General features: G+C 70.9%; 76 protein-coding genes, 1 tRNA gene and 1 pseudogene. 42 read left to right on the top strand and 36 right to left on the bottom strand.

The genetic code is table 11. The annotated features are described in order from the left end of the window. Positions 1-19: 19 nt before the first annotated feature. On the bottom strand, positions 20-1,612 hold the full coding sequence (locus ACFWSK_RS16095) for an MFS transporter (RefSeq protein ID WP_383785739.1): 1,593 nt from the start codon (positions 1,610-1,612) through the stop codon (positions 20-22). A gap of 61 nt (positions 1,613-1,673) precedes the next feature. Here ACFWSK_RS16095 and ACFWSK_RS16090 point away from each other — a divergent pair, with 61 nt between their 5' ends. Then, on the top strand, positions 1,674-2,645 hold the full coding sequence (locus ACFWSK_RS16090; protein ID WP_383785736.1) for a helix-turn-helix transcriptional regulator: 972 nt from the start codon (positions 1,674-1,676) through the stop codon (positions 2,643-2,645). 129 nt (positions 2,646-2,774) lie between these two features. Here ACFWSK_RS16090 and ACFWSK_RS16085 read toward each other — a convergent pair whose 3' ends face one another. Further along, entirely contained in the window at positions 2,775-3,773 is a 999-nt protein-coding gene (locus ACFWSK_RS16085) for an RNA polymerase sigma factor RpoD/SigA (RefSeq protein ID WP_383785734.1), read from the bottom strand. Positions 3,774-3,920: 147 nt separating this feature from the next. Here ACFWSK_RS16085 and ACFWSK_RS16080 point away from each other — a divergent pair, with 147 nt between their 5' ends. Further along, a complete protein-coding gene (locus ACFWSK_RS16080) occupies positions 3,921-4,454 on the top strand; it encodes a GNAT family N-acetyltransferase (RefSeq protein WP_383785732.1) in 534 nt (177 codons plus the stop codon). A 39-nt stretch (positions 4,455-4,493) separates the two neighbouring features. Here the strand turns inward: ACFWSK_RS16080 and ACFWSK_RS16075 are convergent, their stop codons facing one another. Further along, positions 4,494-5,276, bottom strand: coding sequence for a dioxygenase (locus tag ACFWSK_RS16075; protein ID WP_383785729.1), 783 nt, complete (start codon positions 5,274-5,276; stop codon positions 4,494-4,496). A 117-nt stretch (positions 5,277-5,393) separates the two neighbouring features. Here ACFWSK_RS16075 and ACFWSK_RS16070 point away from each other — a divergent pair, with 117 nt between their 5' ends. After that, complete coding sequence (locus tag ACFWSK_RS16070) at positions 5,394-5,906, top strand: MarR family winged helix-turn-helix transcriptional regulator (RefSeq protein WP_383785726.1); 513 nt, start codon at positions 5,394-5,396, stop codon at positions 5,904-5,906. A 135-nt stretch (positions 5,907-6,041) separates the two neighbouring features. Here ACFWSK_RS16070 and ACFWSK_RS16065 read toward each other — a convergent pair whose 3' ends face one another. Both ACFWSK_RS16065 and ACFWSK_RS16060 read right to left on the bottom strand, forming a co-directional pair. After that, entirely contained in the window at positions 6,042-7,562 is a 1,521-nt protein-coding gene (locus tag ACFWSK_RS16065) for an MFS transporter (protein ID WP_383785724.1), read from the bottom strand. 158 nt (positions 7,563-7,720) lie between these two features. Further along, positions 7,721-8,383, bottom strand: a complete 663-nt coding sequence (locus ACFWSK_RS16060; RefSeq protein WP_383785721.1) for a TetR/AcrR family transcriptional regulator — start codon at positions 8,381-8,383, stop codon at positions 7,721-7,723. Between the two features lie 255 nt (positions 8,384-8,638). Here ACFWSK_RS16060 and ACFWSK_RS16055 point away from each other — a divergent pair, with 255 nt between their 5' ends. Then, on the top strand, positions 8,639-9,916 hold the full coding sequence (locus tag ACFWSK_RS16055) for a M6 family metalloprotease domain-containing protein (protein WP_383785718.1): 1,278 nt from the start codon (positions 8,639-8,641) through the stop codon (positions 9,914-9,916). A 12-nt stretch (positions 9,917-9,928) separates the two neighbouring features. Here ACFWSK_RS16055 and ACFWSK_RS16050 read toward each other — a convergent pair whose 3' ends face one another. The 4 genes from ACFWSK_RS16050 to ACFWSK_RS16035 all read right to left on the bottom strand — a co-directional run bounded on the left by ACFWSK_RS16050 (position 9,929) and on the right by ACFWSK_RS16035 (position 14,208). Further along, positions 9,929-11,647, bottom strand: a complete 1,719-nt coding sequence (locus ACFWSK_RS16050; protein ID WP_383785716.1) for a class I adenylate-forming enzyme family protein — start codon at positions 11,645-11,647, stop codon at positions 9,929-9,931. Between the two features lie 40 nt (positions 11,648-11,687). Then, positions 11,688-12,860 carry an MAB_1171c family putative transporter gene (locus ACFWSK_RS16045; protein WP_383785713.1) on the bottom strand — a complete coding sequence of 391 codons (1,173 nt, stop codon included), beginning with the start codon at positions 12,858-12,860 and terminating at the stop codon, positions 11,688-11,690. Then, positions 12,857-13,420 carry an ImmA/IrrE family metallo-endopeptidase gene (locus ACFWSK_RS16040; protein ID WP_383785710.1) on the bottom strand — a complete coding sequence of 188 codons (564 nt, stop codon included), beginning with the start codon at positions 13,418-13,420 and terminating at the stop codon, positions 12,857-12,859. Before ACFWSK_RS16040 ends, ACFWSK_RS16045 begins: the two co-directional genes overlap by 4 nt. Positions 13,421-13,770: 350 nt before the next feature. Beyond that, positions 13,771-14,208, bottom strand: a complete 438-nt coding sequence (locus tag ACFWSK_RS16035; protein ID WP_383785707.1) for a helix-turn-helix domain-containing protein — start codon at positions 14,206-14,208, stop codon at positions 13,771-13,773. Positions 14,209-14,408: 200 nt separating this feature from the next. Between ACFWSK_RS16035 and ACFWSK_RS16030 the strand changes: the two genes are divergently transcribed. The 3 genes from ACFWSK_RS16030 (at position 14,409) to ACFWSK_RS16020 (ending at position 17,709) form a co-directional block, all read left to right on the top strand. Then, positions 14,409-15,248, top strand: coding sequence for a BTAD domain-containing putative transcriptional regulator (locus tag ACFWSK_RS16030; RefSeq protein WP_383785705.1), 840 nt, complete (start codon positions 14,409-14,411; stop codon positions 15,246-15,248). Positions 15,249-15,334: 86 nt separating this feature from the next. Then, positions 15,335-16,519 (top strand): bifunctional glutamate N-acetyltransferase/amino-acid acetyltransferase ArgJ, encoded by a 1,185-nt coding sequence (gene argJ, locus ACFWSK_RS16025; RefSeq protein WP_383785703.1) that lies wholly within the window; start codon positions 15,335-15,337, stop codon positions 16,517-16,519. A gap of 161 nt (positions 16,520-16,680) precedes the next feature. After that, a complete protein-coding gene (locus ACFWSK_RS16020; RefSeq protein WP_383785700.1) occupies positions 16,681-17,709 on the top strand; it encodes an MBL fold metallo-hydrolase in 1,029 nt (342 codons plus the stop codon). Between the two features lie 7 nt (positions 17,710-17,716). Here the strand turns inward: ACFWSK_RS16020 and ACFWSK_RS16015 are convergent, their stop codons facing one another. Continuing rightward, positions 17,717-19,366: a penicillin-binding transpeptidase domain-containing protein gene (locus ACFWSK_RS16015; RefSeq protein ID WP_383785697.1), complete on the bottom strand. Its 1,650-nt coding sequence runs from the start codon at positions 19,364-19,366 to the stop codon at positions 17,717-17,719. Positions 19,367-19,642: 276 nt separating this feature from the next. Here ACFWSK_RS16015 and ACFWSK_RS16010 point away from each other — a divergent pair, with 276 nt between their 5' ends. From ACFWSK_RS16010 to ACFWSK_RS15995, 4 genes are read left to right on the top strand one after another with little or no spacing between them, the layout of a single operon-like run. Next, complete coding sequence (locus ACFWSK_RS16010; RefSeq protein ID WP_383785695.1) at positions 19,643-20,935, top strand: ATP-grasp domain-containing protein; 1,293 nt, start codon at positions 19,643-19,645, stop codon at positions 20,933-20,935. Then, positions 20,932-22,080, top strand: coding sequence for a GNAT family N-acetyltransferase (locus ACFWSK_RS16005; RefSeq protein ID WP_383785693.1), 1,149 nt, complete (start codon positions 20,932-20,934; stop codon positions 22,078-22,080). The genes ACFWSK_RS16010 and ACFWSK_RS16005 overlap by 4 nt, the downstream gene beginning before the upstream one ends. Then, positions 22,077-23,810: an ABC transporter substrate-binding protein gene (locus tag ACFWSK_RS16000; RefSeq protein WP_383785690.1), complete on the top strand. Its 1,734-nt coding sequence runs from the start codon at positions 22,077-22,079 to the stop codon at positions 23,808-23,810. Before ACFWSK_RS16005 ends, ACFWSK_RS16000 begins: the two co-directional genes overlap by 4 nt. Further along, positions 23,807-24,829, top strand: a complete 1,023-nt coding sequence (locus ACFWSK_RS15995) for a GNAT family N-acetyltransferase (protein WP_383785687.1) — start codon at positions 23,807-23,809, stop codon at positions 24,827-24,829. Before ACFWSK_RS16000 ends, ACFWSK_RS15995 begins: the two co-directional genes overlap by 4 nt. Here ACFWSK_RS15995 and ACFWSK_RS15990 read toward each other — a convergent pair. The 4 genes from ACFWSK_RS15990 to ACFWSK_RS15975 are packed head-to-tail and all read right to left on the bottom strand — an operon-like array spanning position 24,781 to position 28,560. Further along, positions 24,781-25,791 carry an EamA family transporter gene (locus ACFWSK_RS15990; protein ID WP_383785685.1) on the bottom strand — a complete coding sequence of 337 codons (1,011 nt, stop codon included), beginning with the start codon at positions 25,789-25,791 and terminating at the stop codon, positions 24,781-24,783. The two genes, ACFWSK_RS15995 and ACFWSK_RS15990, sit on opposite strands and share 49 nt — an antisense overlap. Continuing rightward, positions 25,788-27,101, bottom strand: a complete 1,314-nt coding sequence (locus ACFWSK_RS15985; RefSeq protein ID WP_383785682.1) for a serine hydrolase — start codon at positions 27,099-27,101, stop codon at positions 25,788-25,790. The genes ACFWSK_RS15990 and ACFWSK_RS15985 overlap by 4 nt, the downstream gene beginning before the upstream one ends. A gap of 17 nt (positions 27,102-27,118) precedes the next feature. After that, a complete protein-coding gene (locus ACFWSK_RS15980) occupies positions 27,119-27,334 on the bottom strand; it encodes a ferredoxin (protein WP_383785679.1) in 216 nt (71 codons plus the stop codon). Then, positions 27,331-28,560, bottom strand: coding sequence for a cytochrome P450 (locus ACFWSK_RS15975; RefSeq protein ID WP_383785676.1), 1,230 nt, complete (start codon positions 28,558-28,560; stop codon positions 27,331-27,333). Before ACFWSK_RS15975 ends, ACFWSK_RS15980 begins: the two co-directional genes overlap by 4 nt. A gap of 240 nt (positions 28,561-28,800) precedes the next feature. Between ACFWSK_RS15975 and ACFWSK_RS15970 the strand changes: the two genes are divergently transcribed. Then, positions 28,801-29,544, top strand: coding sequence for an SDR family oxidoreductase (locus ACFWSK_RS15970; RefSeq protein WP_383785673.1), 744 nt, complete (start codon positions 28,801-28,803; stop codon positions 29,542-29,544). Between the two features lie 129 nt (positions 29,545-29,673). Next, a complete protein-coding gene (locus ACFWSK_RS15965; RefSeq protein WP_383785670.1) occupies positions 29,674-31,344 on the top strand; it encodes an ABC transporter substrate-binding protein in 1,671 nt (556 codons plus the stop codon). Positions 31,345-31,632: 288 nt separating this feature from the next. Here the strand turns inward: ACFWSK_RS15965 and ACFWSK_RS15960 are convergent, their stop codons facing one another. After that, positions 31,633-33,036, bottom strand: a complete 1,404-nt coding sequence (locus ACFWSK_RS15960; protein ID WP_383785667.1) for a LysR family transcriptional regulator — start codon at positions 33,034-33,036, stop codon at positions 31,633-31,635. Between the two features lie 184 nt (positions 33,037-33,220). On the opposite strand from ACFWSK_RS15960, the gene ACFWSK_RS15955 reads away from it, so the two are divergent. From ACFWSK_RS15955 to ACFWSK_RS15930, 6 genes and pseudogenes are all read left to right on the top strand, one after another. Next, on the top strand, positions 33,221-34,939 hold the full coding sequence (locus ACFWSK_RS15955) for a thiamine pyrophosphate-binding protein (protein WP_383785665.1): 1,719 nt from the start codon (positions 33,221-33,223) through the stop codon (positions 34,937-34,939). A 2-nt stretch (positions 34,940-34,941) separates the two neighbouring features. Next, a pseudogene (locus ACFWSK_RS15950) lies at positions 34,942-36,453 on the top strand (asparagine synthase-related protein); the annotation flags it as partial. 109 nt (positions 36,454-36,562) lie between these two features. Further along, positions 36,563-37,522: an agmatinase gene (gene speB / locus ACFWSK_RS15945; protein WP_383785662.1), complete on the top strand. Its 960-nt coding sequence runs from the start codon at positions 36,563-36,565 to the stop codon at positions 37,520-37,522. Further along, a complete protein-coding gene (cs1, locus tag ACFWSK_RS15940) occupies positions 37,519-38,499 on the top strand; it encodes a clavaminate synthase Cs1 (RefSeq protein WP_383785660.1) in 981 nt (326 codons plus the stop codon). Before speB ends, cs1 begins: the two co-directional genes overlap by 4 nt. Before the next feature lie 114 nt (positions 38,500-38,613). Next, on the top strand, positions 38,614-39,588 hold the full coding sequence (locus ACFWSK_RS15935) for an RCC1 domain-containing protein (protein WP_383785657.1): 975 nt from the start codon (positions 38,614-38,616) through the stop codon (positions 39,586-39,588). A 91-nt stretch (positions 39,589-39,679) separates the two neighbouring features. Further along, a complete protein-coding gene (locus ACFWSK_RS15930; RefSeq protein ID WP_383785654.1) occupies positions 39,680-40,369 on the top strand; it encodes a hypothetical protein in 690 nt (229 codons plus the stop codon). Between the two features lie 71 nt (positions 40,370-40,440). Here the strand turns inward: ACFWSK_RS15930 and ACFWSK_RS15925 are convergent, their stop codons facing one another. Beyond that, positions 40,441-44,595 carry a NocE gene (locus ACFWSK_RS15925; RefSeq protein WP_383785653.1) on the bottom strand — a complete coding sequence of 1,385 codons (4,155 nt, stop codon included), beginning with the start codon at positions 44,593-44,595 and terminating at the stop codon, positions 40,441-40,443. 405 nt (positions 44,596-45,000) lie between these two features. Between ACFWSK_RS15925 and ACFWSK_RS15920 the strand changes: the two genes are divergently transcribed. Both ACFWSK_RS15920 and ACFWSK_RS15915 read left to right on the top strand, forming a co-directional pair. Further along, positions 45,001-45,195, top strand: a complete 195-nt coding sequence (locus ACFWSK_RS15920) for a hypothetical protein (protein ID WP_383785651.1) — start codon at positions 45,001-45,003, stop codon at positions 45,193-45,195. A gap of 143 nt (positions 45,196-45,338) precedes the next feature. Next, positions 45,339-45,411, top strand: a tRNA-Arg gene (locus ACFWSK_RS15915). A 127-nt stretch (positions 45,412-45,538) separates the two neighbouring features. On the opposite strand, the gene ACFWSK_RS15910 is transcribed toward ACFWSK_RS15915, so the two are convergent. The 3 genes from ACFWSK_RS15910 to ACFWSK_RS15900 all read right to left on the bottom strand — a co-directional run bounded on the left by ACFWSK_RS15910 (position 45,539) and on the right by ACFWSK_RS15900 (position 47,383). Further along, positions 45,539-45,715 (bottom strand): hypothetical protein, encoded by a 177-nt coding sequence (locus ACFWSK_RS15910; RefSeq protein ID WP_383785648.1) that lies wholly within the window; start codon positions 45,713-45,715, stop codon positions 45,539-45,541. Positions 45,716-45,915: 200 nt separating this feature from the next. Beyond that, the gene (locus tag ACFWSK_RS15905; RefSeq protein ID WP_383785646.1) at positions 45,916-46,290 is read right to left on the bottom strand and encodes a hypothetical protein; all 375 of its coding nucleotides are present in this window, start codon (positions 46,288-46,290) and stop codon (positions 45,916-45,918) included. A gap of 223 nt (positions 46,291-46,513) precedes the next feature. Beyond that, positions 46,514-47,383 carry a (2Fe-2S)-binding protein gene (locus tag ACFWSK_RS15900; RefSeq protein WP_383785643.1) on the bottom strand — a complete coding sequence of 290 codons (870 nt, stop codon included), beginning with the start codon at positions 47,381-47,383 and terminating at the stop codon, positions 46,514-46,516. 163 nt (positions 47,384-47,546) lie between these two features. Between ACFWSK_RS15900 and ACFWSK_RS15895 the strand changes: the two genes are divergently transcribed. From ACFWSK_RS15895 to ACFWSK_RS15850, 10 genes are all read left to right on the top strand, one after another. Next, positions 47,547-48,563 (top strand): FecCD family ABC transporter permease, encoded by a 1,017-nt coding sequence (locus ACFWSK_RS15895; RefSeq protein ID WP_383785640.1) that lies wholly within the window; start codon positions 47,547-47,549, stop codon positions 48,561-48,563. Beyond that, on the top strand, positions 48,560-49,627 hold the full coding sequence (locus ACFWSK_RS15890; protein ID WP_383785637.1) for a FecCD family ABC transporter permease: 1,068 nt from the start codon (positions 48,560-48,562) through the stop codon (positions 49,625-49,627). Before ACFWSK_RS15895 ends, ACFWSK_RS15890 begins: the two co-directional genes overlap by 4 nt. Beyond that, positions 49,624-50,451 carry an ABC transporter ATP-binding protein gene (locus ACFWSK_RS15885; protein ID WP_383785634.1) on the top strand — a complete coding sequence of 276 codons (828 nt, stop codon included), beginning with the start codon at positions 49,624-49,626 and terminating at the stop codon, positions 50,449-50,451. Before ACFWSK_RS15890 ends, ACFWSK_RS15885 begins: the two co-directional genes overlap by 4 nt. Before the next feature lie 127 nt (positions 50,452-50,578). Then, positions 50,579-51,598: an ABC transporter substrate-binding protein gene (locus ACFWSK_RS15880; RefSeq protein WP_383785632.1), complete on the top strand. Its 1,020-nt coding sequence runs from the start codon at positions 50,579-50,581 to the stop codon at positions 51,596-51,598. A 96-nt stretch (positions 51,599-51,694) separates the two neighbouring features. Beyond that, on the top strand, positions 51,695-52,882 hold the full coding sequence (locus ACFWSK_RS15875) for an acetyl-CoA carboxylase biotin carboxylase subunit family protein (RefSeq protein WP_383785630.1): 1,188 nt from the start codon (positions 51,695-51,697) through the stop codon (positions 52,880-52,882). Continuing rightward, a complete protein-coding gene (locus ACFWSK_RS15870; protein WP_383785627.1) occupies positions 52,879-54,654 on the top strand; it encodes an IucA/IucC family protein in 1,776 nt (591 codons plus the stop codon). The genes ACFWSK_RS15875 and ACFWSK_RS15870 overlap by 4 nt, the downstream gene beginning before the upstream one ends. Positions 54,655-54,660: 6 nt before the next feature. After that, complete coding sequence (locus ACFWSK_RS15865; protein ID WP_383785625.1) at positions 54,661-55,959, top strand: MFS transporter; 1,299 nt, start codon at positions 54,661-54,663, stop codon at positions 55,957-55,959. Beyond that, positions 55,959-57,719, top strand: a complete 1,761-nt coding sequence (locus tag ACFWSK_RS15860; RefSeq protein ID WP_383785622.1) for an IucA/IucC family protein — start codon at positions 55,959-55,961, stop codon at positions 57,717-57,719. Before ACFWSK_RS15865 ends, ACFWSK_RS15860 begins: the two co-directional genes overlap by 1 nt. Next, a complete protein-coding gene (locus tag ACFWSK_RS15855; protein WP_383785619.1) occupies positions 57,716-58,918 on the top strand; it encodes a type III PLP-dependent enzyme in 1,203 nt (400 codons plus the stop codon). The genes ACFWSK_RS15860 and ACFWSK_RS15855 overlap by 4 nt, the downstream gene beginning before the upstream one ends. 80 nt (positions 58,919-58,998) lie before the next feature. Next, complete coding sequence (locus tag ACFWSK_RS15850) at positions 58,999-59,796, top strand: helix-turn-helix domain-containing protein (RefSeq protein WP_383785615.1); 798 nt, start codon at positions 58,999-59,001, stop codon at positions 59,794-59,796. Here ACFWSK_RS15850 and ACFWSK_RS15845 read toward each other — a convergent pair. From ACFWSK_RS15845 to ACFWSK_RS15820, 6 genes are all read right to left on the bottom strand, one after another. Further along, positions 59,786-60,199: a hypothetical protein gene (locus ACFWSK_RS15845; RefSeq protein WP_383785613.1), complete on the bottom strand. Its 414-nt coding sequence runs from the start codon at positions 60,197-60,199 to the stop codon at positions 59,786-59,788. The two genes, ACFWSK_RS15850 and ACFWSK_RS15845, sit on opposite strands and share 11 nt — an antisense overlap. 147 nt (positions 60,200-60,346) lie before the next feature. After that, positions 60,347-60,628 carry a helix-turn-helix domain-containing protein gene (locus tag ACFWSK_RS15840; RefSeq protein WP_383785610.1) on the bottom strand — a complete coding sequence of 94 codons (282 nt, stop codon included), beginning with the start codon at positions 60,626-60,628 and terminating at the stop codon, positions 60,347-60,349. Next, entirely contained in the window at positions 60,628-61,125 is a 498-nt protein-coding gene (locus ACFWSK_RS15835; RefSeq protein ID WP_383785607.1) for a DUF2975 domain-containing protein, read from the bottom strand. The genes ACFWSK_RS15840 and ACFWSK_RS15835 overlap by 1 nt, the downstream gene beginning before the upstream one ends. A gap of 511 nt (positions 61,126-61,636) precedes the next feature. Beyond that, on the bottom strand, positions 61,637-62,584 hold the full coding sequence (locus ACFWSK_RS15830) for an adhesin (protein ID WP_383785604.1): 948 nt from the start codon (positions 62,582-62,584) through the stop codon (positions 61,637-61,639). A 107-nt stretch (positions 62,585-62,691) separates the two neighbouring features. Continuing rightward, the gene (locus ACFWSK_RS15825; protein ID WP_383785601.1) at positions 62,692-64,563 is read right to left on the bottom strand and encodes an MFS transporter; all 1,872 of its coding nucleotides are present in this window, start codon (positions 64,561-64,563) and stop codon (positions 62,692-62,694) included. Positions 64,564-64,730: 167 nt separating this feature from the next. Further along, positions 64,731-67,256, bottom strand: a complete 2,526-nt coding sequence (locus tag ACFWSK_RS15820; RefSeq protein WP_383785598.1) for a serine hydrolase — start codon at positions 67,254-67,256, stop codon at positions 64,731-64,733. 194 nt (positions 67,257-67,450) lie between these two features. Between ACFWSK_RS15820 and ACFWSK_RS15815 the strand changes: the two genes are divergently transcribed. The 3 genes from ACFWSK_RS15815 (at position 67,451) to ACFWSK_RS15805 (ending at position 69,668) form a co-directional block, all read left to right on the top strand. Beyond that, entirely contained in the window at positions 67,451-68,170 is a 720-nt protein-coding gene (locus ACFWSK_RS15815; protein ID WP_383785596.1) for a GPP34 family phosphoprotein, read from the top strand. A gap of 209 nt (positions 68,171-68,379) precedes the next feature. Then, the gene (locus ACFWSK_RS15810) at positions 68,380-69,237 is read left to right on the top strand and encodes a helix-turn-helix domain-containing protein (protein ID WP_383785593.1); all 858 of its coding nucleotides are present in this window, start codon (positions 68,380-68,382) and stop codon (positions 69,235-69,237) included. A 224-nt stretch (positions 69,238-69,461) separates the two neighbouring features. Next, entirely contained in the window at positions 69,462-69,668 is a 207-nt protein-coding gene (locus tag ACFWSK_RS15805) for a DUF397 domain-containing protein (protein WP_383785590.1), read from the top strand. Positions 69,669-69,842: 174 nt separating this feature from the next. Here the strand turns inward: ACFWSK_RS15805 and ACFWSK_RS15800 are convergent, their stop codons facing one another. Continuing rightward, entirely contained in the window at positions 69,843-70,682 is an 840-nt protein-coding gene (locus ACFWSK_RS15800; RefSeq protein ID WP_383785586.1) for a hypothetical protein, read from the bottom strand. 79 nt (positions 70,683-70,761) lie between these two features. Between ACFWSK_RS15800 and ACFWSK_RS15795 the strand changes: the two genes are divergently transcribed. Together ACFWSK_RS15795 and ACFWSK_RS15790 are read left to right on the top strand one after the other, a co-directional pair. Next, a complete protein-coding gene (locus ACFWSK_RS15795; RefSeq protein ID WP_383785583.1) occupies positions 70,762-71,544 on the top strand; it encodes an SDR family oxidoreductase in 783 nt (260 codons plus the stop codon). A 351-nt stretch (positions 71,545-71,895) separates the two neighbouring features. After that, positions 71,896-73,473 (top strand): sodium:solute symporter family protein, encoded by a 1,578-nt coding sequence (locus ACFWSK_RS15790; protein ID WP_383785581.1) that lies wholly within the window; start codon positions 71,896-71,898, stop codon positions 73,471-73,473. A gap of 65 nt (positions 73,474-73,538) precedes the next feature. On the opposite strand, the gene ACFWSK_RS15785 is transcribed toward ACFWSK_RS15790, so the two are convergent. The 3 genes from ACFWSK_RS15785 to ACFWSK_RS15775 form a co-directional block, all read right to left on the bottom strand. Continuing rightward, on the bottom strand, positions 73,539-74,654 hold the full coding sequence (locus tag ACFWSK_RS15785) for an ADP-ribosylglycohydrolase family protein (RefSeq protein ID WP_383785579.1): 1,116 nt from the start codon (positions 74,652-74,654) through the stop codon (positions 73,539-73,541). 213 nt (positions 74,655-74,867) lie between these two features. Next, positions 74,868-75,341 (bottom strand): carboxymuconolactone decarboxylase family protein, encoded by a 474-nt coding sequence (locus tag ACFWSK_RS15780; protein WP_383785577.1) that lies wholly within the window; start codon positions 75,339-75,341, stop codon positions 74,868-74,870. Between the two features lie 102 nt (positions 75,342-75,443). Then, positions 75,444-76,547, bottom strand: coding sequence for an alkene reductase (locus ACFWSK_RS15775; protein ID WP_383785575.1), 1,104 nt, complete (start codon positions 76,545-76,547; stop codon positions 75,444-75,446). 77 nt (positions 76,548-76,624) lie between these two features. Here ACFWSK_RS15775 and ACFWSK_RS15770 point away from each other — a divergent pair, with 77 nt between their 5' ends. Beyond that, positions 76,625-76,999: a MerR family transcriptional regulator gene (locus tag ACFWSK_RS15770; RefSeq protein WP_383785572.1), complete on the top strand. Its 375-nt coding sequence runs from the start codon at positions 76,625-76,627 to the stop codon at positions 76,997-76,999. A gap of 129 nt (positions 77,000-77,128) precedes the next feature. Here ACFWSK_RS15770 and ACFWSK_RS15765 read toward each other — a convergent pair whose 3' ends face one another. Beyond that, positions 77,129-79,711, bottom strand: coding sequence for a bifunctional FO biosynthesis protein CofGH (locus ACFWSK_RS15765; RefSeq protein WP_383785569.1), 2,583 nt, complete (start codon positions 79,709-79,711; stop codon positions 77,129-77,131). 119 nt (positions 79,712-79,830) lie between these two features. Between ACFWSK_RS15765 and ACFWSK_RS15760 the strand changes: the two genes are divergently transcribed. Continuing rightward, positions 79,831-80,523, top strand: a complete 693-nt coding sequence (locus ACFWSK_RS15760; RefSeq protein WP_383785768.1) for an HAD family hydrolase — start codon at positions 79,831-79,833, stop codon at positions 80,521-80,523. 87 nt (positions 80,524-80,610) lie between these two features. On the opposite strand, the gene ACFWSK_RS15755 is transcribed toward ACFWSK_RS15760, so the two are convergent. Both ACFWSK_RS15755 and ACFWSK_RS15750 read right to left on the bottom strand, forming a co-directional pair. Beyond that, a complete protein-coding gene (locus ACFWSK_RS15755) occupies positions 80,611-83,826 on the bottom strand; it encodes a hypothetical protein (protein WP_383785566.1) in 3,216 nt (1,071 codons plus the stop codon). Between the two features lie 234 nt (positions 83,827-84,060). Further along, positions 84,061-84,792, bottom strand: coding sequence for a class I SAM-dependent methyltransferase (locus tag ACFWSK_RS15750; protein ID WP_383785564.1), 732 nt, complete (start codon positions 84,790-84,792; stop codon positions 84,061-84,063). 282 nt (positions 84,793-85,074) lie between these two features. Between ACFWSK_RS15750 and ACFWSK_RS15745 the strand changes: the two genes are divergently transcribed. After that, on the top strand, positions 85,075-85,923 hold the full coding sequence (locus tag ACFWSK_RS15745) for a GNAT family N-acetyltransferase (RefSeq protein ID WP_383785561.1): 849 nt from the start codon (positions 85,075-85,077) through the stop codon (positions 85,921-85,923). Positions 85,924-85,943: 20 nt separating this feature from the next. On the opposite strand, the gene ACFWSK_RS15740 is transcribed toward ACFWSK_RS15745, so the two are convergent. Further along, complete coding sequence (locus ACFWSK_RS15740) at positions 85,944-86,537, bottom strand: TetR/AcrR family transcriptional regulator (RefSeq protein ID WP_383785559.1); 594 nt, start codon at positions 86,535-86,537, stop codon at positions 85,944-85,946. A gap of 62 nt (positions 86,538-86,599) precedes the next feature. Between ACFWSK_RS15740 and ACFWSK_RS15735 the strand changes: the two genes are divergently transcribed. After that, positions 86,600-88,510 (top strand): protein kinase, encoded by a 1,911-nt coding sequence (locus ACFWSK_RS15735; protein ID WP_383785765.1) that lies wholly within the window; start codon positions 86,600-86,602, stop codon positions 88,508-88,510. A 137-nt stretch (positions 88,511-88,647) separates the two neighbouring features. Here ACFWSK_RS15735 and ACFWSK_RS15730 read toward each other — a convergent pair whose 3' ends face one another. Further along, positions 88,648-90,132, bottom strand: coding sequence for a peptidoglycan D,D-transpeptidase FtsI family protein (locus ACFWSK_RS15730; RefSeq protein WP_383785557.1), 1,485 nt, complete (start codon positions 90,130-90,132; stop codon positions 88,648-88,650). A gap of 301 nt (positions 90,133-90,433) precedes the next feature. Then, positions 90,434-91,279: an LLM class F420-dependent oxidoreductase gene (locus tag ACFWSK_RS15725; protein ID WP_383785553.1), complete on the bottom strand. Its 846-nt coding sequence runs from the start codon at positions 91,277-91,279 to the stop codon at positions 90,434-90,436. A gap of 201 nt (positions 91,280-91,480) precedes the next feature. On the opposite strand from ACFWSK_RS15725, the gene ACFWSK_RS15720 reads away from it, so the two are divergent. After that, a complete protein-coding gene (locus tag ACFWSK_RS15720) occupies positions 91,481-92,374 on the top strand; it encodes a DUF4344 domain-containing metallopeptidase (RefSeq protein ID WP_383785551.1) in 894 nt (297 codons plus the stop codon). A 55-nt stretch (positions 92,375-92,429) separates the two neighbouring features. Here the strand turns inward: ACFWSK_RS15720 and ACFWSK_RS15715 are convergent, their stop codons facing one another. Next, positions 92,430-95,213 (bottom strand): GNAT family N-acetyltransferase, encoded by a 2,784-nt coding sequence (locus tag ACFWSK_RS15715; protein ID WP_383785549.1) that lies wholly within the window; start codon positions 95,211-95,213, stop codon positions 92,430-92,432. Between the two features lie 120 nt (positions 95,214-95,333). Between ACFWSK_RS15715 and ACFWSK_RS15710 the strand changes: the two genes are divergently transcribed. Continuing rightward, positions 95,334-96,065: a siderophore-interacting protein gene (locus ACFWSK_RS15710; protein ID WP_383785545.1), complete on the top strand. Its 732-nt coding sequence runs from the start codon at positions 95,334-95,336 to the stop codon at positions 96,063-96,065. Positions 96,066-96,198: the final 133 nt, after the last annotated feature.

The raw sequence follows: 96,198 nt of genomic DNA, 5'->3' as shown, positions 1-96,198 counted from the left end.
CTGCGTGCTGACGTGCCGATCAGCGTGTGAGCGCGGGCTCCCTGGCGCTGTCGCCGTCGGGCGCCGGGCCCTCGTCGGCCGTGCCGCCGTCAGCCGTGCTGCCGTCGGCCGAGCCCTCCACATGGGCCTTCGGCCGGGCCGGCAGGGCGAACATCACCAGGAAGATCACGGCCAGCACCCCGGCCACCCACCACAGGGACTGCTGGAACGCCTCGGCGAACGCCGGTCCCACCGCCCGCGGCGCCGCCGCGTCGTCGACCACCCCGAAGAAGACCACCGAGACGAGACCGAGCCCCAGCGCCGTACCCATCTGCTGGACGGTGTTGATCAGCCCGGACGCCGATCCGGCGTGCTCCCTGGGCACCTCGGAGAGCACCGCGTCCGTCAGCGGGGCCACGATCAGACCCATCCCCACGCCCATGACGACGAGCGGCAGCGCCATCTGCCACGGCGTGATGTCCATGCCGTAATGCGCGGACTCCCAGATGTAGAGCAGCAGTCCGGCGATCATCAGCAGCGCGCCCGCCTGTAGGACCTTGCGGCCGAAGCGGGGCACCAGCTTCTGTACGGAGATGCCTGCGGCGACCGAGACGGCGATCGAGAAGGGGATGCCCGTGGTGCCCGCCCGCAGCTCGCTCCAGCCCAGACCCATCTGCATGTAGAGCGTCCAGACGAGGAAGAAGATGCCGAGGCCGATGCCGAAGGTCAGCTGCACGGCGATGCCCGCGGCGAAGCTCCTGACCCGGAACAGCGACAGCTCGACGAGCGGCGAACCGTCCTTGGCCGCCTTCCGCCGCTCGTACGCGATCAGTGCCAGGAACACCAGGAGACTGCCCGCCATCGACACATGACCCCACACCGGCCAGCCCAGCTCGTGCCCCCGGGTCAGCGGGAAGATCAGCATCAGCAGACCGAGCGTCACCAGGAACACCCCGACCAGGTCGAGGCGGAGCGCCTTGGGCGCCTTCGACTCGCTGATGAACTTGCTGCCCAGGATCAGACCCGCGATGCCGACCGGCAGGTTGATCAGGAAGATCGGGCGCCATTCGAGACCGAAGAGGTTCCAGCCGGTGAGCAGCGCGCCCAGCAGCGGGCCGGAGACCGCGCCGAGTCCGACGATCGCGCCGAAGAGGCCGAAGACCTTCCCGCGCTCGTGCGCGGGGAAGGTGGCGTGCACGATCGACAGCACCTGCGGCACCATCAGCGCCGCCATGGCGCCCTGGAGGATGCGGGAGGCGACCAGCATCTCCGGGTCGGCAGCGAAGCCGCAGAGGGCGGAGGAGAGGGTGAAGCCGCCGATGCCGATGAGGAAGAGCCGCTTGCGGCCGTAGATGTCGCCCAGCCGGCCGCCCGTGATCAGCCCGGCCGCGAAGGCGAGGGCGTACCCGGCGGTGATCCACTGGATCGAGCTGAACGAGGCACCGGTGTCCCGCTTGATGCTCGGAATGGCGATGTTGACGATCGTGACGTCGACCAGGTCCATGAAGGCCGCGGTCATCACGATGGCGAGCGCGTACCAGCGGCGCCGGTCGGCGGGGGCCGCCGGGGTCACCGAGCCCTCGGTCGCCGTGCGGGCGGCCGTCGTGGACGGCAGCGATTCGGAAGAAGTCATGGAAGGAAGCTAGAGGGCCATTAGGACAGTTCGTGACCTGATGGCCGGGCATCCTGAAGGCATGACCGATACGCCGGCACGACTGCTGAATCTGCTGTCGCTCCTCCAGACACCGCGCGAGTGGCCGGGCTCCGAACTGGCCGACCGCCTCGACGTCACCCCGCGCACCATCCGCCGCGACATCGACCGGCTCCGGGACCTCGGCTATCCGGTCGAGGCGACGCGCGGCTCGGTCGGTGGCTACCGCCTGGTCGCGGGCACCGCGATGCCGCCCCTCCTCCTCGACGACGAGGAGGCGGTGGCCATCGCGGTCGGGCTGCGGGCCGGGGCCGGGCACGCCATCGAGGGCGTCGACGAGGCGTCCGTAAGGGCTCTGGCGAAGCTGGAGCAGGTGCTGCCCTCGCGGCTGCGTCACCGGGTCTCGTCCCTGCAGAACGCCACCCTGCCGCTCACCCGGGGCGACGGCGCCACGATCGACCCGCGCACGCTGACGGTGATGGCGTCGGCGGTCACCGGGCGGGAGCGGCTGCGGTTCGCCTACCGCGCGGGGGACGGCGCCGAGACGAAGCGGCTGGTGGAACCGGTGCGGCTGGTGAGCACGGGGTACCGCTGGTATCTCGTCGCGTACGACATGGAGCGCGACGACTGGCGTACGTTCCGGGTGGACCGGGTCAGTGAGCCGATGGCGACCGGGGCCCGCTTCACGCCGCGCGAGCTGCCCGGGGAGGACGGGGACGCCGCCCAGTTCTTCGCCCGGTCGATGTCCCGGATGCAGCCGGAGCTTCGGATCGATGTCAGCTTCCGGGCTCCGGCGGACTTCGTGGTGGCACGCCTGCCCTCGGGGCTGGGCGCACCGGAGCCGACCGGCGAGGACAGCTGCCGGCTGCGGGCGGTATCGAGGGACTCCCTGGAGTGGGTGGCGCTGAGGCTGGCCCTCGTCGACTGCGAGTTCACGGCGCACGAGCCGCCACAGCTTGCGGAGTATCTGAGCGACCTGGGGGCCCGGCTGACCCGGGCGTCCTCGGCGAGCTGAGCGGGCTCCCGCCCCGGTGGATCGGCCCCGGACATGAATGAGCCCCGGCGCCGGGGGGGGGTGGGCGCCGGGACTCAGCTCAGGGTGCCGGTGCGAACCGGCTTGATTGTGAGGTTACGGGTTATTGGCTCACGCCGCAGCGTCAAAGCCCGTGTCGTCAGCCATTCGCTTCAATTCGAGTAGCGCGTGCTTCTCGATCTGGCGGATTCGCTCCCGGGTCAGACCGTGCTGCTTGCCGACTTCGGTGAGGGTCCGCTCGCGCCCGTCCTCGATGCCGTACCTCATACGGATGATCGACGCGGTCCGGTTGTCGAGCTTGCCGATGAGGTCTTCCAGCTCCTCGCTGCGCAGCAGCGTCATCACGGACGTCTCGGGCGAAACGGCGGAGGTGTCCTCCAGGAGGTCACCGAACTGGGTGTCGCCCTCGTCGTCCACGGACATGTTGAGACTGACCGGGTCACGGGCCCAGTCCAGGACGTTCCCCACACGCTCCGTGGTCGAGTCGAGCTCGGCGGCGATCTCCGCGTGCTCCGGATCGCGCCCGTGCTCGCGGTTGAACTCGCGCTGCACCCGACGGATACGGCCGAGCTCCTCCACCAGGTGGACGGGGAGCCGGATCGTGCGGGACTGGTCGGCTATGGAACGGGTGATGGCCTGGCGGATCCACCACGTCGCGTACGTGGAGAACTTGAACCCCTTGGCGTAGTCGAACTTCTCGACCGCGCGCACCAGTCCGGCGTTGCCTTCCTGGATCAGGTCGAGCAGGGGCAGACCCGCTCGTGGGTAGCGCCGGGCCACGGCGACCACCAGCCGGAGGTTGGACCGGATGAATACGTCCTTCGCGCGCTCGCCTTCGGCGACGAGCGCCTCCAGCTCCTCGCGCTTCGCTCCGCCGGCGTCGCTCTCCACCTCGCCGTCGAGGATCTGCTGGGCGTAGACGCCCGCCTCGATGGTCTGCGACAGATCGACTTCCTTGGCGGCGTCGAGCAGGGGCGTACGAGCTATTTCTTCCAGGTACATGCCGACCAGGTCGCGATCGGCGATTTCCCCGCCCACGGCGCGAACACTGCTCGCCCGGCTTGTCCCACCGGTGGTGGACGAACGACGGGCGACGGCACGGGTTGCCATGCGCACTCCCTTGCTGAGTAGGTCGCGACACCCTTTCGGGTGCCCTGCATCCGATGGAAACAACGACTGGAATCCGGACAGAATTCCCCTGGGCCGCATTCACTTTCGCGATCATGCAGTACCCTGTCGGCCCCAACGGGAGGACACATGGTGCACATACCCACAGAAGTGCAGGTCAGGCCGGGCTCGGAGGGGGATGTGGTGGGTCTCACCGACATCTACAACCATTACGTCCGTGAGACCGCCCTCACATTCGACACGGTCCCCTTCACTCCCGGGCAGCGCCTCCCGTGGTTGCGCTCCCACCCTGAAGACGGCCCTCACCGCCTCCTGGTTGCTCAGGACACCGGGGACTCGCCACGAATCCTCGGATATGCGACCAGCAGCGCGTTCCGGCCCAAGGCGGCGTACGGCACGTCCGTCGAGGTGAGCGTCTACTGCGCTCCCGACGCGAGAGGGCGCGGGCTGGGCACGTTGTTGTACAAGGCCCTGTTCGAGGCCCTGGCCGACGAGGACGTCCACCGCGCCTACGCGGGTATCGCCCAGCCGAACGAACCGTCCGCCCGGCTGCACGACACGTTCGGCTTCCGCCACATCGGCACGTTCTCGGAGGTGGGCCGGAAGTTCGGCCGCTACTGGGACGTGGCCTGGTACGAGAAGAGACTGGGCCGGGAGTCCTGAGCCCCGCCGGACTCCCGGACTCCCGGCCCCCGGAAACGCTCAGCCGAACTGCACCGAGCGCTTGGCCAGTCCCATCCAGAAGCCGTCGATGACGCTCCGCCCCTGGTGGAGTTCGTGCTCCGCGGCGCCCAGCGTCACGAAGAGCGGCGCGAAGTGCTCCGTGCGCGGGTGGGCCAGCCGGCCCGCCGGGGACTTGTGCTCGAAGTCCAGGAGCGCGTCGACGTCGTGCGCCCGGAGCGCCCGGTCCCCCCAGTCGTCGAACTCCGCCGACCAGCCGGGAGTGCCTCCGCCCGGGTGTCGCAGCGCGGCCAGGTTGTGAGTGAAGAAGCCGCTTCCGACGATCAGCACCCCCTCGTCCCGCAGCGGGGCGAGCTTGCGCCCGATGTCCATCAGCTTCCGCGGGTCGAGGGTGGGCATGGAGATCTGGAGTACGGGGATGTCGGCGCCCGGGAACATCTCCACGAGCGGCACGTAGGCACCGTGGTCGAGCCCGCGGTCCGGGATGTCCTGGACCGGCGTACCGGGGCCGCGCAGCAGCTTGCGGACGCTCTCCGCGAGCCCGGGGGCGCCGGGGGCCGCGTAGCGCACCTGGTAGTAGTGCTCGGGGAAGCCCCAGAAGTCGTACACGAGCGGCACGGTCTCGTCGGCACCGAGGGCGAGCGGGGCCTCCTCCCAGTGGGCGGAGACCATCAGGATCGCGGTGGGGCGGGGAAGCGTGGCGGACCAGGCGGCCAGTTCACCGGGCCAGACCGGGTCGTCGGCGAGCGGGGGCGCCCCGTGGGAGAGGTAGAGGGCGGGCATGCGCTCCGCGGTGACAGTCATGACACTCCCGTTCCCCTGCTGCTCCGGACCCGTTCGGATCGCTTCATTGAAACTTCAAGTTCCAAGTACCAGAGACCTTAGCTCTATCTAGTTCAACTTTCAAGAAAGGGTCGTAGAGTGGACTCCATGACCACGGCATCCACCGGCGGGCCCCGCTGGCTCACCGACGAAGAACAGAGCGTCTGGCGCACCTACCTCCATGCCACCACGCTCCTGGAGGACCACCTCGACCGCCAGTTGCAGCGCGACGCCGGCATGCCGCACATCTACTACGGCCTGCTGGTCCAGCTCGCCCAGGCGCCCCGTCGCCAGTTGCGGATGACCGAGCTGGCCAAGCACGCCAAGATCACCCGGTCCCGCCTCTCGCACGCCATCGCCCGGCTGGAGAAGAACGGCTGGGTGCGGCGCGAGGACTGCCCCTCCGACAAGCGCGGCCAGAACGCCGTCCTCACCGACGAGGGCTTCGAGATGCTCCGCCGTTCCGCCCCGGGCCATGTCGCCGCGGTGCGCCAGGCGATGTTCGACCGCCTCACGCCCGAGCAGGTACGCGGGCTCGGCGAGATCATGCGGGTGATGGCCGCCGGGCTGGAACCTGAGGGCACGGGCGCCGACCTGCCCTGGCTCCGCTGAGCGGACCGGGAGTACGGCAGCTCCGTCACGCCTCCGTCCGGACTGCCGCACCACCCCTCGGACACACGTCCGCCCCGGCTCCGATGAACGGAGCCGGGGCGGATGTCGCAGATCACGTCGGGCGCGCCGCCCGCGTCAGTGTGCGACGACCGGGATCTTGATGTCGTCCTGGATCCCGTCGGCGGATCCGGTGACCGAGCCGTCCGCCGCGGTGCCCGGACGTCCCGTGTTGATCAGCCACACCGCGATCGCCGAGGCGGCGAGGAGGATGCCGACCGCCCACCAGATCGCGCTGGTGAAGCCGGCGACCATGGCCTGGAACTGCAGCAGCTTCGGGTCCGTGGCGCCCGCGGCGTGGTCCGCGAAGTACGCCGTGGTGGCGCCGGCCGCGATGGTGTTCAGCAGCGCGGTGCCGATGGCGCCGCCGACCTGCTGCGAGGTGTTGACCATCGCCGAGGCCACACCCGCGTCACGCGGCTCGATGCCGTGCGTGGCCAGGGACATCGCCGGCATGAACGCCGTACCCATACCGAGGCCGAGCAGCAGCTGGCCGAAGAGGATGACGCCCGCGTAGCTGGAGTCGGTCTCCAGCTGGGTGAGCAGCAGCATGCCGATCGCGGCGACCAGGAAGCCGGGGCCCATCAGCCAGCGCGGCGGCACGCGGGTCATGAGACGGGCACCGATCTGGGTGGACCCGGTGATCATGCCCACGATCATCGGCATGAAGGCGAAGCCGGTCTTGACCGGCGAGTAGCCCTTGACGATCTGGAGGTAGTAGGTGAGGAACAGGAAGAGCCCGAACATCGCGATGACGGCGAGACCCAGTGAGAGGTAGACCCCGCCGCGGTTGCGGTCGGCGAGGACGCGCAGCGGCATCAGCGGCGACTTCACCAGCCGCTCGGTGACGATGAAGGCGATGAGCAGCAGAGCGGACGCCACGAACATGGTGATGGTCAGGGTGTCGCTCCAGCCGGACGACTCGGCGCGGGTGAAGCCGTACACCAGCGAGACGAGTCCCAGCGTGGACAGGATGACGCCGGGGATGTCGAGCGGCGAGCGGTTGCGGCTGCCGGCCGGCTCACGGATGACGAAGTAGGCACCCGCGGCCGCGACGATGGCGAAGGGGATGTTGACGAAGAACGTCCAGCGCCAGTTCAGGTACTCGGTGAGGAAGCCGCCCAGGATCAGGCCGACCGCGCCACCGCCACCGGCGATCGCACCGTAGATGCCGAACGCCTTGGCGCGCTCCTTGGCATCGGTGAACATCACGGCGAGAAGCGAGAGGGCCGCCGGTGCGAGCAGAGCGCCGAAGACACCCTGCAGCGCGCGGGAGCCGAACATCATCGCCTCGCCCTGCGCGGCACCGCCGAGGGCGGAGGCCGCGGCGAAGCCGAGCAGACCGATCACGAAGACGCGCTTGCGGCCCCAGAGGTCGGCGAGGCGTCCGCCGAAGAGGAGCAGCCCGCCGAAGGCGAGCGCGTAGGCGGTGATGACCCACTGTCTGTTGCCCTCGGAGATACCCAGGTCCGTCTGGGCCGACGGCAGCGCGATGTTCACGATCGTCGCGTCGAGCACGACCATCAGCTGGGCGAGGGCGATGAAGGCCAGTGCTTTCCAGCGACTGGGATCGGGGAGTACGTCGGCTGTTTTCGACATGGGAGTAGCCACCTAAGGGGCGCGTCGGGGCGCGAGAGTCGTGATGTCGGCGAAAAAGGGTGTGCGGGACCGGGGCCGGACCCCTGTCGCAGGGGCCGGGACCCGAAAGTCCGGGTTGGGCGCTGGGTTACACCAGGTCGTTCAGGGCGTCGTGGGCGTCAGTGTCCGCGGCGCAGGTCCTCCAGGGTCGCCGCCGATCCGGGCAGCACGGACCGGGCCGGAGCTTCCAGTCCGTCCAGGAACAGCTGCAGATGGCGGTGGGTGAACCGGTCGATGTCCAGGCAGGCGATGCCGGGCAGCGGCCGGGTGAGCTGGGAGAGGGCGACCAGTACGTCACCGACGGCGATGTCGGTGCGCAGGCGCCCCGCGGTCATGGCGCGCTCCACGAGCCCTTCGACGGCCTCTTCGAGGCGACGGCGCTCGGCGAGCAGTTCGGGGTGGTTCTTGTCGAAGCTGCCGGAGAGCATCGGGCACAGGGCACCGATCCGCTCGTCGGCGGCGGCGTGCACGAAGCGGCTGAGCGCGGCGAACGGATCGGACTCCGCCGCGACGGCCTCTTCGGCCCGGTCGGTGGTGCGGGAGGTGACCGAGAGGACGACCTCGTGCGTGAGGGCGTCCCGGTCGGGGAAGTTCCGGTAGAGCGTGGCGTTGCCGACGCCCGCCCGGCGCGCGACCTCGTCGAGGGGCACGTCCGGCCCGAACTCGACGAACATCTCACGGGCGGCCGTCACGATCCGCTCCCGGTTGCGCAGCGCGTCGGCCCGCGGACGGGACGCACGGCGCCGCACGACGCAGGTGCCGGTTTCGGCGACGGTCTTCACGACGGCTGCCCTTCCCTTTCGGTGTGTGGCGCTCCCCGCTAAGCGGGGACCGCTTCCCCGGTTAGCGGGGACACAGGTTCAAACGGGGAAGGAGTCCCCGGTATTTCACGCCCCCATGTGACCTGCGTCACACATCGAGGGCTGGGAATCCTCCGATCGGAGCAGTCAGCGCGCGGCCCCGCAGCGCCCGGCACAGGCTGATCGGCAGAGCGCAGTCAGAGCCGGCCGACTGCCGCGGACCCCGAAGGCGCCTCTATGCAGCAGCCCCGCCACCGGATACGCAGACACCGCCACCCCGTCGCCATCACCGGAGCGACGGCCCTGGTCATCGCGGCCATGGCCACGGCCAGCAGCACACTCCCCGCCCCCAGCCGCGCCTCCGCGGGCCCGTCCGCCGCCCCCGAGGACTCCGCGCTCGGCTCGTGCCGGATATCCGCGGCCATGGGCGTACAGATGTCGGAGGGCATGCCGACCGCACCCAACTACGCGCGCTCCACGGGCCGGATCAGGGCCCTCAACCTCATGATCGACTTCTCGGACGCCCCGGGCTCGGGGACCGCGAAGGAACGCCTCGCGGAATTCTTCCCGCAGACCTCCGAATGGTTCCGCACGAGCTCCTACGGGCGGCTCACCTATCTGCCCGAGGCGCCGGTGGAGGACTGGCTGCGGATGCCGCTGCCGTTCGCCGAGTACGGGATCGAGCGCGGCTCGCCCTACGAGCCGGGCTACCGCGACCTCGTGAAGGACCTCGTGGCGACGGCCGACCCCGAGGTCGACTTCTCCGCGTACGACCTGGTCAATGTGCTGGTCACCCCGAACGCCGGCCCCTCGGCACTGGACACCGTGCTGTCGGTGACCTTCTCCGCCAACGAGGACGCCCCGTACGCGGACGGCGTCCCGCTCGCCAACACCTCGTTCGTCTACAGCCGCCAGGACGACGGCTCGGGCTCGTACGCCGAGACCGGCTACCGCGTCCTGCCGCACGAGAACGGCCATGTCTTCGGCCTGCCCGACCTCTACACCATGGAGGGCGGCGGCTCCGTCGGGCACTGGGACATCATGTCCGAGGACTGGGGGGCCAACAACGACTTCCTCGGCTGGCACAAGTGGAAGCTGGGCTGGCTCGACAACGACCAGATCGCCTGCGCTGCCCAGGCCGGTACGAGCGAACACACACTCCGCCCGCTGGCCACCGAGGGCGGCACCAAGCTGGCGTTCATACCCCTGAGCGCCGAGTCGGGCTACGCCGTGGAGGTGCGGACGGCGGGCGGCAACGACGCGGCGGTCTGCCGGCCCGGAGTGCTGATCTACAAGGTCAGCTCGGACGTGGACACCGGGCAGGGACCGGTGTCCGTCGCCGACAGCACCCAGGACAGCGGCGGCTGCACCCGGCAGCCCAATGTGCACGCCGAGCTCTCCGACGCCCCCTTCCGGCCGGGCGAGACGTTCACCGACCGCACCAACGGCATACGCGTATCCGTGCTCTCCAAGGGCTCGGACGGCACCTACCGGGTGCGGATCACCCGCCCCTGAGACCGCTGCCGGTCAGTCCCCCTTCAGCTGGGCCACGACCGGACCGCGCAGCTCACGCTTGAGGATCTTCCCGGTCGCGTTCCGGGGCAGCGGCTCCTCGCTCACGAGGACGTGGGCGGGGATCTTGAACGCGGCGAGGCTCCGCCCGACGTGCGCCCGCAGCTCCTCGGCCGTCGCCGCCGCACCCGGCCGCAAGCGGACGACGGCCGCGACCTCCTCGCCCAGCACCGGATGCGGAACGCCGAGCACGGCCGCGTCCTCCACCTCGGGATGGTCGTGCAGCACGGCCTCGACCTCGACGCAGTACACGTTCTCGCCGCCGCGGATCACCATGTCCTTGATCCGGTCGACGACACTCACCCGGCCGTCGCGCAGCACCGCGAGATCGCCCGTGCGGAACCAGCCGTCGGTGAACGCCGCGGCGGTGGCCCCCTCGTCCCGCCAGTAGCCGCGGACCAGTGACTGACCGCGCAGCCACAGCTCACCGACCTCGCCGTCCGGCAGCGCCTCGCCCGCAGGACCGGCGATCCGGACCTCGGTGACGGGCGTCGGACGCCCCACGCTGCCGGGATGGCTCCGGTACCCGGCGCCGAAGTTCGCCGTCACCCCGCCGCTGGTCTCGGTCAGCCCGTAGCCGTTGCGGGGCTCGATCCGCTCCCCGTACCGGGCGGTGAGCCGGGCCACCAGGCCGGGCGGGGCGGCGGCGCCTCCGGTGTTCAGCATCAGCAGGCTCTCCAGGCCGTCGCCCGCCCGCTCGGCGGCGGCGAGCAGCTGGAGGGCGGTGGCCGGGACGCCCGCGTAGTGCGTGACCCCGTGGCGGCCGATCAGCCGCAGCGCCTCGTCCGCGTCCCACTTGCGCATCAGCACGATGGTGCCGCCCGCGGCAATGGTGGCGTAGAAGCTGGTGAAGGCGGCGACGTGGAAGAACGGGAACGTCATCAGCTGGACGGGCGCGGGGCCCTGGCCCGGGTAGAGGCCCCGGCCCAGCGCGGAGACCGCCGCGTGGAAGCGTGGGTTGACGGCCGCGCCGACCTGGGCGAGCTGGGTGGCCACGGCGCCCTTGGGCCGCCCGGTGGTGCCGGAGGTGTAGATGATCGTGGCGTCGTCCTCGGGCCGGATCTCCACCTCGGGCGGCGCGGCCATCGGGTCCGGGGCTGGCAGGTCCTCGTACCGCTCGATCCCTTCGCCCGCGGGCCCCTCGCCGTCCGTGGCGTGGAAGACGACCGCCCTGACCCCCGCGCGTGCGCGCCAGGCGGCCACCTTGGGCAGCCGCTCCCCGTCGACGAGCAGCACGCGCGGGGCGCAGTCGTCGAGGGCGTACGTGAACTCGTCCTCGGTCCACCAGGCGTTGAGGGGTACGGAGACGAGACCGGCCAGCTGGGTCGCCCAGAACGCGATCTGCCACTCGGGGTGGTTGCGCATCGCCACGACGGCCCGGTCGCCAGGCCGCAGCCCGTACGTGCCGGTGAGGCGGCGAGCCAGGGACGAGGCGGCGGCGAAGAACTCCGCGTACGAGTAGCTGCGCTCCCCGGCGATCAGGAACGGCCGGTCGCCGAGGGCCCAGGTGGTCTCCACGAACTCCCGCAGCGTGCGGGGCCCGCCCTCGTACACGAGCGCTCCCTGCTCGCCGCGTACGACGGCGAAGGGTGCGCCGGGCGCGGTCAGGCTTGCCTCGATACGGGTCGTGGCATCAGGGTCCTGGGCGGTTGCGGGCGATTCGTTGTGCGGCACGAGCGACCTTCCTAAGCGCTTGCTCAGTAGCCTGGCGACGCTATGCCCGCACCCGCACGCCGTCAAGGCGCCCCACGACGGCCAGGGGGGACGCGAAGTACCGGGCCAGTCTGCGCTGGAACACCAGCTCGGCCGCCAGATCGCCCGGTTCCGCCGAGAGCGGGGTCTCCACGGGTTCGGGGGGCAGCTCGTCGCGATCCCTCGCCTCGATCGCCGCCCGGATCTGAGCGGCTTCCACGGCCGCGGCCAGCTCCTCACCGCTCAGCCCGGCATTCGCGCCCAGGCGCCGGAGGGCGTCCGCGAGCGCCGGGTCCATCCAGGGCCGCAGCGCCCACTGGGCGTCCCGGATCTCGATCATCACCCGGTACAGCCGCGCGTTCAGACCGGCGCCGCCCTTCATGGGGATGACCAGCTCGGGCGCCCGCGCCGTCACCGCACGGTGCAGCGGCCGCAACGCCCGGAAGGCGCGCCGGTGTTCGGACCACTGACGTACGGCGGTGACGCGCTTGCCGATGTCCGGCAGCGCCCAGCCCAGGGCCTGCATGACACCGACAAGGGCGAGGGAGAGTTGCGCCATCGGCTCCCACCGGTCCGCCGGGACACCCATACGCCCCGCGAATATGCCCATGACACGGCACGCGGCATATATGAGACTGAGAGGCAAGGTCATGGCGATAAGACCCAGTCCCCTGCGCAGCCAGACCGATGGGGGAATATGCGCATGACGTCGGCACGTGATGCCGATATTGATCTGCCCCACCGTGAAGGCGGTGAGGTAAAAGGCCAGATACACCGGGTTCTGTTCCGCGGCCCGCGCACTGAACTCGGCGGGCCCCGCCGGCCGCACGGGAACGGCGAAGAACAGGGTCGTCATGGCCGTAAGCGTCACACCGAGACCGATGAGCGGGTAAATCGCCTTTCGGTAGGCCGTGACCCTCTCGTGGGAAAGCCGCAGCAGTACCAGCTGCTGACACACCGTCACGAGAATGACGCAGGTCTGGGTGACCAGCCCGGAGAAGTTCTCGGTGCCGACGACCCGGCTCGTCTCGGCCCACACCGCGGGGACCGAGACCAGACCGACCACACTGAGCAGGAAGTAACTCTCCGCCAGGGCGAGCCGCACGGCCGAATAGCCGGCCCGCAGGACCCGGACCTTTTCGACGAAGGCGAGGAGAGCGAGCGCGGCGCAGACCAGATTCGGGCCGGCGCTCATCCCCTGCCCGGCGCGACCGGGGGCTCCAGTTCCGCCAGACGCGCGGCGAGCCTCCGGGCCTCGGGCGCCACCGGCCACACCGGGCCGGTGGTCCAGGCGCCGATCCGGCGGCCGATGAGGGAGCCGACCAGCTCCGCCTCGATCTCCGCATCGGACTGTCCGTGCTCCCGGCCCAGCACGCGTTGTACCAGGTCAGGGCTGAGCGAAGGGAGCAGCAGCCCGGCATCCTCCGCCGCCAGCGCAGGGGAGGCGGCGTGATCGCAGACGATGTGACCGATCTCGTGCAGGATGACCTGGCGCTGGTGCACGGGAGCGAGCCGCTCCTCGAAGACGACGTACTCGCGGCTCTCAGTCGAGACCCACAGACCGTGCGGGCTCCCCAGGGGGAGCTCCAGGGAGACCAGTTGCACCGGCCGGCCGCGCCCGCGGCCGACGTGCTCGCAGAGTTGTTCGATCGTCAGCGTCGTATCGACGGGTAGCCCCAGGTCACGCACCCTCCGCTCGCAGCGGTCGTCGCGGCTGTTCCTCCCACGGCGTCCGAACGGAACCGGCCATCGCACGAAGATCACCTCGACCCGTCCGTGTCGAAGACGAGTGCCCTCGTGATGCCGACGGAAACCGGTACCGGAATCCGGGATCGCCGAGATTCCTTGGTACACGCATGCCGAAGTTCCACGTGCCCTCCAGCCCCCCTGGGTCGATCAATGCCGACGCGGAACGCTTCAGGTGGCGGGATCCACCTACGCTCCACAAAGATCCAAACACGTGTGCCCATGGGTGGTCTAGGGTCACTTCCGGCCACGGAAATGAAGCCCTCCGTGCGGGTCCGCATTGAGCACGGCGGGGATTCCCCTTTCCGCTGCTCGGCGGAAACTGACCAATTTCGATTTACTCGTGGGAAACCTCGGAGCTATACCTCGTTCGGAGGCTGTTCTACCGTCAGCCCCTCCAACTCACGTACACGCTCGATGACTTCGGCGATCGACTTAAGGCTCTTGACCGAAAGACCAGCCGTCCTGAGAGCGACCTTCTGCACCTGTGCGTCGCGCAGGGCCGTGAGCAGTTCGAGGTCGGTGTCCACGGCCGCGGTCACCTGGTCGTCGAAGAAGTAGGCCGGCGGCACCCCGAAGAACTTGGCCAGTCCTTCGAGATGGCGCAACGTGGGGTTGTCGCGCTGTCCCTTGCGCAGTAGCCAGATGTAGCTGCCCGAGATGGGCGTACCGTCGGCGGTGATGGCGCGCGCCACCTCCTCGGAGCTGTACGGGAGCCGGCCGGCGGGAACCACGTTCGTGAACAGGTGGTCCAGCTTCTTGGCCAGAGCGTTCTCCGGTCCGTCCGTGCTGTCCAAAGTCGCACCGCCTTTCGTGCGGATCACCGTACCCTCGACTCATGTTGACGTCGACGCCGGGGCGCATCCACTGTCGTTGACGACCGGAATCCACGCGGGTAGCATCGCCGCTTGATCGTCAACTCATGTTGGACAGGGGCCCATTCACTTCTACGTCAGTCGATACGCAGTCGAATGATCATCGCGAAGGGGGAAGCTTCATGAGCGCCGTGCAGCGATTGACGGTCCAGCTCCTCGGTCCTGTGACCTTGCTGAACGCAAGCGTACCCATCCTGATCCAAGGTCAAAGACAGCTCAGGTTCCTGACCTCGCTCGCCCTGCGGCCGGGACAGTTCGTCACCAAGGAAGCGATCATCCAGGACTCCTGGGACAGCGAGCCGCCGCGCACCGTGTCGGGGCAGCTCCAGACCTCGGCCTGGAAGATTCGGGCCGCCCTGCGGGAAGCGGGACTCCCGAAGGACGTCCTCACCTCCAACCACCTCGGCTACCAACTGCACGTCCCCGTCGAGCGCATCGACCTGTTCCTCTTCCGGGACGCACTCCGGGACGTCCGCGCCCTGTGCGCACGCGGCGAGTACGACGCGGCCGTCGTGAAGCTCGACGCCAGCCTCGCGATGTGGAAGGGCACCGCCCTCGCCGACATCGCGTCCGGCCGGCTCCGCCTCCAGGCCGAGGGGCTCGACCGGGAGCGCGCCGCCGCGGTCGAGCTGCGCGCCCAGATCGACATCGAGATGGAGCGGTACGACGAGGCGATGGGCCAGCTGACGGAACTCCTGGACCAGGACCCGCTGCGCGAGGACCTCTACGTCTGGCTGATGAAGGCGTACTACGGTGCGGGCCGCCCCGCGGACGCCATCCAGGTCTTCCACCGGGCCAAGGAGATGCTGCGCGAGCAGATCGGCATCAGTCCGGGCGTCAAGCTCAAGGACGCGCTCCAGGCCGTGCTGCACCAGGACGAGTTCTTCCTGACGAGCACCTCCGCCTTCTCCAGGGCGTCGAAAGCCGCGGGACTGCCCCTGCGTTCGGCCATGTCCGCATAGAAGATGTGACCGAACGGGCTTGACTGAGTGGTGGCACCGGAACAGCGGGCGACCGCCGGGCCGGCCATGAGCGCGTACGCCAACTCATGAAGAGAAAAGGGACATCAGCAGTGACCACACCCCAGGGCTTTCTGGTCCACACGGCTCCGGCCGGACTCGCCGACGACGGCCGCGACGACTTCACCGTCCTGATCTCCACCGTGCCCGCCGTCTCAGCGGCGGTGTTCACCAAGTCGCGGTTCGCCGGGCCCAGCGTGGCCCTGTGCCGGGACGAGACCAGGCTCGCGGCGGCACGCGGCGTCGTCGTCGTGGCCCGTAACGCCAATGTGGCCACCGGCGCCGAGGGTGACAGCAACGCGCGGGAGGTCCGGCGCAGGACGGCGGAGATCGCCGGACTGCCGGAGGACGAGCTGCTGATCGCCTCGACCGGCGTGATCGGCAAGCAGTACCCCATGGACGACCTCCGTGCCCATCTCGACTCGCTGAGCTGGCCGCCGGAGGACCGCGGCCTGGAGCGGGCCGCCGAGGCCATCATGACGACGGACACCCACCCCAAGATCGTCTCGGCGCGCTGCGGCGACGCGACGATCACCGGCATCGCCAAGGGGGTGGGGATGCTGGAGCCGGACATGGCCACGCTGCTCACCTTCTTCGCCACCGACGCCGAGCTGCCGCAGCCCGTGCTGGACCGGATCTTCCGCCGGGTCATGGACGTCACCTTCAACGCGGTGTCCATCGACACCGACACCTCCACCAGCGACACCGCCGCCGTGTTCGCCAACGGCCTCGCGGGCCCCGTGGACGCGGCCGCCTTCGAAATGGCGCTGCACGAGGTGGCGCTGGCCCTGGTCCGGATGATCGCCAAGGACGGCGAGGGCGCGGGCAAGCTGATCGAGATCCGGGTCTCCGGCGCCCGGGACACCGCGCAGGCCAAGCGGGTGGGCAAGACCGTGGTCAACTCCCCGCTCGTCAAGACGGCCGTGCACGGCAGCGACCCCAACTGGGGGCGCGTGGCCATGGCCATCGGGAAGTGCCAGGACGACACCGACATCGTCCCGGAGAAGGTCTCCATCGGCTTCGGCGGCACCGACGTCTACCCGGCGGGCAGCGCGGAGGACGACACCCTGGTGCGCAAGCAGATCGCCGATCACCTGCGCGGCGACGAAGTGCTGATCAGCATCGGACTGGGCATCGGACAGGGCGAGTTCACCGTCTACGGGTGCGACCTCACCCCCGGATACGTGCGCCTGAACTCCGAGTACACGACCTGACCGGCACGTCCGCCGGCTTCTCGACGCCCCGCAGCCCCGTCCGGGCCGCGGGGCGTCGCGCTCGCCGGACACGGCACCGCCCCATGGCCTAAAGCCACCGACCCGACACGCACGTTCTGTACCCTTCTGATCACACTTGGTGACAGACGGAGGTTTTGCGCATGCTGCGGATGCGGCGATCGGTGCTCCAGAGGATGCTGGCGGTCGGCAGCGCCGGTCTACTGACGGCCGGTGCCGCCCCGGTGCTGCCCGCGTCGGCGCCACGGCGGCCGGATCGCGACATCGTCTCCACCCGGCTGACCATGCGCTGGCTCGGAGTCGCCGGCTGGGAGCTCGCCTTCGGCGGCCGCAGTCTGCTCTTCGACCCGTATCTGAGCCGCATGCCGTACCAGGGCGAGGACGGCGCGCTCGATCCGAAGCTCCCCCTGCGCGTGGACCGGGCCGCGGTCGCGCGGGTGGCCGGTGAACAGCTCGTGGGGCCGCCCGAGCTCATCCTCGTCAGCCACGGGCACTTCGACCACATCGCCGACGTGCCCGAGCTGCTGGCCCACCCGCAGTGGCGGCGGCACCGCATCCGCACCCTGTGCGACCTGACCTCGCGGCATCTGCTCACGGCGCTCGGTACGCCCGCGGAGCGGGTCGCCGACATGATCCCCGTACGGGGCGGCGAGTACCTCCAGTTCGACGGCTACACCGTGCAGGTGATCCCCAGCCTGCACAGCCAGGGCGCGGATCACGGCTACTTCGCCCCCGACTTCCTCACCGCGCCCCTGCCGAAACGGCCCACGACCCTGGGAGAACTGCCCGAGGGCGGGACCCTGATGTACCTGGCCACCTTCGACGGCGGGCCCTCCGTGCTGCTCTCCGGCGCCAGCAACTACATCGCCCGCGAGCTGGAGGGCCTGCGCCCGGACGTCGCCGTGATCAGCATGACGCCGCACTCCGGCGTGCACCGCTACCTGGACCGGCTGCTCGACGTGCTCGGTGATCCGCCGCTGATCATCCCCAGCCACCACGACGACATGGTCTCGGACCTCCGGGCCGGCGCCACGAACACCCTGTGGGCGACGCCGACCAGGACCGCGGTCACCGCGCTGGACAAGGCGGCGACGGGACGCGCGGTCACGGCCAGCCGGGTCCTCACGCCGCAGCCCCTGCTTCCGCTGGACATCACGGCCGAGCTGCGCTGAGCCGGGCTCAGCCCAGGCCGGCCAGGAACTTCGCCGCGATCGGTCCCGCGTCCGAACCGCCCGAGCCGCCGTCCTCCAGCAGCACCGACCAGGCGAGGTTCCCCTCGCCCTGGTAGCCGATCATCCAGGCGTGCGTCCGCAGCGGGGTGTCGTTGCCGAACTCCGCCGTGCCGGTCTTGGCGTGCGGCTCTCCAGCGATGCCCTGGAGCGCCTTGCCCGCGCCCCGGGTGACGGTCGCCCGCATCATCTCGCGGAGCGCCGACGTCACGCCCGGGTCGAGCCGGTCGGTGGCCTCGTACCTCTTCTTCACCGCGTCCGGCACCAGCACCGGCTGCTTGAACTCTCCCGCCTTCACGGTCGCCGCGAGCGAGGCCATCACCAGCGGCGACGCCAGCACCCGGGCCTGACCGATGGTGGATGCCGCCTTGTCGTTGACGCCCTTGGCCACCGGCACGCTGCCGTCGTACGTGGTGACGCCGACGTCCCACGAACCGCCGATACCGAACGCCCGTGAGGTTTCGTTCAGCGCCGACTCCGACAGCTTTCCGGCCGAATTGACGAAGAAGGTATTGCACGAGTGGGCGAAGGAGTCCCGGAAGGTCGAACCCCCGGGCAGTACGAACTGATCCTGGTTCTCGAACCGCTGACCGTCCACATAGGCGAACTTCGGGCATTCGGCCAGGTCATCGGGGCGCATACCCTGCTTCAGCAGTGCGGCCGCCGTAACTACTTTGAATGTGGAACCCGGCGGATACTGGCCGCTCAGTGCGCGGTTCTGTCCGCCCGGTTTGTTGGCCGCCGCCAGGATGTTCCCGGTGGAGGGGTCGATCGCGACAATGGCGGCATTCTTCGAAACTCCCTCCAGTGCGTCGGCCGCCGCTTCCTGGATCTTCGGATCGATGGTCGTCCTGACCGGCTCGCGCTTCCCCTCGGAGTTCTTCGTGAGCCGCTTCACCACCTGGCCGGAATTACGGTCGACGACCACCACGGACTTCGCGCCGCCGGCTCCGCCGGAGAGCTGCTTGTCGTAACGGGCCTCAAGTCCCGAGATTCCCTTGCCGGTCTTCGGATCGACCGCGCCGACCACGGAGGAGGCCCGGAGTTCGTCCCCGTTCGCGTCGAGGACGGAGGCGCGCTCCTGGGACTGGAGGGCCAGCGTCTGCCCGGCGACCATCTTCGGATGGATCATGGGGGTGTTGAACTCGACCAGCCAGGCGCCGTCCTTCTTCAGGACCCTGGCACGCGAGTCCCACGAGTAGTCCGCGGCACCCGGAATCTTCATCGCGACGTTGAACGGGAATTGAACGTCACCGGAAGTCTTCTTCTTCCCGTCACCGGGAGTGATCTCCGTCTTCGACGGGTCCAGATTCTTCGTGACGGACGTGATGAGGGATTCCGCATTCGACGGGGTGTCCGTGAACGAAGCGGCCGCCTTTGCATCGCCCGTCTCCCAGGCGCCGATGAACTTCTCCAGCTGGGCCGCGGCGGCGGTGACTTCCGGATCGTCCTCGCCCTCGTCACCGGCCAGCGCGGTGTATCCCCAGTAGCCGGCGCCTGACACCACCGCCAGCACCAACAGGGCCACCAGCACCCGGCTTCCCGTGGACCGCCGCTTTCCGTGCGGGGCAGGACTGTAGATATCGTTCTGTCGAGCCATACTCGAACGGTATACGCGGGTGCTCTTTACGTCCTCTCATTGCTGAAAGGTTCCGGCCACCGCCATTCCCTCGCCGTTCCCTCCGCCGGATTCGCTCCCTCTTGTCCCCTCCCTCATCCGAGAACTTGACCGAGAATCGATCGTCTCCGCCGCCTATGCGCTTCGGAGACGGCCTATGCGCACACCTGCCGCTCCATGGCCATGGCCGTCGGCGAGCCGTTGAACTGATCCCCATACCCACGCTGTGAGCGACGGCCGACGCATGGAGGCGGTTCGATGACAACACCCCTGGCTGACTACGCGCAGTTCGCGGACAAGCGGATCGCCATCGTCGAGCACATGCAGAACCACCCATTCGTCCTGGGCCTGCGCCAGGCCCGCGAGCACGGCCTGGAGGTGTGGCTGCTGACCGGTGACCGGTCCTGGTACACCCACGGCCACGACTGGGACTCCCACCCCCTCGCCCAGGTCATCGACCGCGTGGTCGACGTGGACACCACCGACCTCGACGCGGTACTCGCCTCGGTGACCGGCGCGGACGGCGCGCCCCTGGTGGACGGGCTGACCTCGTTCTCCGACTACCACACCGTGATCGCCGCGCAGGCGGCCCAGCGGCTCGGCCTGCCGGGGCCCGACCCGGAGGCGGTGGAGACCGCCAACGTCAAGGACCGGCTGCGGGTCGCGCTCGGCGACGTACCGTTCAACATCCCTCACGTTCTGGTGAGCGACAAGGACCAGCTGGAGGCCGCGGCGGGGAAGCTCGGCTTCCCGATGATCGCCAAGCCCCCGGCGGAGGCGATCAGTTACGGCGTGCGCCGGGTCGACGACATGGCCCAGCTGACCGAGGCGTGGAACGAGCTCTCCGGGATACGCAAGAGCCTGCGGGGCCAGCAGCGCTCCGGGGACGTCCTGCTGGAGACGTACGTCGAGGGCGTCGAGGTCAGCGTCGAGACGATGACCGTGGACGGCTACACCCACGTCTTCGGGGTGACGTCGAAGGACCTGTTCGGCGACCCGGCGTACATCGAGTGCGGGCACACCTTCCCCGTGCCGCTCTCCGACGAGTCCCGCGACGAGCTGTACTCCGTCGTCCGCAAGACCCTGGAAGCGATCGGGTACCGGCACGGGCCCTGCCACACCGAGGTGCGGCTCACCGAGTCGGGCTGGCGCATCATCGAGGCCAACCCCCGTACGCCGTCCAGCTGCATGACGATGCTGGTCACCGATGTCACCGGCCGCAGCCCCATCCTGGACGCCTGGCTGCTGACCATCGGTGAGACCCCGGCGATCGAACCCGTCACACACTCCGGCGGCGCCGCCGTCCGCATGATCTACCCGGCGAAGCGCGGCACGCTGAAGCGGGTCGACGGGGTGGAGGCCGCCGAGGCGGTGCCGGGCGTCCAGGTGCTGCTGCACGTGGAGAAGGGCGACGCGCTCCTCCAGCGCATGGACAACTCCTCCTGCGTCGGCTTCACCTACTGCAACGGACCCGACCGGCTCGAAGCACAGGCGCTCGCCGACAAGGCCGCCTCGTACCTCGACTTCGTCGTCGAGGAGGAGCAGGCGTGAGCCTCCCGCACGACGTGCACAACCGGGACGGGGTCCTGGCGGCCCCGGACGCCGCCGCGCTCGTGGGCATGGGGTGGAACGACCTGGCGGGCGTGGAGGACTTCTTCCAGACACCGCGCTGGCTCGCGGTGCAGGAGCGCAACTCCGGCACCACCATGGACTTCCTCGTGCAGCACCGCGACGGAGCGCCCGTCGCCGGACTCGTCGCGGCCTGGGCGACCGACTCCGTGCCCTGGCTGCTCGCCCGGCCCGACGCGATGCTCTCCCGGGCCGCCGACGAGGGGCTCCCGGAGGCGGAGAGCGTCCTCGCCGACGTGGCGGACGGCGATGCCTCGTCCCTGCTGCCCTCGCTGGTGTGCGGGGGCCGGCACCTGGGCCGTACGCGGATGCTGACCACCCCCGGCGCCAGGCCCGGAGACCTCGCGGCGCTGCTCGATCACGCCGAAGGGCTCGCCGAGGAACGGAAGGCGGCCTCGGTCTGCTTCCCGCACGTGGACGTCCGCGACATCTCGCTCGTCGAGCTCCTGGAGAGCCGCGGCTACCGCTCGCACACCTCCGCGCACTACGCCTGGCTGCCCATTCCGCGCGGGGGCTGGGACGAGTTCCTCGCCGACATGAGCAAGCACCGGCGCCGGCGGGTGCGTCTGGAGCGCCGGGCCCTGGCCGAGGCCGGGGTGGAGGTCACGGTCGAACCGCTGACGCAGGAGCTGGTGCCGCGTCTGGGCGAGCTGGACTCCAACCTCCTGAAGAAGTACGGCAATCCCGCGAGCCCGGAGCACTCCGCCGGGCTGCTGTCCTGGATCGCCGACGTGATGGGCGACGACGTCATGGTCTCCGTGGCCCGGCAGAACGGCAGCATCATCGGCTTCGGCATGGTCCTGCGCTCCAGGGCCCGCGGCCAGGAGCACTGGTTCGGCCACCGCGCCGGCTTCGACTACGAGGCCCAGGGCAAGCTGCCGCTCTACTACGACGTCCTGTACTACCGGGTGCTCGAAGCCGCGGCCGAGGCCGGTGTCTCCGTGCTGCACGCCGGGATCGGCAGCGTCGAGGCGAAGCTGGCGCGCGGCTGCCAGGCCAGCGAGGAGCGCTCGTACGTGCTGCGCCTTCCCCGTACGGACCGAGACCGGAGGACCGCACCCCGATGACTGCCCGCACCCCACACCCGACCGCGACGGTTCCCGGCGCAGGCTGGGACGCCGCCGTCGGAGCGATGGTGAACCCCTCGGACCGGCGCGGCGGAACGCTGCGCCTGGTGTCGTCGGCGGACGTGGACTCCCTCGACCCCGCCCGTACGTACTACGTGTGGGTCTGGCTGTTGCAGCGGATGCTCAACCGGACGCTGATGGCCTACCCCACGGACCCGGGGCCCGCCGGGCTCGTCCCCGTCCCGGACCTCGCCGAGAGCCCCGGGCGGGCGAGCGACGGGGCCAGGACGTGGACGTACCGGCTGCGCGAGAACCTGCGGTTCGACGACGGCTCCCCGATCACCTCCGCCGAGGTGCGCCACGCCGTGCAGCGGATCTTCGCCCAGGACGTGCTGCCGGGCGGCCCGACCTATCTGGTGCCTCTCCTGGACGACCCGGCGCGGCCCTACCCCGGGCCGTACCGGAGCAGCGAGCCCCTGGAGTCCGTGGAGACGCCCGACGAGCGCACCATCGTCTTCCGGCTGCGCAGCCCGTTCGCCGACTTCGACCATCTGATGGCCCAGCCCTGTGTCTCCCCCGTCCCCCGGCACGCCGACACCGGCGCCCGGTACGGGGAGGACCCCCGGTGCAGTGGTCCGTACCGGGTCGAGGAGCACCGGCCGGGCGCGTATCTGCACCTGGAGCGCAACCCCTACTGGGACAGGGCCACCGACCCGGTGCGGCCCGCCCTGCCCGACCGGGTGGAGCTGACCATCGGGGTGGGGCTCGACGACCTCGACGCCCAGCTGATCGACGGGGTCTTCGACATCAACCTCGAAGGGCGCGGGCTCCAGCACGCGGCGCAGCAGCGGGTCACGGCGGACGAGATCCTGCGTACCCACACGGACAACCCCCGCACGAGCTTCCTGCACTTCGTCTCCCTCCAGCCGCACATCCCGCCGTTCGACAACGTGCACGTGCGCAGGGCGGTGCACTACGCGGCGGACCGGCTGCTCCTCCAGGAGGCCCGCGGCGGCCCCGTCACCGGAGGTGACCTCACCCCGGCGCTGTTCCCGCCCCGGCTCCCCGCCCACCAGGGCCTGGACCGCTATCCGGCCGGGCCCGACCTGCGGGGCGATCTCGACAAGGCGCGGGCGGAGCTGGCGGCCGCCGGGCTGCCGGACGGTTTCGACGCGGTGATCGGCACCCAGCGGGGGAAGTTCCGGCTGGTCGCCGACGCGGTCGTCGAATCGGTGGCCAGGGTCGGCATCCGGCTGACGGTCAAGGAACTGGACGTGGCCAGCTACTTCAGCCTGGGCGCGGGCTCACCCGAGACCATCCGGAAGCACAATCTCGGGCTCATCGTCACGGACTGGGGCGCGGACTTCCCGACCGAGTACGGGTTCCTGGCCCCGCTCGTCGACGGCCGGCAGATCAAGCGGAACGGCGGGAACTGGAACATCGCCGAGCTGGACGCCCCGGAGATCAACGAACTGATCGACCGGAGCCTGCACACCACCGATCCGGCCGAACGCACCCGGCTGTGGCGGGTGGTCGAGAGACTGGTCATGGAGCACGCCGTGATCCTCCCGCTGGTCCATGACAAAACCCTGTCCTTCCGCAATCCCTGGGTCACCAACGTCTATGTCCAGCCCGCCTTCGGGCTGTACGACATCCAGGCCATGGGTCTCGCGCCCGACGCCGGCCACCTCGACCGCCTCGACCACTCCGACCGGGAGACCACTCCATGACCGACAGCACACCGGAGCTCCGCTTCATCCCGCTGAGCGCGGACGACGACGACACGGCGGGCCAGTGGCTCCAGTTGATGGCGGAGGCCGCCGACGACGTCCCCGGGTCCGCGCCGCCCTGCCCCGTCGACATGATCGGCTCTCTTCGATTCGCCCCGCCCGCCACCGCGCTGGAGGACTGGGTCGCCCTGCGCGACGGGCAGGTCGTCGGCGCGCTGCGGCTCGCCCTGCCGAACGGCGCACCGGTGGCCCGGGTGGACCAGCTCCTCGTGCACCCCAAGCTGCGCCGCCGCGGCACAGGCCGCGCCCTGTTCGGCCGGGCCCTCGAACTGGCCGCCGAGCACGGGCGCACCACCCTTGCCGGGATGACCGTCGAGCCGCTGGAGGGCGGCCCGGCGCGCGATCCCGCCCCCGCGGCGTTCGTCGCCGCCCTGGGAGGGGTCGCGGCGGACGGCCCTTCGGGTCTGCACCAGTGGCTCGATCTGCGGCGCCACGACCCGCTGGCCGACGGAGTGCCCGCCCTGCCCGAGGGCTACGGCCTGGTCCGCTGGGGCACGGTCACCCCCGACGCCTACGCCGTGCCGGTCTCGCTGCTGGAGCAGTCCCTCGGTGACACCGGAACAGAGCCCGAGCCCGACCAGGAGGTCGAGACGAGCTACGCCCGCGCCTTCGAGACCATGCGCGTGGGCCGGGGCCGGCGGGCGTACCACACCGGGGTCGTCCACAAGGCGAGCGGAACACTGGCCGGTTACACCAGCGTCTCCAAGACCACCGGAAACCCGGAGTACGCGCTCCAGGGCATGACGGTCGTCCACCGTGCCCACCGCGGCCACCGGCTGGGGCTGCTCCTCAAGCTCTCGAACCTGGAGAACGTGCTGCGGCAGGAGCCCGCGGTACGGCTGCTGGAGACGGCGAACGCCGAGGACAACCACTCGATGATCGCCGTCAACAGCGCGATGGGCTTCGTGCCTCAGGACCGCTGGGTGTCCTGGACCTTCGGGGTCGGCTCGTCCGGCTGAGCCACGACAGGCCCGGCCGGCAGGTCCGGCCGGGCCGCTCCGGACTCCGGCCCCGGCTCCCCTTCGGGGCCGGGGCCTTTGCCGTGAGGTCGCTTCGGCAGGGCGAGCCCCATTCCGGCCAGCACGCCGATGACCACGATCGCGGCCCCGGCCAGCGACAAGGCGCTCGGCTCCTCGTCGAGCGCCGGCCAGGCCGCCGCGATGCCGACGACCGGCACGAGCATCGAGTACGGGGCCACGGTCCCGGCCTCGTACCGCTTCAGCAGCGCCGTCCAGATGCCCGAGCCCACCACGGAACCCGCCAGCGCGATGTACAGCAGCGCCACCAGGCCGGGCCAGCCCTCGGCGTCGAACGCGCCGCCGAAGGCCCGCCACCCCGTGGCCGGTCCCTCCATGACGGCGGAGAGCGCCAGCAGGGGCAGTGGCGGCACCACGGACATCCACAGCGCGAAGCGCAGCGGATGCTCGGGCCTGGCCTGCCGGCTGGCGAGGTTGCCGAGCGCCCAGCCGAGCGCCGCCAGCAGGGTCAGGAAGAGCGGCAGCAGCGCAGCCGTCCTGGCCCGGTCGACGGCGATCACCGTCAGCCCAAGGACCGCCGCCGCCATCCCGGCGAGCTGCTGCCACGACAGCCGCTCGTGCAGCAGGACCGCGCCGAGCAGCACGGTCAGCGGGGCCGCCGCCTGCACCACCACGGACGCCTGGCCCGAGGGCATCCCGTTGTCGATGGCGAGGAAGAGCAGCCCGAACTGCATGGCGCCGAAGCCCAGTCCGTACCCCAGCAGCCAGCGCAGCGGAACCTGCGGGCGGGGCACGAACAGGACCACGGGCACCGCGAGGACCAGGAAGCGCAGCGCGGCGAGGAAGAACGGCGGGAAGTGGTCGAGCCCCACCCGCACGGCGAGGAAGTTCAGCCCCCACAGCACCGCGACGAGGACGGCGAGCAGCCGGTCCCTGGTGCTCACCGAGCCGGTTCCTTCTCGCCTTCCAGCAGCCCGGACTCGATGACCTTCGCACCGAGCCTGCGCAGCAACTGGCCGTCACCGATGAGCTTCTGCTCGTCGGCGGCCTGTTGCAGCACCAGGACGTGCGGGGTGCCCTGGTGGTCCTCCAGGAGCCAGCAGAACATCATGACACCGGGGCAGGAGCCGCCCTTGAAGACGGCCTTGGACCACTTCTCCCGGTCGACGAGGATGCCCGGGTAGGCGGTCAGGATGGCGTCGACCGTCCCGCTCGCGTCCCGCGCGCCGTCCTGTACGAGCGCCTCCAGGACCCTGAACACGTCGTACGCGCTCATGTGCCAGTCCAGGCCGAGCTGGTGGACCGTCTCGCCCAGGTCGGAGCCGCGCACGGTGAGCGGCTTGGCGACCCGGTGCAGCAGTTCCCTGCGGGCCGCCTCGTCGCCCTCGGCCCAGGCGCGGCGGAGTCCGTGCGCGCCCCAGCCGATCTCGAAGACCTCGCGGCTGGAGAGGAAGGGCCGCAGCAGGGAGGGGTCGTGGTGACCGGACGCCACCACGGCGCGCTCGACGGCCTCGCGCCCCACCTTGTCGGCGAGGAGGTCGGCGGCCGTGTTGTCGCTCATCGCGATCATCTTGTGCGCCGTCTCGCGGACCGGGACCCGCGTACCGTCCGGCAGTTCCTGCATGTCGCCGGTGGGCAGGCTGCGCAGGTCGGGACGGGTGACCACCTCGTCGTCCCAGTCGAGCTCGCCGTTGTCGACTGCGTGGATGAGGGCCCGCATCAGGTAGAGCTTGTACGCCGAGCCGGTGGGGAGCGCCCGGTGGGCGTCCTTCTCGTGCAGCACGATGTGCCGGCCCTCTTCGAGGCGGACGGCCAGCACCGAGGAGGTGACGCCCTCGATGCGCAGGGCCTCGTCGAGGTCGGCCCACTCGCGTATCTCGGGGACGAAGATGTCCGGCTGGAGGTGCAGGATGCGGACGAGACCGGTCGAGTCGATGATCACGGTGAGCGAGAAGTCCCGGCCGGACGGGTCGGTGAGCACCAGCCAGCCCTTGTGGGCGACCGGTTGGTAGGTCGTCACGGTGAACGGGCCGAGCTTGCGCCACTCCTCCAGGGTCGCGGTGAATCCCCGCGGGTACTTGTCGAGGAAGCCGGGCACCAGGGACGGCGCCATCTCCTCCTCCGACGGGAGGTCCGGCGCCGTCAGCAGCTCCATCGCCCAGCGGCAGGGGCCGGCCAGGGGAGAGCTGTCCTCGGCGAGTTCCTCCTCGGCCGCGGTCCGGACGGACGTGGTGGTACCAGGGACGTCGGTCATCTTCACTCCTTGTCCGGTCAGTTCTCGGTGACCGTGATGGCGCCGCACGGACACAGGTCCGCGCACAGCCGCGCTCCTTCGTGGAGCGCGGGCGGCGGGGTGGGGTCGAGCAGCACCACGGTGCCGGTGTCGGGGTCCTGGCCGAAGATATCGGGCTCCGTCGCCGCGCACCGGCCCATGGCGCAACAGGCTGCTTCGTCGACGCCGACGGTCAGCCGGCCGGGGTCGCTCACCAGGTCACCGGGAGACTGCCGAGACCGTAACTCGACACCTCGTGGCGGAAGTCGAGCTCCTCGAAGGGCACGGCGAGACGTACGTCGGGCATCCAGCGCAGTACGGCGGCGAGCATCTCCTCGATCTCGGCCTTGGCGAGCCACTGGCCGAGGCACTGGTGGATGCCGTGGCCGAACGCCAGGTGCCGGCGGGCGTCGCGGTGCGGGTCGAGGGTGTCGGGGGACGGGAAGAGCTGCTCGTCGCGGTTGCCCGCGGACAGTGACAGCACGACGCCCTCGCCCGCCCTGATGACCACGTCACCGAGCTGTACGTCCTCGGTGGCCGCGCGGGCCAGGCCGTTCTGCACGATGGAGTGGAAGCGGAGCAGTTCCTCGACGGCCGCGGGCAGCAGCTCCGGGTCCTCGCGCAGGGAGGTGGCGAGACCCTTGTCGGTGACCAGGCTGAGCAGGCTGAGACCTGCCTGGCTGGTGGTCGTGCCGTGCCCGGCGACCAGCAGCAGCCGGCACATCGGCACCATCTCGTCGATGTCGAGCGTCCCCTTGCGTACCTGGTCGACGACCAGCCGGCTGATCAGGTCGTCGCCGGGTTCGCGGATGCGTGACTCGACGAGCTCGCGCAGGAAGGCGTCCAGTTCGTCACGGGCGGCGGCCACCTGCTGCGGGGTGTAGCCGCGGTCGATGAGAATGGCGCTGCGGTCCTCCATCAGGGCCCGCTCGCCCGCGGGTATCCCGAACATCGCGGCGATGACGCGGGACGGCACCGGGATCGTCAGTTTTGCCACGAGATCGACCGGACGTTCGCCCGAGGCCAGCTCCGAAAGAATGTCGTCCAGCATTTCCCGGAGCATCGGCCGCATTTCATCGGCGCGACGCTGAAGGAATTCACGGGTCAGCATCGAACGCAGCCGTGAGTGATCCGGGTCGTCCATGCGGATGAACGAGGCGGATTTCGGCTGGGCCCGTACCAGCTGCGAAGTGGGCGTCATCATGGGAAATCCGGGCGCGCTGGTCACCGCGGTGAATCGGCGGTCACCGAGCACGGCGCGGACGTGGGCGTGCGCGGTCACCAGCCACACCTCGCTGCCGTCCCACAGCGTCACGCGGCTCGCCGCCGGCCCCGCCCTCAACTCCGCGAGCTGCGGCGGCGGATCGACCGGACAGCCCCGGAGCATCGGGTAGGACGGTGCCGCCTTCCCGTCCTGGACCGCTACATCGTCTCGCATCATGTTCCGCCCATCAGTACACACAGGTCATGCCGACGTGGGATCGCTGTCACAATCTGCCCGATATGGCGGACGGAAGTCTCCTGCCCCGGCCCACTGCGCATAACCGGCACGGAGTGCACATAACCCGTGGTGACAATGGGTATTCACGCGTGACGGCCGGGCTGATAACGTCACCGATTCCGCGCCCAAGCGCATAAGCAATTCAAGGAAACACACCGGCTCGCACACTGGGGGTTACACATGTCCGGAATTCTGCAGGGAAAGGTCGCGCTCGTCACCGGGGCGAGCTCCGGCATCGGCGAGGCCACGGCACGCACCCTGGCCGCCGAGGGCGCGAAGGTCGCCATCGCGGCACGCCGCACGGACCGGCTCGACGCGCTGCGCGCTGAGCTGGAGGCCGGTGGCGCCACCGTTCTCGTGCTGCCGCTCGACGTCGCCGACGAGCAGGCGGTGCACGCCGCGGTCGCCTCGACCGTGGAGACGCTCGGCTCCCTCGACATCCTCGTGAACAGCGCCGGTCTGATGCTGCTGGGGCCCGTGGAGGGCGCCGACACCACGGACTGGACCCGCATGATGGACGTCAACGTCCTCGGCCTGATGTACATGACACACGCGGCGCTGCCGCACCTGCTCCGCAGCCGGGGCACGGTCGTGCAGATCTCCTCGGTCGCCGCGCGTGTGGTCGGCCGGGGCAGCGCCGCGTACAACGCCAGCAAGTTCGCGGTGAACGGCTTCAGCGAGGGCCTGCGCCAGGAGGTCACCGAGCGCGGGGTCCGGGTCGTGGTGATCGAGCCCGGCACCGTCGAGACCGAGCTGCGCGACCACATCACGCACGCGCCGTCGAAGGCCGCGATCCAGGAGCGGGTGACGAAGATCCGCCAGCTGCAGAGCGAGGACATCGCCGAGGCGGTCCGTTACGCCGTGACGGCGCCCGAGCACGCGACCGTCAACGAGATCTTCATCCGCCCGACGGACCAGGCCTGATCCGGCTCACCGTACCGACGCTATGCCGACCCGCCACCGGCTATGCGCGGACCGGGCGGCCGCACCGCTCCACGAAAGCCCGCGCACAGGATGTGTGCGGAAGTGCAACGCGAGGGAGGGCTACAGGAGATGACGACCAGTAAGCCGACGGAGACCGGCAGCGGCTTCGATGCCGGAGTGCACGGTGTGGTCCGGCCGACCACCGCGACAGGGGGCACGCTCCGGCTGGTACGCACCGACGACTTCGACTCACTGGACCCGGGGAACACCTACTACGCGTACACCTGGAATTTCCTGCGGCTCATCGGCCGGACCCTGGTCACGTTCGACACCGCGCCGGGCAAGGCGGGACAACGGCTCGTGCCGGACCTCGCCGAGAGCCTGGGCGAGTCGTCCGACGGCGGGCGGACCTGGACGTACCGGCTGCGCGAAGGGCTGAAGTACGAGGACGGCTCCCCCGTCACGTCCGGCGACGTCAAGTACGCGATCGCCAGGAGCAACTACGGCACCGACGTGCTCGGTGTCGGACCGACGTACTTCCGGCAGCTCCTGGGCACCGACTACGGCGGCCCCTGGCGGGAGCCCGACGCCGACGGTCCCGTGACGCTGGAGACCCCGGACGACCGGACCCTGATCTTCCGGCTGCGTGAGCCGTTCGCGGGCATGGACCTGCTGGCGACCATGCCCAGCACGACCCCGGTCCCCCGCCACCTGGACACCGGCGCGGGATACGCGTTGGGCCCGGTCGCGACCGGCCCGTACCGGGTCGCCTCCTACACCCGGGGCAAGCTCGCCGTACTGGAGCCCAACCCGCACTGGGACCGCTCCACCGACCCGGTGCGCCACCAGCGCGCCCGGCGGATCGAGGTGCTGCTCGGGGTCGAGCCGCACGAGGTCGACCGGATGCTCATCTCCGGCGAGGCCCACGTCGACCTGGCCGGCTTCGGCGTCCAGCCGCTGGCCCAGGAGCGCATCCTGGCCGACCCGGAGCTGCGGGCCAACGCCGACAACCCGCTGACCGGATTCACCTGGATCTACTGCCTGTCCAGCAACATCGCGCCGTTCGACAACGTGCACTGCCGCCGCGCCGTGCAGTTCGCCACGGACAAGCTGGCCATGCAGGAGGCTTACGGCGGTTCGGTCGGCGGTGACATCGCGACGACGATCCTCCCGCCCACCATCGACGGGTACGAGCCCTTCGACCGCTACCCGGTCGGGGACGACGGCACCGGCGACCTGGAGGCGGCCCGCGCCGAACTCGCCCTGGCCGGTATGCCCAACGGCTTCAAGACGAAGATCGCCGCCCGCAAGGACCGGCTCAAGGAGTACCGGGCCGCCGAAGCGCTCTCCGCGGGGCTGGCACGCGTCGGCATCGAGGCCGAGGTGCTGGACTTCCCGTCGGGCGACTACTTCGAGGTCTACGGGGGCTCGCCTTCCTATCTGGCCGAGCACGGCATCGGGATCATCATGTTCGGCTGGGGCGCCGACTTCCCCGACGGCTACGGCTTCCTCCAGCAGATCGTCGACGGCCGGGCCATCAAGGAGCGCGGCAACCAGAACATGGGTGAGCTCGACGACCCCGAGATCAACGAGCTGCTGGACCGCGGTGCCACGTGCGCCGACCCGGTCGAGCGGGCGGAGATCTGGCAGCGCATCGACCGGCTGACGATGGAGCACGCGGTGATCGTGCCCTATCTCTATCCGCGCTCGCTGCTCTACCGGCACCCGAACGCCCGGAACGTCTTCGTCACGGGGTCGTTCGGCATGTACGACTACGCGGCGCTCGGCGCCGAGGACTGACCCGGGACCCGGCACACCGGGTGGTACGGCCGGCCGCGGCGGGGGAGGCTCCGCCGCGGCCGGCCCGTATGACGGCGGCCGCCAGGGCCTGTCCGGCCCTGATCCGGCCCTGTCCCGCGAACGCCCATGGGCTGTCCCGTAATCCCTGGTGGATCAGCGCGCGGCGTCAGGTGCGGTGCATCGCAAGGCGGAGGGACGTCCGCATACTGGTTGTATTCGGGCATTCCGACAACGCGGCGAGGTGCCGTAGCTGTCGTCGTGCGCCCGCCAGGGATTACGGGACAGCCCTCAGCCCGCCTTCGTCCACCGGCGGTGCGGCACCGGCCTGCCGGTGCTCCGGCGGGCCGCGATGCCCGCCCCGTGGAACTCCGTCTCGAACGCGTCCAGTTGGCGCAGGAACTGCCGCGTGGAGCTGGTCAGCGAGGTCCCCCGGGAGCTGCGCAGCAGCAGCCTGGCGCCCAGCCGGAACTCCAGCCGGTGAATCCGGCGGGTCAGGGCGGACTGGCTGATGGACAGCACCGCCGCGGCCCGGTTGATGCTGCCGTGCTGGGCGACCGCGCGCAGCAGATGCAGATCCTCGACATCGAGCTGCCCGGGTTCCGGCCCCGAGTCCGACGGCGACGGGGCGCCCGGTGACGTGTGCGCGGCCGGGGCGGCGCTTGCGTCCTGGCGGTCCAGCTGCTCCCCGTACCACTGGGCCCACCAGGGGTCCCGGAGCATGTCCTGGTGGTGCTCGGCGAACCGTCCCAGATAGCGGGCCGTGAGCAGCGTGGCCAGCTGTTCGGCCAGCGCACCCGGCACCACGGCAGGGTCGACGATCAGGGCGCAGGTGCGGCGGGGGCGCTCGACGACGGACCGGCGCACCAGGTTCGGGGTGTGCAGGGCCGGACCCGTGGGCGAACCGAGGCCGACGACGTCCCCCCGGTGCAGCATGCCCCGGACGACCGAGGCAGCGGCGACCTGGAGGCGCGCCGGCTTGGGCAGGCCCGCGGCGTGGAAGACCCGCTCGACCAGCACCTCCGAGCCGGGCCCCGCCTCGCTCACCCAGTGCTCGTCCAGCAGATCGGCCAGCGCGAGCGATTCCCGGTCGGCCAGCCGATGTCCGGACGGCAGCGTGACCCACAGCGCGTCGTCGAGCACGTCGTACACCCGTACCGCCCGGTCGACCGAGGCGTGCGGGGCGTCGAACCCCCAGGTGTGCACGGCGTCCACGGAGAAGTCGGCCAGCTGCCGCAGCGCCCCGTGCGGGGTGTCGTGGCTGATGGACAGCAGCACCCCCAGGGTGGCCGACGCGTCCTCGACCACGTCCTCCAGAAGCGGGCCCGCGGAGGCGATCGTCAGCACGTCCGGGGCGTCCAGGGCCTCCGGTCCGCTGCCGAATATCTCCGTACGGGCGGCCAGGTCGACCTGCCGGAAGAAGCGTCGCCCGGCCACGAGCAGCCGAGAACCGGCCGCGGTCAGCTGCACGGAATGACAGCCCCGCCGGGTCAGCGCGAGGTCCACGTCCTTGTCGAGCCGGTCCAGCCGGCGCTCGACCGATCCCTGGCGCAGGCCGAGCCTCCTGGCCACCTCGGCGAGGTCTCCGCATCCCGCCACCGTGTCCAGAAGCTGCAGGTCCGCACGCGAAAAGGGAAACTGCGCCGGCGAGACGGGAACAGAAGCCAAAACTCGCTCAAAAGGCACCGTGGACATCCTTTTTGACTGAGACCGACCGGCACATGGGGGCCGGCTTCCGCATCAGAGTTCGGGGAACGTCACTTCCACCCGTCTCCGCCCTCTCTCCGTCCTCTCCTCGGATATCTGGAAGAGAGCGCGCGAAGAGCGGCGACCGTCACGGTTCTCAGGTCTTGCCCATCGCTGAACGACCAGGAGACCCATGTCCCGCGTATCGACCGGCCCCAAGAACGAACCGACAGCTGCCCACGCACTGCTGACCCGGCTGCACGAGCACGGTGTGGACAAGGTCTTCGGCGTCGTCGGCCGCGAGGCCGCCTCGATCCTCTTCGATGAGGTCGAGGGGATCGAGTTCGTGCTCACCCGGCACGAGTTCACCGCCGGTGTCGCCGCCGATGTGCTCGCCCGTATCAGCGGCCGCCCCCAGGCGTGCTGGGCGACGCTCGGCCCCGGAATGACGAACCTCTCCACGGGTATCGCCACGTCGATCCTGGACCGCTCGCCGGTCATCGCGCTGGCCGCCCAGTCCGAGTCCCACGACATCTTCCCGAACGACACCCACCAGTGCCTCGACCTGGTCGCCATCGCCAAGCCGATGACGAAGTACGCGGTGGAGCTGGAGCGCCCGAGCGAGATCACCGACCTGGTGGACTCGGCGGTGTCGGCGGCCATGACCGAGCCGGTCGGCCCGTCCTTCATCTCGCTCCCGGTCGACCTGCTGGGCTCCAGCGAGGGCATCACCCTGGGCAACAACCCGCCCGCCCGCACCCCGGCCAAGCCCACCGGCACGGTCGACGCCGACTGGAAGAGCGCCGCCGACGAGGCCGTCGAGCTGCTGCGCGGTGCCAAGCACCCGGTGCTGGCCGTCGGTGCCGCGGCCATCCGCTCCGGCGCCGTGGACGCTATCCGCGCCCTGGCCGAGCGGCTGAACATCCCGGTCATCACGACCTACATCGCCAAGGGCATCCTGCCCCACGAGCACGAGCTCAACTACGGTGCCGTCACCGGCTACATGGACGGCATCCTCGGCTTCCCCGCCCTGGAGACCCTGTTCGCCCCGGTGGACGTCGTCCTCACCGTCGGCTACGACTACGCCGAGGACCTGCGTCCCTCGATGTGGGCGCGCGGCCAGGAGAAGAAGACCGTCCGCATCTCCCCCACCCCGAACCCGATCCCCCGGGTGTACCGCCCCACCGTCGACGTCGTCACCGACGTGCTGGCCTTCGTCGAGTACGTCGACGCTGCCACCGCCGACCTCGCCGCGAAGGACCGGCACGACATCGCCCCGCTGCGCGCGCGGATCGCGGAGTTCCTCGCCGACCCCACCGAGTACGAGGACGGCATGCGGGTCCACCAGGTCATGGACTCCATGAACGAGGTCATGGCCGAGGCCGCGGGTCCGGGCCGCGGCACGATCGTCTCCGACATCGGCTTCTTCCGTCACTACGGAGTGCTCTTCGCCCGCGCCGACCAGCCGTTCGGCTTCCTCACCTCGGCCGGCTGCTCCAGCTTCGGCTACGGCATCCCGGCGGCCATCGGCGCCCAGATGGCCCGCCCCGGCGAGCCCACCTTCCTCATCGCGGGCGACGGCGGCTTCCACTCCAACAGCGCCGACCTGGAGACGATCGCCCGTCTCAACCTGCCGATCGTCACCGTCGTCGTGAACAACGACACCAACGGTCTCATCGAGCTCTACCAGAACCTCGGCCACCGCCGCAGCCACGACCCGGCGGTCAAGTTCGGCAGCGTCGACTTCGTCGCCCTCGCCGAGGCGAACGGTGTCGACGCGACCCGCGCGACCTCGCGCGAGGAGCTGCTCGCCGCGCTGCGCAAGGGAGCCGAGCTGGGCCGCCCCTTCCTCATCGAAGTACCGGTCAACTATGACTTCACGACCGGTGGCTTCGGGGCACTGAGCATCTGATCATGTCAGCGCAGGAGACTCCTGCCGCCTACGGATTCCTGGTCTCCGCCCAGTTGGACGGAGACCGGGTCCTCGGTGCGGCCCACGCCACCCAGGGCACCAGCACCAGCTTCCGGGAACGTCTGCAGACGCAGACCGTGACCGCGTCTCTGGTCCATGCCCCCACCATCTCCCCCGAGCCCGCGCTCGCACGCGACACGGACATCGCCGTGCTGGCCGTCGGTGAGATCTACAACGGGGACGAGCTCCGGTCCGTACTCCCCTCCGCGGACGCCGACACCGGCGACGCGCACCTGCTGCTCCAGCTGTTCCACCGGTACGGGATCCACGCGTTCCGCCTCGTCAACGGCCGGTACGCCGCGGTCGTCGCCACCGGACAGAGCGTCTACCTGGCGACCGACCACGCCGGCTCCGTCCCCCTGTACATCCGGCCCGGCCGCGGTGAGGTCTTCGCCTCCACCGAGGCCAAGACGCTGGCCAGACACGGCGGACCGATGGGCCTGCCGGTCCCGTCCGCCCGCCGGGTACGGCGGCTGGCCGGGGTCTACCAGGTGCCGGCCGGCACGGTGCTGGCGATCGACCTCAAGACCGGCACCACCGACTCCCACCGCACGTGGGCACCGGCGCTGTCCCGCCGCATCGTCGACGAGGACGAGGCGGTCCAGTCGCTGCGCGAGGTCCTGGACACCGCCGTCCGCTCCCGGCTGGGGCCGGACGGGCCTCCGCTCGTGGTCCTCTCCGGCGGCATCGACTCCTCGGGGGTCGCGGCGCTCGCGCACCGGGCCGCCGGCGCCCTGGACACGGTGTCGATGGGAACCGAGACCTCGGACGAGTTCCCGCAGGCCCGCGTCGTGGCGGACCACCTCGGCTCGCACCACCGGGAACTGACCCTGCGGACCTCGGACCTGCTCGGCCGGCTGCCGCACACCGTCTGGTCCGCGGAGTCGCTCGACCCGGACATCATCGAGTACCTGCTGCCCCTCAACTCCCTCTACGGGACGCTCAAGGGACCGCAGCGCCGCATCCTCACCGGGTACGGGGCCGACATCCCGCTCGCCGGAATGCACCGCGAGGACCGGCTGCCGGACCTGGACTCGGCGGTGGCGTACGACATGGCCACCTTCGACGGTCTCAACGAGATGTCGCCGGTGCTGTCGACGATGTACGGGCACTGGACCACGCACCCCTACTGGGACCGTGAGGTCCTCGACCACCTGGTCCCCCTGGAGGCCGGGCTCAAGCGCCGTTACGGGCGTGACAAGTGGGTGCTGCGGGCCGCGATGGCGGAGCTGCTGCCGCACGAGACCGTCACCCGGCCCAAGCTCGGTGTGCACGAGGGTTCCGGCACCACCTCCTCGTTCAGCCTGATCCTCACGGAGCACGGCGTACCGGAGGAGTCCGTACCCAGCGCCAAGCGCCAGGTCGTACAGGAGCTGTTCGACCGCACCGTCGTCAACGGCGAGCACCCGGACCACGTCTCCACGTGGGACGTGGTCGCCGAGGTGGCGGACCAGCTCAAGGAGCGCCGTACCGTGCCGTCCGCGCGACGGCCCGCGGGCTCGCCGCAGCTGCACGCCGCGCCCGTCCCCGGTCACCGGCCGGCTCCGGAAGGGGAGTGAACCAGTGCAGCGCATCGATTCGCATGTCTCGCCCCGTTACGCACAGATCCCCACCTTCATGCGGCTCCCGCACGACACCGAGCCGAGCGGTTACGACGTGGTGGTCATCGGCGCCCCCTACGACGGCGGCACCAGCTACCGTCCGGGCGCCCGCTTCGGCCCGCGCGCCATCCGCAACGAGTCGGGGCTCATCCACGGTGTCGGTATCGACCGGGGTCCGGGGACCTTCGACCTCATCCGCTGCGCGGACGCCGGGGACATCGACCTGACGCCGTTCAACATGCACATCGCCATGGAGACGGCTGAGCAGCACCTCAAGGCGGTGCTGGCGGACAACGCGGCGTTCCTGATGCTCGGCGGCGACCACTCGCTGACCCTGGCCGCCCTGCGGGCGGTCGCGGACCAGCACGGTCCGGTCGCGGTGGTGCATCTGGACGCGCACTCCGACACCAACCCGGCTTTCTACGGCGGCGAGTTCCATCACGGGACCCCGTTCCGCCACGCCATCGACGAGAAGATCATCGACCCGTCGGCGATGGTCCAGATCGGCATCCGCGGCCACAACCCGAAGCCGGACTCGCTCGACTACGCCCGCGGGCACGGTGTCCGGGTCGTGACGGCCGACGAGTTCGCCGACCACCCCGTGGCCAGGACCGCCGACCTCATCCGCGAGCGGGTCGGCAAGCGCCCCGTGTACGTCTCGGTGGACATCGACGTACTCGACCCGGCGTTCGCCCCGGGCACCGGCACCCCTGCGCCGGGAGGACTGACCTCCCGCGAGGTCCTCGCGCTGCTGCGCTGCATCGGGGACCTCAAACCGGTCGGCTTCGACGTCATGGAGGTCTCCCCGCTCTACGACCACGCGGGGATCACCTCCGTCCTGGCCACCGAGATCGGCGCGGAACTGCTCTACCAGTACGCCCGCGCCCATCGCCCCAGAAGCGAAGGAGACAACGCACCATGACCGATCCGATCATCGACTGCACACGTGACGGCGATCAGCTCCGCGCACTCGCCGCGCAGCTGCCGAAGGTCCCGCGCGCCGATCTGTACACCTTCCTGGACACCGCGAAGCAGCACGCGGTGGAGCTGCCCGAGCACCTGGGCGCCGCACTCGACGCGTTCAACGCCAACGGCAACGAGGACGGCTACCTGCTGCTGCGCGGACTGCCGGTGGACCAGGGCGACGCCCTGCCCCCGACCCCGAGCAGCACGCCCGCCCCGGTGGACCGTGGGCTGCTGTCCATGGAGGCGATGCTCGCCCTCGTCGGACGCAGACTCGGACTCCACACGGGCTACCAGGAGCTCCGCTCGGGCACCGTCTACCACGACGTGTATCCGTCGCCCGGCGCCCACCACCTGTCGTCGGAGACCTCCGAGACGCTGCTGGAGTTCCACACGGAGATGGCGTACCACGTCCTCCAGCCCAACTACGTGATGCTCGCCTGCTCCCGCGCCGACCACGAGCGCAAGGCCAAGACCCTCGTCGGCTCGGTCCGCAAGGCACTGCCCCTGCTCTCGGACGAGGTGCGCGCGCACCTCTTCGACCGCAGGATGCCGTGCTGCGTGGATGTGGCCTTCCGCGGCGGGGTGGAGGACCCGGGAGCGATCGCCCAGGTCAAGCCGCTCTACGGCGACGAGAAGGACCCGCTGCTGGGGTACGACCGCGAGCTCCTCGCCCCCGAGGACCCCGCGGACAAGGAAGCCGTGGCGGCGCTGTCCGCGGCTCTCGACGAGGTGACCGAGGAAGTCAGCCTGATTCCCGGTGACGTACTCATCATCGACAACTTCCGTACCACGCACGCCCGTACGCCGTTCTCTCCGCGGTGGGACGGCAAGGACCGGTGGCTGCACCGCGTCTACATCCGCACCGACCGCAACGGCCAGCTCTCCGGCGGCGAGCGGGCGGGCGACGTGATCTCCTTCAGCCCCCGCCGCTGACCGTACCCCCCACGGGATGGGCCGGCCCCCATCCAGGGGGCCGGCCTTCGCCACTTCCTGACTCCCCTGGAACTCCGCATCACCACGCATCTCTTCGAACTCCAAGGAACCGATATGCCGAGCACTTCGCAGAACCGCACCCGCTCTCCGCTGCGCCTGGCGGCAGCTGTCGGGGCGGGCCTGCTGATCACCCTGGGCGCCGCACCGGTCCACGCGACGGCCGGGAGCGCCGCCGCGACCGGGACCGTCCTGGCCTGGACGGCCGGCGAGAACAACTGGGGCGAGGCCACCGTTCCCGTCGAGGCGCAGTCGGGGGTCTCCGCCATCGACGCGGGCGACTACCACAGCCTCGCGATCAAGAACGGCAAGGTGCTCATGTGGGGCACCTGGGTCTGCTGGCAGGTCACCGACTGCACGACGAACAAGATCTACGTCCCCACCGAGGCCCAGTCCGGCGTGACCGCCGTCGCGGGCGGCTACGACCACAGCCTCGCGCTCAAAGGCGGCAAGGTCATCGCCTGGGGCAGCAACGCCCGCGGCCAGCTGAACGTCCCGGTCGAGGCCCAGTCCGGTGTGACGTCCATCGCCGCCAGCGGCGACCGGAGCCTGGCACTGAAGAACGGCAAGGTCATCGCCTGGGGCGGCTCGAATATTGGGGGCGACCTCAATGTGCCGGTGGAGGCCCAGTCCGGAGTGACCGCGATATCCGCCGGGAGCTTCCACAATCTGGCGGTCAAGAACGGCAAGGTCATCGCCTGGGGCGGTGACAACTACGCCGGTCAGAACACCGTCCCCACGGCGGCCACCACCGGGGTGACCGCTGTCGCGGCAGGGTACTCGCAGAGCCTGGCACTCAAGAACGGCCAGGTCATCGCCTGGGGCGACAGCGACCACGTCGCCGTGCCGACCGCGGCCCAGTCGGGCGTGACAGCCATCGCCGCCGCCCTGTCCCACAGCCTCGCGCTGAAGAACGGCAAGGTCATCGCCTGGGGCGGCACCGCTCCCGGAGCCAACTCCGTTCCGACCGCGGCCACTTCGGGCGTGACCGCGATCACCACCGGATCGAACCACAGCCTGGCGCTCAAGTAGCGGACACCCCCACCCCGGACCCAGGGCGGCGGACCGGCCACGGACCGGTCCGCCGCCCTGTCGTGTCCCGGCCCCGTAGGAGACTCGAACCATGACTTCACGCTTACGCCGCCGGTCCGGCCAGGCCGCGTCCCTGCTGTTCGCGTTCCTGCTCGCCGGGGTCGGCGCCTGCTCCGGCGGCCCGGGGCAGAGCAAGCTCAAGGGGATCGCCACCTCGGACGAGGTCCGGCAGAAGCGGGAGCGCGCCGAACGCGAACTGCGGGCCCGGGCCGAGGAGATCGGCGCGGCGTCCCCGTGGGGGCCGGCCCTGCGTACCACCGTGGTGGACACGTGCAGGCGGGGCGGCGGCAAGAATTACCTCGACCCGCATGGTCCGAAGCAGCCGGCCATGGCCTGCGCAATGCGACTGCACATGTACTTCGTCGTGGACCGTCCAGTACCTCAGGTGCTGCGGGAACTCCAGCCCATGAAGACCCCCACCGTCTGGTACGAGGGCTCGGTCAGTTCCGCCCTGCGCTACTACGAGGAGAAGACCTACGAGAGCCCGCACGCCTACCGGCCGAGCATCGGAAGCCTCAAGGGAGGGGAGCACTTGTACTGGGACGTGCCCGGCGACAACGAGAACCTGAAGGCCCCGGAGCCGTGTGCCACCAGCAGGACGATCTACAGCCGCTGCACCTCGGAGCCCGCCGATGTCACCCTGACCGACCTCCGGAAGCGCGGGGGCACGTTGTTCGAATGGACGCTGAACGCGGTCTACCACACCGTGCCGGGCAAGTAGCCGCACGGAGAATGCCGGGAGGCCGGCCGTGAACATCCCCGGCCGGCCTCCCTCCAGCTACTGAGCCTGGACTACACCCAGCCGTCGATCGTCCACTCCATGGCGTCCGCGTACAGCCGGGCGCCCCCGATCTTCGGGTGGAAGGACTGCGCGGAGAGGCCGTAGTCCCGCAGGATCGGCCAGTCCTTGACCGTGTTGTCGCTGTCGGTCAGGGTCTTGACCATGCCGTGAATGCTCTCCGGGTCACCGCACACTCCCTTGCCTTCGAAGTTGACCGTGGGGTCGGAGAACCGTGCGTCGATGCCCCTGCCCCGGGCGAGCAGCGCGGCGTCCTTCATCTCGCTGGTGAGGTGCGCGGCGATGAAGTTGAGCCAGTCGTTGGACTCCTTGGAGAGTCCGAGCGGGCCGAGCCGCAGACAGCCGGCGTCACCGGAGATCAGCTTCGGGTAGCCCATGAGCATGATCTTGGCGTTGGGCGCCTTGGCATGGATCCGGTCGATGGCGGCGCCGATGTCCGTCTTCACCACCTGGGTGATCAGCAGAGGCAGCGCCTCCTGCATCTCGCGTCCCTGGTACGGGCCGTCCCTGTTGGTCTCGATCGTGCCGTCACCGTCGACGTCCCGGTCGATCTTCGGCTCGTGCGACTCGAACGCCTTCGTCTCGCAACTGCCCGATCCGAACGAGATCAGGCACTTCTGGATGACGTCGGCGAAGCGGGAGTCGTTACCGCCGATGGAGATCGTGACCAGGCTCGTGTTCTGGTCCAGATACCCCTTGTCGATCTGCGGCAGCTCGCCGTTCTCCGGGTGCTTCAGGATGTTGTACGTCCGCGCACCCGAGCAGGCGATCAGGTGGTAGTCCATGCCCGCGTTCCAGCTGTCCGCCATCTCACCGACGGACGAGAACGCCCCCGGGGTCCTGGCCTGGCGCGACCACGTCTTCTTGGAACGGTGGCAGGCGTTACGGGTCTCCTCGTTCTGCGGGTCCCGGTAGTTGGTCTCCTTGTAGTAGTCCGCGTTGCCGTCGGAGGCTCCCTCGCCCGAGGAGAAGGAGTCGCCCATGGCCACGATCTGGTGCTTCGGCTTTCCGGGCAGCTTCTGGAACGCGACGGAGTCCCAGGCCACGTCCTCCCCGTTCCCGCCGTCCTTGGTGTGGGTCGACAGGGAGACCGTGGGCGTGCCGGTGAAGCGGAAGACTCCGAGGCTCACCCAGCGGTTCTCACGGGTGCGCTGCGGCACCACGCGTACCGGCGACTCGGAGTCCGTACCGCCCACGACGTAGGCCGCCTGGCGGGTGTGCGCTCCATGGTCGGGCATGTGGACCAGAACCCTGGACCAGCCGATGGCCGACTCGCCCAGCGTCCACTTTCCGGTGGTGAACAGCCGGCTGCCGTCCGCCGTGGTCTTGTCCCTGGTGTGGGAGAACCAGAAGTGGTTGTCGTCGCCCGCCCCGATCTGGTGCAGGTCCATCTTTCCTGGATACGTGCCGTTCCACCCGGCGAAGGTGAACTCGAACGTCCCCGCCGACGCGGACTGACCGCAGGTTCTGCTCGCACTGCCCGCCGGCTGCACGCCGCGCGGAATGTCCTCGACGATCTGGACCCCGAGCGGCAGGCCGCCCAGGCCGCACTGCGGCGGATACGAGTTCGCGTCCGGTTGCTCGACGTAGGTGTCGTTGAACCGATGGACGGCGTTGCCGCACATCGCGAGGAGGGTGCAGTCCTTCCACTCCACCGAGGTGTTCCACCAACAGTGCAGCCAGTGCGGGTTGGTGTCCTTGTTCCCCTCGTCGAGGGTGCAGGCGCCCTGGCCGGGGTCGTTGGAGTCGCCGTCACCGATACGGCCCGGGTAGCAGTCGTTGTTCTCCATGGTGCAGAACAGGTCGATCGGCGGCTTGGCCATCGAGCGGTATCCGTTGTTGGTCCACCAGGCAGGGCGGTAGCCGGCCTGGATGTCACCGGGGCCGAACAGCGCGGCGATGGGCCGGGCGGCCCAGCCGATGACCTTCTCCTGGTACGGCCAGTGCTGCGGGTTCGCGGCGTGCGAGTAGTCGTCCCCGCCCTCCGAGTTCTCCAGGAACGGGGTGCGGTTGTACTTCCAGATGGGGTTGGCCGGGTTGTTGGTGAAGCCGACGCCCCAGTGGTCGTCGCCGCCCGCGGGGTCGCCACCCTTCTCGTAGAAGCCCGAGTTGTAGGCCCACAGCGCGAAGAACCAGTTCTCGATGTAGCGCGGGTGGCCGTTGTTGACGGTCAGCCCGGTCTTCGCGGTCTGGTTCCACTTCTCGATGAGGATGTTGGCACCGGCGGCGATGTTCGCCGTGTAGTCCAGCGCGACGGCCTCCTGCTGCGTCTTGCTCAGCTTGATGCCCTGGTCGGCGAGGCGCATGCCGTCGGTGACCTGGGAGATGCCGTAACCGCAGTCCGCGTCGGCCCAGTTGATGAGCCAGGGGTCCGTCTGCTCCCCGTCGGGGGCGTAGTCGACCCCGTAGAAGTTCCCGATCAGGGAATTCGCGGTGACGCCCGGGACGGCGAAGCGGGTGGCCTGCCACATGTTGGATTCCTGCGCGGTGATGCCGAGCAGGACCTGCGACGGGATGTGCCAGTCGTCGGTGCGGTCCGGTACGCCGTTGGTGTCCCCGTACATCAGGTCCAGCGGGAACAGGGACTGCGGCTGGTAGGCCGCCATGCCCGTGTTCTTCCAGTTGGACGCGCGGGAGACGTGCTTGTTGAGCGTACCGGCGACCGTCTGGTTCACCGCCCACTCCACCTGGCGCGGAGTCGGCTGGAACGCCTGCTTGCGTACGTCGTTGCGCGGCACGGCGCAGGTGCGCTCGGCCTCGACCGGGTCGGTGGGAGAGCCGGCCAGCACCGTGGCGCCCGAAGCGGCGGAAGCGCTCGACGACTTGGCGGTCTTCGCGGCCTTCCCGCCCCCGGGCAGCGCGGGCGACGTGGCGGTCCCCGCGGCGCGCTCCTTCACGCCTCCGAGCGGCTTGCCGCCCGGCAGCGCCTCCAGCTCCGCCGTCTTACCGGTGTCGAGCACGCGCAGCCCGGTCCGGACCGTACGGGCTTCGCCCTCGGCCTCGGCCCGCAGAGGCGCCTTCTTCCCCGCGGCCCAGGCGGTGACCACGGCTGCCTCGCCGCGGGTGGAGATCCGGGCGTCCTTGGCCAGGTCGCCCCGGTTCTTGACGCTGCCGGGCAGGGTGCCCTGCGTCTTGGCCTCGCCCGTGACGTACACGGTGCCGTCCGCGGACGACGCCAGGTCCCAGTCCGTCAGCCCGCCGCGGACCAGCGTGGCCGGCTCGGCGCCGCCGCTCCTGATCTGCTGGGCGCTCACCCGCCGGGCCCGGCTGTCGCCCTCGTCGGTCTTCTTCTTCGCGGAGCCGGGTATCCGCTCGATGAACGTGACACCGCCGTCGCCGTCGGCCCGGAGCTGGAAGGGGATGCTGCCCGTGCGGGCGATCGTCTTCTTGCCGCCGTCCTTGCCGATCCTGACCAGCCGCGCGCCGTCGGCCGCCACGACGCCCTGCGCCGTCGGCACCGCGGAGGTCAGCTGGCCGTCGAACAGCACCGGCTTCGCGGCCTTGCCCCGGGCGAGGTCGACGGAGACCAGGCGGGTTCCGGACTGCTTGTCACCGTCGTGCGAGAGCTGGGTGAAGACGGCGTTCTCACCCACCCCGCAACCGGGTGAGAAGTACGCCAGTGCCGCCTGGTGCGGAAGCTTGGTGACCTTCCCCGATTCCAGGTCCACGACGGCGGTGAACGCCCCGCGCACCATCAGCTCGGGCTTGTTCGTGAACGTGCGGGGCGCGTAGGCCACCGCCGCCAGCTTCCCGGACTCCGAGACGCACGCGTTCCCGATCCAGGCGTCGGCCTCGAAGCCGGGCTCCGACAGGGAGGCGGCGGTCTTCCACTCGTACCCCTTGGCCGCGTCGGCCACGAGCAGGTGGAAGCCCTCGGCGTCCCCGGTGGTGGTCCACGCCACGTCCTTGGAAGCGGCGTATCCCTTGCCCTGCACGGCGGCGCGCCGCTCGGGGGAAATGGCGGCGGCCGGCTTCTCGCCGTCCTTCGCGGCCTTGTCCGCCTGGCCGGCCGACCAGCCCTGGGCAGCGCCGTCCGGAATCTTGGGATCCACGGCGCCGGCCTGCGAGGGCAGGGTCGCCAGGAGCGCGACCGCGGTCGCCACGACCACCGCCCCCCGTGCCCGCCGTTGTCTGATACTTCGTTTCAAGGTGCGTTCCTACTCTGCTCGGCGAGAGCCGGAGCACACCCCGATCGGGGCCCCGGCCGGCGGCACACGAGGGCCGCCACAGGCCAGTGCACACCTGCGGCCTCTCTCCCAACTCTCCCTGGCTTCGCACCCGTTACGCGCTACGGAGCCGGAGAACCGCTTCCGGACATCTTTGACCCAACCCCGCAGGCGATCACGGCAGAAATCGGCCTGTTGATCATGAGCAGGTCAATTTCTTCCCCACATCTCTCCACTGTCACAGGGCAAATCGGGGACGGGGGAAGGCACTTCACATGCCCTCAAGACACACGCCCGCCACTGGGCTTCGGTCGTCGCGTTCACGGCCTGCGCCCTGCTCACGGCCCCGAACCGCACCGTGGTCGACATGACGGCTGGGGCACCCGTGTGCAGCTCCAGTACCGGGACTCGTCCGGTGTCTGGCACAACACCGGCGGCGCGTGCTTCGACGACACCACCACCACGGGCGCGCCCCTCTGCGACCTGAGCGTCGCGGAAGGCACGCCGGTCCGGGTGCACATCTGGGCATCCAGGGACGGCGTGACCCGGGCGGGCGAGTACGGCAACGTCGTCGACCCCTGACCACGACCGCACAAGGAGGAGCCCCCATGCGAAGGCACCGGCACGCCGTACACCGGCAGCCCGGCGGCCGGCACAGCCGGCCGGGCCCGCGCCCCCGCCTGCGGGCCGGGACGCACCCGCTACACTTACGGCGACAGATCCCCGCCTTCGTAGCTCAGGGGATAGAGCACCGCTCTCCTAAAGCGGGTGTCGCAGGTTCGAATCCTGCCGGGGGCACAGCATCAAGGGCCAGTTCGGAGGCTTGATCCTCTCGAACTGGCCCTTTCGCGTGATCACCCACGTGCCACACGCGTGCCACTACGTCCCGGCACCGTGCTGTCTCCGGATCATTGCTCCCAGCCGGTCATTTGCGGCGGATCAGCTCGTCATCGACGACCGTGTTCATGATGGCGCGGAGGATCTGGTCTTCCCACTGGCCGCGCGAGACGTCCGCCTCGATGTGCGTCAGCGCGGCTTCCGCGTCAGTCCTGGTCGCGTAGGTCTGCTCGCCGGTTCCCCTTCTTGTTCGCCAGCAAGGCACCCGGCTGCGCCCGCGCTCCTGCCTTCAAGTCGTGTCGTGCCCTTCCCGTGCCCGTACGGCCGGGAAACAGCGGGGAACAGCGGTCGCTGGCTGACAGCGCTCACAGGAACGGCCCCCGACCAAGTTTGCTGGTCAGGGGCCTTTCACGTGCGGTGGGTGTGGGATTTGAACCCACGGTCACATCGCCGCGACGACGGTTTTCAAGATCGCTGTCGGGTTGAGTCATCCCTTGTTTTCACGGAGGCGATCACGGCGGAAGCGACGCCGGTCACGACGAGGCTCCCCACCATGATCATCCCCACGCCGACCATGAACAGACCGCTGGAGTCGTCCGACCAGTCGTAATAGGCGGCAACGGTCAGGCCGGCTGGGACGCCGAGCACGGCGCCTGCGAGGTAGCGCCGGGACGCCGCCCAGTACACCGGCGCCAGCAGAGTCAGCGCCAGCCCGATCACCTGCCACGCCTCGTACGGGCCGGTCTCCGAACCATCAGGTTGCACGTCACGGTGCTGGTCCCAGCCCAGCCAGGCAGCCCACACCGCTAGCGTCATCACAGCCAGCACGAGGATCGCCATCAGCTGGGGAACGAGTTTCGAAGGTCGTTGTGGCATGGCTCAAGCGTTCCGGCTCACCCTGGAACCGACCAGAGTCCAAGTACTCACCTCTGCTTGAGTAGTTCGGCCACGGATCACGAGCTCGCCGTGCCACAACCGCGCCAGATCGGGACTCGCGGGCCGGGTTTGCGGATGCTGCGTAGCGTCATTCGCAACGTGGAATCCGCAATCGGCCACGCCGCCCTCAAGGGACCGGGAGCGGGTCGCCCTCCAGTCTGCGCAGGCGTTCCTTGTCGCAGGTGCGGGGGCAGGTGATGCATGCCTCCGCGGGACGGATCGTGTAGTAGAGGCAGCAGCCGAGCCGGGTGCGCGTCGGGTGCGACGTGCCGTCCCGGGTCGTCAGCCGGCGGAAGGCGGCGCCGGCCGGGAACGGGGTGAGGGGGCCGGGCAGGAGTGCCTCCGTGGCCCGTAGCGCCTCCTCCTCCTGGCCGAGCATGCGGCCGAGGTACCAGATCGCGGAGATGAGGTCGTCGCCGACCATGCCCCACAAGGCCCTCGGTCCCCGGCGGAGTTGGGGTGCGATCGCGGTCAGCAGGGGGCCCACGTGGTCGGCGACCGCGGTGCGGAGTTCGGTGCGCAGGCTCTCCTCGTCCGCCAGGACCCGGACGCCGGGGAGCGCCGCGGCCGGGTCGTCGGGGAGGCAGGAGAACGTTCCGGGAGTGATGTGCAACACGCCAGTGGTCAAGTCGAGTTGTACGTCCTCGGGGCGGACCCGCGGCACGCGGCGGTCCAGGTGCCAGGCGCCGCCCATCAGCAGGCAGACCGACCAGAGGTAGTCGTGCAGGGCGCGGGACGCGGCCACGTGGGGCCGGGGGTCGTGGTCGTGGCGGGTGCGGATGCGTGCCGCTTCCGCCTCGACGAAGGCGGCGAGGTGCTGTGGGTCGCCGGCCAATTGGGCGACGGACAGCCCGGGTTGACGCGCCGCTGTGCCTTGTGGGGTGACGGAGACCCGCAGCGTCTCGCAGTGGGTGACGAGGCGCTGGTAGGTCGCGGCGAGAGGGGTCGCACTCCGCGCGGCGGAGCCGGTCGGTGGGGCGGCCGGGGCCACGGTCATCGGCACTCCTTGGACGACAACACACGGTCTTCGAAGGGTAGGTAAGGCTCACCTTAGCGGGGATCGCGCTGCTCGCGGCAACACCGCGCGGCGACCCCGTGACCAAGTCGCACCCCACAGGCGATTGACAGGATTAGGATTGCCTAACCTAAAATCTCCTCACGTGTCCAGGAAAGAGCAGGTCGCCCTTTCGGGCCCGTCATTACTGCGGATCCCTCTACTCCTCGCAGGGGCGGGGGCGTTGGCCGTCTGTGTCGCGCTGAGCCTCGCCGTGGGGTCACGCTCGATACCTCTGCCCACTGTTCTGGACGCGCTCTTCAACGACGCCCACGGACGTGACGCCATCGTGGTGACCGGACTCCGGCTCCCCCGTACGGTCGTCGCCCTCGTGGTCGGTGCCGCGCTCGGTGTGGCCGGGGCCGTGGCCCAGGGAATCACCCGTAACCCGCTCGCCTCACCGACCACGCTGGGCATCAACGCGGGTGCGGGCTTCGCCGTCGTCGTCGCGATCTACGCGCTGCACCTCACCAGGCCCGTCGAGTACGTGTGGTTCGCCTTCGCCGGGGCCGCCGCCGCCGGGCTCCTCGCGCAGGCGCTCGCCCGGCGATCGGGTGACATCGACCCCGTACGGCTGGCGCTCGGCGGTGTGGTGATCCAGATGGTGCTGCTGTCCTGGACGCAGGCCGTGATGCTGGCCAGTTCGCGCACCCTGGACGAGGCCCGCTTCTGGCTGGCCGGTTCGCTGTCCGGGCGCACCCTCGACGTGCTGTGGCCGGTCCTGCCGACCCTGGTCATCGGGCTGGTCCTCGCGCTGGCCATCACCCCGGCCCTCAACACCCTCGCACTGGGCGACGATTCGGCCCAGGCGCTCGGGGTTCCGGTGGGCCGCATTCGGCTGGCCGGCGGGATCGCGGTGGTGCTGCTCGCCGGTTCCGCGGTCGCGGTGGCCGGGCCCGTCGCCTTCATCGGGCTCGCCGCGCCCCACCTCGTACGCCTCGCCATCGGATCCGACCACCGGCTGCTGGTGCCCGGCTGTCTGATCGCGGGTCCGCTGCTGCTGCTCGCCGCCGATGTACTGGGACGGGTCGTCGTACGCCCGTCCGAGCTGGAGGTCGGCATCGTCAGCGCCTTCCTCGGTGCGCCGCTGCTCGCTGTGCTGGCCCGGAAGGTGGCCCGATGACCGACCTGGCCGTACGCGACCGCAAGAGCCTCGCGGCACCCGGGCCGAGCGGGGCCCGGGCCCGGCAGCGGCGCAGAACGCTGCTCCTCGGGTGCTGCTCCGTCGTCCTCCTGTTCGTACTGGTCACCCTCGCCGTGACCACCGGGCAGCTGCGGCTGCCCGCGTCCGTCGCGCTGCGCGCCCTGATCGGCCTCGGCGATCCGGCCGAGGTGCTCGTGGTGCAGGAGTTCCGCGCGCCCCGGATGGTCGCGGCGCTCGTCGCCGGCGTCGGACTCGGGGTGGCGGGCGCCATGCTCCAGCGGCTCTTCCGCAACCCGCTCGCCTCCCCCGATGTGATGGGGGTGACGGGCGGTGCCTCGTTCGGCGCGGTCGTCCTGCTCGCCACGGGCACCTCGCAGACCCTGATCCCGGTCGCGGCGCTCGGCGGCGGACTGCTCGCCGCACTGCTGCTCGGGGTGTTCGGCTGGCGCTCGGGGGTGTCCGTCGCCCGGCTGGTGCTGGTCGGGCTCGCAGTGCAGGCCGGTCTCGCGGCGGCCGTGAACCTCATGGTCGTACGCTTCCCCGCCGAGCTCGCCAACTCGGCGCTCCAGTGGACCACCGGCTCGCTCTACGGCCGGACGTGGACGGAGGTGTGGGCGGCCGGCGGCGCGATGGCCGTGGCGCTCGGCGCCGCCTTCGCGCTGCACCGGAAGCTGGCCGTCCTGGACCTGGGCGACGACTCGGCGGGCGGGCTCGGCCTGAACACCGATGCCGCACGGCTCCAGCTCCTCGTCACCGCCGTCACGCTGGCCTCACTGGCCGCCGCCCTCACCGGCCCGGTCGCCTTCGTCGCGCTGGCCGTGCCCCACCTGGTGCGGTTCGTCGCCGGGCCGCCGACCGCGGGGACGCTGGTCCTCACCGGTCTGGGCGGTGCCGTACTGCTGCTCGCCGCCGACCTCGTGGTGCAGCACCTGCTGCCCGTGAGCGGGCTGCCGGTCGGGGTGGTCACCGCCACGCTCGGCGCCCCCTGGCTCCTCGTCCTGATGATCCGCCAGAGCAGGCCCGTCAACCGGAGTGCCGCATGAGCCGACCGACCGCCACGAACCAGCTGTCCACGCACAGCCTCGACCTGCGGTACGGGGACCGTGTCGTCATCGGCGGCCTCGATCTGGCCCTGCCCGGCGGCGCGATCACCGCCATCGTCGGGCCCAACGCCTGCGGCAAATCGACCCTGTTGCGCGGGCTGACCCGGCTGCTGGCCCCGGCCGGCGGCAGCGTCGCCCTGGACGGTACCGACATCCACCGGATGTCCGCCCGGGCGCTGGCGCGCCGGATGGGCCTGCTCCCGCAGCAGCCCGTCACCCCGGACGCGATCACCGTCGAGGCCCTGGTCCGTCTCGGCCGCTATCCGCACCAGCGGCTCCTGAGCCCCTGGTCGGAGGCCGACCAGGCGGCGGTGGACGAGGCGCTGGAGCGTACCGGCACGACGTCGCTGCGCGACCAGCCGGTGGACCAGCTCTCCGGCGGTCAGCGCCAGCGCGCGTGGATCGCACTCGCTCTGGCCCAGGACACCGAACTCCTGCTCCTCGACGAGCCGACCACCTTCCTGGACCTCCGCCACCAGCTCGACGTACTCGACCTGGTCGCAGAACTGCACGCCGAGGCGGGACGCACCGTCGTGATGGTGCTGCACGACCTCGGGCAGGCCGCCCGCTACGCGGACCACCTCGTGGTCCTCAAGGACGGCGAGCTCGCCGCGGCCGGCGCACCGGCCGATGTGCTCGACGCGGAGCTGGTCAAGTCCGTGTTCGAGGTGGACTGCCGGGTGATCCCCGACCCGGAGACCGGCACCCCGCTGGTCATCCCCAAGGACAGGTCGGCACGGCACGCCGCCGCCGTTCTCGCCTAGGGCCGCGCAGAGGCCCGGGGCGCGTACGCCCACCGCAAGCCCCGGCGCCGGACGGCACCACCCGTCCGGCCCGGCCGTCAGCGCCCGCTCGACCCAACCTCCGCTCACAGCAAGGACACGAACCCTCATGACCACACGAGCTCCCCTGCACGGCACCCGCCGGCTGAGCGCCGTACTGCTCACCGTCGCCCTCGGTACCGGCACGCTCGCCGCCTGCGGCAGCGACAAGCCGGCCGACGACCCCAAGGCCGGGGCCGAGACCGCCGCGGACGCCGGTTTCCCGCGCACCATCAAGCACGCGATGGGCGAGACGAAGATCCCCGCCAAGCCGACGAAGGTCGTCGTCCTCGACACCGGCGAACTGGACGACGTCACGCTGCTCGGCATCGAGCCGGTGGGCGCGGTCTCCCCGCACATGAAGACCGAGGGCGGTTTCCCCAACTACCTCAAGGACAAGATCGGTGGCGTCAAGGACGTCGGCCCCATGGAGGAGCCGAACCTCGAACTGATCGCCTCGCTCAAGCCCGACCTGATCCTCTCCTCCAAGGTCCGCCACGAGAAGGTCTACGACAAGCTCAACGGCATCGCCCCGACCGTCTTCACGGAGACCACCGGCTCTCCGTGGAAGGAGAACCTGAAGGTCCACGCCGAGGCCCTGGGCCTGGAGAAGCAGGCGGACACGGCGATGAAGAGCTACGAGGCCAGGGCGAAGGCCCTCGGTGAGGCCATCAAGGAGAAGTACGACGGTGCGATGCCGTCCGTCTCGGTCGTCCGCTTCGTCGCCGGCCCGACGCGCCTCTACCAGAAGTCCGCGTACAGCGGCATCGTCCTCGACGACATCGGCCTGACGCGCCCCGAGTCGCAGAACTCCGACGACCCGGCGATGACGATGCTGGACGTCAGCCCCGAGCAGATCGACAAGGCCGAGGCCGACCTCGTCTTCGTCACGGTCGCCGACGAGCCCGACAAGACCCAGCAGAAGGACGTCACGTCCAACCCGGTCTGGAAGGACCTGGAGGCCGTCAAGGGCAACAAGGTCTTCACCGTCCCGGACGAGACCTGGATGTCCGGCATCGGTGTCCAGGCAGCCGGAAACATGCTCGCCGATGTGGCCGAGGCCGTCGGCGTCGAGCTGCCGAAGCAGTAGCACCGGCAGTCACCACCGGGGCGGGCCGACGGCCGCACCGCCGGCCCGCCCCCGGCGTCTCCCGCGCCCTCCCGTCGTCCTCCGGAAGTGGTCCCCATGCGGCTGTACGTTCTCGCTCTCAATCCCACCGACTCGGTCACCGAGGGCTTCCTCCCCGCGGCCCGCAGGCTCGGCCTCGGTATCACTCTGCTCACCGACCGGCCCGAGCCCCACCTGCATGCCTACCCGGACATCGAGACCCTCCCGTGCGATGTCCGGGACTTCCGTGCCGTCATCACCCGGATCTCCACGCACCACGAGCCCGCCGCCGTCTTCACCAACAGCGACCACCTCCAGACCCAGGCCGCTCTGGTCGCCGACTACTTCGGCCTGCCGGGCAAGGACTGGCGCGCCACGCTGCGCGCCAAGGACAAGGCGCAGATGCGCCGCCACCTCGCCGCGGCCGGGGCCGACTCCGTGTGGTCGGCCGAGCTGCCCGCGGGCGAGAACGCCGACGACCTGGCCGCCCGTGCCCCGTACCCCTGCGTCGTCAAACCGCGGGAGGGTGTGGCCAGCGAGGACGTGGTGCTCGTCACCGGCCCCGAGGAACTGGCGCTGCGCTGCAAGGAGATCCAGGCGCGGCGGCCGGACGCGGCGCTGGTCATCGAGGAGTACCTCGCCGGGGAGCTGTACACCCTGGAGACGCTCGGCGACGGACACGTACGCCATGTCCTGGGCGGTTTCCACACCGAGCTGTCCGCGCCCCCGCACTTCATCGAGGAGCGCATGCGGTTCCTGCCCTCGCATCCGCAGGCCGTCCTGCGGCAGGTGCTGTCCCAACTGGACGCCCTCGGCGTCGGGTTCGGCGCCTGCCACACCGAGTTCGTGGTGCGGGAGGGGCGGGCCAGGATCATCGAGGTCAACTACCGGGCGATCGGTGACCAGTGCGATCTGCTGCTGGAGCAGCTGCTCGGCATCCCGCTCTTCGACCACATCCTGCGGACACATCTGGGTGAGCCCCTGCCCGCGGACCTCGGCGCCCGTACCGACGGCCATGCCCGGATCGACTACCCGTGCGCCGAGCGCGCCGGGACGCTCACGGCGGCGCCCGACGCGGCGGACCTGCGGACCGACGGCGTCGAGCTGGCGTACCGGCCTCTGCGCCGGACCGGGGAGCGGCACGAGCTGTACCGCACCAACCGCGACTACCTCGGGGTCGTCCGCGCCACCGGCACCGACCAGGGCGCCGTCGACCGGGTGGTGGCGGACTTCCTCGCCGCGCGGCGCTGGGAGATCACGCCGTGACGGCCCCCGTCGCCACCGAGCGCGACACCGCCGAGGGCGCGCTCGTCCTGCGCGTACTCAGCGCGCTGCTGCGCGAGGACGTGGTCGGCCTCCGGACCCGCAGCACCGTCGTGGAGCGGCCGGACGGCCGCTGGCTGCGGCTGCCGGTGAAGGCTGCGGACGGTACCCCCGGAAGCGGCGAAGCGCTGTTGCTGCCCGTCGGCGACGACGGCTACCAGTGCGAGCTGGCCGCACGGCTTCCGCTGCTCCAACGGGAGTCCGACGGAGCCGGGTCACTGACGTCCGGTGCGATCCTCGCCGCGCTCGCGCAGCTCGCCGACCCCGCCGACCGGGCCGGATTCGACGCCTTCGCCGAGGAATGCCGCCAGACCCTCGCCACCGTACGGCTGCACGACGCGACCCGCGAGGAGGTCGCCGCCCGGCTCACCGACCGCTACGGCAGCAGCCCGGCCGCATGGACTGGACTGGCCGGCGGCCTGGCCCATGACACGCTCGCGGCCCGCCTCGACCACCCGGTCTACCCGACGGGACGCGGCCGGTCCGGGCTCACCGGAGAGCAACTGCGCCGTTACGCGCCCGAGTTCCACCCCCGGGTCGCCCTGCGGACACTCGCCCTGCCGCGCGATGCCGTCACCGTGCAGGGACCTGACACCTGGCTGTCACCCTCGGCGGCCGGGCTGCCCGAGCTCGAAGGCACCCATCTCGCCCTGCCCGTACACCCGTTGACCGTCGGCGCGCCGCTGCGGGAGGCGCTGCGCGCCACCGGGCTCGACCGGCGGGCCGTCCTGGCCGAGCGGGCGCACCCGGAGACCGTACCGACGCTGTCGATGCGCACCGTGGCCCTCACCGCCGATCCCGCCCTGCACCTCAAGCTGCCGCTGGCCACCGCCACCCTGGGCCTGCGCAACCGGCGCACCATCAAGCCGGGCACGCTGGTCGACGGCGCCGCCGGCCAGCGGCTGATAGAGACGGTGATCGCCCGCGAACCCCGCTTCCGCGAAACGATCCTGCACGCCGACGAGACGCGGTACGCGCACGCCGGGCACGAGCTGCTCGCGGTCCTTCGCCGCCGCTACCCGGCCGGACTCGACGATGCCGTCGTCCTGCCCATGGCGGCGCTGCTGAGCACGGCCCCCGACGGCCGGCTGGTCTCCGACCACCTCGCCGACCGCTTCTACGGCGGCCGGACGACGGCCCTCCTCGATGCCGTCCTCACCCTGCTCTTCGACTGGCAGACCACCCTATTCGGGTACGGCATCGCCCTGGAGTCCCACCAGCAGAACATCTCCCTGGTACTGGACGAACACGCGCGCCGCCCCCGCCTGCGGCTGCTGCTCAAGGACAACGACGGCCCTCGGATCAACACGGGCCGGCTGCGCGAGGCGCTGGGCGAACAAGCTCCGGATCCGGCCGAGTTCGATGACGCGCGGATCTTCGCCGACAGTGACGGCCCGGTCGTCGACCTGTTCACCACCATCACCGTCCACCTGTGCGCGGGCGCGTACGCCTTCGGGCTCGCCCGGCACGGCCGCGCCCCGCTCGACGAGCTGCTGCGGCTCGTGCGCGACCGGCTGGGCGAGGCCGTCGACCGCCTCGGGACCGGGCCGGGCGAGCCCGGGAACGTCTTGCGCCAACAGGTGTTGGACGCGGCGCGGCTGCCGGTCAAGGCGATGGTGAGCGCCGGGAGCCTGCTCACCAAGGAGCGCTCCGGCGCGGCCGACATCAACAAGCACTACACGACAGGACCCAACTACCTGCTGCCTGGGGTGTGAGCTGCGATGACGTCCGGAATCAGGACGACCACAGGGCCTGCGGACACCAGGCCGGAGTTCGGCCGCCGCCAGGTGCGTGCCGTGGCAGCCTGCTACTTCGTGGCGTCCTTCGCCGCGCTGGGCCTGCCCCCGTACCTCACCATGATCCTTCCCGAGCTCGGCGACGCCACCGCGCGCTGGGCCGGGCTGCTCTACATCGTCCCGACGGTGTTCGGCGCCCTGGGCGCACCGCTGTGGGGCCGCCTCGCCGACCGTTACGGGCGTAAACGGCTGCTGCTGCGCGCCCAACTGGGCCTGGCCGTATCGTTCCTGCTCGCCGGCTGGGCGGACTCCCTCGCCACGTTCACCGCCGCGCTAGTGCTCCAGGGCGTGCTCGGCGGTACGTTCGCCGCGTCCAACGGCTATCTCGCGGCGGCGCTGGAGGGGCCGGGGCTGTCCAGGGCGCTCACCCTGATGCAGGGGGCGGCACGCGCGGCGCTCGTCTTCGCGCCTATCGTCGTCGGCTCCCTGTCGCCCTGGGTCTCGCCACACCGCCAGTACGCGCTGCTCGCGGTGCTCCCCCTGGCGGCCGCCGTGATGCTCGCCGCACTGCCGGAACCGGGCAGGACGCCCACGGTCCCGGCGCCACCCGAGCCGTCTCCTGCACCCGAGCCGTCCCCTGCGCCCGAGCCGTCCCCGGCACTCGCGCCGGACTGCCCCCGGGCGCGGACCACGGAGCCCGCCACCCCGCTCCGGACGCTCTACGGCTACGAGTTCGCGTTCGTGTTCTCCACCGTCATCTCCTTCCCCTACCTGATCTCCCTGGTCGGGGAGCGCGTGCCCGGCATCTCCCCGGTCGTCTCCGGTGTGCTCTTCGCGCTGCCGCACCTCTTCTACCTCGTGTGCGCGATGCAGGTGCACAAGGCGTTCGAGAGGCGCCCGCGCGCCGGGATCGCCCTCGGCTTCGGCTTCATCGCCTTCGGCCTCGCCGGACACGGCGTCGCGGACACACTCGCCGCCTTCACCGCCGCACGGCTGCTGCTCGGCATCGGCCTCACGCTCGGCCTGGTCTGTCTGTCCATGCTGGCCGCCGACTGCGCCAAGGGCCGGCCGCCCGGCGGGATGTTCGGCTCCCTGGAATTCGTATCGAAGGCGGGGGCGGTCGCCGCCGGTGTCGCCGCCGCGGCCGGCAACAGCGCGTTCGGACCGGCCGCACCCCTGCTCATCGGCACCGCCGTGGCCGTGGGAGCGGCGCTGACCACCGCCCTCCCCGTCCTGGTCCGCCGCTCCCCCCGCATCCGCACCCATACCCGCTGGAGCCGTTGATGTCACTGCCCACCGGCACCGCCCGCGCACACCCCTCGACGCCGGCGGGCCTGCCCGACGCCGACCAGGCCGTGGCGCACACGCTGCTGAACTGCCTGCTCCGCGAGGTGTCGGGGCCCGAGCACCAGACGGCCGTCGACGACGGCCACCTGCTGCTGCGGCTGCCCCGGCGCGGCGTGCTGCTCCGCGTGGCCCTGCGCCGCACCTCGCTCCTGGGCGCCCACCGCTTCCGGGGCCCGGTCACCGAACAGCACGAAGGCGGCTGGAACGAGGTGAACTGGCTCCGCCTCGCCGAGTACACCCATGCCGAACTCTCACTCCGTACGGGCGTGACCAACGACGAGTTCCTCGACCAGGTCCGCTCCAGCCACGAGGGAGTCTCGGCCGCCCTCGCCGCTCCCCGGACCGCACCGGCCCCCGCGAGCGGCCCCCTCGCCACCTATCTGGCGTCGGAACAGTCCCTCCTGTTCGGCCACCGCTTCCACCCGACCCCCAAGGCACGCAGCGGCGACCCGGCCTCCTGGACCGCCTACGCCCCCGAGGCCGCCGCCTCCTTCCCGCTGCGGATGCTCGCCGTGCGGGACCACCTGATCGCCGAGGAGTCCACCGGTGCCGGGGCCACCGGCCCCCTCGACCGGCTCCACCCGGTGCCCGAGGGCTACCGTCTGCTGCCCGTGCACCCCTGGCAGTACGAGCTGCTGCACGAGCACCCCGCGCTCCGGGAACGCCTCGCCCGGGGCGACATCCTCGACCTCGGACCCGGCAGGGACCCGTTCACGGCGACGGCGTCCGTCCGCACCCTGTACGACGGCGACTCCTTCCTCAAGTTCAGCCTCAACATCCGGATCACCAACTGCCTCCGCAAGAACTCCAGTTATGAGCTCTCCGGCGCCGTGGCCCTGACCCGCGTGCTGGCACCGGCCCTCGCCGACCTGGCCACCCGCTTCCCCGGCAGCGCCATGCTCCGTGAACCCGCGTACCGCAGCCTGGCGGTACCCGGACCGGACGGGCGGCCCGACCTCGGGCTCCTGGAGGGCTTCGGCGTCATCGTCCGCGAGGGGCTGGCGGAACGGCTGCTGCCCGGTACGACCCCGCTGCTCGCGGGCGCCGTCGCCGACGAGTTCCCCACCGGCCCCGGCCACATCTCGCGCCTGCTGGACGGCGGGGGCCCGCAGGCCGCGCTCGGCTGGTGGGCGGCCTACCTCAGGCTGCTCGTGCCGCCCGTCCTGGCCGCGTACTTCGACCACGGCCTCGTACTGGAGCCGCACCTACAGAACGTCCTGGTCTGCGTCGACGGGGACGGCCTGCCCGTCCAGGTGCTCTTCCGCGATCTGGAGGGCACCAAGCTCGTCCCCGAGTTCCACGCCGGGACGCTCGCCTCGCTCCCGCAGGAGGTCGCGGACCCGCTCACGTACGACGCGCAGCGCGGCTGGGACCGTGTCGTCTACTGCCTGCTGGTCAACCACGTCTCCGAGATGCTCGCCGCCCTCGCCGACCTCCACCCGGAGACCGAGACCGCGCTCTGGGCCCAGGTGCGCACCACCCTCCAGGAGTACGCCGACGAGCACGGCTGCCCGCCCCGCCTGAGCGCCCTGCTGGCCGGTGTCCCGCTGCCCGCCAAGGCCAACCTGCTCACCCGCTGGGGACGCAAGGCCGACCGCGAGGCCGCCTATGTCCGCCTCCCCTCCCCCCTCGCCGCGGAGCTGCTCTCCGGAGCGACCCGGCCCGACTGCCTCGCCGCCCCCTGGAGCGACCGATGACGACCACGACCCCCGCGGTGCGCGCACACGCCCTGGCCCTCGCGCCGGACGAGCTGCCCGCCTACCTCTACGACCTGTCGGCCCTGCGCGCCCACGCCGCGACGGTACGGGCGGCGCTGCCCGAGCGCGTCGAGCTGTACTACGCGGCGAAGGCCAACCCGGAGCCGGAGGCCCTGGTGGCCCTGCGGCCCTACGTGGACGGTTACGAGGTCTCCTCCGGCGGCGAGCTGACCCACGTGGGCGAGGCCGTTCCCGGCCGCCCGCTGGCCTTCGGCGGTCCCGGCAAGACCCCGGCGGAGATCGCCGCGGCCCTGGACCTCGGTGTGGAGCGCTTCCACGTGGAGAGCGAGCACGAGCTGCATCTGCTGGCGCACCTCGCCGCCCTGCGGGCCCCGGACGCCCGGATCTCGGTCCTCCCGCGCTTCAACCTCCCGCTGGCAGCAGGCACGCTGGAGGGCAGCTCGCTGGCCATGGGCGGCCGCCCGACGCCCTTCGGCTTCGACCCCGACCAGGCGGACACCGTCGTGCGTATGCTCACCGACGGCACCTATCCGAACCTCGAACTGGTCGGCGTACACGCCCACTTGGCCAGTGGACTGGACGCACCCGAGCAGCTGGCCGTCGCCGAGTCCATCGTCACCTGGGCGCTCGCACTGGCCGGGCGCCACCGCATCCCGCTGCCCGAGGTGAACATCGGCGGCGGCATGAACGTCGACTACACCCGCCCCGGCGCCCGCTACGACTGGGCCACGTACGGCAAGGGCCTCGGCGCACTCACCGACGCCCACCCCGGGCTGCTGCTGCGGATCGAACCGGGCCGCGCCCTCACCGCGTACTGCGGCTGGTACGCCACCGAGGTGCTGGACGTGAAGCACAGCCACGGCGAGGAGTTCGCGGTCGTGCGCGGTGGCACCCACCATCTGCGCACCCCGGCGGCCAAGAGCCACGACCAGCCGTGTGCCGTGCTCCCCGTGGACGCCTGGCCCCACCCCTGGCCGCGTCCCGAGGCGCGACGGGACACCGTGACACTGACCGGCCAGCTCTGCACCCCGAAGGACGTGCTGTCCCGCTCCGTTCCCGCGCCGGGGCTCCGGGCGGGCGACCGGGTGGCCTTCGCCCTGACCGGCGCGTACGCCTGGAACATCTCGCACCACGACTTCCTGATGCACCCGCGGCCCGGCTTCCACTTCTTGGAGTAGAGAAGCCTTGGCGGCAGGCTCCGAACGGCTGAACGCCTCTCGGCCGCCGCGCGGAACCGGGGCCGGGCTACGGTGATTCCATGACCACAACTGTCGCGGTGGATACGGGAGTAGGGCCCCTGCTGCGCGGCTGGCGTGAACGCCGCCGCCTCAGCCAACTGGAGCTCGCACTGCGCGCGGACTCCTCGGCCCGGCACATCAGCTTCGTCGAGACGGGCCGCTCGCGCCCCAGCCAGGACATGGTCCTCCGGCTGGCGGAGCACCTGGACATTCCGGTACGGGAGCGCAACTCCCTGCTGCTGGCGGCGGGTTACGCGCCCACGTTCCCGGAGACCCCGCTCGACGACCCGGCGCTGGAGACCCTGCGCTCCGGGCTCCTGCAACTGCTCGCCGGATACGAGCCGTACCCGGCGCTCGTGGTCGACGCGACCTACGACGTGGTCGCCGCCAACAACGGTATGGCGATGATCCTGGAGGGCGTACCGGAGCGGCTGCTCACTCCCCCGCTCAACGCGATGCGCCTGACCCTCCACCCGGAGGGCCTGGCGCCGAGGATTCGCAATCTACGGGAGTGGCGCGGCCACCTCCTCGCCCAGATGGAACGGCAGATCGCCCTGGTGCGCTCGGACGCGCTGCGCGAGTTGTACGAGGAGGTGTCGGCGTATCCGGTGCGGGACGCGGGCGTCGAGCCGGCCGAACCGGTTCCGTACTTCGCGCTGCCGCTCCGGATCGAGCACGACGGGCGGGTGCTGTCGTTCATCTCGTCGATCTCGACCTTCAACACCCCCATGGATGTGACGGTGGCCGAGCTGGCGATCGAGACCTTCCTGCCCGCGGACCGGGCGACCGCCACGTACCTCCGCTCGCTCAGCGCCTGAGCCGCAGGGCCGCGAACTGCAGGGCGGCGAAGCCACCGACGGTGCCGGCCTGCATCAGTCCCCAGACCGCGCCGGCGGTGGTCGGCGTGAGCCAGAGTGCGAGTGCGGCGATGCTCGCCACCACCCAGACGACGTTCGTCTCGATCACCACACGGGTGAGGAAGCCGGAGGGCTCGCGGCGGGAGGCGAGCCAGCCGACGTCGGCGGCGAACGCGAGGAGGAAGACGCCGAGCCAGAGGAGCAGCGTCGGGTCGATGCCGAGCAGGCGGCCGAGCGGCCCGGACGCGGCCACGTAGGCGAGCCCGTTCGCCCCCGTGACCACTGCGTCGAGGGCGAGGAACCGGCGGAGCATGACGAGCGGCTCGGCGGTGCGGGCGACGGCGGAAAGGGCGGTCACGGACATCGGGAATCAGCCTCCATCGGGGACGTACACGCTGGTCGGGGCCGAATCCCGAGGCGGGGTAAGCCGCCTCGGAACCCGGTGGAACCACCATGCCGGTCGCCGGGAAACGGGTCGATTACCCCGGAGGTAATGCACCCTCGGCCCCGGTCACCCGATGACGGCGTCCCCGATCCTCCCCGCGTCCCCGTCCTCCTGGGCGCCACCGTCCCCGGCCGCGTCACCCTCCTCGGCCTCCCACCGCAGCAGGTCTCCCGGCTGGCAGTCGAGCACCTCGCAGAGCGCGGCGAGCGTCGCGAAGCGCACCGCCTTGGCACGGCCGTTCTTGAGGACCGCCAGGTTGGCCGGCGTGATCCCGACGCGCTCGGCGAGTTCACCGACGGACATCTTCCGCCGGGCCAGCATCACGTCGATGTCGACGGCGATCGGCATCAGATCACCTCGTCCAGCTCGGCCTTCATCTGCGCCGCCTCGGCATCGCGCGCGACGGCCTGCGCGAGCAGCATCCGCAGCACGAGCACGATGAGCGCCACCCCCAGGATCGCCAGCCCGACCCCGCCGAGCAGAAGGACGATGCCCGGCGCCACGGCCTCGCCGGGCGCCAGGACGACTCCGAGCGCGAACACCAGGAGGGCGGCCGCCACGAAGGCGCCGATCACGATGTGCACGAAGCGGAAGGCGGCCTCGGAGAACACCGTCCCGCGCCGCACCATCGTGACCAGCCGCCACACACAGACCAGGACTACCTGGGCCGTCAGAACCCCCAGGACGGTGATCACCAGGAACGGCACGCGCAGGTACGCGTAGTCCTCGTTCAGCCCGTCCAGATCGGCGGCCAGCAGCGGCACCATCACCGCCTCGACGAACACCGAACCGGCGAGCAGCACCACGAGCACGGCGCGCAGCGCGAGCACTGTCAGCTTTCCCATCACGTCTCCCTCGATCGACCCACGATCGAAATCTATCGAGAAACGATAGGCCCAGCAAGCGGTCAGAACTCCTGACCGGACTCCCAGCCGGACTTCCGGCCGGACTTCGGAGCGGACTTCCGGCCGGGCAGGGGCTCCGGCGATAGCCTCCCTACGGCGTCGGCGTAGTACGCCGACTCGGCGGTGTGAAAGGCCAGTTGACGGAACGTCCAGCCCGGTCCGGGAGACCGGTCGAGCTGGTCGGGCGTCAGGGAGCCGAGCCGGTTCGCCCAGATCCGGCCCAGCCTGTCGAGACGGCTGCGCGCCTCGTCCAGGTCGGCCGGGGTGAAAGGGCGAGGTCGGCCGCGGTCGTCACCGTCGAGGCGTGCCGGCGGGGAAGCCGTGTCGTGTCGCTCATGTCCGGACCGTAGAACCCGGACGCTTCGGCGCCCGCCGAACCATGGTCCACGCGTCGGCGAAGGCGCCTCACCGACTGCCGCACACCCCGCGACCGCATCGCGCTCAGAAGACCTCAGCGGCAGGCGACCTTCACCTGGGCGGCCGCGTGATGCGCGCCCGCCAGTTCCTCGTCGCCCCAGTCGCGGCCGCGGTCGATCAACTGCACGGCGAAGGTGGCCCCCTTGACCGGGAAGCTCCGCACCTCCACCGGAGCGCCGCGGTGCTCCGGCTGGCGCACGGCGAAGCCCGTATAGGCGGAGTCCGTGTCGTCGGGGTCGGAGAGCACCCGGTAGAAGGTGGGGTCGCCGGCCACATCGCGATCCCGTTCGCCGCGCGGCACGAAGACGGTGAGCGCGCACTCCCGGAAGCCCTTGCCGAGGTGCCAGGACCAGACGGCGGTGTTGCCCCGGTCCTCGGTTGGGCTGCCGGACATCGGGACGGCACTGAACCGCCCGTCGCACGAACTGCCCGAGAAACCACCGGAGTCGACGGTGTACCAGCCCGCGTCCCCGTTCTCGAAGCGCCCGTGCTCGCGGTACTCGCCCGTCGAGCAGCCGGGCCCCGCCCACGCCGTGTAGCGGTAACGCGCCTCGTCCGGTGGCGGCTTCGGTGTCCGGGACGCGGTGGCGTCCGCCCCGGGGTTCCCTGACGGGCTCACGGAGCCGGCGGGCGGTGTCTGCGGGCCCTCGGTACCCGGGCCGATCAGGCTCGGAGCCCCGCCCACGGGATCGGGCAGGGCGTCGGCGCGGCCGGCCGACCCCGGGCGGCCCCCGGCGAACTCTTCCCGGTCCGTCGACGCGAGGAACGAGACGGCGGTGACCAGACCGCCGGCCGCCACCACGATCCCGGCCGCCAGCAGCGCCTTGCGCCGCCCCGGCAGGGTGGACATACGGCCGATCAGTGTCTCGCGGGCGATCCACGAACCGTCCCCGGCCGCCGAGCGGGCCACGGAGCCGCAGCCGGGACAGACCATGCCCGGCAGCGCGCCCCGCCGTTCATCGCCGCAGTGTTGACACCTCATGGCAGCACACCTTGCCAGGGGCGTGCGCCCGGAGGGAGACATCGTGCACGATTTACTTGCCCGATCCGCACCGCGCGGCCCGGGTCACCGCACGGGGCGGACGGGCCTCAGCCGAGTTCCTCGGGGCACGGGGTGCCCGGCCGGAACTGGTACGGGGCCGCGATCCGGTACACGCCCGGCCGGGGGGCGAGCAGTTCGGTCCACTCGTCGCCCTCCAGGTCCTCGTCCTCCTTGATCAGGCAGCCGTGCAGATTCTCGAAGGACTTCACGGCGTCCCCGCCCTCCTCCGAACGGCGCTTGGACTCCTCGGTCTCCTGCGGGCGCTCCACGGCCTTGCCCTCGTCGTCGACGAGGGCCAGCCAGGGCGAGTACGGGATCCGGATCAGTACCCGGCCCGCCTCCTGGACGCGGATGGTCAGCCTTTCGGCTCCCGCCCGCTCCACCGTCGCGGGCGGATCGGCCATCGGGGCCGGGGCGAGGACGCGGTAGAGCGTCCAGTTGGCGTCGCCCCAGATCTCCTTCAGATACGGCTGGCCCTTCGCGACCAGCGCCGCTTCCTGCTCCGCCCCGCTGGAGTCGGGCGAGCCCTCGGGCAGCACGACGTAGTGCACGGCCCAGCGGTCCAGCCACTGCCGGTAGTTCACGGCGTTCAGCGTGTCGTCGTAGAAGATCGGGTTGCGCTTCATGTCGGCCTGCCGGTTCCAGCCGCGGGCCAGATTGACGTACGGCGCGAGCGCGGACGCTTCCCGGTGGCTGCTCGCCGGCACCACTTCGACCCGGCCCCGGTCGGCCCGCGCCCGCTGGAGCTGATTGACCAGCGGGGCCAGTTCCCGGCTCCAGGAGGCGGTGGGGGCGGTACGGACGATGTCGTCGACGCCCTTGTAGCCGATCCAGAAGTTCAGTCCCGCGAAGGCCAGGACGAGGGCGTACCAGCGGCGGCTGCGCGGCGCCGTGTACGGCAGCGCGGCGAGCAGGACGACTCCGGCGAAGAGCATCGCCATGCGCGACACGTTCGAGCCGATCTGCGAATCGACCACGTACGTCAGGAGGGTCCCCACCCCGTACACGGCGGCGGCGGTGCGGACCGAGCTCCAGTCCTTCGGCACCAGCAGGAAGACGAGGACCGCGAAGAGGAACGGCAGCGACAGGGTCCCGAGCGACATCGGCTGCGTACCGGAGAACGGGAACAGCCACGAGGACAGCGCCACCACGACGACCGGCGCGAGCCCCAGTGCGTACGCGCCGGGGCGCCGCTTGTTCAGGAACAGGGCGGCCGCCACCACGCCGAGGAACAGTCCGGCGACCGGACTGCCCGCGGTGGCCAGTCCGGCGAGGGGCGCGGCGACTGCTGCCTTCGCCCACCGCTTGTACCGCCAGCGGTGCGGCCAGCAGAAGACCGCGGCGACCGCTCCCAGCGCGAACATCATGCCGAGACCAAACGTCACCCGCCCCGAGAGGGCGTTGCACAGATACGCGAAGGCCCCGGCGAGCGAGCATGCCACGGGGTTACGGACGGCCCGCACCCGCACGAGGATGAGCGCGGTGAGCGCCGCCGACACCGTGCCGACGATCATCATCGTCGTACGGACGCCGAGGAGGGACATGAGGTAGGGAGACACCACGCTGTACGAGACGGGGTGCATGCCCCCGTACCAGGCGAGGTTGTACGCGGTCCCCGGGTGGCGGCCGACGAATTCGGCCCAGGCGTCCTGGGCGGCGATGTCGCCGCCACTGTTCGCGAAGAAGAAGAACCACAGGACGTGGGTGACCGCGGCGGCCGCTGTCGCCACGGTCACGGGGTGACGGAGCAGACGCTGCCGGCGGGTCGGGGGCGGCGGGGCGGCCACGGGCTCGGGGGTACGCGGGGGAGGCAGCGGTATTCGCGTACCGCCACTGCTGCTCCTACGGCTTCCCTCGGCACCGATCTCCGCGGTGACGCGGTCCCTCGCACGGCCGGGTCTCGGCTCCGCGGTGGTCACTACGGCTCTCTCCCCGTCCTCCGCCGGCCTCGTACTTCCTCAAGGACGCCGTCCCGGGGCCCTGAGTTGCCTGGGGACGCTAACACGTACGCCGGGCAGACAGGAGGCGCCGGTTGCGGCGCCTCCTCCTCCGCTTCTCCGCGCGCTGCGCGGGCGGCCGATGCGCGTCAGCCGACGCGCGTCAGCTTGTCGCCGAAGGCCGGCTCCGTGAGATCCCCCTGGAGGGCGACGGGCGCGCTGACCTTTCCGTCACCGGTGCCGACGGTCACCATGCCGACCTCGGTACCGGCCGGCGCGGTGTGGGAGATCGCCTTGCCGCTGTCCGTGACGGACAGTTCGACCTCCAGCCCCGACCAGCCGACGGCCTTCAGGTTCTTGGTGGCGACGACGGGCGTGCTGCGCCCGAACCCGTCGTCCACGTACCCGACGACGTCACCCTTCTTCACGACGGTGGCCGAGGTGACGGCCTTCTGCGCGTCCTGGATCAGCTTGAGCCCGTTGCTCAGCGACAGCGCGAGACTGTCGTAGAGCCGGCCCGTGCCCGCCTGCTGACCCATGACGACCCCGTAGATCCGGTGCGTCTTGCCGTCCACGACCGTGTTCGCGGACCAGAGCAGGCATCCGCCCGCAGGGGTGGAGGAACCCGTCTTGACGCCGCTCACGCCGGGCTGCAGCAGGAGCGTGTTGTTGTTGTAGATCTTGGTGTCGATGCCCTTGATGTCGACCTCGGGCATGTCCACGATCTTGCGGAACACCTCGTTCTGCATGACCGCCTGGGCCAGCTTCAGCTGGTCGTCCGCGGTGGAGACGGTGGTCTTCTCCAGACCGCTCGGGTCCGTGTACGTCGTCCCGGTCATCCCGAGGTCCTTGGCCGCGTCGTTCATCTTGGCGACGAACTCGGCCTCGGTCGGGGAGTCCCAGCGTGCGAACAGGCGGGCCGCGTTGTTGCCCGACGGGATCATCAGCAGCTGGAGCAGGTCGCGCTGGCTGAGCTTCTGCCCCTTCTTGAGCGGGGCCGTCGACTCGTCCGTCAGCTTGGACTCGTCCTCCGCGCGCTGGTCCACCGTGATCGTCTCGCCCGGCTCGTCACCCTTGAGCGGGTGCTCGCGCAGGATGACGTACGCCGTCATGACCTTCGCGACGCTGGCGATCGGAGCGGGCTTCTGCGCCCCTTCGGAACCGAGCGAACCCACACCGTCGACGATCACGGCGGACTGCCCCTGGCCGGGCCAGGAGAGGTCCAGCGCGTCGCCCTGGAAGGTGTACGTCGGCTCCGCCGTCAGCCTGAGTTCGGGGGTCGGCAGCGGGCGCACCATCTGCGCGATCGCAAAGATGATCACCGCGAGCAGGAGCAGCGGGGTCCAGATCTTGACCCTGCGGACCGCGGTGCGGACCGGGGTCTCCTCCGGCGGAGGAGTGTTCGTCAGCTCGGCGAGCAGGTCGAGCGGCGGCTTGGGCGGCAACGGCTGCTGCCTGGTCCGCTCGGCGCCGCTGAGCGCCGGGGCGGGAGCCCCGTCGGCCACCGGCGAGGCGGCCCAGCTGGGCGTCGCGGGCCGTCCGGGACCGACGCCGCGGCCCGGCGTGACGTCCGGGGTGACCGTCGGCCCGATGGCGGGAGCGGCGGCCGGACGCACGTCGTCGGAGCGCAGCGGGACGAAGGTGCTGGTCCGCTCGGCGGCCGTCTCCGGCTTCGGCTTCGCCGGGGGGATCTTCAGCGCGGTCGTCGGCTGGTCGACCCGGGCGGGCCTGACCGCCTTGAAGACGGCCGTGGGCTGATCGACTCCGCGCTGATCATCTACGGGGTCGCCGGGCTCGGTGCCGGACTCGGCGTCGGACTCTCCGGACTCGCCGGGGCCGGTGGACTTCGCCGGAGCGTCGTCGTCGGCGGACTCGGACGGCTCGGTGGACTCGGTGGACGCCGCGGGCTTCGGCAGCTCCGCGTCCTTGGCCCCCTCTGCGGGCTCGGCGGGCTCGGCGGGCTCGGCGGGCTCGGCGTCGTCGATGTCGTCAGGCTCCGAGGGGCCGTCGGATTCGGCGGCAGCGGCAGCGGCCCCGGACGGCTTGGACGGCCCAGCCGGCTCGGCAGGCGTGGCCGAATCCGTCGGCTCGGCGGCATCCGCAGCCGTGGCCGGCGCAGCGGGCTCCTCGGACGCGGCCGGCTCCGCCGGTTCCGCGCGGGTCTTCGGGACCCGGGGCACGTCCGCGGCCGCAGCATCAGCCACACCCTCGGCCTCGGCGTCACCGTCGTCGTCGCCGGAAGCCGTGCCGCCGTCCTCGTCGTCGCCGCTCGCGACCCACGCCGCGACCGCCGCACGCAACCGCGCGTCACCCGGCTCGGCGTCCGCGCCAGGCTCGGCGTCCGGTTCCGCACCGGCCTCCGGCTCCGCGTCCGCCTCAGCCGTCACCGCAGCCTCAGCGGCCCCATCGGCACCGGAGGGCTCCCCGGCCCCGCCGGACGGCGGGGAGCCCTTCTCGGGGCCGTCCACGGCGTCTCCCGGGCCCGCGGAACCCCCCGCGGGGCTCTCCGCGGCGTCGTCCGCGGCGTCCTTGGGGGCCTGCGTACGAAAGACCGCTGTCGCGTTGTCGGTCGAAGCGGCCGGTTCTCGGAACACGGCAAGCCGCGGATCACGTTCCTCCGCAGCCGTCCCCGACGACTTCCGCTGCTCCGACTTGTCGGGGGACTCGCCCGCCACCGATGCCTCCTCCATGCGCTGCGGGGGCAACCCCGCGCTGTCCGAACCATCTACCAGTGTCCTGTGTGAACCCCTGGCCGGGCTGCTAGACGAGAACGACATACCTACTGGTTCCCATGCAAAGCACCCAGGCGCTCTCGACAGACCAATGTGAGAGGGGTCACCCTGTCACTCATCCACGCGGGGAGGCATGGATGGGCAGGAGCCGCAGAACAATTCCGGAGGAGCTTCTGCTGCTCGCTCTGGACCCGACCACGGGTACCACAGCGCAGCCGCAGTCGCTCGACCTCGGCCTCGCCGGAGCACAGCTAGTGGAGCTGGCTCTGGCAGGACGGATAGCCCCTGACGGGGATCGTATCGCCGTGGTGATGCCACGGCCGACAGGAGATCCGACTCTGGACTCCGCACTGGAACTGCTGCGCCGACGCGGCAGCCCGGTCCGGGCCGTCCACTGGATTGGCGGGCCCCGGCTGGGGCTGCGCCAGATCTACCTCGCTCATCTGGAGCGGTGCGGCATGGTGCATGCCGTAGCGGGCCAGATGTGCGGAGTGCTGCCGACGACTCGCTACCAAGCGACGGACACGGCGATCAGCCGGGACATCAGAAACCGGCTGGACAGTGCGATCCGCACCGGCGTACCGCCGGACCCGCGGACCGCGGCGCTCGCCGCACTGGCCCACGCGGTCGGACTCGGCAAGCACCTGTACCCCGGGAACGAGGGGCGCTCATCGCGCTCCCGGCTCCGGGACCTGATCAGACACGACCCCATGGGCGGACTCGTGGCGCATGCCGTGATGGACGTCCAGAACGGCGTGGCCGTACAGCCACGCCGTAATCAGCAGGCGGCAGGCGTGCCGTTGCAGCCCGGGGCGCAAGCGCGCCGCGGCAGCATGGCGCACACCTCCGTCCACTGACCGCGCAGACGACCGCGCGGAGAACCGCATACCGCCGCACCGACGTCCCCAAAGACCCGGTTCGGGAGCCGCACCACGCGCGGGGCAGCCGGGTCCACCGGCTGCCCCGCGCGCCTGCGTGTGGCCATTTCCCAGCGCGCCCATGGTCATGGGTGGCAATCTGCTGAGCAGTAGATACGCACAGCTACATAGCCGGAGGTGCACTTTCCGTGCCGTCCAACGTCAATCCCACCGTCAGGCGACGCCGGTTGGGCCAGGAACTGCGCCGCCTGCGCGAGATCAAGGGCATGACGGCCGAGGAGGTGGCGGAGCGCCTGCTGGTCTCGCAGTCGAAGATCAGCCGCCTGGAGAACGGCCGCCGCTCCATCAGCCAGCGTGACGTCCGCGACCTCTGCGGGGTGTACGAGGTCGAGGACCACCGCGTCGTCGACTCGCTCATGCAGATGGCCAAGGACTCCCGTCAGCAGGGCTGGTGGCATGCCTTCGGAGACATCCCGTACAGCGTCTACATCGGGCTGGAGACCGATGCGGAGTCCCTGCGGGTGTACGAGCCCCAGGTCGTACCCGGCCTGCTGCAGACCCGGCAGTACGCCGAGGCGCTGATCAACGGCGCGCTGCCGGAATCCGCTCCTTCGGACATCGAGAAGCGGGTGAGCGTCCGCGCCCGCCGCCAGGACCGGATCAACGCGGCGGAGCATCCGCTGCGCCTCTGGGCCGTCATCGACGAGTCCGCGCTGCACCGGATGGTCGGCGGCAAGCAGGTGATGACCGACCAGCTGGAGCACCTCATCGAGCAGTCGAACCTGCCGCACGTGACCGTGCAGGTACTGCCGTTCAGCATGGGTGCGCACCCCGGCATCAACGGGCAGTACGCCATTCTGGAATTCCCGGATGCCGCGGACTCCAGCGTGGTCTACATCGAGGGCGTCACCAGCGACCTGTACCTGGAGAAAGCCAATGATGTGCAGCGATACAGCGTCATGTACGAGCACTTGCGGGCACAGGCGCTGAACGTGGAACAGACCAGGGAGTTCATCAGCGGGATCGCCAAGGGGTACACCAGCTGATTCCAGTCACCCCATGACGTCTGTTTTGCGAGAAATGCAGCGATGTCCGCCGAGAGGTGGCGGCACACTACACCGCCGCCACCTCTCGGCGGAAGACTCACAGGGGATATGCCATCCGGTCGAGTGAATGGCCCCGCCACGCGGCGAAGTTGACGAGTAGCGTCGATCACGCCAACAGGAACGCGGATTGTTCCGCTCGCACAACTCTCTGAACCGGAGTGAAAATGGCTATTCTTCAGGGCGCTACGGACATGTGGACCAAGTCCTCGTACTCGGGCGGCAACGGCGCGTGCGTCGAGGTCAAGTCCCCGCTTACGCAGGCCATTGCCGTGCGTGACTCGAAGGCACCCGAGGGTCCCTCGCTCACCTTCGTGTCCGGCGCGTGGAATGCCTTCGTGCGGGATGTCGCGACGGGCGCTGCCGACGCCTGACCGGTGCTGCCCGCAGGACACAGGCGCACCACCGACTGGAGCCCTCTCGACTGGCCCGCCGTCCTGGCCGAGGGGGCTCGACCCGAACCGACCGACCGCCGGCCCGCCTGACGGCGCCGGCGCAAGGCCAGTACGTGGTCGACCCAGACGCAGTGCAGAGGACCGCAGCACCGGTCACCGCAACTGATCGACGTACCGGTCCGTCCCGGGCACGGTAGGAATGAACGGTGCCGCCAGTTCGACCCGCCCCAGGCCTGATGCGGCGACCGCCCCGTCGAGCCCCGTGAAGTGCTTCGTCCAGCAAGCACGCGGGTCCTCCTGGAGAAACCACAGCAGGGTCAGCCGGGTATCCACTCCCTCGACCTGCTTCACATAGGCCATCCGGTCGCCGGGCAGCGGTGTGGGCCGGAAGACCGTGACCATCGCCGCCGGTGACCCGGCGAGCCGCTCCGGCAGATGCCGTGAGCGCAGCCACTCCAGCAGCTCCGCACGCCGCTCCGGACCGTCGGCGTCGACGACCTGGAGCACGAGCCCCGCGTACGGGTGGTCGAGCGCGTGGAAGTCCCGCGGGCCCGCGGCCCCGTCGCGGTAGACGGTCGCCTCGTGGTCCTGGAACGCCGTGAAGACGTGGGTGCGGTCCTGGTGGACCCGGCCGTCCCGGTTGAGCCGCTTGTTGATCCCGACGGTCCACTTCATGTGGTCGTCGTAACGCCCGTCCGTCACCCAGTACGTGGAGAGATAGCACCCGGCGCCGACCGGCTGCGCCACCGCGGACTTCTCCGGGTAGCGCAGTTCCTGGAGCTCCCGCGTGGCCACCCAGCGCCGGCCCGCCGGCATCCAGGGCATCGCCATCGCGCCGGCATAGTAATGATCGTCCTCGTACCAGCGGTTGTACGCGTACTCGTGCCCCGGATGCGGCTCGACCATGGTGATCAGCGCGTGCCCGGGGTGGACTCCGTACGGTCCCACCGCCGCCAGCTCCGCGTACAGGTCGCTCCGGGTCTCCTCGCTCATGCCGTGCCCCTTCCGTGCTTCGCTCCGGCGCCCTACTCTGACGCCCCGTCAGAAGAACTGCCAGAGCCGGGAGGCGCCGATGTTGCTCGCGGGGAAGACCGTCATCGTGTCGGGCGTCGGCGCCGGGCTCGGGCACCAGGTCGCGGCGGCCGTCGTACGGGAAGGGGGCCGCGCGGTCCTCGGTGCGCGTACGGCGGCGAATCTCGCCAGGACGGCCGCCGAGATCGATCCGGAGGGCCGGAACACGGCCTGCCTGCCGACCGACATCACCGACGAGGACCGGTGCGAGGCGCTCGCCGCGCTCGCGCTCGCCCGGTTCGGGGGGATCGACGCGGTGGTCCATGTGGCCGCCCTGGACCGCCACTTCGGCGGCCTGGAGGATGCCGACTTCGCCGCCTGGCAGTCGGTGCTCGACGTCAATCTGCTCGGGACGCTGCGGATGACGAGGGCCTGCCTGCCCGCCCTGAAGGAGGGTGGCGGCTCGGTGGTCATCATCGGCACGCAGTCCTCGGTGGCCGCCCCGACACAGGTGCGGCAGGCGGCGTACGCGGCCTCGAAGGGCGCGCTCACCTCCGCGATGTACTCACTGGCGCAGGAACTGGGGCCGCACCGGATACGGGTGAACACGGTGCTGCCCGGCTGGATGTGGGGGCCGCCGGTGCGGGCGTACGTGAAGTTCGCCGCGCACACCGACGGCGTACCGGAGGAGGAGGTGCTGGCCGGGCTGACCGCACGGATGGCACTGCCCGAACCCGCCACCGACGGGGACGTGGCGGAGGCCGTGGTGTTCCTGGCCTCCGACCGGGCCCGGTCGATCACCGGGCAGTCGCTTCTGGTCAACGCCGGCGAGCTGATGCGCTGACGGCAGGGACAGATCTCCTCCTTGCTCGGCCGCACGGGACCCGCATCCCGTGCGGTCTTGTCGTACCTGTGTCACCCAGGGCGGGCTTCCGGTCTCTGCACAGCCTGACGAAGTGCCCGCCCATCGTGTGGCCGCTGTCACGTTCGCGACAACGCCCCACAAGGTCAAGAACAAGCAAAATCGTTCGACTTACTGATTCCCGTTCACATCCCTGACCGAGGAATGTCTTGACCGGGGGCCCGAACAGGCGGTTCAATCCCCGAAGTCCCCGCTCCCGCACGGGGTCACCGCTGAGCGGCCGTACTGACGAAGTGCGTACCCGTTCACAAGGCGGACCCCTGGAGGGGGCACATGAACAGTCTCGACTGGGCCGTGCTCATCGGCTACTTCGGTGTGATGGTCGCGATCGGACTCTGGTCGCACAAGCGCGTGGACAACGTCAGCGACTTCTTCACGGCCGGCGGCAAGATGCCGTGGTGGCTCTCGGGCATCTCGCACCACATGTCCGGCTACAGCGCGGTGATGTTCACCGGTTACGCCGGTATCGCGTACCAGTACGGCGTCACGTCCTTCGTGACCTGGTCGCTGCCGATCGCCATCGGCATCGGCATCGGCGCCAAACTCTTCGCGCCCCGGCTCAACCGGCTGCGCTCGCGACTGCACGTCGCGTCCCCGCTCGAATACCTCAAGAACCGCTACAACATCCAGACCCAGCAGGCACTGGCCTGGTCCGGGCTGCTTCTGAAGATCGTCGACGTCGGCGCCAAGTGGGCGGCCATCGCCACGCTGCTCTCCGTCTTCACCGGCATCACCCTCACCCAGGGCATCTTCATCACCGGTGCCATCACTGCCGTCTACTGCACGGTCGGCGGGCTGTGGGCCGACGCGCTCACCGAGCTGGGCCAGTTCATCATCCAGCTCTTCGCGGGTCTCGCGATGCTGATCATCGTCCTGAAGGAACTGGGCGGCATCAGCTCGCTGTGGACGGTCTGGGACGAGCTGCCCGAGGGGCACACGGACCCGACGGCCGGCCCGTACACGGTGACTTTCCTGCTGGCGTACCTGTTCATCAAGACCTTCGAGTACAACGGCGGCATGTGGAACCAGGCCCAGCGCTACATGGCCACGGACTCCCCGCGTTCCGCCACCCGTTCGGCCCGGCTCTCCGCGATCCTGTGGCTGGTCTGGCCGGTCGTCCTCTTCTTCCCGATGTGGGTAGCCCCGCTGCTCGTCGACGCGAAGAAGCCGGACGCCTCGGACTCGTACGCCCTGATGACCGAGCAACTGCTGCCGCACGGTCTGCTGGGCCTGGTGGTCGTCGGGTTCTTCTCGCACACGATGGCCATGTGTTCCTCGGACGCCAACGCCATCGCGGCGGTGTTCACCCGCGACATCGCACCGGTCTTCTCCAAGGCGGCGCGCTCCTGGAGCAATCGCAGCGGTCTGCTGGCGGCGCGGCTCTCCACGCTCGCCTTCCTCGGCCTGTCGATGGCACTGGCGACGCAGATCAACTCGCCCACGTTCAAGGACATCATCTCGGTCGTCATCAAGTGGGTGGCCGGTCTGATGGGCCCGATCGCGATCCCGTTCATGCTGGGTCTGCTGCGCGGGTTCCGGAAGTCGGGGCCGACCGCGGCGCTCACCAGCTGGGCCGCGGGGCTGCTCGCGTTCTTCTTCACCAACTACAACCTCGACGGTTCGGTGAAGACGGATGTGGCGCTCCAGTACCAGGTGGCCCTGCCGCTGGCGATCTCGCTCGTGCTCTACATCGTCATCGGCTTCATCAAGCCGGAGGACACCCCGGAGCGCGACGCGATCATCGAGCGGATCAACACGGACGGCGACGACGGGGGCACGGCCGGCGGAGCGGGGATTCCCGCGCAGGCCGGGCCCGCGGACCCGGTGCTCCGTGAGGGCGTGAAGGACTGACCTTCGTACGACCTGACGGGGGTGGCGGGCCGGGGGGTCGGCCACCCCCGTTCCCGTGCCCGCGCTCATCCCCGCGGGTAGCGGGCCAGCCAGCCGGCGGCGACGGCGGTCGGGCTGTGCAGGGCGGGGCCCTGGGTCATCTCCATCGCGAAGTCGTCGGCCAGTTCGAGGAGGGTGGACCGGCCTTCCAGTTCGGCGAGCCAGGCGGGCGGCAGGGCGGTCTCGCCGTGCAGTGCGCCGAGCAGGGCTCCGCAGACCGCCCCGGTGGCCGCGGAGGGGCCTCCGTGGTTCACGGCGAGGCGCAGCCCGTGGCGGACGTCCTCGCCGACCAGAGCGCAGTACAGGGCCACGGCGAGGACCTCCTCGGCGGAGTCCGTGGCGCCCAGTGCCTCGATGAGGGCCGGGCCCGGGATGCCCTGGCGTACGGAGCCGAGGGCCCGCTTGAGGGCCTCGGTGACCGGTTCCTGGCCCGGGCGCCCGGCGAGCAGGGCAAGGGCGTGCTGCACGGAGCCGTCCAGCGTCTCGCCGCGGGCCAGTCCGTGCACCATGACGGCGAAGGCTCCGGCGGCGAGCTGAGCGGTGGCGTGGCCGTGCGTCTGGGCCGCGCACTCGACGGCCAGCTGGAGGACGAGCTGCGGCTCCCAGCCGACCAGGAGGCCGAAGGGTGCGGAGCGGGTGAGGGCGGCGGAGTCCCGTGCGGAGGGGTTCTTCGGCTGGTCGAGGGTGCCCATCACGGTGTCGCCGAAGCCGATGAGGCATTCGCGCGCGGGAGCGCGGCGGGTGTAGAGCCACTCCTCGCGGGCGAGCCAGCCGTCTCCCGCACGGCGTTCGTCGGGGCCCCAGTCGCGCTGGGTCGCGGCCCAGCGCAGATGGGCGCGGTGCACGTCGGTGGGCGGGTGCCAGGCGCCGGTGTCACGGCGGACCTGGGCGCGGATCAGCCCGTCGACGGTGAACAGGGTGAGCTGTGTGACGGCGGTGACGGCGCCGCGTCTGCCGTGCGCGGGTACGAGGTCGGTGACCGCTTCGGAGCCGTGGGCCTCGCGGATCTGTTCCAGCGTCAGCTCCGTGACGCCCGCGCCGAGCGCGTCACCGATGGCGCCGCCGAGCAGGGCGCCGCGTACCCGGCTGCGGAAGTCCTGCTGTTCGGCACGGCCCCAGACAGCTGTGGTCCCTGTGCTCACCGTGCCCCTTCCCTCCGAATACCGGCCTGCGACTGCGCAAGCACTGTAATCGAACGGGAAGGGCCGGATCAGGGCCGGAACGGTATGTACGGAGTAGCTCGCGAGAGCACTTTTGAACGGCATTCCTCACGGTTTTCCGGAGTGGGTGCCGGGTGCGGCCGGGGCGGTATCCGCCGCCCCGGCCGGGCACTTCCCGGTATCCGGTCCGGCCCTTTATCCGAACTGGCCCACCTTGTAGTCGCCGGCGGGCTGCTGAATGATGACGTTCAGCCGGTTGTAGGCGTTGATGACGGCGATAAGGGACACCAGGGCGACGAGCTGGCTCTCGTCGTAGTACTTGGCGGCATTCGCCCAGACCTCGTCCGGGACGCCTCCGGCGGCGTCGGCGATACGGGTGCCCTGCTCCGTGAGTTCCAGTGCGGCACGCTCGGCGTCGGTGAACACCGTGGCCTCCCGCCAGACCGAGATCAGGTGGAGTCGCGTCGAGGTCTCCCCCTGGTGCGCGGCGTCCTTGGTGTGCATGTCGGTGCAGAAGCCGCAGCCGTTGATCTGGCTGGCGCGGATCTTCACCAGCTCCTGCGTGGTGGCCGGCAGTCCCGATTCCGTGACCGCCTTCCCCGCCATGTTGAAGTGCTTCATGAGGGCGGTGGCGACCGGGTTGGCGAAGACGTTCAGTCGAGCGTTCATGAGGAACTCCTGGGTGCCGTGGCTGGTGGTCGTACCTCCTTGACGGACGTGCCCGGCACGATGTGACACGAGTGACCGCGAGACGACGGAATGTGACACGGGTCACCTGACGGCGGGCAGGGCGGGGTAGTCCGTGTAGCCCGTCTCCCCGCCGACGTACATCAGGTACGCGTCCCGCACCTGGTTCATCGGGGCGCCGGTGCGCATGCGGTGGATCAGGTCCGGATTGGCGAGGAAGGGGCGGCCCAGGGCGATCAGGTCGGCTCCGGCGGCCAGGAGGCGCTCGCCGTGGCCGATACCGCCGTCGTCCGGGATGCGGCCGGCGGGCAGCACGGGGTTGGCGATCAGCGTGCCCGGCCAGTCCTTCCGGATCTGCTGGTAGACGGGCTGGTCCGGGTCGGCGTGCACCAGGTGGACATAGGCGAGTCCGCTGCCGGCGAGCGCGGCGACGAGTGCCCGGTAGATCTCCTCGGTGTCGCCCTCCTCGATGCCGTTGACCGTGTTCCCGGGCGAGAGGCGCAGGCCGACGCGGTCGGCACCGATCGCGTCGGCGACGGCCTCGACCACCTCGGTGACGAAGCGGATGCGGCCGGCCATGGAGCCGCCGTAGGCGTCGGTGCGCCGGTTGGTCCCCTGGGCCAGGAACTGGTGCAGGAGGTGGCCGTTCGCGCTGTGCACCTCGACGCCTTCGAAGCCCGCCTCGATCGCGTTGCGCGCGGCGGAGGCGAAGTCCGCCACGGTGTCCCCGATGTCCTCGACGGTCATCTCGCGGGGGACGACCGAGGGCCGGCGCCCGGCCGGGGTGTGGATCGTCTCGGGGAGCGGGACGGGCGAGGGGGCGACGGGCGTCAGCCCGCTGGTGTCGGGATGGCCGACGCGCCCGCCGTGCTGGATCTGGAGGAACATCCGGCCGCCCGCCGCCCGGACGGCGTCGGTCACGCGGCGCCAGCCCGCGACATGGGCCGGGCTGTGGATCGCGGTGATGTTCGGGTACGTCTGGCCCACGGCGTTCGGCGTGGACGCCTCCGCGATGATCAGCCCGGCGGAGGCACGCTGGGCGTAGTACGTGGCCATGAGCGGGGTCGGTACGCCGTCGGCCGTGGCCCGGTTCCGGGTCAGCGGGGCCATCACGAGGCGGTGGGGCAGGGTGAGGGAGCCGAGACCGGCCGGTTCGAAGAGCTTCGGGGAAGCGGATGCGTTCGTCATGCCGTCACGGTAAGAATTGACACCGGTGTCAGGTTCAAGTCCGAGACGGCGTTACGTCCGAGAAGGCGAGGAATCGCATGCGGATCGGCGAGCTGGCCAGGCGTACGGGAGTGAGCGAGCGCTCCCTGCGCTACTACGAGACCCAGGGGCTGCTGACGGCCGGCCGCACCCCCGGCGGCCACCGGGACTACCCGGAGGGCGCGGTCGACCGGGTGATCCGCATCCAGGAGTTCTACGCGGCCGGGCTGTGCAGCTCGAAGATCGCCCAGCTGCTGCCCTGCGTACGGGACGCGGACGGCGGCCCGTCCGAGGTCGCCACCCCGCGACTGGTCGGCGACCTCACCGTGGAGCGCGACCGCATCGACCGGAGGATCGGCGACCTGCTGCGGTCCCGGGAGGTGCTGGACGACGTGATCGCCACGGCGTCCGGAGAGGTCCCGGCCGAGCACTGAACCGGCCGCGCACTGAACCGGCCCGGCACAGAGCCGGCCACGCACCGAGCCGGCCGCGCCCCCGTGGAGGCGCCCCCGTGGAGGAGCCCCCGTGGAGGAGCCCCCGGCGAGCGCGCGGCCGGCCCGTCCTCAGCCCGGCAGGACCGGCAGCAGTTCCGGCAGGTGCCCGTCCGAAGCGGCGGCGGCCTCGACCCGCTCCTCGGGGACCTCCCCGTACAGCGTCGTACGCGGCTTCGCCGGACGGCCCGCGAGGTCGGCGATGGCGACGAGGTCCTGGACGGACCGGTACGAGCCGTAACCCGACCCCGCCATACGGGAGATGGTCTCCTCCATGAGGGTCCCGCCCACATCGTTGGCGCCCGAGCGCAGCATCTCCGCCGCGCCCTCCGTGCCGAGCTTCACCCAGCTGGTCTGGATGTTGGTGATGTGCGGGTGCAGGAGGAGCCGGGCCATCGCGGTGACCGCGCGGTTGTCGCGGTCGGTCGGGCCGGGGCGGGCGATACCCGCCAGATAGACGGGCGCGTTGGTGTGGATGAACGGCAGCGTCACGAACTCGGTGAAACCACCGGTCTCCTGCTGGAGGCCGGCCAGGGTCCGCAGATGGCCGAGCCAGTGGCGCGGCTGGTCGACATGCCCGTACATCATGGTCGAGGAGGAGCGCAGGCCCACCTCGTGGGCGGTCCTGATGACCTCAAGCCAGGTGGCCGTCGGCAGTTTGCCCTTGGTGAGGACCCAGCGGACCTCGTCGTCGAGGATCTCGGCGGCGGTGCCGGGGATCGAGTCCAGGCCGGCTTCCTTCGCGGCGGTCAGCCAGTCACGGATGGACAGGCCGGTGCGGGTGGCCCCGTTGACGACCTCCATCGGCGAGAAGGCGTGCACGTGAATGCCGGGGACGCGCTCCTTCACCGCCCGCGCGATGTCGAAGTAGGCCGTGCCGGGCAGGTCGGGGTGGATGCCGCCCTGCATGCAGACCTCGACCGCGCCGACGTCCCACGCCTGGGCGGCGCGGTCGGCCACCTGGTCGAGCGAGAGGGTGTACGCGTCGGCGTCCGTACGCCGCTGGGCGAAGGCGCAGAACCGGCAGCCGGTGTAGCAGACGTTGGTGAAGTTGATGTTCCGCGTGACGATGTACGTGATGTCGTCCCCGACCACGTCCCGGCGCAGCGTGTCCGCGATCCGGCACAGTTCGTCGAGTGCCTGGCCGTCCGCGTGCAGCAGTGCGAGCGCCTGGTCGTCGGTGAGCTTCGTCGGGTCGTCGGCGGCCTGGCCGAGTGCCTGGCGCACATCGCCGTCGATGCGGGAGGGCACCATGCCGGGGGCCGCCGCCTCACGGAGGGCTCCCCAGTCGCCGTACACCTCGTCGAAGTCGTTGCGCCGGTCGCCGGTGCGGCCCTCGGTGTCGATGGTGCGGTGCAGGTCGGTGCGGCCGGAGGCGTTGAAGCCCTCGTCGGGCTCCTGCCAGGGCAGCCCGGCCGGAATCGCCCCCTCCTTCGCGAGTCCCGTCTCCGGGTCGGCGAGGGCCCGTACGTGCGGGAGGAGCCGTGGGTCCAGCCACGGCTCCCCGCGCTGGATGAACTCCGGGTAGATGGTGAGGCGTTCACGGAGAACGAAGCCCGAATCGGCCGTCTTCGCGGCCAGTTCGTCGATGTGCGGCCAGGGCCGCTCGGGGTTCACATGGTCGGGGGTGAGCGGCGAGACACCGCCCCAGTCGTCGATCCCGGCACCGATGAGGAGGGCGTACTCGGCGTCGACGAGGTTCGGCGGGGCCTGGATGCGGGCGGACGGGCCGAGGATGTGGCGGGCCACGGCGATCGCCGCGGCCAGCTCCTCCAGCTCGGCGTCGGGCATGCCGCGCATCGCCGTGTCCGGCTTCGCGCGGAAGTTCTGCACGATGACTTCCTGGATGCCGTGGTAGGCGCGGGCCGTCTTGCGCAGCTCGAAGAGGGAGTCGGCACGCTCCTCGTACGACTCGCCGATCCCGATCAGGACGCCGGTGGTGAACGGGACGTTGGAACGGCCCGCGTCCTCCAGCACCCGCAGCCGTACGGCGGGCTCCTTGTCCGGGGAGCCGTGGTGCGGCCCGCCGGGCTCGGACCACAGGCGGGTCGCAGTCGTCTCCAGCATCATGCCCATGGACGGCGCGACGGGCTTGAGCCGCTGCAGATCGGTCCAGGTCAGGACGCCCGGGTTGAGGTGCGGGAGGAGACCCGTCTCCTCCAGGACCCGGATCGCCATCGCCCGTACGTACGCGAGCGTGTCGTCGTACCCCTCGGCCTCCAGCCACTCGCGCGCCTCCGGCCAGCGGTCCTCGGGGCGGTCCCCGAGGGTGAACAGCGCTTCCTTGCAGCCCATTTCGGCACCCTTGCGGGCGATGTCGAGGACCTCGTCGGGCGACAGGAACATGCCGTGCCCCTCGCGCCGCAGCTTTCCCGGCACGGTCACGAACGTGCAGTAGTGGCACTTGTCCCGGCACAGCCGCGTCAACGGGATGAAGACCTTGCGGGAGTACGTGATGACACCCGGCCGGCCCGCCGCGTCGAGCCCGGCGTCCCGCACCCGGGCGGCGGACCCGGCGAGGTCCGTCAGATCGTCGCCGCGCGCCTGGAGCAGCACGGCGGCCTCGGTCACATCGAGGGCGACGCCGTCCCGGGCGCGCCTGAGGGCGCGCCGCATGGCGTTGGTGGTCGGGCGTCCGCGCTGAGGATCGGTCATGAACCGAGCATACGAGCGAGGCGCCCGCCCCGGACCAGCACTCCGGCGGGTCGGACCACTCCCGCGCCCCTGGCGCCTGGACCGATATGCCCCGCTTGCCCCGTAGGCTCGGCCCGGTGATGGAAACGATCGTCTTCGGCATCGGCGAAACACTCATCCGCGACGACCGCTACTGGGCGTCCTGGGCCAACTGGCTGGGCATCCCGCCGCACACACTCAGCGCACTGGTCGGCGCCGCGGTCGTCCAGGGCGGCGAGGGCGCCGACGCGCTGCGGCTGCTGCGCCCCGGCATGGACGTCGCCGAGGCCGCGCACGCCCGCTCGGCGGCGGGCCGGGGCGAACACCTGGACGAGTCGGACCTCTACCCCGACGTCCGCCCCGCCCTCGCCGAACTACGTGCCCTGGGCCTCCGTGTCGTGATCGCGGGCAACCGGACGGCGCGCGCGGGCGAACTGCTGCGCGCCCTCGACCTGCCCGCTGACCTGGTCGTCACCTCGGAGGAGTGGGGCGTCGCCAAACCGGACCCGGACTTCTTCACCCACGTACTGCACGCCGCGGAAGCCGACCCCCGGGCCACCGTGTACGTGGGCGACCACCCGGCCAACGACCTGTTTCCGGCCAAGTCCATGGGCCTGCGCACGGCCCACATCCGCCGCGGTCCCTACGGCCACTGGTGGGCGGAACACCCGGACGTGACGGAGACGGCGGACTGGCACCTCACGTCCCTGACGGAACTCCCGTCCCTGCTCGGCAAACCCGCCACGGAGAAGGCCCCGCCCGCGGCCCCGGCACGGGCACTGCGGTCGGTGTAGGACCGCTCTCCGGTGTGCGCGGGCCCCCCAGACGCCGCGGGAGGGGCCCCCACCAGAGGTGAGGACCCCTCCCGCGAGGCAACACCGTCACCCGGCCACCACTCCGGTTGCCCTGCTGACCGCTGACCCACTCGCATGCCCTGCCCGGAACGCGGTCACCTTCACAGTGATCTTCTTCCCCCGCTGGGCAGTCGTCAGTGTCAAGGAGGACGTGGTCGCACCCGAGATCGCCGTGCCGTTCGCGTACCACCGGTAGGTGTACGAGCCGGGGGCCGGAAGCCACACTCCGGCCGCGGCGGTGAGCTTGGCGCCGGCCTTCGCCGTGCCCGTGATCCTCGGAGTGATGACGCTCCTGGGCGCCACACCCTGGGCGATCGTCACCGCCGCCGACGTACCTCGCGCGTCCGGCGTTCCGGTCCGGCGGGCCGTGACGGTGACGGTGACCTTCTTGCCGAGCAGAGAGGTGGGGACGGCGAAGTTCGCCGAAGTCGCCCCGGCCACCGCCGTACCGGCGGCGTACCACTGGTAGGCGTACGACGTCGGCGCCGACGACCAGGTACCGATGCTCGCGGCCAGGAAGCCACCGACCTTCGCGGAGCCCGTGATCACCGGAGGCGTACGGTTCATGAACGGGGCGGCGGTGACGGCGAACGTGCCCTTGCCGTACTCCCACCCGTTGTGGGTGATGACGCTGAGACTCCAGGTGCCGACGGCCACCCCGGTCAGATCAAGAACGGTCGTCAGCGTCTTCCGGTCGGCCGACACCGCAGTGGTGGTCGACTCGACGACCTTGCCGGCTTGATGGATCCGTACCTTGTCGTCCTCGTGCAGAGCCGTACCGCTGACCTGGACGGTGGCCCTGCTGCCGGTGGCCCCGGTGACCGGAGTCACCGAGCCGACGGTGACCTTCTCCACTCCGCAGCGGACGAACGTGCAGACCGCTTCGGCCTTGAAGGACGTCCTGGGGGCGGTCTCGGGGAGGGACAGCACCAAGATGCTCGGAGTGGCCGACGAGCCGTACGGCTCACTGATGTAGCACTCGTATCCGGACGGCATGGAGTCGAAGCAGCCGTTGTCGAGGCTCGGGTCGTAGAGCGCCGGGACCGCGGTCTCTGTGGCACCCGTGGTGTCGCTGATCTCCATGTCGAAGCGGTCGTTGTACGCCGTGGGCAGCGCCGCGCACACCGCGGTGTGCTGTTCGTCGAGCGTGCCGGTGACCGGCCCGTACCCGTAACTGACGTTGGCCACCTTCGCGCACTCGGCGGCCGGGCCGGCGGCAGTGGCGATGCGCAGGGCGTCGAAGCGGTACGCGGGAGCGGCCTTCAGACCCGCCCGTACGGTGACGAGGACCTGGTAGTGGGTGGAACCCGTCACCGCACACGCCGCGTTCCTGTTGCACAGGGCGTTGCCGTTGGCGCCGTAAGCCACGACGTTCGCGGTGCCCAGGGCGTCACGTACGTCGAGGTGCACGATGTCCTTCGCGTCGGCCGTCGTGACCTGGCGGCAGAGCAGCGTGCCCGGGGCGCCCATCGCACCACCCGTGGACGGACCGCCGACCTTGGTCGCCGGATTCGCCGTGCAGCCCTTCGCCGAGGCGGTGACGTCCCGGCGGGTCAGGGTGTAGGTGGCGGGGGTATCGCGTCCGGTGACGAGCACGGTGTGTGCGACCCTGGGGGCAAGTGCGCAAGTTGTCCAGGTGGAGAGGGTCGAGTAGGCGGTGCAGACCTGCTTGCCGTTCGCGTCCAGGACGGAGAATCCGGCGGTCGACGTCGTGCCGGGTGCCGCCTGTATCTGCAAGTTCTCCTGTGCGCTGTGGGCGTCGGCCGGGATGCTCAGGCAGTGCGAGAAGACGCCGTCGCCGGTGGAGAAACGGGCGTGGGCGCTGTTGGCGGAGAAATCGCCCGCCGGAATCGCGGGGCAGCCACTCGCCGCGTCCGTGCGGTGCAGAGCCAGGGTGTACGCGCCGGTGGGCTGCTGTTCGTCGTCGGTCGAGACCAGAACCCGGAAGGGCGCCGTGCCGCTGAGCTCGCAGGTGCCGGCCGAGAGAGCCTCCCGGTCGCACCGCTGCACACCGTCGGCGTCGACGACGGTCACGTCCGGCTGTGGCTGAGGGCCGTTGAGGGCCTTCAGCACGGCCATGCGGGCACCGGCCGGCAGCGGCAGGGAGAGGCAGTCGATCTCGCCGCCCACCGTGAACTCGGAGGTGTACAGGCCCATTCCGGCACCCACGCACCCGACCGAGGAAGCCCGGTCGATGATCAGAGTCGCGCGGTCCGTGAGGACCGTGTAGTCACCGGCCGCCGGGAGAGCGCAGCCCGACCACGTGGTGCAGACCGTCTTCCCGTCCCGGTCATACACGCCGAGCACGGTACGGCCGCTGGAGCCGACCCCGTACACGTCGTAGCGTCCGGGGGCCGGGGCGGTGAAGGTCTTGCAGCCGGTGGCCGAACTCGAAGCGGTGGGAGCGGAGTTGTAGGCGTTGAGCGGCACGCGCGCGCAGCCGACCGGGTCGGAGAGCCTGCGGACCTTGAGGGTGTACTCGGCGGGGTAGCCCCGCTCCGCGTAGCTGACCTGGGACAGGACCCGGTAGGGACCGTCACCGGGAAGAACGCACCCCTCGCTGTCGTCTTCGTTGAAGTGGGGGCAGATCCGCGCCCCGGTCTCGTCGGTGATCCAGGACCCGCTGTCGCCGGCCACGGTGGTCGAGATGTCGTGGGTGATGCGTTCCCCGGGCCGCGCGGAGAACGGCTGGCACTGGACGGCCGTGGGCCCGGCCGCCGATCCGGTGAGCGGGGCTCTGTCCCATGCGGTGCCGGTCTCGGGCGAGCATCCGTCCTCCGTGCGGAGGGGGGTGAGGGCAACGGTGGGCCTGCTCGGATCCGGCCAGTTGTTGTGCAGCCGGAGCGTGTACGCACCCTGACGGCCGAGGTCGCACCAGCCTGCGCCCCACTGGGGGGCGTAGCAGTTGATTTCGGCCTCGCCGTCGAAGACGGACGCGTAGGTGTTTTCGGTACCGCTTCCGCTCATGAGCAGGCGGTGCAGTCCGGGCTGCTCCACGGTGACGGTGAAGCACACGTCACCGTCGGCCGGAATGTCGACGGTGCCCTCTGCGGGGGCGGCTTCACCGAAGGATGACAGCGGAAGAGCCGAACATTCCTCGTCAGCCGTGACGGCGGCAGCCGTTCCCGTGGTGGACGCCTGAGCCGAACCCACGGGAAGCGACAAGGACAGCAATACCGACAGCGTGAGCAACAAGGCGGTGTACGCCGCGGTTCTCGCGGCCGTACACGACTGGTGTGGCATTCCGTTCCCCCCGGAGCGGTGAAGTGACTGGGATGCGCCGGAGCAGCCGCCAACAGCGGGCGGGCTCGATGGCACACAGGGGCACCGCTTGACATGTGTGTGACATGTAAGGAGCGCACGCGATGATCGCACACGTACTCCACAATGCGCCGTAACTATTCGGGTGCGTGAGCTGCGTTCGTGATGGAGGGGACCCTCTGCCGGGCCTTGTCGTACTGGGCATACGAGGCAGAACTATCCCCGACGGAACAGGCCCGTCCACAAGAACGACTCACCGAACAGCTGGGACTCGGGCGGCTCGTCGCGCATGCGGCGAAGTTCGATTTCCGTCAGGTCGGAGAAGATCCAGCGCAACGACTCCGCCGTGTACGCGAGTCCTCCCTCGAGGCCCGCCTCGCGGTAGAAGTCCTCGTCGGAGAGTTCCGAGCCCATGCCTCCCGCCGCGAAGCACGTGAGGGCGAGGTGGCCGCCGGGGGCGAGGACGCGGTCCAGGAGGGTGAGGTAGCTGATGCGGCGGTGGGGCGGCAGGTGGTGGAAGCAGCCTGAGTCGTGGACCAGGTCGTACGGCCCGGCGAGTTCCGTGGCCGTCAGCGCGAACGCGTCGCCGCAGTGGAACCTGACATCGGCCCCCGCCTCGTCCGCCCGCTCCCCGGCCCAGGCGATCGCCGCCGGGGACAGGTCGACGGCGTCCACCTCGTAGCCCAGGGCGGCCAGGTGGAGGGCGTTGCGGCCGGGGCCGCAGCCCAGGTCGAGGGCGCGGCCGCCCGGGGTGATCAGGCCGCGGTCGGCGTACGAGACCAGGTTCTCGTCCGGCTTCGCGACGAAGAACGGGACCGCCTTCGACCGGTCCGCGTAGAACCCGTCCCACCACGAGGCCCCGCCCGCCGTCCAGCGGTCGGCCTCCGGCGCGAACAGGCCGTCCAGGAGTCTCAGTACGTCGTCCACACTGCGTATGTTCCGGTCCATCAACTGCCCCTTTCCGAGGGGTGCATGGTATGCCGGAGAAGCGCGAAACCGCAGGTCAGAGGGCATGCGTGAACGTCGCCGGAGGTCGTCTGCGGGCTGTTGCGCAGGCGGGAGGTTCCGGGAGGGCCACGCGGCGGCCAGCGCCCGCCGTGCGCCCCCTCGGTGGCCGTCACGGGGTCGTCTCGGGCCGCGCGCGGCCCGGTTTCCGGAAGGATTGCGGGCTCGGTGTACCGCACGGCCCCCGATGAAGGTGCCGCACCGCGCCGTGATGGGATGCAGCGCATGACAGAGCCGTCGCTTCGCGCCCGTATAGAGCACTTTTACGCCACCGTGCCCCTGGTGTTCGCCGAGGCGGAGGCGTACGGGCCGTTGCGGCTGTTCGTACGGGGGCCGGCGGGTGCCCCGTACTACGGCGGGCCGAGTCATGCCCGGCCCACCGCCGCGGGGGCGGCCACCGTCACGGGCGCCGACATCGCACGCGTACGGGGCCGGCAGCGGGAGCTCGGCGTGCCGGAGGCGTTCGAGTGGCTGGATGAGGTGGCCCCCTCGATGCGCGGCCTGATCGAGGGAGCGGGTCTGCCCGTCCTGGAGCGCCCGCTGATGGTCCTCGACCCACACCACCCGCTGCCGCCACCGCCCTTGCCTGTCGGCGTCACGCTCCGCGCTCTGGACGCCGACGATCCGGCCCTGCCCGCCGCCCTGGCCCTCCCCCGCCTGGCCTTCGCCGACGCGGGTACGGCGGTGGGAAGCGCCGGGCGCGGAGAACTGGCTTTGGTGGCAGCAAAGTTGGTGGACGATGGCACGCTCGCGGCCGTCCGGCCGGTCCTCCGTGACGGTCACAAGGTCCTCGTGGCCGCTCTCGCAGCCGACGGGACTCCCCTCGCCGTGGGTCACTACCATCCGGCGGACGGCATCACCGAGATCGGCGGTATCGGGACCCTTCCCACAGCTCGCCGCCAGGGCCTGGGAGCGGCCGTCATGGCGGCCCTCGCCACCCACGCGCGCGACCACGGCGTGCACACCGTGTTCCTCGCCTACGCCGAGGACGCGGTCGCCCGCATCTACGCCCGTCTGGGCTTCCGCGCGGCCGGCACCACCCTGCTGATCGCCAACCAGCCCGCCCGCTCGTAAGGGTCCGGGGCGGGCACCCGTCACGGGGCCAGTGACCGCCAGATCCGCTCCGGCAGGATGCGCGCGGCCTCGTCGAGGTCGACGTCGTCGATGCCCGAGAGCCAGCGGCGGGCGACGGCGACGACCGGGCCGAGGACCAGGGACTCGATCAACGGGACCGGCAGCGAAGCGAGTTCGCCCGATTCGATGCGCGGCTGGAGCCACTGGGCGAAGGCCGACAACCGGGCCTCCTGGGCATCGCGGATCTCCTTGCCCTGGGCCATGGTGTGCTGGTCGGCCGTGGAGGAGTGCAGGAGCAGGGCGGCATCCCGGTGCTCCTGGACGAAGGCCAGATAGGTCCGCACGAGACCGTGGATGGCGGCACGCGTGGTGCGGGCCTCCTGCAGGGACATGAACAGTTCGCCCAGCAACCGGGTCAGCCAGCGGCTCATCAGCTCGGCCACGAGCCCGTCGATGCTGCCGAAGTGGTGGTACAGGCTGCCCAGGCTGACGCCGCTCGCCCTGGTGACCGCGCCCACCGTGATACCCCGCTCGCCCTCGGCACCGTAGAGGCGCAGCGCTGCGTCGAGGAGCAAGTCGGCCGTCACCGCGCCGCGTTGCTGTTTCGGGGTCATGGAGATCCTTACCGGTTCTAGAGTAGGTTTCTAGAAACTGATTCCAATTCTACGGGGTGGACGTGTTCGAGCTGGAGGGAAGCGGGGCCGAGCCCCTGGAGGCGGGGGACCCGCTCCGGATCGGATCGATTCCGCTGGCGGGGCGGCTCGGGGCCGGTGGCATGGGCCGGGTCTATCTCGGTGTCCACGAGGGCCGGTACGTGGCCGTCAAGCAACTGCTGTCCTCCGTCGTGGGCGAGGACGCCGACTTCCTGCGACGGTTCGGGCACGAGCTCGACAACCTGTCCCGGCTGCCCGTGGAGGCCACCGCACCGCTGCTCGCCGGCGACCGCACCGCGATGCCGCCGTGGTTCGCCACCGCGTACGTCCCCGGGCTCACCCTGCGACAGGCCGTCGAGCTGCACGGCGGGCCGTTGCCCGCCCGTGCGCTGTGGCTGCTGCTGCGGGAGACGGCGGCCGCCCTGGCGCCGGTGCACGCGCTGGACATGGTGCACCGGGACATCAAACCGTCCAACCTGATGCTCACCCTCGACGGGCTCACCCTCATCGACTTCGGCGTCGCCCGGGCCACCGAGCAGAGCCAGTTGACCCGAACCGGCATGGTGGTGGGCACGCCCGCGTACATGGCGCCCGAACAGGCTTCGGGATCACGGGGACTGAGCGGCGCCACCGACGTGTTCGCGCTGGCGTCGGCCCTCACGTACGCCGCGTGCGGCCGGCCGCCCTTCGGCGAGGACTCGGGCCACGGTGTGCTCTACCGCATCGTCCACGAACAGCCCGACCTGCGGCCCCTGCGGGAGCTGGACCCTGATCTCGCCGAGCTCGTCGCGAGCTGCCTCGACAAGGACCCCGACGGCCGTCCGACCGCCGCCGAACTCCTGGAGCACGCCGATCGGCAGGGGCCGTTCACCGGGCCACTGTGGCCCGCGGCCCTCACGGAGCGGCTGACCGAACGAGCCGTCTTCGCCGCGAGCACGCAGAAGATCGACACGCCGACCGTCCCGCTCGCGGGCAAAGGCCCGGAACCGGAGAAGGGCCCGGAACCGGAGAAGGGCCCCGAACCGGAGAGCCCCGAACCGGAGCGTAGGCCGGAGCAGCAGGCGGAGTCGAAGTCTGAACGCCCCGAGCGCCCCGAGCGCCGCCGCAAGCGCGCCTTCCTCGCCGTCGTCCCCGTCGTCGTCACCGTGGGCGGCACGACCCTCGCCCTCCAGCTCCTGCCGTACATCTCCTCGCCGGAGGCCACGGAGAAGATCAACCCGTCGGTCTCCGTCCCGGCACCGGCCGACCCCGCGTCGGCCTCGGGCGGGAGCCCTTCGGGCACGAAGTCACCGGCGAAGCCGCACGGCAAGGACAAGGCCGGGGACAAGGCCGCGGACGGGGACGGGGACACGGCAGGGGAGAACGGCGCGAAGAGCGACGGAGACCGGGAGCAGGGCGGCGGGGACGGCTCCCAGGCCGCGGCCGGCGGCACCGGGACCGACGCCGACGACCCGGCCGGGAACGACGGCTCCGACGGCAGCCCCGCCGACCCTGCTGGAGGCGGCGGTTCCGGCGGGGCCGCCGCCTCCGGCGCGGGCGGCGCGGGCCCGTCGTCGGCCGCCCCGCCGCCCTCCTCAGGCACCTACCGCTACCGCAACGGCGACAGTGACGGCTGCATCACCCAGACCTACGGCGGCTCGGATCTCGGCTCCTGCTCGGACTCGACCGCACGGTGGACCACGCGGAGCCGCTCGGACGGCAGCTTCAAGCTCGTCAACCAGCAGACCGGCCAGTGCCTGTACGCCAACATGCCCGGCCAGGCCGTCTTCGTGGGCGACTGCGCCCAGGAGGCCGGCCGGAACTGGCGGACCAGTTCGGGCGGCCGCCTCCTGAGCGTCTCCAACGGCGGCTGCCTCGACCTGGGCACGACCAGTTTCCTGGTGACGTCGAAGTGCGCCGGAGAGGCGTCACAGCGCTGGACACGGGAGAGCTAGTGCGGCGCCGGGCGGGGGGAAGGCCCGGCGCGGCACCTACCGGGGGGAAGACCTAGGGCGGCGCCGGGTGAGGGAGACCTTGTCAGCGCCATACGAGGGAGGCCCTGGGGCATCGCTGGGGAAGTAGGCCGGGGGGCCTACTTCCCCAGCACCGCCTTCATGACGTTCTTCGCGATCGGGGCGCCGAGCCCACCACCCGAGATGTCCTCGCGGGAGATGTCCATCGCCGTCGGGTCGATGAAGACCGCGACCGCGACCGACTGGCCGTCGGCCTTCTTGCCGTACGAGACGAACCAGCCGTACGGGACTTCCTTGCGCACGTCCACGCCCCGCTGGGCGGTGCCGGTCTTGCCACCGACCGTCACGCCGTCGATGAGGGCCTTCTGCGCGCTGCCTTCCTTGGCGGTGAACTCCATCATCTCCTGGACCTTCTTGGCGGTCTCCTCGGAGACCGCCTGGCTCATGAGCTGCGGCTCGTTCTGCTCCAGGGAGGAGAGGTCGGGGCCACGGAGTTCGTCGACGATGTACGGCTGCATCAGCCTGCCGTTGTTGGCCATGGCCGCCGTGACCATCGCCATCTGCATCGGGGTACTGGTGAGGGAGCCCTGACCCATACCGGTCAGCGCGGTGCCGGGCTTGTCCAGTTCCTCCGGGTAAAGGCTCTTCGTGGCGAGCATGTCGCCGAAGTCCTCCGAGTACACGTCGGCGTTGAAGCCGAACTTCTCCGCCGTCTCACGCATCTTGTCGTCGCCCAGCTTGGCCGCCACGTCGAGGAAGACGTTGTTGCAGGAGTACTGCATGGCCGTCTTCAGGGACGCCTTGTTGCAGGCCGCGTCGCCCGCCTCGCTGCTGATCTTGTTCGTGGAGAGCGGAAGGGGATACGGGGAGACCGCGTCGGTCTTGGCATCGACGTCCGAGACGACGCCGTGCTCCAGGGCCGCGGCGGCCGTCAGGATCTTGAAGGTCGAGCCGGGCGGGAAGGTCTCGCGCAGGGGACGGTTGGCGAGCGGCTTGCTCTTGTCCTTCACGAGCGCCTGGAACTTGTCCCCCTCCTTGAAGGAGTTGCCGGCGAAGACGGCGGGGTCGTACGAGGGGGTGGAGGCGAGCGCGAGGACCTTGCCGGTGGCCGGGTCGAGGGCGACGACCGCGCCGCGGGCGTCGATGTCGGTCAGCCCCTTGTACGCGGCCTCCTGCGCCTTCGGGTCGATGGTCGTGATCACATCGCCGCCGCGCCGCTGCTCACCCATGAGGATGTCCTTGGCGTGCCGGAAGGCGAACCGCTCGTCCTGGCCGCTGAGCACCTGGTCGTACGTCTTCTCCAGGAGCGACATGCCCTGCGCCTGGGAGGCGTAGCCGGTGATCGGCGCGTACATCGGCCCGTTCCTGAAGGTGCGCTTGTACTTGAATTCGGCGCCGGACACGGCCTTCGAGTCGGTCACCGCCTTGCCGCCGACGATGATGTCACCGCGCGGGGTGGCGAACTGCGTGATCTTGACGCGCCGGTTGTGCTCGTGGTTCGCGAGCTCCTCGCGCTCGGCGAACTGCAGCCAGTTCGAGCGCAGCAGCAGGGCAAGCATCAACAGCCCGCAGAAGATGGCGATGTGCCGCAGCGGCCTGTTCATGGCTCCCCCAACTCCCAGGCGGCCGCACTCGTCGGTGGAGGCGGTCCGCGCTTCGATCTCCAGTGTTGAAGGATGCCACTACGGCTCACCCGGTTGCAGCGGGAGGGGTTCGCCCGGTCATGGGATACCAGTCTTTGTCCGCCTATGACCGCACTCACAAGGGCAAGATTTGGTCCGGTCCCTGTCACGTACGTTCCTCCGGTGCCCCTGACACCGGCGCACCCCCACGAACGAACCGAGTGAAGGAGGGCAGGGGCCGGACCCGCGGATGTGGTCGGGCCCCTGCCACGTCCACCGGTCCCTACAGGTGCGCCGCGTAGGCGTCCAGCACCCGCAGCACCCCCGGCGCGGGCTCCGGGGGAAGCTGGAGGACGACCTCCTCGATGCCCAGATCCGCGTAGTGCGCCAGCTTCCCCGGGCTCGGGAGGACCGCGTACGGCACGACCTGGAGATGCCGCGGGTCCCGGCCCGCCGCCTCCCACACCCTCCGCAGCTCCGGTACGGACTCCGAGAGACCGCGCCCGCCGATCGGCAGCCAGCCGTCCGCGGACTCCGCGATCTGCGCGAACAGCTTCGGGCCCGCGGCGCCGCCGATCAGGGTGCGCGGCCCGGTCACCGGGCCGCGCGGCTTCTGCACCGGCTTCGGATACGCCAGGCTCGCCCGCACCGAGCAGAACTCACCCTCGTACGCCGTCGGCTCGTCCGCCCACAGTGCCCGCATCAGAGCCAGCCGGTCACGGCCGAGTGCCCGTCGCGTCGACCAGGCGACCCCGTGGTCGGCGGCCTCCTCGACGTTCCAGCCGAAGCCGAGGCCGAGGGTGAAGCGGCCACCGGAGAGATGGTCGAGCGTGGCGATCTGCTTGGCCAGGTCGATCGGGTCGTGCTGGGCGATCAGCGTGATGCCGGTGCCGAGCGCGAGGCGTTCCGTCACCGCCGCCGCCTGACCGAGGGCGACGAAGGGGTCCAGGGTCCTGCCGTACTCGGGAGGCAGCTCGCCGCCCGCCGGATAGGGGGAGTCCCTGCTCACCGGAATGTGGGTGTGCTCGGGCAGATAGAGCCCGGCGAAACCCCGTTGTTCCAGTTCACGCGCGAGCGCGACCGGCGTGATCGTCTCATCGGTGAGGAAGATCGTTGTGGCGAGCCGCATACGAGGGCACCTCCGTCGTCGACCGGTGGGGCTCAAACGTATGCCGTCGGGCCCGCGAATCCGAGCCCTGCGCGATACCCGGACCCGGTGCTCCCAGACGCCGGGCGCTCACCCGAACGGCCCCCGAAGGGTGGCCCTCCCCGGCGGTGTCCCGGAGCGTCGTGGAGGGACCGATCGCCGATCGTGAGGGGCTGAGTTTCGATGCGAACCCGGGCACGGACCTGGAACGGCACGTGGAGCGGGGCACCGGCCGGAGCGCGGGCGGTGCGGCGGGCGGCCGGAGCGGCCGTGCTGGCCGCCGTCCTGGGGCTGACATCGGCGGGCTGCTCGTCGGACGGGGCCCAGGGCGGCGGCAGCCGCGCCGAACCCTCCGCGGCCGTCGAGGCGGCCCGTGCGAGGGCCCCCTCCCCGGCGGGGAAGGGCCAACTGGTCGCCTCCTACACCGAGGGGCTGACGGCGGCCGACCGGCAGACGGAGGCGTTCCTCCGGCAGAACAAGGCCCTGGAAGCCATCGCCGCCTATGTGAACCGCCGCATCGCTCTCCCCTACAACGTGCCCGTCGACGCGAAGAGCTGCGGCACGACCGACGCGTACTGGGACCCGGCGACGAGGGCCATCACGTTCTGCTACGAGTTCCTGGAGCGGATCGAACCTGCCTTCACGTCGTCCTCGGACCCCGGTCTCGTCGCCCTGACCCAGGGTGTCGTCGTGCACGAGCTGGGCCATGGACTGATCGCGATCAACGGCCTGCCGGTCGACGGGGACGAGGAGGAGGCCGTGGACCAGCTCTCCGCCGTGCTCCTCACCACCGGCGACGACGACAAGAAGTTCGTCAGCGGCATCGTGGAGGCGTGGGCGGTGATGGCCGGCCAGGACGCGAAGAGCGATACCCGCACGGCCTTCGCCGAGGACCACGCCGTGAACAGCGCGCAGTCCACCGCGTGGGCCTGCTGGGTGTACGGCTCCGACCCCGACGGGTACCAGGACCTGGTCGGCCCGGACGTCCTTCCCGAGAAGCGTGCCAAGGGCTGCGAGAAGGAGTACGAGAAGGTGGCGAACACCTGGGGCAAGGCACTCGAGCCGTATCTGAAGTGACCTCGCCCCGGGGCCGGAGGGCTTGGTGCCGGCCCTCCGGCGGACCACCGGGAGACTAGACGGCGGCCGGTCTCCGCAGGAACGCGAGCCTCGCCCGCTTCTCCGGCTTCTCGATCTCCGGGCCGAGCTCGAAGCCCGCCCTGACCATCCGGGCGACCGCCCGCTCGTTGCGCGCGTCGGGCTCGACGACGATCCGCAGGTTCGCCGGGTCGCGGAAGACGTAGCCGATGAGCACGGAGAGCAGCCGGCCGGTGAACCCGCGCTCGGTGCTGTCGCCCGGGCCTATGAGGAGGTGGACGCCGAAGTCGCCGGGCAGCACCTCGTAGCACTCGCCGAGCGGGTCCTCCGCCGGGTCGTACGTCTGGAAGATCGCGACCGGGACGCCGTCCCGGAGCGCCAGATAGCCGTGGTGCGTCGTCAGCGAGTCCAGGAAGGTGTACGCCTCCAGGACCTCTTCCCGGCTCGACTCGCTCATGCCCCAGAAGCGGGCCCGCTCCTCGGAGACCCAGCTGTGGATCAGGTCGAGGTCGGCGGCCGGGTCGATGGCCACGAGGCGCACGGTCCCGAGACCGTCGGCCTCCCGCTCGTACACGGTCTCGCGCTGGGCGGGGAGGGTAGCGCGGGCGGCTGCGGTCACTTCGGTTGTCTCCTCGGATCGGTCGCGGTGCAGCAGATCGGGTCGGTCGCGGTGCAGCAGATTCCAGTCGGTGACCACGGGGGCGAGCTCACCCCTGGTCCACAGCGGGAGTTGATCACGGTGGTGGGCGTCGCCGGGTATTCCGGACGCGCCGAAGGGGGTCACCCACAGACTGTCCTCGCGGCGCGCGAGGTCCCATACGTAGCGGGCGGCCGGACCGCGGGCGCTGCGGTCGGTGATGCCGGGGACGCTGGAGGTGGACAGCACGCAGTCGTGGTCGCCCGCCAGTCCCGGCCGGCTCGCCTCCGGGTCGGTGTCGGTGCCCGGCCATGCCTGCCAGGGGGCGAGGCGGTGCACCTCGCCCCAGGGGAGGGGCGGGTTCCCGTCGTCGTACCGGGCCGCGACGGCCTCCACGGCTTCGGTCACCGCCGCCAGCCGGTCCCGGTACGGGAAGAGTTCGTGACCGAGCAGCGTCTCCAGGGCATACCCGACCCTCGGCACCGCGGCGAGCCAGGGGTGGAACAGCTCGGGGTGGGCGGTACTGCGGACGGGGTCGGCGGCGCCCGTCACGGCGGCGAGGGCGGGATGGGCCGCCAGGCGGTGGACGACCTCCGCGCGCAGCGCCGAGTACAGGGTGGCGTCCGTGCTGTCGGCGTCCATGTGCCGGTCCCAGCGCAGCAGCCGGCCGCGCAGTTCCGCAGCCGCGGGGCCGAGCTCCGCGGTCTCGGCCAGCAGACCCAGCAGGGGCCGTGCCGAGTCGAGACGGGTGTCGGTGTGGATGCCCGCCATGCCCTTGACGGTCCAGCGCTCGTCCCCGTCGAGCAGTTCGCGTATGCGCCCGGCCCGGTGCACGGGTGCGAACTCGACGCCGAGCGGGGCGGCGAGCCCGCGCTCGTTGGCCATGACCGCCGTTCCGGTGGCATCGGCCCCGGACCCGGTGCGCGGCATGGGCGAGTAACGGCCGCGCCAGGCGTACGCGGGGTCGTGGGCGGGGACGACCCGCAGCTGGTTGGCGCGCGGTCGCAGCGGTACGTATCCGGCGACGCGGTGCAGGGTCGCGCCGGTCGTGTCGGCGGCGAGGACGACGTTGACGGGTTCGACCCAGCCGTCGAGCGCGGCGTCGAGGTCGGCGACGGTACGGGCCCGGAGGAGCGCGGGCAGCACCTCGAAGCCGAGCTCGCCGGTGACGCGGGGCGGGTAGCGGAGGCTGAGGGAGGGGGCGGGAGCGGTGGCCCCGGTGCTCGGGGCGCCCGCCCCGGCTTCCGTGTCCGGCCCGCCGACGATCACCGGGCCGCGTGCGGTCTCGACGATCTCGACCGCCACCGGTTCGCCGCCCGACACGGCGATCGTCTCGGTGTGCGCGGCGGCCGTCTCCCAGCCGTCGGGGCCGAGCGCCTCGACGCCGCCGTCCTCCGTACGCCGCAACCGCTCCCGGTACAGGTCCTGGTAGTCGGCCATGGCGTTGGTGATGGCCCAGGCGACGCCGCCCGTGTGGCCGAAGTGCGCGAGGCCGGGGACGCCGGGGACGGCGAGGCCCACCACGTCGAACTCGGGGCAGGCCAGGCGGATCTGCTGGTAGACCCCGGGGGCCTCGATGAAGCGGTGCGGGTCGCCCGCGATGAGGGGGGCGCCGGTGACGGTGCGCTCCCCGGTGAGGAGCCAGCCGTTGCTGCCGGAGGTGCCGGGCCCGTCGGTGGCGAAGAGGGTGATCGCGTCGTCGCCGAGCCTTCGGGCGACCTCTTCACGCCAAAGTTTCGTGGGGAAGCCGGCGAACAGGATGTGGGTGGAGAGCCAGACGCCGAGCGGGGTCCACGGCTGCCACCGGCCGGGAGCGATCCCCGCGGCCGCGAACTCCGGCGTGGCGCGGGCACCTTCACCGAGTCCGGCGTTGACTCCGTCGACGTAGGCGGCCACCCAGGCGGCCGTCTCCGGGTCGAGCCGGCCGAAGCAGCGGCGGGCGGTGTCCTCCAGCCGGGCCTGGCGGGCGAACCGGTCCCAGGCGAGGGCCTCCTCGCCGAGGAACGCGGCCGTGGTGCCCTGGAGCCGGTGCCGCTCGGTCTCCAGCTGCCAGGCGCGGTCGGCCGCCGCGTTGTGGCCCTGTGCGCGGGCGAGCGCGAGCGCGCTGTCCGCCCGCAGATGGGGTATCCCCCAGTCGTCTCTGAAGACCTCGAAGCCGGACTCCCCGGCCGTTGATCCGCCCACGGTCCCATCCCCACTTTCGAGTGCCGCTTTCCGGCACTTTTCAGCCACTCCCCAGCCCCCGTAATTTAGGTTAGCCTAACCTAAAAGGTTTTTGGGGCAGGGGCAGGGAAGGGAGCAGTCGTGGGTCATGGCTGGGAGGGCGTCGTCCTCAAGCTGATGCGGGGGCGCGATTTCACGTTCACCGTCACCGGGGCCGAGCAGGTCACCGAGGACTTCCGCCGGGTGCACATGAAGGACGGCGGGCTGCTCGCCGCGACCGGCGGCGCACACCCCACGATGTGGGTGCGCATCTGGTTCGAGGAGGCCGGAAAGCCTCACCAGCGCGCCTACACCCTGGTCGACCCGGACCCGGCCGCCGGAACGTTCAGCCTGGAGTTCGCGCTCCACGACGGCGCCGCGAGCGACTGGGCCCGTACCGCCAAGCCGGGGGACACCGTCGACGCGACCCTCCAGGGCACCGGTTTCACCCTGCCGGAGCCCGGCCCCGCCCGGCTCTTCGTGATCGGTGACGCCGCCTCGCTCCCGGCGATCAACTCACTGCTGGACGCGATCCCGCGGACCCCGGCGACGATCTGGTTCGAGACGACGCACGCCTCGGACGAGAAGCTGCCGTTCCGCCTGGACCCGGCCCACCACACGCTGCACCAGGTCCCCCGCCGCGAGGCGGGCGCGCACCTGGTGGCCGAGGTGAAGGCGGCCCTGCCGGGCCTGCTGGGCGACGACCCGTCCGACGCGTACGTCTGGATCGCCTGCGACACGGCGACGACCAGGTCCCTGTCCGCGTACGCACGGAAGGACCTGGCCGTCCCCAAGGACCGTGTGAACGCCCTGGGTTACTGGCGCGCGACCTGAGCCCTGCCGGGCCGGCGGACGCCGGGCCGAGGGGGGGCCGGGGGGCCGCCCGGCGGCCCGGCCGGGGGGGGGCGGGGCCGGCCCCCCCCCCCCGGGGGGGCCCGGGGGGGGGGGGTTTGAAAAAGTGAGCGGG

The organism is Streptomyces sp. NPDC058620, from assembly GCF_042717135.1.
Lineage (GTDB): Bacteria > Actinomycetota > Actinomycetes > Streptomycetales > Streptomycetaceae > Streptomyces.
The sequence above is the reverse complement of the archived record's forward strand: the minus strand, read 5'-3'. Positions and strand labels throughout refer to the sequence as shown.

Excerpts from the sequence above, each read along its gene's own strand:
- ACFWSK_RS16095 (WP_383785739.1), bottom strand. The coding sequence starts at position 1,612 with ATGACTTCTTCCGAATCGCTGCCGTCCACGACGGCCGCCCGCACGGCG.
- ACFWSK_RS16090 (WP_383785736.1), top strand. The coding sequence starts at position 1,674 with ATGACCGATACGCCGGCACGACTGCTGAATCTGCTGTCGCTCCTCCAG.
- ACFWSK_RS16085 (WP_383785734.1), bottom strand. The coding sequence starts at position 3,773 with ATGGCAACCCGTGCCGTCGCCCGTCGTTCGTCCACCACCGGTGGGACA.
- ACFWSK_RS16080 (WP_383785732.1), top strand. The coding sequence starts at position 3,921 with ATGGTGCACATACCCACAGAAGTGCAGGTCAGGCCGGGCTCGGAGGGG.
- ACFWSK_RS16075 (WP_383785729.1), bottom strand. The coding sequence starts at position 5,276 with ATGACTGTCACCGCGGAGCGCATGCCCGCCCTCTACCTCTCCCACGGG.
- ACFWSK_RS16065 (WP_383785724.1), bottom strand. The coding sequence starts at position 7,562 with ATGTCGAAAACAGCCGACGTACTCCCCGATCCCAGTCGCTGGAAAGCA.
- ACFWSK_RS16055 (WP_383785718.1), top strand. The coding sequence starts at position 8,639 with ATGCAGCAGCCCCGCCACCGGATACGCAGACACCGCCACCCCGTCGCC.
- ACFWSK_RS16045 (WP_383785713.1), bottom strand. The coding sequence starts at position 12,860 with ATGAGCGCCGGCCCGAATCTGGTCTGCGCCGCGCTCGCTCTCCTCGCC.
- ACFWSK_RS16030 (WP_383785705.1), top strand. The coding sequence starts at position 14,409 with ATGAGCGCCGTGCAGCGATTGACGGTCCAGCTCCTCGGTCCTGTGACC.
- argJ (WP_383785703.1), top strand. The coding sequence starts at position 15,335 with ATGAAGAGAAAAGGGACATCAGCAGTGACCACACCCCAGGGCTTTCTG.
- ACFWSK_RS16020 (WP_383785700.1), top strand. The coding sequence starts at position 16,681 with ATGCTGCGGATGCGGCGATCGGTGCTCCAGAGGATGCTGGCGGTCGGC.
- ACFWSK_RS16015 (WP_383785697.1), bottom strand. The coding sequence starts at position 19,366 with ATGGCTCGACAGAACGATATCTACAGTCCTGCCCCGCACGGAAAGCGG.
- ACFWSK_RS16010 (WP_383785695.1), top strand. The coding sequence starts at position 19,643 with ATGACAACACCCCTGGCTGACTACGCGCAGTTCGCGGACAAGCGGATC.
- ACFWSK_RS16000 (WP_383785690.1), top strand. The coding sequence starts at position 22,077 with ATGACTGCCCGCACCCCACACCCGACCGCGACGGTTCCCGGCGCAGGC.
- ACFWSK_RS15995 (WP_383785687.1), top strand. The coding sequence starts at position 23,807 with ATGACCGACAGCACACCGGAGCTCCGCTTCATCCCGCTGAGCGCGGAC.
- ACFWSK_RS15985 (WP_383785682.1), bottom strand. The coding sequence starts at position 27,101 with ATGACCGACGTCCCTGGTACCACCACGTCCGTCCGGACCGCGGCCGAG.
- ACFWSK_RS15975 (WP_383785676.1), bottom strand. The coding sequence starts at position 28,560 with ATGATGCGAGACGATGTAGCGGTCCAGGACGGGAAGGCGGCACCGTCC.
- ACFWSK_RS15970 (WP_383785673.1), top strand. The coding sequence starts at position 28,801 with ATGTCCGGAATTCTGCAGGGAAAGGTCGCGCTCGTCACCGGGGCGAGC.
- ACFWSK_RS15965 (WP_383785670.1), top strand. The coding sequence starts at position 29,674 with ATGACGACCAGTAAGCCGACGGAGACCGGCAGCGGCTTCGATGCCGGA.
- ACFWSK_RS15960 (WP_383785667.1), bottom strand. The coding sequence starts at position 33,036 with ATGTCCACGGTGCCTTTTGAGCGAGTTTTGGCTTCTGTTCCCGTCTCG.
- ACFWSK_RS15955 (WP_383785665.1), top strand. The coding sequence starts at position 33,221 with ATGTCCCGCGTATCGACCGGCCCCAAGAACGAACCGACAGCTGCCCAC.
- cs1 (WP_383785660.1), top strand. The coding sequence starts at position 37,519 with ATGACCGATCCGATCATCGACTGCACACGTGACGGCGATCAGCTCCGC.
- ACFWSK_RS15935 (WP_383785657.1), top strand. The coding sequence starts at position 38,614 with ATGCCGAGCACTTCGCAGAACCGCACCCGCTCTCCGCTGCGCCTGGCG.
- ACFWSK_RS15930 (WP_383785654.1), top strand. The coding sequence starts at position 39,680 with ATGACTTCACGCTTACGCCGCCGGTCCGGCCAGGCCGCGTCCCTGCTG.
- ACFWSK_RS15905 (WP_383785646.1), bottom strand. The coding sequence starts at position 46,290 with ATGGCGATCCTCGTGCTGGCTGTGATGACGCTAGCGGTGTGGGCTGCC.
- ACFWSK_RS15900 (WP_383785643.1), bottom strand. The coding sequence starts at position 47,383 with ATGACCGTGGCCCCGGCCGCCCCACCGACCGGCTCCGCCGCGCGGAGT.
- ACFWSK_RS15890 (WP_383785637.1), top strand. The coding sequence starts at position 48,560 with ATGACCGACCTGGCCGTACGCGACCGCAAGAGCCTCGCGGCACCCGGG.
- ACFWSK_RS15885 (WP_383785634.1), top strand. The coding sequence starts at position 49,624 with ATGAGCCGACCGACCGCCACGAACCAGCTGTCCACGCACAGCCTCGAC.
- ACFWSK_RS15880 (WP_383785632.1), top strand. The coding sequence starts at position 50,579 with ATGACCACACGAGCTCCCCTGCACGGCACCCGCCGGCTGAGCGCCGTA.
- ACFWSK_RS15875 (WP_383785630.1), top strand. The coding sequence starts at position 51,695 with ATGCGGCTGTACGTTCTCGCTCTCAATCCCACCGACTCGGTCACCGAG.
- ACFWSK_RS15865 (WP_383785625.1), top strand. The coding sequence starts at position 54,661 with ATGACGTCCGGAATCAGGACGACCACAGGGCCTGCGGACACCAGGCCG.
- ACFWSK_RS15860 (WP_383785622.1), top strand. The coding sequence starts at position 55,959 with ATGTCACTGCCCACCGGCACCGCCCGCGCACACCCCTCGACGCCGGCG.
- ACFWSK_RS15855 (WP_383785619.1), top strand. The coding sequence starts at position 57,716 with ATGACGACCACGACCCCCGCGGTGCGCGCACACGCCCTGGCCCTCGCG.
- ACFWSK_RS15850 (WP_383785615.1), top strand. The coding sequence starts at position 58,999 with ATGACCACAACTGTCGCGGTGGATACGGGAGTAGGGCCCCTGCTGCGC.
- ACFWSK_RS15845 (WP_383785613.1), bottom strand. The coding sequence starts at position 60,199 with ATGTCCGTGACCGCCCTTTCCGCCGTCGCCCGCACCGCCGAGCCGCTC.
- ACFWSK_RS15840 (WP_383785610.1), bottom strand. The coding sequence starts at position 60,628 with ATGCCGATCGCCGTCGACATCGACGTGATGCTGGCCCGGCGGAAGATG.
- ACFWSK_RS15835 (WP_383785607.1), bottom strand. The coding sequence starts at position 61,125 with ATGGGAAAGCTGACAGTGCTCGCGCTGCGCGCCGTGCTCGTGGTGCTG.
- ACFWSK_RS15830 (WP_383785604.1), bottom strand. The coding sequence starts at position 62,584 with ATGAGGTGTCAACACTGCGGCGATGAACGGCGGGGCGCGCTGCCGGGC.
- ACFWSK_RS15815 (WP_383785596.1), top strand. The coding sequence starts at position 67,451 with ATGGGCAGGAGCCGCAGAACAATTCCGGAGGAGCTTCTGCTGCTCGCT.
- ACFWSK_RS15805 (WP_383785590.1), top strand. The coding sequence starts at position 69,462 with ATGGCTATTCTTCAGGGCGCTACGGACATGTGGACCAAGTCCTCGTAC.
- ACFWSK_RS15800 (WP_383785586.1), bottom strand. The coding sequence starts at position 70,682 with ATGAGCGAGGAGACCCGGAGCGACCTGTACGCGGAGCTGGCGGCGGTG.
- ACFWSK_RS15795 (WP_383785583.1), top strand. The coding sequence starts at position 70,762 with ATGTTGCTCGCGGGGAAGACCGTCATCGTGTCGGGCGTCGGCGCCGGG.
- ACFWSK_RS15790 (WP_383785581.1), top strand. The coding sequence starts at position 71,896 with ATGAACAGTCTCGACTGGGCCGTGCTCATCGGCTACTTCGGTGTGATG.
- ACFWSK_RS15780 (WP_383785577.1), bottom strand. The coding sequence starts at position 75,341 with ATGAACGCTCGACTGAACGTCTTCGCCAACCCGGTCGCCACCGCCCTC.
- ACFWSK_RS15775 (WP_383785575.1), bottom strand. The coding sequence starts at position 76,547 with ATGACGAACGCATCCGCTTCCCCGAAGCTCTTCGAACCGGCCGGTCTC.
- ACFWSK_RS15770 (WP_383785572.1), top strand. The coding sequence starts at position 76,625 with ATGCGGATCGGCGAGCTGGCCAGGCGTACGGGAGTGAGCGAGCGCTCC.
- ACFWSK_RS15765 (WP_383785569.1), bottom strand. The coding sequence starts at position 79,711 with ATGACCGATCCTCAGCGCGGACGCCCGACCACCAACGCCATGCGGCGC.
- ACFWSK_RS15760 (WP_383785768.1), top strand. The coding sequence starts at position 79,831 with ATGGAAACGATCGTCTTCGGCATCGGCGAAACACTCATCCGCGACGAC.
- ACFWSK_RS15755 (WP_383785566.1), bottom strand. The coding sequence starts at position 83,826 with ATGCCACACCAGTCGTGTACGGCCGCGAGAACCGCGGCGTACACCGCC.
- ACFWSK_RS15750 (WP_383785564.1), bottom strand. The coding sequence starts at position 84,792 with ATGGACCGGAACATACGCAGTGTGGACGACGTACTGAGACTCCTGGAC.
- ACFWSK_RS15745 (WP_383785561.1), top strand. The coding sequence starts at position 85,075 with ATGACAGAGCCGTCGCTTCGCGCCCGTATAGAGCACTTTTACGCCACC.
- ACFWSK_RS15740 (WP_383785559.1), bottom strand. The coding sequence starts at position 86,537 with ATGACCCCGAAACAGCAACGCGGCGCGGTGACGGCCGACTTGCTCCTC.
- ACFWSK_RS15730 (WP_383785557.1), bottom strand. The coding sequence starts at position 90,132 with ATGAACAGGCCGCTGCGGCACATCGCCATCTTCTGCGGGCTGTTGATG.
- ACFWSK_RS15725 (WP_383785553.1), bottom strand. The coding sequence starts at position 91,279 with ATGCGGCTCGCCACAACGATCTTCCTCACCGATGAGACGATCACGCCG.
- ACFWSK_RS15720 (WP_383785551.1), top strand. The coding sequence starts at position 91,481 with ATGCGAACCCGGGCACGGACCTGGAACGGCACGTGGAGCGGGGCACCG.